The sequence below is a fragment of the Haloarcula sediminis genome, assembly GCF_035656455.1.
Lineage (GTDB): Archaea > Halobacteriota > Halobacteria > Halobacteriales > Haloarculaceae > Haloarcula > Haloarcula sediminis.
In genome coordinates this window covers 220302-330139 of record NZ_JAYMGA010000005.1, presented here as the reverse complement: position 1 = coordinate 330139, position 109838 = coordinate 220302, and the positions used below count along the sequence as shown (strand labels likewise).

At 66.9% G+C, this 109838-nt stretch carries 120 protein-coding genes, 1 tRNA gene and 3 pseudogenes (2 of these 124 cut by a window edge); 63 read left to right on the top strand and 61 right to left on the bottom strand.

The genetic code is table 11. The features are described 5' to 3' along the window. The 5 genes in view from VJ162_RS10805 to VJ162_RS10785 are tightly spaced (at most 32 nt apart) and all read right to left on the bottom strand, a layout consistent with a single transcriptional unit that may run on beyond the window. A protein-coding gene (locus VJ162_RS10805) for a hypothetical protein (protein ID WP_324664198.1) crosses the window boundary here: on the bottom strand, positions 1 to 120 show its start. Its footprint begins 372 nt before the window's first position; only the first 120 of its 492 coding nucleotides appear in the window; the start codon lies at positions 118 to 120; its stop codon lies beyond the left edge, outside the window. Beyond that, complete coding sequence (locus VJ162_RS10800; protein WP_324664197.1) at positions 113 to 586, bottom strand: single stranded DNA-binding domain-containing protein; 474 nt, start codon at positions 584 to 586, stop codon at positions 113 to 115. The genes VJ162_RS10805 and VJ162_RS10800 overlap by 8 nt, the downstream gene beginning before the upstream one ends. Positions 587 to 618: 32 nt before the next feature. Next, on the bottom strand, positions 619 to 1587 hold the full coding sequence (locus VJ162_RS10795; protein ID WP_324664195.1) for an NAD-dependent epimerase/dehydratase family protein: 969 nt from the start codon (positions 1585 to 1587) through the stop codon (positions 619 to 621). After that, a complete protein-coding gene (locus tag VJ162_RS10790) occupies positions 1580 to 2515 on the bottom strand; it encodes an NAD-dependent epimerase/dehydratase family protein (RefSeq protein ID WP_324664193.1) in 936 nt (311 codons plus the stop codon). The genes VJ162_RS10795 and VJ162_RS10790 overlap by 8 nt, the downstream gene beginning before the upstream one ends. Then, the gene (locus VJ162_RS10785; protein ID WP_324664191.1) at positions 2512 to 3684 is read right to left on the bottom strand and encodes an NAD-dependent epimerase/dehydratase family protein; all 1173 of its coding nucleotides are present in this window, start codon (positions 3682 to 3684) and stop codon (positions 2512 to 2514) included. The genes VJ162_RS10790 and VJ162_RS10785 overlap by 4 nt, the downstream gene beginning before the upstream one ends. 232 nt (positions 3685 to 3916) lie before the next feature. Here VJ162_RS10785 and VJ162_RS10780 point away from each other — a divergent pair. The 4 genes from VJ162_RS10780 to VJ162_RS10765 all read left to right on the top strand — a co-directional run bounded on the left by VJ162_RS10780 (position 3917) and on the right by VJ162_RS10765 (position 6300). Then, positions 3917 to 3989 (top strand) — tRNA-Pro (locus tag VJ162_RS10780). 171 nt (positions 3990 to 4160) lie between these two features. Next, positions 4161 to 4397 (top strand): hypothetical protein, encoded by a 237-nt coding sequence (locus VJ162_RS10775; protein WP_324664189.1) that lies wholly within the window; start codon positions 4161 to 4163, stop codon positions 4395 to 4397. Next, entirely contained in the window at positions 4394 to 4537 is a 144-nt protein-coding gene (locus tag VJ162_RS10770) for a hypothetical protein (protein WP_324664187.1), read from the top strand. Before VJ162_RS10775 ends, VJ162_RS10770 begins: the two co-directional genes overlap by 4 nt. A gap of 2 nt (positions 4538 to 4539) precedes the next feature. Continuing rightward, entirely contained in the window at positions 4540 to 6300 is a 1761-nt protein-coding gene (locus tag VJ162_RS10765) for a DUF7845 domain-containing protein (protein ID WP_324664185.1), read from the top strand. A gap of 260 nt (positions 6301 to 6560) precedes the next feature. On the opposite strand, the gene VJ162_RS10760 is transcribed toward VJ162_RS10765, so the two are convergent. The 13 genes from VJ162_RS10760 to VJ162_RS10700 all read right to left on the bottom strand — a co-directional run bounded on the left by VJ162_RS10760 (position 6561) and on the right by VJ162_RS10700 (position 14699). Then, complete coding sequence (locus tag VJ162_RS10760; protein WP_324664183.1) at positions 6561 to 6851, bottom strand: helix-hairpin-helix domain-containing protein; 291 nt, start codon at positions 6849 to 6851, stop codon at positions 6561 to 6563. A gap of 89 nt (positions 6852 to 6940) precedes the next feature. After that, entirely contained in the window at positions 6941 to 7318 is a 378-nt protein-coding gene (locus tag VJ162_RS10755; protein ID WP_324664181.1) for a hypothetical protein, read from the bottom strand. Beyond that, positions 7305 to 7658 (bottom strand): hypothetical protein, encoded by a 354-nt coding sequence (locus tag VJ162_RS10750; protein ID WP_324664179.1) that lies wholly within the window; start codon positions 7656 to 7658, stop codon positions 7305 to 7307. Before VJ162_RS10750 ends, VJ162_RS10755 begins: the two co-directional genes overlap by 14 nt. 154 nt (positions 7659 to 7812) lie before the next feature. Continuing rightward, on the bottom strand, positions 7813 to 8967 hold the full coding sequence (locus tag VJ162_RS10745) for a hypothetical protein (RefSeq protein ID WP_324664177.1): 1155 nt from the start codon (positions 8965 to 8967) through the stop codon (positions 7813 to 7815). Continuing rightward, positions 8964 to 9746, bottom strand: coding sequence for a hypothetical protein (locus VJ162_RS10740; protein WP_324664175.1), 783 nt, complete (start codon positions 9744 to 9746; stop codon positions 8964 to 8966). The genes VJ162_RS10745 and VJ162_RS10740 overlap by 4 nt, the downstream gene beginning before the upstream one ends. Next, on the bottom strand, positions 9743 to 10297 hold the full coding sequence (locus tag VJ162_RS10735) for a hypothetical protein (RefSeq protein WP_324664173.1): 555 nt from the start codon (positions 10295 to 10297) through the stop codon (positions 9743 to 9745). The genes VJ162_RS10740 and VJ162_RS10735 overlap by 4 nt, the downstream gene beginning before the upstream one ends. Before the next feature lie 5 nt (positions 10298 to 10302). Further along, positions 10303 to 11925, bottom strand: a complete 1623-nt coding sequence (locus VJ162_RS10730; protein WP_324664172.1) for a hypothetical protein — start codon at positions 11923 to 11925, stop codon at positions 10303 to 10305. Further along, the gene (locus VJ162_RS10725) at positions 11922 to 12155 is read right to left on the bottom strand and encodes a hypothetical protein (protein WP_324664171.1); all 234 of its coding nucleotides are present in this window, start codon (positions 12153 to 12155) and stop codon (positions 11922 to 11924) included. Before VJ162_RS10725 ends, VJ162_RS10730 begins: the two co-directional genes overlap by 4 nt. Positions 12156 to 12305: 150 nt before the next feature. After that, positions 12306 to 12749, bottom strand: a complete 444-nt coding sequence (locus VJ162_RS10720) for a hypothetical protein (protein WP_324664169.1) — start codon at positions 12747 to 12749, stop codon at positions 12306 to 12308. Positions 12750 to 12813: 64 nt separating this feature from the next. Next, the gene (locus VJ162_RS10715) at positions 12814 to 13068 is read right to left on the bottom strand and encodes a DUF7692 domain-containing protein (RefSeq protein ID WP_324664168.1); all 255 of its coding nucleotides are present in this window, start codon (positions 13066 to 13068) and stop codon (positions 12814 to 12816) included. A 248-nt stretch (positions 13069 to 13316) separates the two neighbouring features. Further along, a complete protein-coding gene (locus VJ162_RS10710; RefSeq protein WP_324664166.1) occupies positions 13317 to 13697 on the bottom strand; it encodes a type IV pilin N-terminal domain-containing protein in 381 nt (126 codons plus the stop codon). 2 nt (positions 13698 to 13699) lie between these two features. Next, positions 13700 to 14152: a type IV pilin N-terminal domain-containing protein gene (locus VJ162_RS10705; RefSeq protein ID WP_324664165.1), complete on the bottom strand. Its 453-nt coding sequence runs from the start codon at positions 14150 to 14152 to the stop codon at positions 13700 to 13702. Between the two features lie 280 nt (positions 14153 to 14432). After that, positions 14433 to 14699: a phage repressor protein gene (locus VJ162_RS10700; RefSeq protein ID WP_324664164.1), complete on the bottom strand. Its 267-nt coding sequence runs from the start codon at positions 14697 to 14699 to the stop codon at positions 14433 to 14435. A gap of 410 nt (positions 14700 to 15109) precedes the next feature. Here VJ162_RS10700 and VJ162_RS10695 point away from each other — a divergent pair, with 410 nt between their 5' ends. From VJ162_RS10695 to VJ162_RS10665, 7 genes are all read left to right on the top strand, one after another. Beyond that, positions 15110 to 15370 carry a hypothetical protein gene (locus VJ162_RS10695; RefSeq protein WP_324664163.1) on the top strand — a complete coding sequence of 87 codons (261 nt, stop codon included), beginning with the start codon at positions 15110 to 15112 and terminating at the stop codon, positions 15368 to 15370. After that, positions 15367 to 16443, top strand: a complete 1077-nt coding sequence (locus VJ162_RS10690; protein WP_324664161.1) for a tyrosine-type recombinase/integrase — start codon at positions 15367 to 15369, stop codon at positions 16441 to 16443. Before VJ162_RS10695 ends, VJ162_RS10690 begins: the two co-directional genes overlap by 4 nt. 306 nt (positions 16444 to 16749) lie before the next feature. Continuing rightward, positions 16750 to 16953, top strand: a complete 204-nt coding sequence (locus VJ162_RS10685; protein WP_324664160.1) for a type II toxin-antitoxin system HicB family antitoxin — start codon at positions 16750 to 16752, stop codon at positions 16951 to 16953. Beyond that, positions 16950 to 17201, top strand: a complete 252-nt coding sequence (locus tag VJ162_RS10680) for a type II toxin-antitoxin system HicA family toxin (protein WP_324664159.1) — start codon at positions 16950 to 16952, stop codon at positions 17199 to 17201. The genes VJ162_RS10685 and VJ162_RS10680 overlap by 4 nt, the downstream gene beginning before the upstream one ends. A gap of 308 nt (positions 17202 to 17509) precedes the next feature. Next, positions 17510 to 19123 carry an ArnT family glycosyltransferase gene (locus VJ162_RS10675; protein ID WP_324664157.1) on the top strand — a complete coding sequence of 538 codons (1614 nt, stop codon included), beginning with the start codon at positions 17510 to 17512 and terminating at the stop codon, positions 19121 to 19123. Positions 19124 to 19229: 106 nt separating this feature from the next. Next, positions 19230 to 19997 (top strand): Nif3-like dinuclear metal center hexameric protein, encoded by a 768-nt coding sequence (locus VJ162_RS10670; RefSeq protein ID WP_324664156.1) that lies wholly within the window; start codon positions 19230 to 19232, stop codon positions 19995 to 19997. After that, positions 19994 to 20557 (top strand): SprT-like domain-containing protein, encoded by a 564-nt coding sequence (locus tag VJ162_RS10665; protein ID WP_324664155.1) that lies wholly within the window; start codon positions 19994 to 19996, stop codon positions 20555 to 20557. Before VJ162_RS10670 ends, VJ162_RS10665 begins: the two co-directional genes overlap by 4 nt. 7 nt (positions 20558 to 20564) lie before the next feature. Here the strand turns inward: VJ162_RS10665 and VJ162_RS10660 are convergent, their stop codons facing one another. Next, on the bottom strand, positions 20565 to 20750 hold the full coding sequence (locus VJ162_RS10660) for a hypothetical protein (protein WP_324664154.1): 186 nt from the start codon (positions 20748 to 20750) through the stop codon (positions 20565 to 20567). Between the two features lie 62 nt (positions 20751 to 20812). Then, positions 20813 to 22006, bottom strand: coding sequence for an MFS transporter (locus tag VJ162_RS10655; RefSeq protein WP_324664153.1), 1194 nt, complete (start codon positions 22004 to 22006; stop codon positions 20813 to 20815). 90 nt (positions 22007 to 22096) lie between these two features. Between VJ162_RS10655 and VJ162_RS10650 the strand changes: the two genes are divergently transcribed. Both VJ162_RS10650 and VJ162_RS10645 read left to right on the top strand, forming a co-directional pair. Continuing rightward, positions 22097 to 23101: a deoxyhypusine synthase gene (locus VJ162_RS10650; protein WP_324664152.1), complete on the top strand. Its 1005-nt coding sequence runs from the start codon at positions 22097 to 22099 to the stop codon at positions 23099 to 23101. Positions 23102 to 23103: 2 nt separating this feature from the next. Beyond that, entirely contained in the window at positions 23104 to 23940 is an 837-nt protein-coding gene (locus VJ162_RS10645; protein WP_324664151.1) for a glycerophosphodiester phosphodiesterase, read from the top strand. A 77-nt stretch (positions 23941 to 24017) separates the two neighbouring features. On the opposite strand, the gene VJ162_RS10640 is transcribed toward VJ162_RS10645, so the two are convergent. Further along, entirely contained in the window at positions 24018 to 24266 is a 249-nt protein-coding gene (locus tag VJ162_RS10640) for a hypothetical protein (RefSeq protein ID WP_324664150.1), read from the bottom strand. Between the two features lie 152 nt (positions 24267 to 24418). Here VJ162_RS10640 and VJ162_RS10635 point away from each other — a divergent pair, with 152 nt between their 5' ends. The 4 genes from VJ162_RS10635 (at position 24419) to VJ162_RS10620 (ending at position 26866) form a co-directional block, all read left to right on the top strand. Beyond that, positions 24419 to 24553: a hypothetical protein gene (locus tag VJ162_RS10635; protein ID WP_324664148.1), complete on the top strand. Its 135-nt coding sequence runs from the start codon at positions 24419 to 24421 to the stop codon at positions 24551 to 24553. A gap of 144 nt (positions 24554 to 24697) precedes the next feature. Then, entirely contained in the window at positions 24698 to 25885 is a 1188-nt protein-coding gene (locus tag VJ162_RS10630; protein WP_324664147.1) for a redox-regulated ATPase YchF, read from the top strand. Between the two features lie 277 nt (positions 25886 to 26162). Continuing rightward, entirely contained in the window at positions 26163 to 26414 is a 252-nt protein-coding gene (locus tag VJ162_RS10625) for a hypothetical protein (RefSeq protein WP_324664145.1), read from the top strand. Then, entirely contained in the window at positions 26411 to 26866 is a 456-nt protein-coding gene (locus VJ162_RS10620; RefSeq protein WP_324664143.1) for a nucleic acid-binding protein, read from the top strand. Before VJ162_RS10625 ends, VJ162_RS10620 begins: the two co-directional genes overlap by 4 nt. A gap of 177 nt (positions 26867 to 27043) precedes the next feature. Here VJ162_RS10620 and VJ162_RS10615 read toward each other — a convergent pair whose 3' ends face one another. Next, positions 27044 to 28909, bottom strand: a complete 1866-nt coding sequence (locus tag VJ162_RS10615; protein WP_324664141.1) for a glycoside hydrolase family 15 protein — start codon at positions 28907 to 28909, stop codon at positions 27044 to 27046. A 41-nt stretch (positions 28910 to 28950) separates the two neighbouring features. Between VJ162_RS10615 and VJ162_RS10610 the strand changes: the two are divergent. From VJ162_RS10610 to VJ162_RS10595, 4 genes and pseudogenes are all read left to right on the top strand, one after another. Beyond that, positions 28951 to 29829, top strand: a pseudogene (locus VJ162_RS10610) (FAD-dependent oxidoreductase); the annotation flags it as partial. A gap of 47 nt (positions 29830 to 29876) precedes the next feature. Next, positions 29877 to 29957: pseudogene (locus tag VJ162_RS10605) on the top strand (hypothetical protein); the annotation flags it as partial. A 36-nt stretch (positions 29958 to 29993) separates the two neighbouring features. After that, on the top strand, positions 29994 to 30434 hold the full coding sequence (locus VJ162_RS10600) for an NAD(P)/FAD-dependent oxidoreductase (RefSeq protein WP_324664140.1): 441 nt from the start codon (positions 29994 to 29996) through the stop codon (positions 30432 to 30434). 72 nt (positions 30435 to 30506) lie between these two features. Next, entirely contained in the window at positions 30507 to 31277 is a 771-nt protein-coding gene (locus VJ162_RS10595; RefSeq protein ID WP_324664139.1) for an NAD-dependent epimerase/dehydratase family protein, read from the top strand. A 21-nt stretch (positions 31278 to 31298) separates the two neighbouring features. Here VJ162_RS10595 and VJ162_RS10590 read toward each other — a convergent pair whose 3' ends face one another. Together VJ162_RS10590 and VJ162_RS10585 are read right to left on the bottom strand one after the other, a co-directional pair. Further along, positions 31299 to 32255 carry a TIGR03557 family F420-dependent LLM class oxidoreductase gene (locus VJ162_RS10590; protein WP_324664138.1) on the bottom strand — a complete coding sequence of 319 codons (957 nt, stop codon included), beginning with the start codon at positions 32253 to 32255 and terminating at the stop codon, positions 31299 to 31301. A gap of 311 nt (positions 32256 to 32566) precedes the next feature. Then, positions 32567 to 33805, bottom strand: coding sequence for a hypothetical protein (locus VJ162_RS10585; protein ID WP_324664136.1), 1239 nt, complete (start codon positions 33803 to 33805; stop codon positions 32567 to 32569). 265 nt (positions 33806 to 34070) lie between these two features. On the opposite strand from VJ162_RS10585, the gene VJ162_RS10580 reads away from it, so the two are divergent. The 3 genes from VJ162_RS10580 (at position 34071) to VJ162_RS10570 (ending at position 35830) form a co-directional block, all read left to right on the top strand. Further along, the gene (locus VJ162_RS10580) at positions 34071 to 34622 is read left to right on the top strand and encodes a hypothetical protein (RefSeq protein ID WP_324664134.1); all 552 of its coding nucleotides are present in this window, start codon (positions 34071 to 34073) and stop codon (positions 34620 to 34622) included. A 147-nt stretch (positions 34623 to 34769) separates the two neighbouring features. Next, a complete protein-coding gene (locus tag VJ162_RS10575; protein ID WP_324664132.1) occupies positions 34770 to 35501 on the top strand; it encodes a 5-formyltetrahydrofolate cyclo-ligase in 732 nt (243 codons plus the stop codon). A gap of 149 nt (positions 35502 to 35650) precedes the next feature. Continuing rightward, entirely contained in the window at positions 35651 to 35830 is a 180-nt protein-coding gene (locus VJ162_RS10570; RefSeq protein WP_324664130.1) for a hypothetical protein, read from the top strand. A 4-nt stretch (positions 35831 to 35834) separates the two neighbouring features. On the opposite strand, the gene VJ162_RS10565 is transcribed toward VJ162_RS10570, so the two are convergent. The 4 genes from VJ162_RS10565 to VJ162_RS10550 form a co-directional block, all read right to left on the bottom strand. Continuing rightward, entirely contained in the window at positions 35835 to 37241 is a 1407-nt protein-coding gene (locus VJ162_RS10565) for a dihydrolipoyl dehydrogenase family protein (RefSeq protein WP_324664128.1), read from the bottom strand. A gap of 276 nt (positions 37242 to 37517) precedes the next feature. Further along, positions 37518 to 39986 carry an efflux RND transporter permease subunit gene (locus VJ162_RS10560; RefSeq protein WP_324664126.1) on the bottom strand — a complete coding sequence of 823 codons (2469 nt, stop codon included), beginning with the start codon at positions 39984 to 39986 and terminating at the stop codon, positions 37518 to 37520. Positions 39987 to 40074: 88 nt separating this feature from the next. Beyond that, positions 40075 to 42552 (bottom strand): efflux RND transporter permease subunit, encoded by a 2478-nt coding sequence (locus VJ162_RS10555; protein ID WP_324664124.1) that lies wholly within the window; start codon positions 42550 to 42552, stop codon positions 40075 to 40077. A gap of 6 nt (positions 42553 to 42558) precedes the next feature. Beyond that, positions 42559 to 44142 carry a COG1361 S-layer family protein gene (locus VJ162_RS10550; protein ID WP_324664123.1) on the bottom strand — a complete coding sequence of 528 codons (1584 nt, stop codon included), beginning with the start codon at positions 44140 to 44142 and terminating at the stop codon, positions 42559 to 42561. 311 nt (positions 44143 to 44453) lie between these two features. Here VJ162_RS10550 and glpK point away from each other — a divergent pair, with 311 nt between their 5' ends. The 4 genes from glpK (at position 44454) to VJ162_RS10530 (ending at position 49256) form a co-directional block, all read left to right on the top strand. Continuing rightward, a complete protein-coding gene (glpK, locus tag VJ162_RS10545; RefSeq protein WP_324664122.1) occupies positions 44454 to 45995 on the top strand; it encodes a glycerol kinase GlpK in 1542 nt (513 codons plus the stop codon). Positions 45996 to 45997: 2 nt separating this feature from the next. Continuing rightward, a complete protein-coding gene (locus VJ162_RS10540) occupies positions 45998 to 47122 on the top strand; it encodes a hypothetical protein (RefSeq protein ID WP_324664120.1) in 1125 nt (374 codons plus the stop codon). A gap of 91 nt (positions 47123 to 47213) precedes the next feature. After that, a complete protein-coding gene (locus tag VJ162_RS10535; RefSeq protein WP_324664118.1) occupies positions 47214 to 48377 on the top strand; it encodes a Cdc6/Cdc18 family protein in 1164 nt (387 codons plus the stop codon). 99 nt (positions 48378 to 48476) lie between these two features. Further along, positions 48477 to 49256, top strand: a complete 780-nt coding sequence (locus VJ162_RS10530; protein WP_324664116.1) for a TetR/AcrR family transcriptional regulator — start codon at positions 48477 to 48479, stop codon at positions 49254 to 49256. 70 nt (positions 49257 to 49326) lie between these two features. On the opposite strand, the gene VJ162_RS10525 is transcribed toward VJ162_RS10530, so the two are convergent. Next, a complete protein-coding gene (locus VJ162_RS10525; protein ID WP_324664114.1) occupies positions 49327 to 49899 on the bottom strand; it encodes a response regulator in 573 nt (190 codons plus the stop codon). Positions 49900 to 50015: 116 nt separating this feature from the next. On the opposite strand from VJ162_RS10525, the gene VJ162_RS10520 reads away from it, so the two are divergent. Then, entirely contained in the window at positions 50016 to 50609 is a 594-nt protein-coding gene (locus tag VJ162_RS10520) for a hypothetical protein (RefSeq protein WP_324664113.1), read from the top strand. On the opposite strand, the gene VJ162_RS10515 is transcribed toward VJ162_RS10520, so the two are convergent. Further along, the gene (locus tag VJ162_RS10515) at positions 50610 to 51185 is read right to left on the bottom strand and encodes a response regulator (protein ID WP_324664112.1); all 576 of its coding nucleotides are present in this window, start codon (positions 51183 to 51185) and stop codon (positions 50610 to 50612) included. A gap of 128 nt (positions 51186 to 51313) precedes the next feature. Between VJ162_RS10515 and VJ162_RS10510 the strand changes: the two genes are divergently transcribed. Next, positions 51314 to 51601 carry a hypothetical protein gene (locus VJ162_RS10510; RefSeq protein WP_324664110.1) on the top strand — a complete coding sequence of 96 codons (288 nt, stop codon included), beginning with the start codon at positions 51314 to 51316 and terminating at the stop codon, positions 51599 to 51601. Here VJ162_RS10510 and VJ162_RS10505 read toward each other — a convergent pair whose 3' ends face one another. Then, on the bottom strand, positions 51602 to 52453 hold the full coding sequence (locus VJ162_RS10505) for an NAD(+)/NADH kinase (protein WP_324664108.1): 852 nt from the start codon (positions 52451 to 52453) through the stop codon (positions 51602 to 51604). It abuts the gene before it with no gap. A gap of 106 nt (positions 52454 to 52559) precedes the next feature. On the opposite strand from VJ162_RS10505, the gene VJ162_RS10500 reads away from it, so the two are divergent. Next, positions 52560 to 53657 (top strand): KaiC domain-containing protein, encoded by a 1098-nt coding sequence (locus VJ162_RS10500; RefSeq protein WP_324664106.1) that lies wholly within the window; start codon positions 52560 to 52562, stop codon positions 53655 to 53657. A gap of 100 nt (positions 53658 to 53757) precedes the next feature. Continuing rightward, complete coding sequence (locus tag VJ162_RS10495) at positions 53758 to 54201, top strand: universal stress protein (RefSeq protein WP_324664104.1); 444 nt, start codon at positions 53758 to 53760, stop codon at positions 54199 to 54201. A 156-nt stretch (positions 54202 to 54357) separates the two neighbouring features. Here VJ162_RS10495 and VJ162_RS10490 read toward each other — a convergent pair whose 3' ends face one another. The 3 genes from VJ162_RS10490 to VJ162_RS10480 form a co-directional block, all read right to left on the bottom strand. Then, the gene (locus VJ162_RS10490; RefSeq protein WP_324664102.1) at positions 54358 to 54789 is read right to left on the bottom strand and encodes a universal stress protein; all 432 of its coding nucleotides are present in this window, start codon (positions 54787 to 54789) and stop codon (positions 54358 to 54360) included. A 298-nt stretch (positions 54790 to 55087) separates the two neighbouring features. Further along, the gene (locus tag VJ162_RS10485) at positions 55088 to 55792 is read right to left on the bottom strand and encodes a Bax inhibitor-1 family protein (protein WP_324664099.1); all 705 of its coding nucleotides are present in this window, start codon (positions 55790 to 55792) and stop codon (positions 55088 to 55090) included. A 200-nt stretch (positions 55793 to 55992) separates the two neighbouring features. Next, positions 55993 to 57804 carry an ATP-binding protein gene (locus VJ162_RS10480; protein WP_324664097.1) on the bottom strand — a complete coding sequence of 604 codons (1812 nt, stop codon included), beginning with the start codon at positions 57802 to 57804 and terminating at the stop codon, positions 55993 to 55995. Between the two features lie 89 nt (positions 57805 to 57893). Here VJ162_RS10480 and VJ162_RS10475 point away from each other — a divergent pair, with 89 nt between their 5' ends. Further along, positions 57894 to 58685 carry an endonuclease/exonuclease/phosphatase family protein gene (locus VJ162_RS10475; protein WP_324664095.1) on the top strand — a complete coding sequence of 264 codons (792 nt, stop codon included), beginning with the start codon at positions 57894 to 57896 and terminating at the stop codon, positions 58683 to 58685. A gap of 58 nt (positions 58686 to 58743) precedes the next feature. Next, positions 58744 to 59079 carry a DUF7113 family protein gene (locus VJ162_RS10470; RefSeq protein ID WP_324664093.1) on the top strand — a complete coding sequence of 112 codons (336 nt, stop codon included), beginning with the start codon at positions 58744 to 58746 and terminating at the stop codon, positions 59077 to 59079. Here the strand turns inward: VJ162_RS10470 and VJ162_RS10465 are convergent. Continuing rightward, entirely contained in the window at positions 59076 to 60323 is a 1248-nt protein-coding gene (locus tag VJ162_RS10465) for a DNA double-strand break repair nuclease NurA (protein WP_324664090.1), read from the bottom strand. The genes VJ162_RS10470 and VJ162_RS10465 overlap by 4 nt on opposite strands. Positions 60324 to 60447: 124 nt before the next feature. On the opposite strand from VJ162_RS10465, the gene VJ162_RS10460 reads away from it, so the two are divergent. Next, positions 60448 to 61362: a sodium:calcium antiporter gene (locus tag VJ162_RS10460; protein ID WP_324664089.1), complete on the top strand. Its 915-nt coding sequence runs from the start codon at positions 60448 to 60450 to the stop codon at positions 61360 to 61362. On the opposite strand, the gene VJ162_RS10455 is transcribed toward VJ162_RS10460, so the two are convergent. Next, a complete protein-coding gene (locus VJ162_RS10455; protein ID WP_324664087.1) occupies positions 61363 to 61752 on the bottom strand; it encodes a DUF7522 family protein in 390 nt (129 codons plus the stop codon). It abuts the gene before it with no gap. 110 nt (positions 61753 to 61862) lie between these two features. On the opposite strand from VJ162_RS10455, the gene gpmI reads away from it, so the two are divergent. After that, complete coding sequence (gene gpmI / locus VJ162_RS10450) at positions 61863 to 63422, top strand: 2,3-bisphosphoglycerate-independent phosphoglycerate mutase (protein ID WP_324664085.1); 1560 nt, start codon at positions 61863 to 61865, stop codon at positions 63420 to 63422. On the opposite strand, the gene VJ162_RS10445 is transcribed toward gpmI, so the two are convergent. From VJ162_RS10445 to nadA, 4 genes are read right to left on the bottom strand one after another with little or no spacing between them, the layout of a single operon-like run. Then, complete coding sequence (locus tag VJ162_RS10445; protein ID WP_324664082.1) at positions 63423 to 64076, bottom strand: RNA 2'-phosphotransferase; 654 nt, start codon at positions 64074 to 64076, stop codon at positions 63423 to 63425. A gap of 49 nt (positions 64077 to 64125) precedes the next feature. Then, positions 64126 to 64965, bottom strand: a complete 840-nt coding sequence (nadC, locus tag VJ162_RS10440; RefSeq protein ID WP_324664079.1) for a carboxylating nicotinate-nucleotide diphosphorylase — start codon at positions 64963 to 64965, stop codon at positions 64126 to 64128. Next, positions 64965 to 66563 (bottom strand): L-aspartate oxidase, encoded by a 1599-nt coding sequence (locus VJ162_RS10435; protein ID WP_324664077.1) that lies wholly within the window; start codon positions 66561 to 66563, stop codon positions 64965 to 64967. The genes nadC and VJ162_RS10435 overlap by 1 nt, the downstream gene beginning before the upstream one ends. A gap of 2 nt (positions 66564 to 66565) precedes the next feature. Beyond that, a complete protein-coding gene (gene nadA / locus VJ162_RS10430; RefSeq protein WP_324664076.1) occupies positions 66566 to 67687 on the bottom strand; it encodes a quinolinate synthase NadA in 1122 nt (373 codons plus the stop codon). A gap of 225 nt (positions 67688 to 67912) precedes the next feature. Between nadA and hmgA the strand changes: the two genes are divergently transcribed. The 8 genes from hmgA (at position 67913) to VJ162_RS10390 (ending at position 75988) form a co-directional block, all read left to right on the top strand. Beyond that, positions 67913 to 69130: a hydroxymethylglutaryl-CoA reductase (NADPH) gene (gene hmgA, locus VJ162_RS10425; RefSeq protein ID WP_324664075.1), complete on the top strand. Its 1218-nt coding sequence runs from the start codon at positions 67913 to 67915 to the stop codon at positions 69128 to 69130. A 64-nt stretch (positions 69131 to 69194) separates the two neighbouring features. After that, complete coding sequence (locus VJ162_RS10420) at positions 69195 to 69683, top strand: Lrp/AsnC family transcriptional regulator (RefSeq protein ID WP_324664074.1); 489 nt, start codon at positions 69195 to 69197, stop codon at positions 69681 to 69683. A gap of 153 nt (positions 69684 to 69836) precedes the next feature. Continuing rightward, on the top strand, positions 69837 to 70304 hold the full coding sequence (locus tag VJ162_RS10415; RefSeq protein ID WP_324664072.1) for an NAD-binding protein: 468 nt from the start codon (positions 69837 to 69839) through the stop codon (positions 70302 to 70304). Continuing rightward, positions 70301 to 72475 (top strand): universal stress protein, encoded by a 2175-nt coding sequence (locus VJ162_RS10410; RefSeq protein WP_324664070.1) that lies wholly within the window; start codon positions 70301 to 70303, stop codon positions 72473 to 72475. Before VJ162_RS10415 ends, VJ162_RS10410 begins: the two co-directional genes overlap by 4 nt. A gap of 41 nt (positions 72476 to 72516) precedes the next feature. Then, positions 72517 to 73029, top strand: a complete 513-nt coding sequence (locus VJ162_RS10405) for a gamma carbonic anhydrase family protein (protein ID WP_324664068.1) — start codon at positions 72517 to 72519, stop codon at positions 73027 to 73029. 154 nt (positions 73030 to 73183) lie between these two features. After that, positions 73184 to 73411: a DUF7557 family protein gene (locus tag VJ162_RS10400; RefSeq protein ID WP_324664066.1), complete on the top strand. Its 228-nt coding sequence runs from the start codon at positions 73184 to 73186 to the stop codon at positions 73409 to 73411. After that, positions 73408 to 73815: a type II toxin-antitoxin system VapC family toxin gene (locus tag VJ162_RS10395; protein ID WP_324664064.1), complete on the top strand. Its 408-nt coding sequence runs from the start codon at positions 73408 to 73410 to the stop codon at positions 73813 to 73815. The genes VJ162_RS10400 and VJ162_RS10395 overlap by 4 nt, the downstream gene beginning before the upstream one ends. Before the next feature lie 256 nt (positions 73816 to 74071). After that, the gene (locus tag VJ162_RS10390) at positions 74072 to 75988 is read left to right on the top strand and encodes an ICP22 family protein (protein ID WP_324664062.1); all 1917 of its coding nucleotides are present in this window, start codon (positions 74072 to 74074) and stop codon (positions 75986 to 75988) included. Here the strand turns inward: VJ162_RS10390 and VJ162_RS10385 are convergent, their stop codons facing one another. Beyond that, positions 75989 to 76780, bottom strand: coding sequence for a hypothetical protein (locus tag VJ162_RS10385; protein ID WP_324664060.1), 792 nt, complete (start codon positions 76778 to 76780; stop codon positions 75989 to 75991). Positions 76781 to 76810: 30 nt separating this feature from the next. On the opposite strand from VJ162_RS10385, the gene VJ162_RS10380 reads away from it, so the two are divergent. Further along, entirely contained in the window at positions 76811 to 77284 is a 474-nt protein-coding gene (locus VJ162_RS10380; protein WP_324664058.1) for a redoxin domain-containing protein, read from the top strand. Positions 77285 to 77312: 28 nt separating this feature from the next. On the opposite strand, the gene VJ162_RS10375 is transcribed toward VJ162_RS10380, so the two are convergent. From VJ162_RS10375 to VJ162_RS10350, 6 genes are all read right to left on the bottom strand, one after another. Continuing rightward, positions 77313 to 77963: a DUF7504 family protein gene (locus VJ162_RS10375; RefSeq protein WP_324664057.1), complete on the bottom strand. Its 651-nt coding sequence runs from the start codon at positions 77961 to 77963 to the stop codon at positions 77313 to 77315. Next, the gene (locus tag VJ162_RS10370) at positions 77960 to 78886 is read right to left on the bottom strand and encodes a GAF domain-containing protein (protein WP_324664055.1); all 927 of its coding nucleotides are present in this window, start codon (positions 78884 to 78886) and stop codon (positions 77960 to 77962) included. Before VJ162_RS10370 ends, VJ162_RS10375 begins: the two co-directional genes overlap by 4 nt. Positions 78887 to 79031: 145 nt before the next feature. After that, positions 79032 to 80060 carry a dipeptide epimerase gene (locus VJ162_RS10365; protein ID WP_324664053.1) on the bottom strand — a complete coding sequence of 343 codons (1029 nt, stop codon included), beginning with the start codon at positions 80058 to 80060 and terminating at the stop codon, positions 79032 to 79034. Next, the gene (locus VJ162_RS10360; RefSeq protein ID WP_324664052.1) at positions 80057 to 81067 is read right to left on the bottom strand and encodes a DUF1611 domain-containing protein; all 1011 of its coding nucleotides are present in this window, start codon (positions 81065 to 81067) and stop codon (positions 80057 to 80059) included. Before VJ162_RS10360 ends, VJ162_RS10365 begins: the two co-directional genes overlap by 4 nt. A gap of 43 nt (positions 81068 to 81110) precedes the next feature. After that, positions 81111 to 82004 (bottom strand): Vms1/Ankzf1 family peptidyl-tRNA hydrolase, encoded by an 894-nt coding sequence (locus tag VJ162_RS10355; RefSeq protein WP_324664051.1) that lies wholly within the window; start codon positions 82002 to 82004, stop codon positions 81111 to 81113. Between the two features lie 50 nt (positions 82005 to 82054). Next, the gene (locus VJ162_RS10350) at positions 82055 to 82414 is read right to left on the bottom strand and encodes a DUF5802 family protein (RefSeq protein ID WP_324664049.1); all 360 of its coding nucleotides are present in this window, start codon (positions 82412 to 82414) and stop codon (positions 82055 to 82057) included. A 272-nt stretch (positions 82415 to 82686) separates the two neighbouring features. Between VJ162_RS10350 and VJ162_RS10345 the strand changes: the two genes are divergently transcribed. From VJ162_RS10345 to VJ162_RS10330, 4 genes are all read left to right on the top strand, one after another. Further along, positions 82687 to 82857 (top strand): hypothetical protein, encoded by a 171-nt coding sequence (locus tag VJ162_RS10345; protein ID WP_324664047.1) that lies wholly within the window; start codon positions 82687 to 82689, stop codon positions 82855 to 82857. A gap of 122 nt (positions 82858 to 82979) precedes the next feature. Further along, entirely contained in the window at positions 82980 to 83615 is a 636-nt protein-coding gene (locus VJ162_RS10340; protein ID WP_324664045.1) for a DUF1405 domain-containing protein, read from the top strand. 991 nt (positions 83616 to 84606) lie between these two features. After that, positions 84607 to 85164, top strand: coding sequence for a hypothetical protein (locus tag VJ162_RS10335; RefSeq protein WP_324664044.1), 558 nt, complete (start codon positions 84607 to 84609; stop codon positions 85162 to 85164). A 43-nt stretch (positions 85165 to 85207) separates the two neighbouring features. Continuing rightward, positions 85208 to 85855 (top strand): ArsR/SmtB family transcription factor, encoded by a 648-nt coding sequence (locus VJ162_RS10330; protein WP_324664043.1) that lies wholly within the window; start codon positions 85208 to 85210, stop codon positions 85853 to 85855. On the opposite strand, the gene VJ162_RS10325 is transcribed toward VJ162_RS10330, so the two are convergent. After that, on the bottom strand, positions 85852 to 86310 hold the full coding sequence (locus tag VJ162_RS10325) for a hypothetical protein (protein ID WP_324664042.1): 459 nt from the start codon (positions 86308 to 86310) through the stop codon (positions 85852 to 85854). The genes VJ162_RS10330 and VJ162_RS10325 overlap by 4 nt on opposite strands. 134 nt (positions 86311 to 86444) lie before the next feature. Here VJ162_RS10325 and gatD point away from each other — a divergent pair, with 134 nt between their 5' ends. Both gatD and VJ162_RS10315 read left to right on the top strand, forming a co-directional pair. Further along, positions 86445 to 87692: a Glu-tRNA(Gln) amidotransferase subunit GatD gene (gene gatD / locus VJ162_RS10320; protein ID WP_324664041.1), complete on the top strand. Its 1248-nt coding sequence runs from the start codon at positions 86445 to 86447 to the stop codon at positions 87690 to 87692. A 125-nt stretch (positions 87693 to 87817) separates the two neighbouring features. Then, a complete protein-coding gene (locus VJ162_RS10315; protein ID WP_324664040.1) occupies positions 87818 to 89509 on the top strand; it encodes a sensor histidine kinase in 1692 nt (563 codons plus the stop codon). Here VJ162_RS10315 and VJ162_RS10310 read toward each other — a convergent pair. From VJ162_RS10310 to icd, 4 genes and pseudogenes are all read right to left on the bottom strand, one after another. Then, the gene (locus VJ162_RS10310) at positions 89496 to 89771 is read right to left on the bottom strand and encodes a ubiquitin-like small modifier protein 1 (protein WP_324664039.1); all 276 of its coding nucleotides are present in this window, start codon (positions 89769 to 89771) and stop codon (positions 89496 to 89498) included. The genes VJ162_RS10315 and VJ162_RS10310 overlap by 14 nt on opposite strands. A gap of 61 nt (positions 89772 to 89832) precedes the next feature. Further along, a pseudogene (locus VJ162_RS10305) lies at positions 89833 to 91149 on the bottom strand (TrkA C-terminal domain-containing protein); the annotation flags it as partial. After that, on the bottom strand, positions 91146 to 92378 hold the full coding sequence (locus VJ162_RS10300; RefSeq protein WP_324664037.1) for a potassium channel family protein: 1233 nt from the start codon (positions 92376 to 92378) through the stop codon (positions 91146 to 91148). The pseudogene VJ162_RS10305 and the gene VJ162_RS10300, both read right to left, overlap by 4 nt. A 241-nt stretch (positions 92379 to 92619) precedes the next feature. Beyond that, entirely contained in the window at positions 92620 to 93882 is a 1263-nt protein-coding gene (gene icd / locus VJ162_RS10295; protein ID WP_324664036.1) for an isocitrate dehydrogenase (NADP(+)), read from the bottom strand. Between the two features lie 173 nt (positions 93883 to 94055). Between icd and VJ162_RS10290 the strand changes: the two genes are divergently transcribed. Continuing rightward, positions 94056 to 94907 carry an isoaspartyl peptidase/L-asparaginase gene (locus VJ162_RS10290; protein ID WP_324664034.1) on the top strand — a complete coding sequence of 284 codons (852 nt, stop codon included), beginning with the start codon at positions 94056 to 94058 and terminating at the stop codon, positions 94905 to 94907. Between the two features lie 75 nt (positions 94908 to 94982). Then, positions 94983 to 95879 (top strand): type II methionyl aminopeptidase, encoded by an 897-nt coding sequence (map, locus tag VJ162_RS10285; RefSeq protein ID WP_324664032.1) that lies wholly within the window; start codon positions 94983 to 94985, stop codon positions 95877 to 95879. Positions 95880 to 96051: 172 nt separating this feature from the next. On the opposite strand, the gene VJ162_RS10280 is transcribed toward map, so the two are convergent. Continuing rightward, the gene (locus tag VJ162_RS10280; protein WP_324664031.1) at positions 96052 to 96249 is read right to left on the bottom strand and encodes a DUF7835 family putative zinc beta-ribbon protein; all 198 of its coding nucleotides are present in this window, start codon (positions 96247 to 96249) and stop codon (positions 96052 to 96054) included. A 237-nt stretch (positions 96250 to 96486) separates the two neighbouring features. Between VJ162_RS10280 and VJ162_RS10275 the strand changes: the two genes are divergently transcribed. From VJ162_RS10275 to VJ162_RS10260, 4 genes are read left to right on the top strand one after another with little or no spacing between them, the layout of a single operon-like run. Then, the gene (locus VJ162_RS10275; protein ID WP_324664029.1) at positions 96487 to 97044 is read left to right on the top strand and encodes an HIT family protein; all 558 of its coding nucleotides are present in this window, start codon (positions 96487 to 96489) and stop codon (positions 97042 to 97044) included. 24 nt (positions 97045 to 97068) lie between these two features. Continuing rightward, on the top strand, positions 97069 to 97983 hold the full coding sequence (locus VJ162_RS10270; protein WP_324664027.1) for a cation diffusion facilitator family transporter: 915 nt from the start codon (positions 97069 to 97071) through the stop codon (positions 97981 to 97983). Positions 97984 to 98034: 51 nt separating this feature from the next. After that, complete coding sequence (locus VJ162_RS10265; protein WP_324664026.1) at positions 98035 to 98196, top strand: hypothetical protein; 162 nt, start codon at positions 98035 to 98037, stop codon at positions 98194 to 98196. 48 nt (positions 98197 to 98244) lie between these two features. Beyond that, on the top strand, positions 98245 to 98634 hold the full coding sequence (locus VJ162_RS10260) for a DoxX family protein (protein ID WP_324664025.1): 390 nt from the start codon (positions 98245 to 98247) through the stop codon (positions 98632 to 98634). A 10-nt stretch (positions 98635 to 98644) separates the two neighbouring features. Here the strand turns inward: VJ162_RS10260 and VJ162_RS10255 are convergent, their stop codons facing one another. The 3 genes from VJ162_RS10255 to deoC all read right to left on the bottom strand — a co-directional run bounded on the left by VJ162_RS10255 (position 98645) and on the right by deoC (position 100909). Next, positions 98645 to 99928, bottom strand: a complete 1284-nt coding sequence (locus VJ162_RS10255) for a tRNA (N(6)-L-threonylcarbamoyladenosine(37)-C(2))-methylthiotransferase (RefSeq protein WP_324664023.1) — start codon at positions 99926 to 99928, stop codon at positions 98645 to 98647. A 115-nt stretch (positions 99929 to 100043) separates the two neighbouring features. Further along, positions 100044 to 100271, bottom strand: a complete 228-nt coding sequence (locus VJ162_RS10250) for a hypothetical protein (RefSeq protein WP_324664022.1) — start codon at positions 100269 to 100271, stop codon at positions 100044 to 100046. After that, on the bottom strand, positions 100268 to 100909 hold the full coding sequence (gene deoC / locus VJ162_RS10245) for a deoxyribose-phosphate aldolase (protein ID WP_324664020.1): 642 nt from the start codon (positions 100907 to 100909) through the stop codon (positions 100268 to 100270). Before deoC ends, VJ162_RS10250 begins: the two co-directional genes overlap by 4 nt. Positions 100910 to 100992: 83 nt before the next feature. Here deoC and VJ162_RS10240 point away from each other — a divergent pair, with 83 nt between their 5' ends. Further along, positions 100993 to 101826 carry a DUF63 family protein gene (locus tag VJ162_RS10240; RefSeq protein WP_324664019.1) on the top strand — a complete coding sequence of 278 codons (834 nt, stop codon included), beginning with the start codon at positions 100993 to 100995 and terminating at the stop codon, positions 101824 to 101826. 6 nt (positions 101827 to 101832) lie between these two features. Here the strand turns inward: VJ162_RS10240 and VJ162_RS10235 are convergent, their stop codons facing one another. Then, complete coding sequence (locus VJ162_RS10235; RefSeq protein ID WP_324664018.1) at positions 101833 to 102057, bottom strand: hypothetical protein; 225 nt, start codon at positions 102055 to 102057, stop codon at positions 101833 to 101835. An 80-nt stretch (positions 102058 to 102137) separates the two neighbouring features. Here VJ162_RS10235 and VJ162_RS10230 point away from each other — a divergent pair, with 80 nt between their 5' ends. Together VJ162_RS10230 and VJ162_RS10225 are read left to right on the top strand one after the other, a co-directional pair. Then, positions 102138 to 102863 carry a nucleoside phosphorylase gene (locus VJ162_RS10230; RefSeq protein ID WP_324664016.1) on the top strand — a complete coding sequence of 242 codons (726 nt, stop codon included), beginning with the start codon at positions 102138 to 102140 and terminating at the stop codon, positions 102861 to 102863. 60 nt (positions 102864 to 102923) lie between these two features. Next, a complete protein-coding gene (locus VJ162_RS10225; RefSeq protein WP_324664015.1) occupies positions 102924 to 104372 on the top strand; it encodes an HPP family protein in 1449 nt (482 codons plus the stop codon). A gap of 83 nt (positions 104373 to 104455) precedes the next feature. Here the strand turns inward: VJ162_RS10225 and VJ162_RS10220 are convergent, their stop codons facing one another. Further along, positions 104456 to 105625: an NAD-binding protein gene (locus VJ162_RS10220; RefSeq protein ID WP_324664013.1), complete on the bottom strand. Its 1170-nt coding sequence runs from the start codon at positions 105623 to 105625 to the stop codon at positions 104456 to 104458. 105 nt (positions 105626 to 105730) lie between these two features. On the opposite strand from VJ162_RS10220, the gene VJ162_RS10215 reads away from it, so the two are divergent. Then, positions 105731 to 106255 carry a DUF5817 domain-containing protein gene (locus VJ162_RS10215; RefSeq protein ID WP_324664011.1) on the top strand — a complete coding sequence of 175 codons (525 nt, stop codon included), beginning with the start codon at positions 105731 to 105733 and terminating at the stop codon, positions 106253 to 106255. Then, complete coding sequence (locus tag VJ162_RS10210; protein ID WP_324664010.1) at positions 106252 to 106596, top strand: hypothetical protein; 345 nt, start codon at positions 106252 to 106254, stop codon at positions 106594 to 106596. Before VJ162_RS10215 ends, VJ162_RS10210 begins: the two co-directional genes overlap by 4 nt. Positions 106597 to 106690: 94 nt before the next feature. Here the strand turns inward: VJ162_RS10210 and VJ162_RS10205 are convergent, their stop codons facing one another. The 3 genes from VJ162_RS10205 to VJ162_RS10195 form a co-directional block, all read right to left on the bottom strand. Beyond that, on the bottom strand, positions 106691 to 107248 hold the full coding sequence (locus tag VJ162_RS10205; RefSeq protein WP_324664009.1) for a DUF7504 family protein: 558 nt from the start codon (positions 107246 to 107248) through the stop codon (positions 106691 to 106693). Continuing rightward, positions 107248 to 108774, bottom strand: a complete 1527-nt coding sequence (locus VJ162_RS10200) for an ATPase domain-containing protein (RefSeq protein ID WP_324664007.1) — start codon at positions 108772 to 108774, stop codon at positions 107248 to 107250. Before VJ162_RS10200 ends, VJ162_RS10205 begins: the two co-directional genes overlap by 1 nt. A gap of 72 nt (positions 108775 to 108846) precedes the next feature. Next, entirely contained in the window at positions 108847 to 109278 is a 432-nt protein-coding gene (locus VJ162_RS10195) for a universal stress protein (RefSeq protein ID WP_324664005.1), read from the bottom strand. 151 nt (positions 109279 to 109429) lie between these two features. Here VJ162_RS10195 and VJ162_RS10190 point away from each other — a divergent pair, with 151 nt between their 5' ends. Further along, a protein-coding gene (locus tag VJ162_RS10190) for an HTH domain-containing protein (protein ID WP_324664003.1) crosses the window boundary here: on the top strand, positions 109430 to 109838 show its 5' portion. It continues 173 nt past the right edge of the window; 409 of the gene's 582 nt are visible here — the first part of the coding sequence; its start codon is at positions 109430 to 109432; the stop codon falls past the right edge of the window.

Below are 109838 nucleotides of genomic sequence, written 5' to 3'. Positions count from 1 at the left end.
GGGAATCGCTGCGCCACCAGTTCCGACGACGACCCAGCGACGGTCTAGCCACTTGACCCGCCACGACGCGACGGTAAAGAGCGAAAACGCCACCAGGAGGTGGGAGAGCAGATCAGCCATTCCGGGCCTCCAGCGTCCACGTCTCGCGGTCGAGTCGCCACTGTTGCAGGAAGGCGACGAGGAACCCGAGGGCACCGACGACCGACACGCCGTACTTGTACCATTCCGCCCCGCCGCTGTCGTTGACGACGACGAGTTTCTGGGCCACGATCTCCTGTTCGGGCCGGAGTTCGCCGTACACCTGCACGAGGCCGCCCGGTTCCACGGCGGCCGACACGCCGGTGACACGGAGGTCGATATTGACACCCTCCGATTCGGACTCGATGCTGATGGCGTTCCCGTCGACGCCGGTCACCCTCCCGAACACCACCACCGTCTCGCCGACATAGCCGTCGTAGTCGGCCGCCAGTTCGTGGGGTTCCGGGTACGGCGTCCGCGCCCCGCTCGTCGCGTCCTCGTGGACGAACAGCACGCCAAGCGCTGACAACAACAGCGCCGCGACGAGGAGCCGCTTCCACGTGTCCATCGCTATACGGCCACCTGTATCGTCCTGCGTAATCAGTTGTCCGCCTCGAAGCTCTCGCGGACGACCGATTCCACGTCGTATCTGGTCTCCCAGCCCAGCCGCTCTCGCGCGGCGGTCGTGTCGACCGGGAACTCCGAGACGAGCGTCTCCTCGCCGGCACGCGGGTTCTCGACGAGTTCGACGTCGACCTCGCGGCCGTGTTCGGCCGCGACGGACTGGACGAGCTCGGCGACGGTCTCGACGCCGGGGTCCTCGTCGCTGGCGATTTCGTACTTCTCGACGCCGGTCTCGCCCGCCTCGAGCTGTTCGACCAGCCGCTCGGCGCTGCGGAGGTAGGCCCGGGCCACGTCCTTGACGTGGACGAAGTTCCGACACTGGGTACCCGGTTCGTACACCGTCAGCGTCTCGCCCGCGTTCGCCCGCGAGAGGAAGAAGTTGATGACGGTCCCCTTGGATATCTCCCGGCCGCCGATCTCGTGGCCGCCGTAGAGGTTGGAGATCATGAACTGGTGAGCCGGGAAGGCGCCGTCGGCAAAGTCCTCGATGGCCCGCTCGCTGAGGAGCTTCGTGCGGCCGTACCAGTTCATCGGGTCGCGGGGATGGTCGACCGTGATGGGGAACTCCGTCGGGTCCCCGAGTACGGCCATCGAGAAAGGGAAGATCATCGCGGCGCCGGTCTTGCGGCAGAACCACGCGACGTTTTCGGTCCCCTGGACGTTACACTCGTAGGCGAGGTCCTGCTTTGCTTCGCAGTCGTCGACGCCCGAGATGGCCGCCAGATGCATGACGACGTCGGCGCCCGCCAGCGTCTCTTCGAGGCGGTCGCGGTTCCGGATGTCGATGTGTTCGACCTCGACGTCGCCCACCGAGCGGACGTCGCCGAGATAGAAGTTGTCGAGCGCCGTTATCTCCCAGTCGGGGTGCTGTTCCTGTAGTTCGACGAGAACGCGGCTGCCGATGTAGCCGGCCGCGCCCGTGAGAGCGATGTGTGTCTCAGCCATTGGTGAATCGGTCTGCGATGTCACGGACCCCCTCGCGGAGGGTGGTCTGTGGTTCAAAGCCTGTGCCCGCCAGTCGGTCGAAGTTGACGTGATACGAGGGGCCGGGGTGTTCGTCCTCCAGATAGGTGATATCGACCGCGCCGACCTCGTCGTCGACGATGTCGGCGATCTCCGATATCTGGTAGTTGGCGTCGTTGCTCCCGACGTTGTAGACGCGCCGGTCCCAGGCGTCGGGCTCCAGGGCGGCGTGCTTGTACGCTCGCGCGGCGTCGCTGACGTGGATGAACGGCCGCCAGTTCGAGCCGTCGCCGTACACCGTCAGCGTGCGCCCGGTCAGCGCCCGGAAGACAAAGTAGTTCACGACGAGGTTGAACCGGACCCCCGGCGAGTAGCCGAAGTTCGTCGCCATCCGCAGGGCGGTGCCGTCCATCCCGAACTCCTCGCAAGCTTCCCGGAGGAGCGTCTCCGAATCGAGCTTCGTCTCCGCATAGGGGTTGATCGGGTCGGGGTCGACGGTCTCGTCGATATCGGTGCTGGTCGCGCGGCCGTAGACGTTACACGAGGAGGCGAAGACGACGTTCTCGACGCCGAGCTTGCCGGCGGCGGTGAGGACGTTCTCGGTGCCGTCGTAGTTGACCGCGACGGTCTCCTCGCGGCGGTCGTGGGTGCTGGCCGCGCCGGTGATGGCCGCCAGATGGACGACGGTGTCGACGCCCCGCATCGCGCTCTCGACGTCGCCGTACTCCCGGACGTCGCCCCGGCGAAACTGTAGTTTGCCGTTGACCGCGCCCATCAGCGCCCGTGGCGAGCCGGATTCGAGGCTGTCCAGGACGACCACGTCGCCGACCCGGTCGTCGTCGGCCAGCCGCGGGATCAGGTCGCTCCCGATGTAGCCACAGCCGCCCGTGACCAGCACGTCGGTCGTCATTCGTCGACGAGCACGCCCGGCAGGAAGCGGTCCTCGTGGGACTCGATGGTACCGGCGTGGCTGGTCAGCGTCTCGAAGATGTCCGCGACGCCGTCCTCGAAGGTCTGGTCTTGCTCGCCGATGAGGTCCATATACTGGTCCTTCTCTATCTCCATCTTGTGGGTCTCGTCCTCGTCACGGGGGTTCTCGAAGTGTTCGACGGCCACGTCGAGGTCGAACTGCTCGCCCACGTCGGCGATGGTCTCGGCGATCTCGACGATGCTGATGGCGCGGGTGACCTGGTTGTACACCGTGAGCCCGTCCGGCCGGTCGCCGGCGTCGCCCAGCGCCAGCTGGGCCAGCCCTTCGACGGCGTCCTCAAGCGAGACAAAGGGTTTGCGCTGCTCGCCCTTGCCGTAGACGGTCACCGGGTAGCCCGCGACGGCCTGCGCACAGAAGCGGTGGGTGACCGTCCCGAAGTAGTAGTCGAAGTCAAAGCGGGTCTTGAGCCGGTCGTCCTCGCGCGTCTCTTCGGTCTCGGTCCCGTAGGTGATGGCCGTGCGCACGTCCGAGACGGGGATGTCGAACTGCTTGTGCGCCAGGCGCATGTTCGCCGCGTCGTGGGACTTCGTGAGGTGGTACCAGCTCCCGGCCATCGCCGGGAACGGCACATCGTCGGCCTCGCCCTGGTTCTCCATCGTCGCGCCGCCCTCGGGGATGGGGAACTCCGGCGCGCCATAGACGCCCGTCGTCGTCGTCTCGATGAAGTGGGTGTCCGTGAGGTCGTGCTCTTCGAGCCCCCACAGGAGGTTTCGGGTGGACTGGAGGTTGTTGTGCTGGGTGTAGTTGGCCCGCTCGCCGTTTATCTGGGAGTACGGCGCCGAGGGCTGGGCGGCCGCGTGGACGACGGTGTCGGGCTCGTGGACCTGGAGCAGCTCGTCGACGAAGTCCTTCTCGACGAGGTCGCCCTCGACGAAGGACATGTTGGTGATGCCAAGCGTCTCTTCGGCGGCGTCGAGACGCTCGTCGATAGAGGCGACCGGCACCGCGCTGGTCGAACCGATCTCCTCGACCCACTCCCGTCGGCCGAAGTTGTCGACCAGCAGAACGCGGTCGTCCGTTCGCGACGCGATGCGCAGCGCTGTGGGCCAGCCGATGTAACCGTCTGCCCCGGTGACGAGTATCGTCATTAGTTACTCGGCTCGTGAGTAACTCGCGAGCGATATATATTTTCTGTACTTCGGCCAGCGGGAATGGAGACTGCTTGAATCGTCACCGCGCTGTTGGCGACTGAAAGGCGCTGGGCGCCCGGGGAGTTCTGGCTGTCGTAATGCCAGTCCCTCTCCATGTCCCTTGTTTCTCCAACGGTCGCTTCCGGAAAGGTTAAAAATCGCCCTCACCATTTTCCTCTTGCTATCGCACGGGCCGGTGGGGTAGCCTGGTATCCTTCGGCCTTCGGGTGGCCGTAACCGCGATTCGAATTCGCGCCGGCCCATAGCGTATAAACCCCTTTTCCCGGGTTTCCTAACCATTAGCGGCCGGTTTAGGGAGTGGTCGCTGTGAGCCGTGCACAGGCCGACCGCCGGCTCATCTGCGATTACTGCGGCGAGTGGATAACTGAGCCCGACCAGCGGTGCCCCGCGCTTGACGAGGGGGTCTGCCGCCCATGAGTCGGACCGCCGCGACGGGTCAGGAGCCCGACACCGATACCGGCGTTCGGAACCGCTCACAGTACGCCGACACGCTCCACCGTCTCGACCCCAACGCCGACGAGCCCCGGCCCGCCTGTCCCGAGGCCGACTATCGGCCTGACACCGAGTTCACCGACGTTCCCCTGGCTGCCTATCGGCCGCACTACAAGCTCTGTGGGAATCCGGAGTGTTTCGGAGGTGACTGGCGGTGACTGAGTTCGTCCGGGCGACGCGTCTCTACGACGTGGAGGCCGGCGAGCCCGTCGCCTTCGACTGGGCGAAACTCCAGCCCATCGCCGAGAGCCAGGCCGAAATCGAGCGTGCAGTAGCCGCCATCGAGGACCGGAGATAGGGATGTCTCGGCAGCTCAAGTGCGCCCCTCATGAGGGCGACGTGCGCTTTACGATTGGGGTCCACCCCGACCCTGGAGTCCCTGACTACGGCCTGAAGCCCTACTACGCGATGGACTCGCTCATCAAGGAGTGGGGCGACCGCTGGGAAACCGACGGGAAGCCGACCGAAGACATCGAGTTCGCTGGCGAGACATGGGCCACCTGTTTCGACTACTCCAAGAGCGGCTTTGACCCCTGGGACAACCCCGAGTTCCAGATTCAGCAGGTGCGTGAGTTCCAGTTCTATTTCGTCTCGAAGGATTCGCCTGAGTACCGCGGCGAGCGTGCTGACCAGGACCCGCGCGTCAAAGGTGGGACGATTACCGTCCGCCCACGTTGGCCGAATATCACGTCGGACGGTGAGCCGGTGTCGGTTCCACAGTACGGCGCGCCGTACATCGACGTGCAGGTGCAGGCTTCGAATCTCCCCCACGAGAGATACCTGTCGCTCGTGAAGCGCGTGATGGACGCCTACGGCATCGCTGCGCGATACTTCGACCAGCCACACCCAGATAGTCACATCAACGACCTCGCGTACTACGTGCGCCTGTACCGGGGCGACAGTGGCCCACTGCACGCTGCTGACGGACCGATAGCCCGCGCACATACGCTCATCCAGGGTGACCGGACTGGCTACCGGAAGCACGAGGAGGACAACACCAAGATACCGGGCTACTTGGTGAAGTCTGTCGTCGAGGACGAGAAGGCGGGGGAACTCATCCGTGGACACCGGCTGGGGAAAGAGTTGAAACACTACTACCCCCGCGACCCTGAGAGTCACGAGCCTGACGAGGCTCCGTATCATCCGAAGTTCGAAGTGTCGTACCAGACTTCCCGGACCGACGAGACCGTCCGGTGGGACGACCTCGACGACGTGCGCCGGGAGCTGGAGGAGACGATACTGAACTGTCTCGACTGGTGTGGGCTGGCAACCAGCGCCGAGAGTAGCGTGTTTGTCGACTTTGATTCGTACTGGGACGTACGGAACACCACAGAGGCTCGAAAGCTCGTCCCCTGCCCACTGCCGGAGATTGAAGACGAGCAGGAACACCGAGTGATGCAACTGTGGGGCGATATGACCGACGCTGACCGGGACGTGACGGAGTTGCTACTGACCGACGGCGGGAAGGTCTCGCCCCAGGAGGCCGCGGAGAAGACCGGCTACACGTACCGAACCGTTCGGACCGTTGTTGACCGGTTGGAGGGCCTGATTCGACATACCTACGGTGAGTTAGAACTGGAGTCGAAGAAGGTTCAGCAGGAACTTCTGAAGCGGGTTCGGGCTGCCGGTGACCGATTCCAGCAGGAGATTGGGAGTGCGACGATGGAACTGGCCGACGCCGCCGAGGAGCGGGTCCGGTCACGATGGGCTCGCGTTCGCCGGGAGTACGCGGTCTCGGAGGTAGAGACTGACGACTGCCGGAAACTGCTGAAGGTGGGCTACACGGCGGAGGACTTCACCGAGGCGAAGGCCATCGTCCGCGAGCTTCGGACGGCGTATGCTGAGTGCGTGGAGGCGAACACCTTCGGCGTTCACGTCGTCGTAGAGACGGCCGAGACGGGGCGTGAGCGATTCCGGGACCTCCGCAACGTGTTCCAGAAGGGCTACCGCCGGGACGACTACACGAGCCGCGAGGAGCAGGAACGGCGAAACGCGGGCTTCGACTTCGAGGCCTGGAAAGAGGCCGGATACCCGCTCGCTGACGAGTGGGACGGCGGGTAGCGCCGGCCCCTGAGTAGAGGCATCACTGTCAAACACACCGATTTAGCGGCAATTCTGTATTCTTTCTCCGGAAATTCGCGCGTCGCGCGGCTGGGTTCGCTCCCGTCGGTCACGTCACCCAGCCGCGCGACCAGGGGGAACCCGGAAAGCGAGTTTCCGGGTTCCCCTTAGTCGTGTGGCTAAGGCCACATCACCAAAATACACCGCACAGCGTTGCTGTAGCGGTCGCGAAACAGCCCCGCAGGGGCTAGCGAAAATTTTCAGAAGCGGTCCGCTATCTCGGCCGCTCGCTCGGGACCGACGTTCGGGACAGATTGCAGCTCGTCGACGCCGGCGCGGCGGAGGTCGTCGACGCTCTCGAACGACAGCGCCACCTCCCGCGCGGTGACCGGGCCGACGCCGGCGACCTGTTCGACGTGCTCGCGTATCTGGTCGGCGCGCGGGTCCATCTCCAGCGACAGCCGGCGCTCTAACTCCTGCTCGTCTATCTCGTCGCTCTTGTATAGCTCGTGCAGCCGCTCCACCGGGTCCGGCGCTCTCCACTCCCTCACACGCTCTCTGAGCCGGCTGCTGCCGGCCCATAGCCCATAGCCCACAGCTAAAACCAGCAGTACCCTCGGGTCGCTCTCTCCCCCGTACATCAGAATATCTCGTCTATCCCGATTTTGGCCTGCTGCGCGTCCCGGTGCGACCCGCCACCGTGCCACTCCAGGCGGGGGAGTCGGGACGAGTGACGCATCTCCCACTTGAGGACCTGAACCCCGCGACCGCGCACTCGGTAGGCTCCGAACACGTAGTACCCGCCGGCGTCCCGGAGTTCGTCGTGATACTGGTCGTATACCTTGAAGTTGCCCGGCTGGCCGTCGGCGTGCTGAATCATCGCGCTCTTGATTTCGACGGGCGTCCCGTCGTCCCTCCTGGCGTCGTGCCAGCTGGCGCGCTCCAGGTCGAAGCCGTAGCGGTCGGCGGCCTGCCGCTCGACCAGCGTCCCGTAGTGGTTTGCTCTATGGCTCGGCATCTTTCTCGCCTCCGTCGGCTGCGACCGGCTGCGTCTCGTGTACTTCTGTACTGAGGTAGTGGTCTATATCTTCGACTACCTCGCTCGCGGTCGCACCGGTCAACCGCCACCATTGCTGAATCCAGACGACGGCGATGACGTACCACACCCAGAGAGGTAGTCTGAGTGCCGGGGTCCACGACAGCGGCACGGCGAACAGGTTCAGTTTGATAGCGAGGACGATACGGGCGAGAGTGACCGCATCGACGCCCGGCCCGACAGACAGCAGTGCCAGGAGGTACGCGACGACTATCTCGGTGACCGTCGTGGAGACGTGAGAGATGAGTCGATTCAGGTTCATCGCGCACCTCGCGCGTTTTTATATATACACTCCTCTCGTCGCTCAGACTGCGCGCCCATCGGTTCCCTCTCGGTCACTACGTGACGAGAGGGAGGCTGTGGGCCAGTAGTAAAGGGGGGACGATGGACGTGGACAGCCGGACAGTGCCGCGCCGTCATGCGGTTACACTCCGGACTCTGTCCATGGCTCTATCGTGGTCTCCGTCCTGTATCTCGGGCCACCGCTTCCCGACCCAGGACTTCCCGAACGGGACGTATTTCGCCGTCTGTCGGTGCGTTAGGCCGTCTTCCTTGCATCTTCGAACGGTCCACAGCGCCACGTCATAGGCTACTTCGTCCGGGTCGGGTTCCTCGCCTTCCTCGCCGTCTGTCCACGACCACGTACTCGCTTCTTTGTCGTGGTAGCGCCAGTCTGTCGGCGGAATTCCTTCAATCTCCATGAAGGTGTCTTTCAGCTGGCCGTTCTTGATTCGGTCAGCGACGACGGCCTCCTTCTGCGAGGTCTTCTTGATGATGACGCCCAGCCGCCAGAGCAGCGGATGAATGCTGCTCTCGTCGTGAGCGATGTAGATGAGCAGGCCGTTGTACTTCCGAATCTTGTAGACGAGAGGCCCCATTTTCTGCCGGGTCAGGTGGCCCATCTTCCCGGTGCCGCCGGCCTTGCTGCTAAACTCGTCTCCGATGAACAGCTTCGCCTGCTGCGGGTGGTCCAGGGGGTCGCCGTCCTGCTCGACCCACTGCTCTAGCGTGTGGTGGTTCGGGACGTAGCCGTTCCGAACCTCTCCTTCGCTATCGACCCACTCAGTCGTTTCACTGAGTGACTTGATGTTGCTGGCGACCTGCTCGACGCCCAGCAGGTGCTTGGCCCGCTGGCCGATGAGGCCGGCCATGTTCGTCTTGCCGGCCCCCATCTCACCGAGTAGCACAATCACCGGCGCGGGCGATTCGATAATCTGGTCTATCTTGCTGATAGCCTTCATACCGGAAATATCGGCCCGCTGGTCCTGCTGTCCGGTGAGGTGCTTCAGGCTGGTCATGTCGCCGTTCTCCAGGGCCTCGCGGGCTGTCTCGGTGGCCGCTATCCCGCGCATCTGCTGGACTTCGGTGAGGTTCCTGGCCTGTCCCGGCATCCGGCCGGGCGCGTCGGCCTCGTCGGGGTCGTAGTGCTGTTCTTGGACGGCGAGATACCGAGAGACGAGCGGGTCCCGAACTATCCCTGCGTGGGGGGCCGCATCCGGGTCCCTCTCCTGATAGCCGTCCTGATGCTCTCGAAATCCGGCGACTGTATAGACGTCATTGTCGTCGCTCATGGCTGGCTCCCGTTCGTCTGCGGACCGGTTGACTGCTGCCCATGCCCATCGCCCATATGCTGGCGTTCATCTTCCGCTAGATCACGCTCGCTCGCTTCGAGAATCTCGTCGCGCTCTTCCTCGATGTTCCCGCGCATCTCCTGCCAGGTGTCAGAGGCCGCGGTGTCGTCCAACATGAGGCCGCGCTCGCGGGCCTCCGCGCCGGTGTTGATGAGCTTCTCCTGTAGCGTCACCGCGTTGTCGGACCACTCGCCGCGCAGCTGGGCGAGCTTCGCGGCCTTGTCGAGTAGCGAGTCGTGAACCCGCTCCATGTGCGCTTTCGCGGTGATGAGTTCGGAGTCCTTCGCCGCGCCCATCCAGGTGCCAGTGACTTCCAGGGCTTCAACATCTTCGAGCCATTCCATCTCGCGCACCTCGTAGGCGTCGCCGTCGTTGACGAGATTCGGCGCGGCGTCGACGTTCTCCCGGTCCTTCCACGTCTCCGGCGGGACCTTGTACTTCTCCCGCTCGCCGGTGACCGAGTTGATGTGAAAGACCGTCTCCCAATTCCGATAGTGCAGCCAGCGGGCGATTTTGAGGCCCACAAGGTAGCACGGCATCCCGAGCAGCATCCAGCCGGCCAGGACCGCGGGTATCCAGTTCGGCAGGTCCGGGGCCTGGGGCTGGTAGTAGACGATGAGCGCGATACCACCGAGTAGCAGCCCCATCACGAGCAGTTTGTATTCGGCCAGCAGGTACGTCACGCGGTCCTGCCACGAGGCAAAGGTCGGGTGGCTCACGTCGCCACCTCCGGGGCGTTCCCGTAGCGACGCATCACCGTGTAGCCGGCGAGCCCCATCCAGGTGAACGCGACGAACGCGCCAGCGAACCACGCTTGCACCGAGGTGAGCGCGCCGAGTACGTCGAGGCCGCCAGACTCCTGACTGGGGCGCTGTAGTACCTCCGCGTAGAGGTCGGTGTTCTCTGTCGAGATACCGACCGCGACGTACCCGTTCGCTCGGGTCACGGGCATCTCGACAGTCGTAGTCTCACCGCGTCCAAGGTTCACACTGCGGGTCGGCACGTCACCGCCTTTGAGGAACCGGCCACTGTCGCTCAGAGTGGCGGTCTGGACCGCGGTCGAGCGGAGGGTGATGACGGCGGTCGTGCTGTTGTTGTCTGTCCGCACGTTCGAGGAGACGATGACGGTCTGATTGTCGATGCGCTCGGGTCCGGTTTGCGCCGTGGGTTGTGGGCTGGGAGTCTGGGTAGCGGACTGTGCGGCGGCCGGAGTGCTGCCGACGAGCGCAAGGCTCACGACGAGCAGCACGGCGAAAGATGCGTGTCTCATGGGTGTTACGGTCGGCTCTTGCTAAGAACGTTCAGCAGGACGATGGCGATTAGAACGGTGGCGACGACGAAGGTGGGCACCTGTTGACCGTCCAGCGACCAGGGGATACCGCCGCCACCGATGCTGGCGTTTACCGGCTCAACAGGTGTGGGCGGCCGATAGTTCTCACTCACGTTCCGTCGATACTGGAGCAAGTCCCGCACTTCTTCAGCGGTGAAAGTGGCATTCGCGGTTCTGACTGAGTGGTCTCGGGTTGTCGTTGACTCGACTTCTTCGCCCGTGTCAGGATTTGTTAGAGAGATTATCTTAATCTCTCCATCAAGTGCTACCAGTTGTGAGCCACCGGATGCATTCACTACCTCGGTATTATTGCTGGTCTGTGCTACATACAAGACCTGACTGTCCGCATTAGCAGTATCGTAGGTAGCACCGCTTTCCCATGACCCGTTTGTGGAGGCCGGTTTCCAGTTAGTCATCAGGCCACCCTCTAGGAGAGTAGTATTGCTGCTATCAAGTGAGCCATTCACTCGCGGGGTATATGCAATGCTGAAACTGGTGTTAGCGTTGCTGTCAAAGCCTAACAATCCAATTCCAGCCCTCAGTTCTGCATAGCTGCCGGTGGTAGTCGTGTCGGTGGAAAATTGAGCGAGCGAACAGGCGGATGATAGTTCTTTTCGCTCCTCGATTGTGAGTCCGGTATCCCCGTCATCACCATACTGAGCGTACATCTCTTTCGTCCATTGGGTCGTTTGACCCTGCATACTGTCCCGAGTCTCGATTAGCTCACGGTAATTGTGTTCGATTCTGGTACTGTTGTAAACAGTTCTCCACTGTCCATTTGCGGGGTTTTTCACCCCTATCCGTCCGTGGCTATCGTAATCTTTCGGCCACTCTGCCGAGTACCGATAGCCTCCCCAAAACGGCTCAGTCGTTCCGTAGCTGCTCGAACCTTCGAGGTAGACATCCCCCTGATATGGAGTACCATTCACGTACCTGTTCCCGTTTATCTCGGTCGGGAGACTGACGTTCCCTCCCCAGTTGCTCCGGGTCTCGATAGTCGATAGCGGGTTGCGTCGAGTGCTGTAATCTTCGACAGCGCTAGCGGTCCCGACCGATTCCATGCCAGTTACGTGGATTCCCTGGTCGCGTGCTGATTTGCTGACATAGTGGATTTGTAACAGGGCTGATTTGACAGTGTTAACATAATTATACTGGTGTCCGGCAAACGCTTTGTCGACAGTCCGGTTTTTTTCCTCAAGGGCAGTCTGGAGAGATTCGCCGTTTTGGAGGCTCTCAGTCGTGTTTGCCCGCGCCCTGCACCATGTGAGCGAGCGAGTTGCCTCCATTTGATTCTCTGTCGATGCTGCCAAATAATCGGTTTGGTATCCGACACTTCTGGCATTTGCATACAGGTCAGCACGACTTGCATTATTCACTTCTTGCGGGGTAGCACATTGTTCGATATAGGCGTTCGGCGCGAGGTCAGCGACAGCCCGGAGAGTACACTCAGCCCCCTGAGCAGCGTCGTCAACTGTCCCCGCTGCTGCCGCCTGTCCGGTCGCACCTATCAAGAATGCCGACACCACCAGCAGCGCGAGGGCGACGCGCCTAGCTGCGCGCCGGGTCATCGGCTCCCCTCCCGCCCATGCCCATCGGGGTACACGTCGGTCAGTCCGTCGCGGTCGTCGTCGAGGCCGTCGTCGCGCTCGTTGGTGACGACGTGGTGCAGCGCCACCAGGACGGCCGCGCCGACGGCGGGGATGACGACGGGCACCGGGTCACCGGCGACAGCCGCGGCGACGGTCGTCCCACTCAGTCCGACGACTAGCAGCGTCGCGTACGCAAAAAAACGGTCCATCGCTCAGAAGCCTCCGACGTAGGCGAGCGCCGTCGCGGTCGCGCCGACCGTGCCGGCCGCGGCACCGACGGCGAACATCACGAGCGAGCGCGGGTCAGTCAAGCGTGGGCTGGCGCGGGCCGGCATGGTGGGATAGTTGTGCCGCATCGGTCACCCCATCCACGAGAAGACGTAGTAGCCGCCCATCTGCGTCCCGGTGACGATGTAGCCGTAGACCCAGTGTGAGTTGACGAACCCGTTGAAACCGAGGACGTTGAAGCCTGAGAGTATCACGAGCGCCAGAGTGGCACCGGCGATATACGTCTCGTAGGAGGCCGCGCCCTTGACGATATCACCGATGTCGGTGTTGACGCTCATGTCCGGCCCCTTCTTGCCGTCGTCAAGGCGGTTGGTCCCGTAGGCGACCGCGATGGTCGTAATCGAGAACACGAATGCGAGCGTGATAGCCGTCCCGCCCGCCGTGTAAATCGGGTCCCCGAGTGCGAAGTTCCCCGGCTGAAGCCGGGCACCGGCGTAGATACCGGTCTGTGATGCTGAGGCGAGCGTGAAAAGCGCGCCCATCAATGCGTCCACGAAGTCGATTTTTCCGAGCATAGTTGCACTGGCCGCGCGTGCGGCCATGCCGGCGGTCTCGGGTGGTTCGCCATAAGACAGGTCGTCACTTCTCGACGATGACGCTCTCTTCGACCTCGATTTCATAGGTTCCGGGCACCCGGAGCGTCTCGGCAATCTCCCGTTTCTGCCGAGCGGTGAGGTCCTCGCGAGCAAGCACGTCCCGGATTCGTTCGTCGATTCGCCAGGAGAATTCAGCCGAGCGCATGAGCGCCTTCGTCTTGTTGCAGTTCCAGAACTCGGCGGCCTGCTCGATGGTGTCGGTTCGGTGGGCGTGTTTCCCGTCTTCGCGGATTCGCATACCGCCCGCTCGTGAACACGAGGGTAAAATACTGGTCTGCTGGACGAACTGGAACGTGGATTACTTTTCAATTCCCCCGCGGCCCACAGCTCACCGCACTCGAAACCGGGTATGGAGCCCTCCCCGGGCACCGAATATGCACACGGTCAGATTCCGCTTGTGTGCATATCGCGTCGAAGCCAATTATAGAGCTGTGACCCCGTGGTGTAAGCTTGGATAAGAAGGTCGAAAAGTAAGATATTAACGCGTTAGCACTCGGCGACGATATTTGAGCCGCTGCCGTCTGGATTATCCCAGCGGAGTTGTTCGTCGCCATCGATATCTGCGCTACTGTTCAGTAGGTTCTGTCCCGCGGAGATTGTCTGTGGTGATTTTACACCGCCTGCGGCTGCATTCAGCAACGTTAGTTGCCCAGTATCCACATCATCTCCACCTTCATGAATCATCTCATTAGCATCAACATTGCAACTGACACTGAACTGCGGGGCAGCGTCCCCGGCAGAATCGCCCAAACCGAGCACGAAGCTCGCGATGACGGCCGCGAGTATGACCGTGATTGCGACCATCAGGATAACACCGATGACAGGCGAAACTGCACTGTCGTCGTTGAAGAGGTTCTTAATATTCATTCTTAGCTCACTTCATAAGTACTGAGGACTGACGAGGAGTCGCTTTCCGGACTGTACCAGACAAGGCGTACCTCGCCGGTACTATCCACGCCAATATCTGCACTGTCGCCTGCTGAAATCGGGTCAGAAAACGCGTCTGACCCTTGTACCGTATTAGTCCCATCCGTGATATTGATATTTGCAGGGTCGATATCGTCCCCACCATCATGGGACAGCGTGACGTTCCCCTCTCCCGTTCCGCCAAGTTGCAGGTCACTGTTGGTGGGTGAGGCCGCATCGGGATTGTGTGACCAGCTCCAGCTTGCTTGGGGAGTCTGCTGTCCGGTCTGGTCACCCAGCCCGAGTACGAACGATGCGATTACTGCTGCGAGTATGACCGTGATTGCGACCATGAGGATGACGCCGATGACCGGTGAGACAGCATCGTCATCATGGAGGAGTTTCTTGAGGTCCATCCAATAACTCGATGGATAGTATATGACATAAACCCGTCTTACCTTTTGAGCCAGCCGAACCAAATCAAGGCCGTGCTGAGACTTTCAACACGGCCTTGAACGGTGTGTTGGCGCTTGAGGCGGCCTTGTTGAAGCCCGCGGAACTACCCGCGTATTCACCCCAAGTAGGGCCTTTTGGCCCCATCTAAGGAATCTCACGTCTGAGAATAAGTTTTACGCATCAGTTGAATAGCAGTCTCAGCCGTGTCATCGAAGAGTGAATATTTTAACCAAATTGAAACTACTCGTTGTCGGGCTGGAGGTCGTCGGCGTCAAGCTCGCCCGCGAGGTAGTCGCGCCCCATCTCAGTCACCCGATAAGCAGCAGTCTCCTCATGCCTCTCTAAGAGCCCATTTTGTGAGAGGACTTTGCATCGACGGGCAATGTGCTCTCTCGTATATGGGATGTTGAGACAGAGGGTAGCTGGCTTCATCCAACCACCGTAATCTTCAATCTCAGAGATTATTGTCCAATCTGACGGTTTCAGCCAGTCTACCCGGCTGTGCATTTCGTTTTCGCTATCGCGAGACCTTGTCATAGTTAGTCCGGTCGGATATTTTTGAACGTGTTCTATGCATCATTGATTACGATATCACGGTTAGACTTAAGTCAGGTTGTTACAATGTACGTACCAAGAGCGATGGACCGGCCTGTGTGGGAAGCAGGAAGGGATGAGAAGGTGTTGGGAGCCGACGACGAACCGCCGGCCGGGGTGTCGCTCTGCCTAACGACATCATGAACACCGCTGCACGCCGCCATAAGCCAGGTGGCACGACTGACCGGCTGCGCCCCGGTTTCACTTTCACCGGCCGAGTCGCCCGATTCGGCGGGACGGGGCGGCAAACCGACTACTTTCACTTTCACTCCCCGCGTGTGGGTTTCCCCCTTTATACCCCATGCCGTCAGTCCCGACTGGCTATGTCGGATGAGAAGGAGACTGTCGAGATAGAGAACCGGACGGACCGGTGGCGGTTCGTCTGCCCACGGGGCCACCGGTCGTGGGAGCCCACGAACCACCATTTCTGGTGTGCGAAGTGTGCCCGGCGCGACGACGTGGACGGTGTGTTCCACAGGCTGCGCGACCGCCGCGACGGTGGGCTGCTTGAGCGTGACCAGGTGCGACTGCTGACGCCCGTGGGTCCGTACGACCGCGACCTCGACCGGAGGGAATCGGCGTGACCGGCCGCCGCCGCCGTAGACCCGACCCCGAAGATTTGTCGCCGAGCGAGGCCGTCGAGCGGTATCTCCGGCGGCGTCGCTCAGATGCGACGAAAGAGAGTATCGAGGGGTGGAGCTACCGACTGAAGCTATTCGTCGAGTGGTGTGAGTCGGTCGGCATCGAGACCGTCGGCCAGCTGCGCCGCTACGACATCGATGAGTTCTACGAGTACCGGAGTGCCGATGTCAAGGCGGTCACGCTGGAGGGGGAGATGTGGACCCTCCGCGTGTTCGCGGAGTTCCTCGAAGACATCGGTGCCGTCGACGATGGGCTCGCCGAGTCGGTCCGCATCCCTGATATCGACCCGGCCGACCGCTCCAGTGATACGAAGCTGTCAGCCGACGCTGCGCGGTCGCTGCTGTCTTACTATCGGCAGTCAGACAGCGACTACGGTACTCGCCAGCACGCGCTGCTGGAGTTGCTGTGGTTCACTGGAGCCCGCCAGGGGAGTATTCGCGGGCTCGACGTTCGGGACGCCCATCTCGACGGGTCGCCTTACGTGATGTTCCGGCACCGGCCGGATACGGGCACGCCGCTCAAGAACAAGCTCGAAGGCGAGCGGCCGGTGGCGCTGCCCGAGCCGGCCGGCGACGTACTCCGGACCTATATCGCGGAGTATCGCTACGACACGCGGGACGACCACGGCCGCCAGCCACTCATCGCGAGTACCCAGGGCCGACCGACGAGTGACACGGTTCGGGTCTGGTGCTATCTGGCGACGCTGCCGTGTACCCACAACTACTGTCCCCACGAGAAGGATATCGCGGCCTGCCAGTGGACGGAGCGGAACCACGCCAGTAAGTGCCCCTCATCGCGGGCGCCTCACCATATCCGCACTGGAACGATTACCTGGCTGTTGAACATCGGCTGGCCGCCCCAGGACGTTGCCGAGCGGGTCAACGCGACGCGGAAGACAATTGAACAGCACTACGACAAAGCGAGTCCCGAGCAGCGACGCGAACGCCTCCGTGAGCGCATGGAGGACCGCCGCCGCTCGCTCGTCGACAACCTCGATTTCGATACCGATGATTAACACGAATCAGAAACCGACCGGAGAGCGTACTGAGACGCCTACGAGACCGATTAAATCTGAATCGCGCCGGCCCATACCATACAACCCTTTTTGTGGCGTTCTATAACACTTAGCGGCCGGTATAGGCTCCAGTCGTTGCGAGCGGTAAACCCCCAGTGATTGCGTCAACCGTGCGAGCTTTTCGAACATAGTTGCCCAGGCCGTTCGTAGGGCCATACCCGCCGGTCCCGGGTGGTCCGGTAACAGATCGGTCTCATCCGGGTACTCTCCCGAACTCTTATGCTGTAGATTCACCTACTAAATAGTATGAGTACAGGACGGGAGATTCGTCTTATTGAGGAAGACGACGGCGGTTGGTCGGCAGTCGACGAGGAGACGGGCGTAGCTAGCCAAGGCGAGACGCGCCGAGAAGCGCTGTCGAATCTCGATGAAGCTGTCGAACTCACCAAAGAGGCCCGTGCTGACGAGTCGGACGCACCGACGCCGGATGCGCCTTGGTTTGACTCGTGACGGGGCCGCCACGGGACTTCTCGGGTGAGGAAATCGTCTCCGTTCTGACGAGCTTCGGCTATGCTCGGGACCGCCAGCGCGGCAGTCATGCAGTACTCAAGTATCGTAATCCCGACACTGGCGAGGGACGGACGGTGACCGTTCCGATGCACGACCGGATCAGAATAGGGACGCTCCAGTCTATCGCCGAACAGTGTGGGGCCGAGGATTTCGGCGAGTGGTGTTACTGGATAGACGAACATCGCTGACTCCGACCCGTGGGGTCACAGCTCTAAGATCGTCCTCGACGAGCTGGACGACGCCCGCTGGTTAGCGACCTAGGGCGGCGTTGCCGTCCAAGGCCACAGCGAGAGCGGCGGAAGCGGCCACCGAGTACTGCCGGACGATTTCGACGACGGGCGATGAACGGGGGTATCACGACCTCGGTGTGTGATTCGCGCCGGCCCACTTCTCCACGACGCTGTAACCACGAGCGACAGGGCCGATTACGGTGCTATTCGGACCGATCTGATTCGGATCAACAATATTATGCGTATCCTTACACTGCCGGAAGTATATGCGACTGACTCGGTACTGGAAGCTCTTGCTGGTGGCTCTCTGTGCCTCTGTGGCCGTTCAGGTCGCGTACCTCCACAGCCACGAGTTCCCGGCACTTCTGGGTGGGCTCTTTCTGCAGATGGCGTCGGCCGTCGCCGAATCCGGCACGTTGCCGGTGACGATTCAGGGATTCACGACCGAGGGTATCCCCTTCGCCTACCCACCGCTGGGATTTTACATCATGGCCGTCTTCCTGCGGCTGGGCGTCGACGGCGCGGCGCTACTCCGGTTTGGGTCGCCGGTCGTTCTCCTGGGCATCGTCGCGCTGCTGTATCACCTCACGGTGGTGCTCACCGACAGCCCCGAGACGGGGTGTCTCGCCGGCGTCATCGCCGGCACGCACGTCACGCTGAACGTGTTCCTCGTCGGGGCCAGCGGCTTCGTCCGGGGGCTGGGATTCCTGTTCATGCTGGTCGCACTGCTGGGGGCCTACCAGCACTTCGCGAACGGCGGCGGTCGGCGGGCGCTGGCGACCGCGACCGTCGGCTGGGGACTGGTCGTCCTGACCCATCCCGTCCACGCCGCGGCGGCGGGGGCGGGCGTCGCCGCCGCGTGGCTCGTCTGGGACCGGTCGCCGCGGGGGCTCGCGGCCGGTGTGGCTGTCGCCGTCGGTGGGCTGGTCATCGCCAGCCCGTGGTGGCTCACCGTCGCCACGACCCACGGCCCGGGGATCTTCTTCAACGGCGCGGGCTCACATGGCTCGGTGAATCACAGTCTCTCCGACCTGGGCGCGCTAGCGAATTGGTTTCTGGACGGCGGCTACGTCCTGAACTGGCCCGCCGTCTTCGCGGTATTTGGCACCGTTGTGGCGGTCGCTCGGGGGAACTGGCAACTGCCCGCCTGGCTGGCCGCCCCCGTCGTCCTCCTGGTGCCGCCCCACGGCCGCCTCGGGCTCGTCTTTATCGCGCCGCTCGGCGCGATGGGGCTTGCGGTCACCTACTCCCTGCTCGCGGGGCTTGACCTCGACCGGCTGGACCTGCCCGACTGGGGCGACGCTGTCCCGGACCGCGTGACCCAGCGGTTCGACCCGCCTGACCTGTCCGCCCAGCAGGTGGTCGCCATCGCGTTCGTCGTCGTCCTCGTCGGGCCGTTCGTGGCCCAGAACATGGTCGCGGCGTCGGGTACGAGCCCGAACAGCCCGCTGCCGGTGTACGCCGACTCGGACGACCGGACGGCGATGGAGTGGATAGAAAACGAGACCGCCACGGACGCCCGGGTCGCCGTCATCGGCGGGTCGAGCGAGTGGTTCCCGTATCTGGCGAACCGCACGTCGGTCATCGTGAAGTACGGGACCGAGTGGTCGGGCGGGGGGACGTTCGACAGACACGAGTCGGCCCAGAACCGGCTCACGGACTGCTGGAACGCCTTGTGTGTGGCCGGGACGCTTACCGAGTACGAGTTCGCCTCGGAGGTCGATTACGTCTACGTCCCCCGGGGCTGGTTCGTCTCCGGCCGGGGCGGGGCGACGATTTCGCCGGCGCTCCACGAGTCCATGCGTGCCAGCGACCGGTTCACCCCGGTGTACCACAACAGCGGTGTCGGCGTCTACGAGTACAACCGAACCCAGCGGTGAGCGTGTTGCGAGCGGCTACGGGGTGAGCATCGGGCAGTCGGAACGTGTGGCATCTCCCCGCGCTCCGAGCCGAAAACCTACCATCCCCGACCCCGAAGGGCCGCCAATGCACGCAGGGGACATCGCCAGCCGACTTGACGAGGAACTCGACACAGAGGCGTACGCCGACATCGACGCCAGCCCGAACGGGCTCCAGGTCGGACCCGCCGACAGGGAGGTCGAGACTGTCGCGGTCGCGGTCGACGCCGCGGTCGAGACCATCGAGCGGGCGAGCGAGGCCGGCGCGGACCTGCTCGTGACCCACCACGGCATCGTCTGGGGCTCTATCGAGCGTGTCACCGACTCGAACTACCGACGTATCGCGCCGCTTATCGAGAGCGACCTCGCGCTGTACGTCGCCCACCTCCCCCTTGATGGCCACCAGCGGCTTGGCAACGCCGCCGGGCTGGCGGACCTGCTGGACCTGGGGAACCGGGCGCCGTTCGGCCGGATGGGCGGGGAATACATCGGCCAGCGGGGCCGCCTGGCCGAGGCGACGGCACTCTCGGAGCTGGCGGCCGACCTGGAGGCCGGCCTCGCCACCGGCGGCCAGTCGGTCCAGACGCTCGATTTCGGCCCTGAGACCGTCGAAGACGTCGCCATCGTCACCGGCAGCGGCGTCGACTGGCTCGGTGAGGCCGCCGACGCCGGCGCGGACGTGTTAATTACCGGCGAGGGGAAACAGCAGGCCTACCACGAGGCCCGGGAAGCCGGCATCAACGTCGTCCTCGCGGGCCACTACGCCACCGAGACGTTCGGCGTCGAGGCGCTTGCGTCACTGCTCGAAGCGTGGGGCCCGGAGACGACCTACATCGACTGTCCGACCGGGCTGTGACGGACAACGTGGCGTACGCGGCCGTCGAGACGGACGCGGAGGTCGTCGCCTGGTCGCGGCGCTACTGCCGCGAGGTCCGCCGCGAGCGCGGCGTCGACGTGCGCTTTGACCTCGTCGAGTGGGACGTTTCCCACCGGGCCAAGCGCCGTGCCGCGGCGGTCAAGCGGCCGAAACTCCCCGACGCCGCCGTTGGAGAGCCCTACGACTGGGACGCTGTCGACGGGGCCGACGGCCGTCCCCTCCCGTGTACGCTTTCGCTCACCCGAGAGGCGTTCGATACGTTCGACCGGGCCGAGTGGGCGGCGACGCTGCGTCACGAACTCATCCACGTCGAGCAGTACCAGCGCGACGGGACGACCGACCACGGCGCGGCTTTCCGCGAGCGCGCGGCCGAACTGGACACCGACGTTCACTGTCCGGCCTTCGCGGACGCAAAATACGTGCTCACCTGCGAAGCGTGTGGCGGGCTGGTCGCCCGGCGCTACCGGGACTGCAAGCTGGTCCGCGAGCGCGACCGTTACCGTTCGGACTGCTGTGGGGCGCCCCTGGCGCTTGCCTAGTGTGCCCTCACCGCTTGCGGATGGCATAGCCGGTCACGCCCAGCCCGAGACTGGAGACGCCGGCGACCGACGCAAACACCGGGGCCCACGTTGCCGGCAGCAGGACGAACCCGGCGATACCCGTGAGGAGGGCCAGGGAAAACACCACGAGCATCGTGAGAAGTGCGGTCTCCACGCCGTAGATAACTGGCATTCGGATGAAAAGGATTCTGGCCGTTGTTGGGGTGTGGCCGATGTGGCTGGACGCGACGCCGACTACCGCCGGAGCGAGGCCGCCCCGAGCCCGAGGGCGGCGAGTCCGGCGGTCACACCGGCGACGGCGAACACGCCGCGGACGCCGACGACGGGGACCAGCGGGCCGAACATGAGCGGCGAGAGGAACTGCCCGGTGTAGCCAAAGGAGGCGACGTAGGCGCTGAACTGCCCCTGTCGGTCCGGCGGGGCGAACTGCTCGACCCAGGCGAACGTCGAGGGAAAGACCAGTCCGATACCGAGACCGAGGAGGACGACCGGAACCACCGCGGCCGCCGCCGTCCGGACCACTGTCGCCGCCCCGAAGCTCACAAGCCAGAGCAGGAAGGCGACGCCGACGAGCGTGGTCCGCCCGGCGCGGTCTATGAGCCGGTCGTACACCGCCGCCGAGACGCCGCCGGCGACGCCGTTGGCGGCCAGATAGAGGCTGATGGCGAACGAGGAGCTGACGCCTATCGACGGCAGGAACTGCGGGTAGAACACCACGACGGCATAGAGGAGCGCGTTCGCGCCGAAGTAGAGCAGATAGACCAGCAGGAGCGGCGGTTGCCGGCGGAAGACCGCAAGCGTCGCTCGGAGCCGGTCGCTGAGGGCGGAGTCCGAGTCGTCGCCGTTGGCTTCCGTCTCGGCCGCGCTATCGCGCGTCTCCGGAATCGTCAGGACCGCGACCAGCCCGAGCGGGACAGCGATGAGATAGACGCCGAAGGGGAGGTTCCAGGCCACTGCGCCGGCCGCGCCGCCGACGAGGGGCCACACCGCGGCCCCGGCGCTGTTGGCGCCGCTGCGGTAGCCCAGCGCCCGCTCCATCGACTGGCCCTCGTACAGTTCGTAGATGAGCACCGTAATCGCGGTGTACACCGCCGCCGTCCCGACGCCGAGGACGACCCGCGAGAGCAGGAGCGGGACGAAGCTGTCGATGACCAGTCCCGCGCCCCCGCCGACGCCGTAGACGAAGAGGCCGCCGACGAAGGGGCGGCGCGGCCCGACCCGGTCGACGAGCGACCCCATCAGCGGGCTCGCGAGGACGATGACCCCGCCGTGGGTCGTGATGATGAGCCCGGCGGCCGTCCCCGAGACGCCGAGTTCGGCCTGTATCCGGGGGACGACCGGTCCGAGTACCGCCCCGGCCATCACCGTCAGCGTCGCCGCCGCGACGATGACCCAGAGGGACCGCCGTCGGCTTGTCGATGCGGACACACTGGTGGCCTTGCGGGCCAGGGTGTCGACGGTTACGGTTCCGGTCCGAAACCACGCCGTTGAAGCCCGCCGCCCCACCACACAGTGCCAATGAGCGACCACGAGGACCGAGAGACGTTCTGTCACGACCCCATCGGCCACGCCGAGGCGCGCGCCGGGATGACCGTCGGCGAACTGGCCGACAGCTACGGCCAGGCGGGTATCGGCGCCGCTGACCTCCACGAGGCCGTCGACATCTACGCCGAGATGCTCGACGACGACGTGACGACCTTCGTCGGGCTGGCCGGCGCGATGGTCCCCACGGGGATGCGCGCTGTCGTCTCCGAACTCATCCGGGACGGCCACGTCGACGTGCTCGTCACGACCGGGGCCAACTGCACCCACGACACCATCGAGGCCATCGGCGGCAAACACCACCACGGCGAGGTCACCGCCGAGGGTCACACCGAGCGCGAACACGACGAGACGCTGCGCGACGAGGGCGTCGACCGCATCTACAACGTCTACCTCCCACAGGAGCACTTCGCGCTGTTCGAGAACCACCTCCGCGAGGAGGTCTTTACCGTCCTCGAAGACGAGGGCGCGGTCTCCATCCAGCGCATGACCGAGGAACTGGGCCGGGCAAACGCCGAGGTCAACGAGGCAGAGGGAATCGCCGAGGACGCCGGGGTGCTGGCCGCCGCCTACGAGAACGACGTGCCGGTGTACTGTCCCGCCTTCCAGGACTCCGTCCTGGGGCTGCAGGCCTGGATGTACTCCCAGACGAGCGACTTTACCGTCGACGCGCTCGCGGACATGACCGATATCACCGATATCGCCTACGAGGCCGACAGCGCCGGTGCGCTCGTAGTGGGCGGGGGCGTCCCGAAGAACTACGTCCTCCAGACGATGCTGGTCTCGCCCGACGCCTACGACTACGCCGTCCAGCTGACGATGGACCCGGCAAACACCGGCGGGCTCTCGGGCGCGACGCTGGACGAGGCCCGGTCGTGGGGGAAGTTAGAGAAAGACGCCCGGAACGTCTCCGTCTACGCCGACGCGACCATCACGCTGCCGCTGGTGGTCGCTGCGGCCCGCGAGCGGGTCGGGGAGTGAGGATGACGTCGGCCAGCCGGGACGTGACCGTCATCGCCCACCGCGGGTTCGCCGGTCGGTACCCCGAGAACACCGTGGCAGCCGTCGAGGCGGCCGCAAACGGCGGGCCGGACGCAGGCCACGCTCCCGCCGATATGGTCGAGATAGACGTGGTTCCGACGGCGGACGGTACCCCGGTCGTCTTCCACGACGACACTCTCGGTGGACGCGCCGACGGCGGGCTGACGGACCGCTCGGGCACCGTCTGGGAGACCGACACCGAGACCGTGACCGGTGCGAGGGTGCTGGGAACCGGGCAGACGGTCCCGACGCTCACCGAGGTGCTGGACGCGATTCCGGCGAGCGTGGGGGTCAACGTCGAGTTCAAGAACCCGGGCAGCGACGACCTGGCGTTCGAGACGGTCCTCTCGGGCGAGGCCCTGGCGGTCCAGGCGGACATCTGGCGGCCCTTCACCGAGCGCGTCCTTGACATCGTCTTCGAGTACGACAACGACGTTCTGGTCTCCTCGTTCTACGAGGCCGCGCTCTCGACCGTCCACGAGCAAGACAGGTCGGTTCCGCTCGCCGTCCTCGTCGCCTCGGACGCCCGGGCCGGGCTGGACATCGCCCGCCGGTACGACTGTGATGCGATACACGTCGCGCTCGATACGGTGCCGGGGACGCCCTTTTTCGACGACGCGTCCCACGCGGTCGATGATCTCGTTGCGGTCGCTCACGACGAGAGCCGGGAGCTGAACGCATACACTGTCCGGACCTGGTACCAGGCCCGGCGACTTGTTGGGGCGGGTGTCGACGGTCTCATCGCCGACTATCCGGGACTGCTGGGGTCCGAGGCCTGATTTGCCGCTGTCGTGGCCGGCGGGTACGCCCGGCTCGATGGCGCACGAGGGATTGGCGGCTGCGGGCCGCCGGCCCCCTACTCCTGGTGCCAGATGAGCTGGTCGTCGTCGACCAGCCGTTCGAAGCGGCCCTGCTGGAGATAGCCGCCGAAGACGAGGACGACGACGCCGATAGCGCCGAGCAGCGTCGCGAACGCCGCGCTCGCGCCGCTGACGACGACCGAGGTCGCCGCCGCGAAACACAGCGCTCCGGTCGCGACGGTAATCGCGAACAGGACGCTCCGGCGGGTACCCGTCTCCGAGCTGTCGAAGAGCTGTCGATCCATCTGTGTTCGACAGGACGATTCGAGCGGAACGCCTTATGTATAATGGCCATCCGCCGGTTCCGAACACGCCCGCCCGACCGCTTGTTTGCGACTCTCACACGCTCTCGTCACGTTTGCCAACGCTTTAGCCGCTCTCTGTACTCCTTCCCGCAATGAGCTACAAGATCGGACTCGTCGGCAAGCCACCGTCGGACCGCCGGTCCGACGAGGATCGCGAACCTACGGTTCGCTCACCCTCTGTCGGCAAGTCCACCTTCTTCAACGCTGCCGTCAGAGCAAAGCTCTGACGAGCCGCAAAATCGCAGCGCGATTTTGCGACGGCGACGATGAACGACGTACTCTCTGCCCCTTTCTGCCCGCTTGTTTGCGACTCTCACACGCTCTCGGTCCGTTTGACAACGCTTTAGCCGCTCTCTGTACTCCTTCCCGCAATGAGCTACAAGATCGGACTCGTCGGCAAGCCCTCTGTCGGCAAGTCCACCTTCTTCAACGCGGCGACGATGAACGACGTGCCCGAGGGCGCGTACCCGTTTACCACCATTGACCCCTCGATGGGCGAGGCCTACGTCCGCGTCGACTGTGCGGCCCCGGAGTTCGAACACTCCTGTACGCCAAACCACGGCTACTGTGACGACGGCGTTCGGTTCGTGCCGACGAAACTCGTCGACGTGGCCGGGCTGGTCCCGGGCGCCCACGAGGGCAAGGGCCTGGGCAACCAGTTCCTCTCGGACCTCAACGAGGCCGACGTGCTCATCCACGTCGTCGACTTCACGGGGGAGACGGACCTCGAAGGCGAACCCACGGAGGACCACGACCCCCGCGAGGACATCGACTTCCTTGAGAACGAACTGGACATGTGGTATCTCGACGTGCTGGAGAAAGGCATCGAGCGCTACCGTTCGGGCTACCACGGCGAGGAGAAAGACGTCGAGGACGACCTCGCCGAACAGATGTCCGCCTTCGGCATCAACGCCGACGAAATCAAGCAGGTCGTCCTCTCGCTCGACCTGGAACTGGACCCCGACGCGTGGGACGACGACGACCGCGAAGCCCTCGCTCGGGAGATACGCATCCGGACGAAGCCGATGGTCATCGCGGCCAACAAGATGGACACCGAGGCCGCACAGGACAACTGGGAGCCGATTACGACCGACCCCGACTACGAGCACCTCACGTTCGTTCCCGTCTCGGCTCACGCCGAGAAGGCGCTCAAGAACGGCGCCGAACAGGACGTTCTCGACTACCGGCCGGGCGACACCGACTTCGAGATTCTGGCGGACCTGCCCGAGGAGAAAGCCGCCGGCCTCGAACAGATACGCGAGTTCGTCGATGCCTTCGACGGCACCGGCGTCCAGCGGGCCCTGGAGACTGCGCTGTTCGAGGAACTCGAAGCCATCGCGGTGTTCCCCGGCGCGCGGAAACCACAGGACGACGGCACCTTCCTGCAGGACTGTTTCGTCCTCCCCGACGGCTCGACCGCCGAGGACTTCGCCTACTTCCTGCACACCGACATCGGCGAGGGGTTCCTCCACGCCCACGACGTGCGCTCCCAGCGCCAGATCGGCGCCGACACGGAACTGGACCACCGCGACGTGGTCGAGATCACGACGACGAACTAGAAGCGACGACACCGACGCCGCCTGTCGTCGGGTTCGACCATCCGAAAGGACCAACGGGCAGCCGCGGGTACACTGAGCCGGCCGATGACGAGCCGGTGTTCCGAGCCGGGGTGACTCCCCGGCGGTGACGAACCCTATGAGTGCCGAGGCCGCTATTTTTCGGGGCAGAAGACGTCTCTAAAGGTGTCTGGCCGTAGCCACAGTAGACATAGGCCCCGGTCAGCTCATCGTCAGGGGCAGACACGGATTTAAGAACGTTGCCGAACAATCACCCAGTATGGCCGCCGAAATTTCCGACCGAGTTCAAGAAATCGCGAAGGCGCGTGGCCTTCCCGAGTCTGAGGTTTTCGAGCGGGCACTTGAACGTGGTCTTGAAGACCTCTGGGAGGACCTCGTGCTCGCACAGTACCTCGACGGAGAACTCGAGAGAGATGAAGCCATCGAGCGCGTCGGTCGGACGAAAGTCGAACGAGCGGAGCGGGAGCGCGAGGTCGTCGAGGAGGACATCGGTTGGGGCGTGAACGCGTGACGCTTGGGGCCGTTTCGGATGCGGGACCGCTGATTCACCTCGCCGAAATCGATTCACTTGAACTACTGTCAGCGTTCGATACGCTCCTGATTCCGGAGGCAGTCTACGATGAAATCCAGAGGGGTGGCGTTCCGGATGAGATCTCTGACATCTCATACGAACTCGTTGAGGCGGACGAAGATAGAATTGAGTCCGGAGAACGCGCCGCGATTGCGGTTGCGAAAGAGTCGGGAACCGTTCTCTTGACTGACGACCTCGCCGCCCGAGAGGCGGCATCCGAGGGGGATATCGACGTGCACGGTTCTATCGGCGTCATCGCGCTCGGGCACGGCCGCGGATTGCTCGACAAAGATGAAGCGGCGTCGCGTATGCAGGCACTTCAGCGTGAAACTAGTCTCTTCGTGACCGAAGCAGTCGTGGAGCGTGGCATCCGGATGCTGGATGAAAAGTAACAGAACGAGCGGGCTCTATAGACACGCTAAGCATACCCACTATGGATCGATTGTGAGTGTGAGTGCCGAGGCTAGCTTTCTACGGCTAGAGCGCGCTCTGAGAGCTCACATAGGCCCTGCATACGACGCCGCTCGCAGTCGTCCGCGACTGTCGGTACGAACGTACAGCCGGCAGTATCAGCCGCCGTCGATACCGACTGGCTCCCCGAGACGGATGCCCATCGGCGGCGGGCCGGGGAGGGGGTCGCCCCGTGCCGCGCCGACGTAGAGCGCGCTGTTGACGAGGCCGATGTGGCTGAAGGCCTGCGGGTAGTTCCCGAGGTAGGTCCCGTCGGCGGGGTCGAGTTCCTCGGCGACGAGTCCGAGCGAGTTGACGTACTCGACCAGCGTCGCCAGCCGGTTGGCGGCTTCCCCGGCGCGGCCCGACAGGGCCAGCGCGTCGACGAGCCAGCACGCACAGAGGACGAACGCGCCCTCGTCGCCGGGGAGCCCGTCGTCGCCGTCGTAGCGCCTGACCAGCGCTTCGCCTTCCAGGAGCCGGGCCTCGACGGCGTCGATGGTCCCCCGGACGCGCTCGTCGTCGAAGGGGAGGAAACCGACCACGGGGATGAGCAGTCCGGTCGCGTCCAGCGTTTGCCCGTCGCCGTAGGTCTGGACGAAGGCGCCGAGGTCGTCGTCGTACCCCTCCGTCAGGACGGACTCGCGAATCACCGCCTGTGTCTCCCGCCACGTCTCGACTGGGGCGTCGTAACCGTGGGCGTTCGCGAGGGCGATACCGCGGTCGAGCGCGGTCCAGCAGAGCACCTTCGAGTAGACGAACTGTTTCGGGCCGTCCCGGACCTCCCAGATGCCGGCGTCGGGCTCGTCCCAGACCTCGGTGACGTAGTTGACGATGTTCCGGACGACGGTCCACGTCTCGTCCGAGAGACCGCGGTCGTGGCTGTGGAGCTCGTCCACCGCAAGCAGGAGCTCGCCGTAGATATCGAGCTGGCGCTGGTCGGCGGCGCCGTTCCCGACCCGGACCGGCCGCGAATCGCGGTAGCCCGAGAGGTGGTCGAGTTCGCGTTCGGGCAGTTCGGTCTCGCCGTGGAGGCCGTACAGCGGCTGGATCGACCCCGGGTCCGAAGCCGAGCAGAGGTCGACGAACCACGAGACGTAGTCCACTGCGGCCCCGACGTGGCCGAGGTTCGACAGCGCCTGGACGGTGAAGCCGGCGTCACGCAGCCAGTTGTACCGGTAGTCCCAGTTCCGAACGCCGCCGATGTCCTCGGGGAGGGAGGTCGTCGGCGCGGCGGCGATAGCCCCCGACTCGGCGTGTGTGAGCAGCTTCAACGTCAGCCCGGAGCGGACGACGTGGTCGTGCCAGGGGCCGCCGAAGACACACCCCTCCGAGGGGCAGTCGTGACACCAGTCGCGCCAGTAGTCGACCGTGTCCGAGAGCGCCGCTGCGGGATCGCCGGCAGCGTCCTCGGCGCCGGTACAGCGCAACAGCACCCACTCGGTCGTTCCCGGGTCGAGGGTCGCCGTTCCCGTGGCCAGGCCCGCGTCGCGGTCGAGTTCCAGGTCGAACGCCGATTCGAGCGTCATCCGCTCCGCCGGACCGGACGCGCGGAGTCCGCCCCCGGTCCGTTCGAAGGTCGCCTCGGCCCGGCCGTAGTCGAAGGCGGGGTCGAACACGAGTTCGACCTGGACCGGGTCCCCCTCGCAGTCGAGCCGTCGGTAGAGCACCCGACTCGGGTGGTCGACGGCGTCGGCCGGCGGCATGAAATCGGTCACGGTCAGGGTGCCGCCGCCGGTCTCGAACCGCGTTTCGAGGACGTTCGTCCCGTCACGGTAGCGCTGTGTACCCGTCCGCTCGTCGGTCGGACCGACGCGGAACCGCCCGCCCCGCTCGGCGTCGAGAATCGCGGCGAAGAGGCTCGGCGACTCGACGTGGGGAAACGGGAACCAGTCGACCGAGCCGTCGGTGCCGACGAGTGCGGCGGTCTCTACGTTCCCGACGAGCCCGTACGCCGATATCGGCTTGTAGTCGCCGTCACTCATCGGCCCGCCTCCCGCTGGGGCCACCGCAGTCGAAACATTGCATGATTGATGGGTCCTGCACGTGGCTACGTCCGGCAGCCGGAAAAGCGACCGCCGGCACAAGAGTCACCCCGCAGAAGGTACAACTAATTGATACGATGCCAGATTACGACATCACCGTGCTCGGCGGCGGGACCGGCAACCTGGTCGCCGCCGCGGCGGCCGACGCGGGGCTGGAGACGGCCCTCGTCGAGCGCGGGCGGCTGGGCGGCACCTGTCTGAACCGCGGCTGTAACCCCTCGAAGAAGCTCATCCGTCGTGCGGACATCGTCGAGGCGGTCCGCCACGCCGCCGAGCTCGGTATCGACGCCTCTGTCGACGGCGTCGCGTTCGCGGACATCGTGGACGACGTGACCGCGACCGTCACCGAGGAGGCCGAAGCGAAGGCCCGTCGGGCACGCGAGCGCGACGGGCCCACCGTATACCGGGCCGAGGGCCGCTTCGTCGGCCCCCGGACGGTGGCGGTCGACACTGAGGGTTCCGACGGCGACCGGTTCACGGCCGACCGAATCGTCCTCGCCGGCGGCTCCCGGCCGGTGGTTCCCGAGTCGATAGCGGGGACCGACGAGACGCCCTTTCTCACGAGCGACGAGGCGCTCCGTCTCGACAGCGTCCCCGACCGGCTGGTGGTGGTCGGCGGGGGCTACATCGCCGTCGAGTTGAGCCACTTCTTCGGCCAGATGGGGAGCGACGTGACTATCGTCGGCCACGGCGACGTGCTCCTCGACCGGGAGGACTCGGACATCGCTGAGCGCCTCACCGAGGCCTACCGTGAGAAACACGACCTGCAGCTGGGCTTCTCGGTGACGGCCATCGCGGACGACGGCGGCGAGCGCGTGGTCACGGCCGAGTCCGAGAGCGGGGAGCAAATCGAGCGCCGCGGCGACCGGCTCCTCGTGGCGACCGGACGCCAACCTAACAGCGACCTCTGGAACGTCTCGGCGGCCGGCACGAGACCGACGACAGGGGGTTCGTCGAGACCGACGACCGCCTCCGCACGTCGGTCGACGGCGTCTACGCCATCGGCGACATCGCGGGCAACTACATGTTCAAACATTCCGGCGACAAGGAGGCCGAGTACGCCGTCGAGAACGCCGTCCGCGGGAACGAGCGGCCCGTCGAATACCCGGGGATGGCCCACGCCGTCTTCGGGTCGCCACACGTCGCCGGTCTCGGCCAGACGGAGGGCGACGTGGACGGCGAGTACGCGGTCGGGACCTGCGCCTACGATGACACGGCCCTCGGGGCGGCCCTGCGCGACGAGGGCGGCTTCGCGAAGGCTATCGTCGGCACGGACGGCGAGGTACTTGGCTGTCACGTCGTCGGTCCGGATGCCGCGACGCTGATTCACGAGGTGAGCACGGCCGTCGCGGCCGGGGCCGACGCTCGGGGGATTGCGGAGACGATACACGTCCACCCCGCGCTCTCGGAGGTCGTTCAGGGCGCGTTCCGCGCCGCCGTCGACTACGGGCTCCCCGGTCTCTGAACGATGTTCGCCCGGGAATCCGACCGCACAGTCAGGCCGTGGGCCTACAAGTATAGATTATCTAACACTCTCATGGTCCGAATCGCACTCACCGGGGCGGCGGGCAACGTCGGCCGCGAGCTCGTCAACGCCTTCGGCGACGCCGACGTGACGCCGTTCACCCACTCCGAGACCGACGACATCGACGGCGAGTTGCTCGATGTGACCGATGCAGACGGCGTACTTACCAAACTCGACGGCTACGACGCCGTCGTCCACCTCGCGGGGGCGTCCTCGCCCGAGGCCGAGTGGGAGACGGTCTCGGAGACGAACGTCCAGGGGACGAAACACGTCCTCGACGCCGCCGTCGAGAACGGTATCGACCGCGTCGTCTTCGCCTCCTCGAACCACGCCGTCGGCGCCTACAACTCGACCGACCGCGACCCGGAGACGGCGACACTCGCCGACGCCCGCCCCGTCCGGGGCGACGCGCCCGCCGCGCCCGACTCCGTCTACGGCGTGAGCAAGGCCGCCTGCGAGGCCCTGACGAAGTACTACGCCGAGCGACACGGTCTCGAAGTCGTCAACCTCCGAATCGGCTGGTACATGAGCGAGGCTGACCTCCGTGAGGCGACCGGCGACGGCGTCGAGCCGGGCCGGGACCGCTTTGCGCGAGCGACGTGGCTGAGCCCGCGGGACTGTCGGGCCGTCCACCGGCGGGCGGTGACGGCCGACCTCCCCGAGACCCCCGTCACCGTCAACGCTGTCTCGCGCAACGACCGGCGGTACTTCACGCTCACTGAGACGATGCAGACGCTCGGCTACCAGCCCCGGGACAACGCCGAGGAAGTGCTCGACCGGTGACGCCGATGAGACGACAGCCGCTCACGAGAACGACGGCAGCACTTCCGCTTCGTACATCTCCGTCAGCGCCGCTTGGTCGTCCCCGATCTGCATGGCATAGACGTGGTCGTAGCCGGCGTCGACGGCCGTTTCGATGGCGTCGATGTGGGCCTGCGGGTCGGGGTTGGTGATGACGCTCCCCTCGGCGATGTCCTCCTTCGAGACCATCTCGGTCGCCTGCTCGAACAGCGCCGGCGTCGCCAGCTCGGCGCTCAGCTCGCCCGGTAGGGCGGAGTTGGGCCACTTCTCGTAGGCGGTCTCGACCGCTTCGTCCTCGGTCGCCGCCACACACGCCTGCAGCTGACAGAATCGGGGCCCCTCGCCGCCGTGGTCTTCCCAGACCCCGACGGCCTCCTGCGGGCCGACCGACCAGAACCCGTCGCCGATGTCGGCCGCCGTGCGGGCGGCCCGCTCGCCGTACGCGGAGACACAGATCGGCGGCGTCTCCTCGGGCAGCGTGTACAGCCGCGCGTTCTCGACGGTGTAGTGGTCCCCGTAGTGGCTGACCTCCTCGCCGCTCCAGAGCCTTCGTATCACGTCGACGGCCTCTTCGAGCATCTCCAGGCGGACGGCGTGTGCGGGCCAGCGGTCGCCCAGCACGTGTTCGTTCAGGTTCTCGCCGGTGCCGACGCCGGCGTAGAACTCGCGGTCGTCGAACATCGCGGCGGCGGTGGCGGCGGCCTGCGCGTAGATGGCCGGGTGAACGCGCTGTATCGGCGCTGAGACGCCGACGCCGACGTCGATGTCCTCGGTCGCGGTGGCGACTCCGCCCAGCGTCGACCAGACGAAGGGCGCGTGGCCCTGCTCGCGGACCCACGGGTGGTAGTGGTCAGAGATGGAGAGGAAGTCGAAGCCGGCCGACTCCCCTCGCCGGGCGTACTCGATCAGGTCGGCGGGGCTGTGCTCCTCGCTCGAAAGCGTGTATCCGATTGCTGTCATCGTCGGGGCGGTAGGCGGGATATAGCTCGTCGGCCGGCCGGCCACTGGTACCACTGCCGGCAGGTGAAAGGGCGCTTTGTGGCCGCAGCCGCTCCCTGGCTGCCCGTGACGGCGCCGACGTGTACGGTCCCGTGGACGACTGTCTCCCGGCGTTCGCCGAAGGGGTCAGCTGTCGCCCAGCGCTACACGGCGGTAACAGGTGTAGAACCGACGTAGCGGCATATCTGCGACCGGCCTGCAGATACAGCCCGACGGTCCATTGACTCGATGGTCGACCGGCGCGTGACCGCGAGCGAACGAGCCCGCGCCCGTCAGGGTCGGTCGAGGAACAGCGTCAGGTGGCTGACGATGGTCCGGCTCTCCAGGCCGCCCGCGAGCGCCCCCGACAGCACGCCGATGGTGCTGATGAACGCGCCGGTCCGGACGAGGTCGAGCAAGCCGACGCTTGGCTCTTCTAGGCTCGGCCAGTTCGACATCAGGTTGGGCGGGAAGACAACCAGCTCGATGACGAGCATCACGCCCCAGACGAGGACGAACAGCCCGGTCATCGCCAGCACGAGCACGAGGAAGACGGTGACGTTGACAAGCGCCGTGTGCTCGGTGACGACCCGGTGGCGCTTGCGGGGAAAGGAGAGGTTCTGGGCGAAAAAGACATACATGGCGGCGACGAGGACGCTGGCGGCCGCGAACAGCGCCGCGGTGAGGTTCCCCATGTGAAAGCCCACGTCCCAGGACTCGGCGCTGAAGACGATGACCAGCGTCGGCGCCACCGCCGCGGTCGACAGCTTCGGCAGCGACAGCGGGAGCAGCGGGGCGCGGCTGTTGGCCAGCGCCCGCAGGACCCGCCCGGGGTTCCGGACGGCGCTGGCCGCGTGGAAGGCGAGACGCGATACCGCGCCCCGGGGCCGGCTCTCGTCGGCAGGTATCTCGCCCGCGACCCGGCGGAGCGACGCCGCTACGTCGGCGTCCATCGGCGGGACCGTCCGCCTGTCGGGCCGGAACTCGAAGGCCGACATGACGCCGCCGTCAGCGTCGCCGTGGCGAGCGCTCAGGACGTGCCCGAGGAGATGGACCAGCAGCGTCGCCCCGTTCCAGCGGACGGCGGCGTCGTCGAGCGGGCGCGTCGGCTGGCCCCGTGGCGCCCGGCGGAGGTTCCGCGTCGAAAGCACCGTCACGCGGGCAAGCGGCGAGGCCAGCCCGGGGACGAACCGCTCGCGTCGGGAGACGAGCGGGGCGTCGGTTACCACCAGGACCATATCGTAGGGCCCCTCGGCCATCTCGTGGGTGGCCCGGTCGAGAAACTCCGAGGGACGGCGCCGGTCGGCGTCGGCCAGTCGCTGTGACGGTTCGAGGAAAAACCGCCAGGAGACGGCCGTCGCCGCGGCGAACCCCTCGACGGCGTCCGCGACGGCCTGTGAAGCGAACGACTCCAGGCGGTCCGGGTCGGCCCCCGGCCCGTGAGCGACGAACACGCCCACGTCGACTCGCAGATCCGTCGTCCCCTCACACTTGGCGGCCACCAGCGCGGGCTCCGCTTGGGACTCACTCATCACGAAAAAGTTAAACTCCACGACACTTCTGCGTTTGCCCCGCTGCCGGCCGCGAGAGGCGTGAGTCTGGTCGCCAAAGCCCCGGTGTAGGGACACAGGCGGTTCGCGTGTGAGTCGGGGTGGGTTGGGGTTGCCGGGACGGCCTTTGGGTCACGCGGCTGCAGATTAAATATTCCCCCTCCCACCGAAAGTATAATATTTTGACAATTGGTATATAGTACCAATGGCCAACTGGATTTACGCTGGGATTGGGGGAGTTTCCGCAGTGGCCGGCCTGTTCTTCCTGCTGAGCGGTGTCGGCCGGTTGCGCGCGTGGAAAACGCTTCGTGACACCTCGGCAGGCGCGGTGACGGGACCCGGCGCCGTCGAGGTCGAGGGCGTCGCAAAACCGCACCGGGAGACCATCGACCCGCCACGCGAGACGGCCGACTCGCTGGCCTACAGGTACGAAGTCGAGGAGCGCAGGAACCAGGACGACGACCAAATAGGGAACAAATGGAAGACCGTCGACGACGGCCGTGACTCGGTCCCGTTCGTGGCCGAAGACGGGGGCGACGAACTGCTCGTCGACTCCGAGGGCGCCGACTTTCTCTTCGGGGAGGACATCCACGCGCAACCTGATCGAGAACGGCGCTACAAGGTCGGCCGAGTCGACGTCGGCGAACAGGTGTACGTTGCCGGGGAAGCGGTCCCGGCGGCCGAGGCCGACGTGACCCCGGACGGCCAGCGGTACGTCGTCACGGACACCCGGTCGCCGCTGGCGAAAAAGCTCGGCGGGCTCACCGGTACGCCGTTCGTCATCTCCGATAGTGGCTAGGAGAGGGCCGAGGCCCGACTGATACGACGTGCGCTCCTGTATCTCATCGTCGGGGTGGGCCTGCTCGGTATGCTCGGAGTGGCATTGTTCGTAATCGGCTGAGACGGATTGGCCAACCAGTATGTAACCTCGACTCCACCACTCCTTATGGACAAGCAGGCGATTCGCGAGCGGGTGTGGGACCGGCTGGAAGCGGACGGCATCGCCCGGTTCCCCTTCCCGCCCCACGACCGAATCCCGAACTACAAGGGCGCCGCCGACGCCGCCCGGCGGGTGACCGAAACCGATGTCTGGGCGCGGGCCGAGACGGTCAAGGCCAATCCCGACTCGCCACAGCTCCCGCTGCGCCGGGCGGCGCTCCGGGCGGGCAAGACGGTGTACATGGCGGTCCCGCGGCTGCGTGACCGGCGCTGTTTCTACGAGCTGGACCCGGCCGAACTCGACGACATCGAGGCCGCGCCGGCCGTCTCGAACGTCGCCGACCATGCCAGACAGGTCGGGCCCGAGGCCGTCCCGGGTATCGACCTCGTCGTCTCGGGGTCGGTAGCGGTCACCGAAGACGGGGCCCGCATCGGTAAGGGCGAGGGGTACAGCGACCTGGAGTACGCCGTCCTGTGTGAGCTGGGGCTGGTTGAGGAGGCGACGCCGGTCCTGACGACGGTCCACGAACTGCAGGTAATCGATGGCCCCGAAAGCGCTGTCCCGGGCGCGAGCGTCCCAGTCGACGCCCACGACGTGCCGATGGACTACGTCGTGACGCCCGAGCGGACCGTCGAGACGGGGACCCCGTATCCGCGCCCCGGCGGTGTCGACTGGGCGGCGCTGGGCGACGACCGTCTGACTGCGATACCGGTACTGGCCGAGCGCGCCCCGGAGTGAGCGCGAGCCACTGACAGCGGCCGGCGTCCCCGCCGCTCCCGCGGTCACGTTCCGCCGTACTCGGCACCTGCGGCCGGTCCCGGCCACCGGGGGCGACGGGCGGCACGCGCTTCGGGATACTTATAGAAGTGTAGAATTTACAATATTATATGGCACACACGCCAGAGCGACCCAAGGAGTTCGTCTGTGAGAACTGCAACAACATCGTCGCGGGCGTCGTCGACGGCGAGCCGCCGGACCACACCTACCAACCGCCGCGGGACTGTCGGGCCTGTGGGAACTCCGAGTTCGTCGAGCTGGACCGCTACCCCTCGACGCCACAGCAGTAGCGGCTCACTCCGCCAGTTGCGTGACGCAGTCCTGCACCAGGCCGTCGAGGTTCTCCGGCAGCGTCGGGTGGTAGGCGCGGTCGGGGATCTCACGCACGTCGAGTCCCAGTTCGACGACGACCTGGAGCGTCTTCGCGAATGTATCGGCGTGGTAGTGGAGTCCCTGCCATCCCAGCACCGTGCCGTCGCCGGCGTCGACCACGAGCTTCGCGAGCCCCTCGGGGACGTCCTTGGACTTGAACACGCCGTCGTCGCCGGCCTGTCGCGTCGCCGTGACCACCTCCAGCCCGGCCGCCCGCGCGCTCGCCTCGCTGTGGCCGACGCGGGCGAAGGGGTAGACGCCCAGCCCCGAGAAGATGACGTGATGGTGGACGTTCTCGTAGGGCTGTGTCTCGGCGCCCGCTTCCTGGCGTCGGATGTTCTCGGCGGCGGTGACCCCTTGCTCCTTGGCGACGTGGAGGATGGGCTCTTTGCCGTTGACGTCGCCGACGGCGTAGACGTGGTCGGCGTCGACGGTCTGCATCGTCTCACGGACCCACTCGCCCTCTGTCGATATCCCGGTCCGCTCTAGCCCCAGTCCGTCGAGCGTTGGTCGCCGGCCGGTGAAACAGAACAGCTGGTCGGCCTCGTAGGAGGCCTCGCGCCCGTCGTCAAACTCCACGTACAGCCGAACGCCGCCATCGTCGGTCGGTTCCAGGCGTTGCTCGTGGCAGTTCGTCGGGATCTCGATGTCCCAGTTTTCCTCGTATATCTCGCGGGCGGCGTCCCCAAACTCCGGGTCGGCCTCGTCGATGGGTCGGGCGTCGTGTTCGACGACGGTGAGGTCCATCCCCCCGGCCTCCGCGAGATAGGGCACGAGTTCCATCCCGATGTAGCCAAACCCCAGCACGAGACCCGAGTCGGGCAGTTCCGTCGCGTCGAGCACGTCGGCGCTGGTCATGTAGTCGATGTCTTCGATACCGGGCGTGTCGGGGACGTTCACCGTCGAGCCGGTGGCGACGACGATGTAGTCCGCGTCGAAGGTCCGCCCGCCCGCGCGGACGGTGTGGTCGTCGACGAACTCGGCGGTCGCGTGGACGAACTCGACGCCCTCCCGGTCGGCCAGGTCGTGGATTCCCTCGCGGCGGTGTTTGGCCCACCCCAGCACGTTGTCGTCCTTTCGCTCGACCGTCGCTTCGAGGTCGACCGCCGGCGGGTCACCGACGAGGCGCTCGTCGTGGCGCGCCTGGAACCGGTGGGCGCCGGCCGACAGCACCTCTTTGGAGGGCATACACCCCTTGAGGATGCAGAGTCCGCCGCCGGGCTCCCCGTCGTCGATGAGCGTGAGGTCGATTCCGTCTAGGGGGGCGAGTTCGCCAGCGACGGCCGCGCCGGCGCTGCCGTAGGCGCCGATGATGACGACGTGGGTCATAGCTGGTCACTAGCCACCCGGTCTGATAAAGGCATCCGCGCCGTGTTCGTCCCGAACACGACCGCTCTCGTTGTACCCGGCGTGCAGTACACACCGACAGCACCGCTTTCGGACAGCCCGGCGCTCCGCGGTCGGCCCGAAGCCGCGTTCGCTCGGCCGAACAGCTATAGTAGCCATTGAAAATCAATGCACACCCGACCGCACGACAGCAGTGCGGTCGGTGTGTAAATCGTTTCAATTGTTACTATAGTCGTCGCCCGGAGATGGGTTCCGGCGTCACCTGAGGCTCCCGAAGCCGGGCCAGACGTTGGTCGCGCGGTGCCAGACCACCAGCGTCGACGGGAGGACCAGCAGGGAGGTAAAGAAGGCGTAGACGATAGACAGCGCCGTCAGGATGCCGAACTGGCCGATGGCGGGGAAGACGGCGAGCGCGAGGACGCCGATGCCAAAGACAGTGGTGAGCATACTGCCAAAGAGCGCGCCGCCGGTGCCCCGAACCGTGCGGTCCAGCGCGGTCACGAGGTCGTACTCGTGGTACTCGTCGGCAAAGCGGTGGACGACGTGGACGGAGTAGTCAACCCCCAGCCCGATAGTCAGGGCCAGCATCGTCCCCGTGATGGCGTTGAGCGGGATGCCCAGATACCGCATCGTCCCGGCGAGCAGGGCGACGGTGACGACGACGGGGACGATGTTCACGATGCCGAGCGAGGCCCGCCCCTCGATGACCCAGTAGATGAAAAGCAGGAAGACGGCGGTACCCGAGAGCGCGATGGTCAGCGAGACGATGGCCGACTCGAAGATGACGTCCGAGACAGCCTGGAAGACGACGGTACTGCCCGTCGCCGTCGCCTCGAAGCGGAACCGGTCGGCGACGTCCTGCGCGTCGCTGGTCACCTCGCCGTCGCTTGCGTCGGCCTCGACCTCGTAGGTGATGCGGGCACTCCGGTAGTCCTCGGTGATGTAGTTGAGCGCGGCGTCGCGCGAGGACGACGACAGCAGGTAGTCGTATATCTCTTCGAGGTTGTCGTCGGGGACGCCGTTGTCGTTCCGGTCGTTGCGGGAAACGAGTGCCCGGAACTGCGGGTCCTGCTCGGTGCGGTCCTGGATGACGGTGACGATCGAACTCGACTCGGCCCGGCTGTCCTCGCGGACGAACGACTCCGGGGGGTCATCGCCGGCCCGATATATCTGTTCCAAGGCGTCGTCCTGTCGCATCGGCCCCTCGACGTACACCGTTACCCCGCCGCCCTGTGTCGTGGTGAACCGCTCGTCTAAGAAGTTCGTCGTCTCGGTGACGGTGTACTCGCTGGGGGCGAAGGGCTCGGGCAGCGACTCGATCCAGTCGGGGTTGTCCTCGGGCGGGAGGAAGTCGTCCTGGGAGAACGACGTCGAGATGCCGGTCGCGTACACCCCGGCCCCGGCCGTCACGACGAGTATCACCAGCAGGAAGGCGACGGGGGTGCGCTCGGCGATGGCGACGCCGCCCCGCAACACGTCGCCGAGCCGGGACCCCTCCGAGCCGAGCGGGCGCTGGCTGAACGTGGGGATCGGGTACGCCTCGCGCAGTCGGTCGAGTTCCACTTTCGCGGCGGGGAGAAAGACCCCGAAGATGAGGAACGTGAAGACGATGCCGACGGCGGCGACGTAGCCGAAGTCGCGGATGGGCGGGAGATCACTGGAGAGGTTCGCGAGGAAGCCGATGACTGTCGTCCCGGTGACGATACCGAAGGCCACCAGCAGCTGGTCGGTCGTGATGCGCATCGACTGCTCGATGCCGGTCCCGCCCTCCCGCTCCTCGCGGTAGCGGTTGACCGCGTGGATGCCGAAGTCGATGCCGACCGCAAGCAGGAGCGGTGGCACCGCGATGAGCATCTGTGAGAACGGGATGCCGGCAAGGCCCATGAAGCCGAAGGTCCAGACGATGGCCATGAACAGGGCGCCAAGTCCCAGCGCCATGTCGGCCAGGTCGCGGTAGGCGATAGCGAGGAAAAAGAGGATAAACAGTATCGCGGCGGGGACCGTCAGAATCAGCGAGTCGGCGACGACGTTGGAGAACTCGTCCGCGAGGATGCCCGACCCGAACACCGTTATCGACCCGCCGCCCGCCGCCTCGACGGTGAACTGTGACTGGCGCTGGATGTCGGTCAGGGGGCTGGTCCCGCCCTGGCCCGACCCCGAGGAGAGCCCGGCCGGCAGCTCGTGAGTGACGACGCCGATGGTGGCCGACGCCGACGCCGACTCCCGGTTGAAGTCGTTGCTGAGCAGCGACGTGAACCGCGGGTTGTCGGCGGCCCGCCCAACGGCGGCGTCTATCTCGCTGTCAGTGGCCCGTTCGATGGTCCGAATCTGTGCCTCCGTGGTCGTCGCCGACGGGTCCAGCTGGCGGGCGACGATAGCGGCCGCGCTCGATGTCGAGGTCACCCTGAGGTCCTCGTGTTTCTCCAGGGACTCCTGTGCCCGGAGCATCCGCAACATCGCGGGCTTGCCCAGCACGTTCGACTCCTCCTGTATCAGCTGGGTGCGCCCGGTATCCGCCGAGAAGGCGGGCGAGAACTCGGTGTTGACCTGTTCGAAGGCCTCCTCGGCCGGCAGCCCGGTCGTGAACTGCTGGGTCCCGGCGTTCGTCGAGATGTTGCCGAGCCCGGCGCTAAAGACGAGTGTCACGACCAGAAAAGTCAGGACTACCTTGCGGGAGTCCTCGACGATGCGGTCGTCGGCCCAGTCGATGTATCGTTGGTAGTTCATATCGTTGGTTCCGTTCCGGCTGTGTCGTCGGGTCGTTCGTTACGTCTCGGGTAGGGGGCGGACGTGGATAAACGCCGTCTCCCGCCCCTCATTTCTCACCGCCCGACGCCGCTTTCGGAGGGCGCTGGTCCGTGGTCACGCCGGGCTCGTCGGTCCACGGGAAGACGGTGTCGGCGACGGTCCCGCTGGCGCCGTCGTAGCGCCGGAGCCGGTCCCACAGGACAAGCACCGACGGGAGGATGAACATCGATGCCAGGTAGGCGTAGACGACCGACAGCGCCGTCAGGAGCCCGAAGTTCCCGATGACGGGGTTTAACGCGAGTACGAGGACGCCGATACCGCCGACAGTCGTGAGCATGCTGCCGGTCAGCGCACCGCCGGTGCCGACGACGGTCCGGCGCAGCGCGGGCTCCAGTGCCCGCTGCTCGCGCTCGTCGGCAAAGCGGTGGACGACGTGGACGGCGTAGTCGGTCCCCAGCCCGACGGTGATGGCGAGGATGCCCCCGTTGATGGCGTTGAAGTCGATACCGAGATAGCGCATCGTCGCGACGAGGCCGATGATGGCCACCACGATGGGGATGACGTTCACCACGCCAAGGCTCGGTTTCCCTTCGAGCACCCAGTAGATGCCGACCAGGAACAGCGACGAGCCCACGAGCGTTATCAGCAGGCTCTGGAGGACCGTATCGAGGATGAGCGCCCCCGCGTCGTTGAACACGATGGCGATACCGGTCGGCGAGGCGTCGGCCCGGTACCCGTCGGCGACTGTGTCACCGGCCGCCGCTATCTCGCCGTTCGTCGCGGTCCCATCGGCCGTGTAGATGACCTGCGTGCTCCGGCGGTCCTCGCTGAGATACCCCTCCAGCTGGCCGCTCTCCGCGAGCGCGTCGTAGATGACCGGGAGGTTGTCGTCGGGGATGCCGTTGTCGTTCCGGTCGTTGCGGGAGACGAGTGCCCGGAACTGCGGGTCCCGCTCGGCGCGGTCCCGGATGAGCGTCACGAGGCTCGTGACCTCCGCCTCCCGCCCCTCGGCGTCGATCGTCTCTGGGGGGTCCTGGCTGGCCCGGTGGAGCGATTCGAGGGCGTCGTCCCGGCGCATGTTCCCCTCGACGTAGAGTATCACCTGTTCCTCCTGGTCGAAGTGACGGTCACGGAGGTTGCGGTTCTCGATGGACTGGAACGTCTCGGGCGGCGCGAGCGGCCCCAGATACTGCAGGAAGTCCGGGGTCTCCTCCTCGGGGAGGAAGTCGTCGCTGTCAAATTCGGTGCTGACGCCGGTGGCGTAGCCGCCGGCGGCGGCCGTGGCCACCAGCACGACGAGCAGGAAGATGACGGGCGTGCGCTGGGCGACGGTGACGCCCCCGGAGAGCAGCCGGCCGAAGGCCGACTCCTCGGAGCTAAACGGAGCCTGGCTGAAGACAGGGATGGGATAGCGTTCGCTCAGCCGGTCGACGTACACCTTCGCGGCCGGCAGGAACACCCCGAAGATGAGGAAGGTAAAGACGATACCGATGGCGGCGACGATACCGAAGTCGCGGTTGGGCGGAAACGCGCTGACGAGGTTCGAGAGGAAGCCGATGACGGTCGTCCCGGTGACGATGCCAAAGGCGACCAGCACCTGGCTGTTGGTCACGTCCATCGCGGGGACGATGTCCCGGCCTTCGGCACGGGCCTCGCGGTAGCGGTTGACGACGTGGATACCGAAGTCGATACCCACGGCTATCAGCAGCGGCGGCACCGACACCAGCAGCGGGTTGAAGGGGATGTCGGCGAACCCGATAAAGCCGAAAGTCCAGATGAGCGCCATCACGATTGCGACGACACCCAGCGCGAGGTCGACGAGGTCACGGTAGGCGACGAGCAGGAACACGACGATGAGGACAAACGCCGCCGGCAACACGATTCCCAGCGACGTGGTGATGGTGTCCGGGGTGCTCCCGAGTACGCGGATATCACCGCCGACGGTGTCGACGATGTCCCTGACCCGCTCCTCGCGGTTGTCTATCTCCGCGGCGTCGTGGGTCACAGTCGACTCGGTCACCGTGGCCGACGCCGCCTGCCGGTTGAAGTCCTCGCCCACCGACGAGGTAAACGCCGGGTTCTCGTCGGCGGTCGTCCGTATGGCCCGGTCTATCTCGCGCTCGGTCGCGCCTTCGAGGACCGTTATCTGCGCGCCAAGCGTCGTTGCGTCGGGGTCGAGCGTTCGAGCTACCTGTCGTGCGGGCGAACTCGTGTCCGAGACGCGCATCCCGTCGGCGTCGGCGATCCGCTCCTGTGCCCGCAGCGACCGCACCAGCGACTGTTTCGACAGCGCGTTACTCTCCTTCTGGAGCAGCGTCGTCGTGGTCGTCGACTCGCTGAAGGAGGCGCCAAAGTCCCGCTGGATGTCCTCGAACGTCTGGTAGGAGTCTAAGTCCTCGATGAACTGCTCCTGTCCCGTCTCGGTTTCTATCGCGCCCAGCCCGCCGGTAAAGGCGACTGTGACGACCAGAAACAGGAGGACGATCCGACCGGGGTGGGTGGCGACCTGCTCGTTTACCCAGTCGATGTAACGCTGGTGGCCCATCCGTGGCTACCGGAACCGTATGTACCCACCCACGGCCAGCACCAGGACGAGCACGACGCCGCCGATGGCCGCAAGCGGCAGGCCGCCGCCGTTGCTCTCGTCAGTGACCTCGATGGGGACCCGGTAGGTGTCGGAGATGGCCGAGTCGCCGTCGGGTTCCTCGTACCGGAAGTCGAGCGAGATGGGGTAGGCCTTCTGGAGGGCGCTGCCGCCGGCGCTGACGCTGAACGTTATCGTCTCGGACTCGCCGGGTTCGAGCGCGTCGATGTAGGACTCGTCGTCGTCGGCGCTGATGGGCGAGGAGGTAAACACCTTCGCCGTGATGTCAGAGAGGGTCTGGTTCCGGGTGTTCGTCACCGTAATCTCGATGTTGCCCGACTGGCCGACGCCGATCGAGGTGTTGGCCGAGTCGACGTTGAACTCGTCCTGGTCGGGCCTGAGCTGGGCCTGTGCTTCCAGGGTGTCGCTCTCCTCGCGGTCACCGTCGGTGGTCCGGTAGCTCGCGGTGAAGTCGAACTGTTTCGTGCCCGCCTGGGCGCTGTCGGTGGCGTCGACGGTGAAGGTCACCGCCGTCGAGTCACCGGCGGCGAGGTTCCCGACCGCGACCTGGGTCTCCTGTGGCGAGAGGTCGCTCTTGTCGCTGGCCCAGTTGACGACGACGTTGTCGACTGCTCGCGGGCCGTCGTTGGTCACGGTCGCGGTGATGGTCCCCTCGTCGCCGGCCCGGAGCGAACTCTCGACCTCGGAGAGGGAGAAGGTCTGCTCGGGGTCGGGCGTGATGCTCACCGAGGTGCCGGTGGACTCCTTGCGGACCCCGTCGGGGTTGTCGAAGGCGACGTTGAGCTGGAACGGATAGGACTCGACCTGGGCGTCCTCGGTCGCGGAGATGTCGTACCTGAACGTCCGGCTCTCGTCCGGGGCCCACGACTCGACCGAGCGGGTGCTCTCGGTTCGCTCGCCGAAGGTCAGCTCCCCGTTCTGGCTCGCCAGCGTGACGTCGCTGTTGTTTGCGGCCGTCTGTCCGGTGTTCTCGACGGTGACGGCGACGGTCCCGCTGGAGCCGACCTGGGCGTTCGAGTCGACGTTCGTCACGTCGAAGGTGGCGTCGTCGCTGACGGTGACGGTCACCGTTCGGGTCCGCGTGACGCTGCTTTCCTGTCGCACACCGCCGGATATCTGGCTGTAGTGGTCGTAGCTCACTTCCACCGGCACGTCGTAGGTGCCGGGCTCGGCGTTCTCGTCGACGCTGATGTCGAAACTCGCCGTGGTCGGAGCGCCGGTCGGGAGGCTCCCGAGCGACCGCGTGCCGGTCGTGACCGATATCGGGGCTCCGCCGTCCCTGACGTCGACGGTCAGCCCGCGTGCGGTCGTCACCTCGCTGTTCAGGGACGGGTTCTGCTGGTCACCCAGGTCCAGGTCGCCGCTGTTGACGAGCACCACGTCGAGCGTGGTCTCATCGCCTGCGGCGACGGTGTCGTCTTGGAGTGTGGCGGTGATGTCCGGACTCCCCCGTGCGACGGCGGTGGCGGTTCCGGCAGCGAGCACGAGCGCGGCAACGACCAGTAACAGCGCGAGTGAGCGTTTGTTCATTGGATAGCGGGTAGGGCAGTCTTGGGGGTCGTTCTACGGCGACCGACGCGCACCCCCGCGGTTCGTCGGTCCGGATTTGAGCGGCTACTCAGTCAGCTACAACTGAGGCGCAGTCCATTAATTAGCCTTGTGATTTCCCCGTCCACGAGTGGCCTCTCGGGGTCCCTCCCGACGACTTACTCGGATTTCTGCGCGCGGCCGCCGGGGGCAGTAGTGTCCCCGTAGTCCTACCCTAACTTTAATGTACTAAACGAACGTTCGTTCGACTACGCGGCCGAACGTACGTTCGGTTGCGCGGAGTCGAAGACACAATGACAGCAGACACATACGTCGGTGCGATCGATCAGGGGACGACCGGAACCCGCTTTATGGTATTCGACCACAGCGGGCAGGCCGTCGCCAACGCCTACGAGAAACACGAACAGATCTACCCGGAGCCCGGCTGGGTCGAGCACGACCCGATGGAGATATGGGAAAACACCAAAGACGTCGTGACGACGGGTCTCGACGAGGCCGACCTCGACCCCGAGCAACTCGAGGCCATCGGGATCACGAACCAGCGCGAGACCACAATCGTGTGGGACGCTGAGACGGGAAAACCCGTTCACAACGCGCTGGTCTGGCAGGACCGCCGGACGACCGACCGCGTCGAGGAGATTCAGGAAGAGGGCAAAGTCGAGTGGATCCGCGAGAAGACGGGTCTGGAATGTGACGCGTACTTCTCGGCGACCAAGACCGAGTGGATCCTCGACAACGCCGAACCGCTGAAGATGGAAGCCTCTCGGGGCGAAGCTCTCCGAGACCGTGCCGAGCAGGGGGAACTCCGCATGGGGACCATCGACAGCTGGCTCATTTACAACCTCACCGGCAACCACATCACGGACGTCTCGAACGCCTCCCGGACGATGCTGTACAACATCCGGGACCTCGAGTGGGACGACGAACTCCTCGATGAGTTCAACGTGCCCGAGGCGATGGTCCCGGAGGTACGGCCGTCCTCCGACGAGAACCTGTACGGCCACACCGACGCCGACGGGTTCCTTGGCGCGGAAGTGCCGGTCGCGGGCGCGCTGGGTGACCAGCAGGCCGCGCTGTTCGGCCAGACCTGTTTCGACGCGGGCGACGCGAAGAACACCTACGGGACCGGTTCGTTCTACCTGATGAACACCGGCAACGAGGCCGTCGAATCAGACCATGGTCTGTTGACGACCATCGGGTTCCAGATGTCGGGCGAGCCGGTCCAGTACGCGCTGGAGGGCTCGATTTTCATCACCGGTGCGGCGATCGAGTGGCTCGAAGACGTGGACCTCATCAACAACGCCGCCCAGACGGCGGAACTGGCCCGCTCCGTGGACTCCACGGACGGCGTCTACATGGTGCCGGCCTTCACCGGCCTGGGCGCCCCCCACTGGGACGGCCGCGCCCGCGGGACCATCGTCGGCATGACTCGTGGCACCCGCAAAGAGCACATCGTCCGTGCGACGCTGGAATCTATCGCCTACCAGACCCGCGATGTCGCGGAAGCGATGGAAGCGGATTCGGGCGTCGAGACGACGACGCTCCGGGTCGACGGCGGTGCAGTCAAGAACAACTTCCTCTGTCAGCTCCAGTCCGACATCATCCAGACGGACATCGCGCGACCGGAAGTCGACGAAACCACCGCCCTGGGCTCGGCATATGCCGCCGGCCTGGCCGTGGGCTACTGGGACACCGTCGACGAACTCCGTGACAACTGGCAGATCGACCGCGAGTTCAGCCCCGAGATGGACAGTTCCAAGGCGGACAAGCTCTACAGCCGCTGGGACGACGCCGTCGAGAAGGCCCGCGACTGGGCCAAGGAGGGAGGTGACTGACGATGGCGCTCATCTGGGGGTTCGAGGCCGCCCAGCTCGCCGCCTTGCTCATCTGCGGGTTCGCCGGCGGCGCGTTCGGAGCGGCCATCGGCGCGCTCCCGGCGTTCTGTTTCACCGGCTTCATGGTGCTCGTCGGCGAGGCCGGGAACGTCCTCGGCATCACCGCGGCCGACGGCGCCGCGGCTGACGCCGCCGGCCTCGCTATCTCCGGCGGCGGTATCACGGGCAGTCTCGCGTTCGGCCCCGTCTTCGGGCCCCACGTCGGATTCGCGGGCGGCGTCGCAGCGGCCGCCTACGCCGCGAAACACGACGGGATGCCCGTGCCCGACGAGGGCGAATACCACCCCGCGAAAGACATCGCTTACGCGCTGGGGACCCGTCCGGACATCCTCGCCGTCGGCGGCGTCTTCGGTATCCTCGGTGTCGCCTTCCGCTGGACCTCCCAGGCGACGCTGGTCCTGCCGGTCGACCCGCCCGCGGTCGGCGTCATCGGCACCGCCGTCGTCGCGCGCCTCGTCTTTGGCTACCCCCTCGTCGGGTCGGCCCGCGGTAGCGGCCTGCTGGACATGTCGCCGTTCGAGAACGGGACGATGCGGACCTCCACCGACGGCGGCGAGGTCCAGACCGACGGCGGCACGGCGGAGTCCTACCGCCTGGCCGTCGAGCCGTGGCTCCCCCACCAGTACAAGTGGTCCGGCGTCGCGATGATCGGTCTCGTCGCCGGCATCCTCGGGGGCTACATCGCCATCGTCACCGGCAGCCCCGTGCTGGCTTTCGGTGTCTCCGCGGCGAGCCTTACCTTCCTCAACCTCGGCGTGGCGAAGTTCCCGGTGACCCACCACATGACCCTGCCCGGGAGCTTCCTCGCGATAATGCTCACCACCCCAGCCAGCGAGACTTCCGCCTCGCTTGCCGGCTTCTCCGACCCGGCCGCCCTCATCGCCGCGGGCGCTATCGGCGCCCTGGGGGCGCTCGTCGGCGAGGTCGTCCAGCGCGTCTTCTACGCGCACTCTGACACCCACTTCGACCCGCCCGCGGCCGCCATCATCGTGACGACACTGCTGCTTGGGCTACTGTCGTATGCCGGTATCCTGGCCGGCATCGGGAACATCCCCGGCACGGTCTGAGCGGTCCCGTGACGCACAGCTAGCCGACCACCCTTTCCGTACACACAATGGAACCCGACCGCCACACCGCCCGCACGTGCCCATGACGGCGATGGACCTCCGGACGCGGATGGAGCGCCGACGGCGGGACACCGACGGACTCGTCGTCGACTACGAGGCGATCAGTCCGGCCGCACACGTCGCAGAGCCCGTCGGCCGCGGCCCCGTGTTCGAGACGCTGCTGGACCACCTCGACCCGGTGCTCGACGGCGACCTGCCGCCCGACGCCTACGTCTGGGGTCCGCCCGGTGCCGGCAAGTCCGCCGTCATCACCGCCCTCTTCGCGCACCTTCCCCCCCGACGCTCCCGAGTCGGCGCAATCGTCCACACGGCGACCCGTCCGCGTCCAGACCGGGAATCTCCGGTGTCGTTCGTCTACGTCGACGGCCGGACCGCGACTACCGACTTCGGCCTCTATCACGCCGTCCTCGATGGCCTCGTCGACGAGTCGGTCCCGACCCAGGGGGTCCCCACGGAGGCGCTGGTCGAGCGGCTCCGGGACACGCTCGCGCCGCCGTCCCGCCGGGCCGTCGTCGCTGTCGACCACGTCGGGGAGCCCGAGACCTACTCGCTGTCGGCGCTCGCTGACAGGCTCGACGGCCTGTCCGACTCGCTCGCGTGGCTGGCCGTCGGCCGTACCCACCCGACCGACCTCGACACTCCGGCGAAACCCGTGGAGCTACCGGTCTACGACCTCGGGACCCTCGCCGATATCGTCACCAGCCGGGCGATGTCAGGACTCGACGCCCCCGTGCTCACCCACCAGCAATGTCGCGACATCGCCGCGTGGGCCGACGGAAACGCCCACGACGCGCTGGCCGCGCTGTTTGCCGCCGCCGACCGAGCGACCGACTGCGGGCAGTCGACCGTCACCGACGCGACGCTCGGCCGCGCCCTCGATGAGGTTCCCCGCGGCGCCGTGCCGCTGGCACAGGTGCTCACGCTCCCGCCCAACCGCCAGCGGGTCCTGCGGGCGCTCCTCGAGGTCGACTCGGACGACCGCGCATCGGTCGACAGCACGGCCGACGCTATCGCTGCCGACGTCGACCTCTCGGCGGGGACGGTCAGGCGCTATCTGTACGAACTCGCAGACGACGGCGTCGTCGAGCGGGTCCGGGCGGACGGGCCGACGAGCGGCCGGCCGCCGAGTCGCGTCGAACCGCGGTTCCCGACGCGGGTGTTCCGACGGCTCCACGGGCGGGGCGCTCCCGCGTGACCCGTCACTGCCGACCGTCGACGTGTCCGGCCGTTCACCGCTGCCGGACCGTTCATCCATCACGAAAGTATTTCACCGTCAGTGGAATAAGAGACACGTATGGCCGGTGACGTTGCGTTCGGGGGCGAGGCCGCCGATACGCGCGAGAAGATAATGCACGCCACCTACGCCGCCCTGAAAAAACACGGCTACGCGGGCATCTCCATCTCCAGGCTCGCCGAGGAGGCCGACCTCTCGAAGTCCTCGTTTTACCACCACTTCGACGGGAAAGACGACATCCTGCTGTCCTTTGCGGAGTACACCATCGAGGAGTTCAACCGCGGGTTCGACGTCGAGTCCACCGGGGACCCGGTCGAGGACCTCTATGCGTTTCTCAACATCCTGGTCGCCGTCCACCCGACCGAACGCGACTCGCGCGACTCCGTCGAGCGGATGGGTATCTGGATGGAGCTCCGTTCCCAGGGCATCCACGACTCGGCCTACAGAGAGCAGTTCACCGAGACCACCGACCGGTACATCGACCAGCTCACCGGGATAATCGAGGCCGGTATCGAACAGGGGGCCTTCCGGCCGGTTGACGCGGAGCAGACCGCGATATTTCTGCTGACGATCGTCGAGGGCGTGTTCGTGACGGCGACCACGCGGACCGACGACCTCCGGCCCGTCATCTGGGAGGCGATGGAAGCGTACATCGACGACCACCTCATCAGCGACGCCGTCCGACCCGTCGAGGGGTACCAGTTCGGCGACACCGCAAGCTCGCGGGACAGCCGCCCGAGCCGCTGGACCTCCCTTCGACCGACTGACGACCCGTATGTCCCCCCGGACGCACTGGAGAAGAACCTGCGCGAGCACGACGCCGGCGACGGCACGGAGTAGCCGGTCGCGCTGTTACCGCCGCCCACCCGACTCCGTCGGTTCGCCGACCGGTCGACTATCGCTTGGACCCCTACTCGCCGCTGCGCTCGATGGACCGGTACGTCTCGACGATGGTGTCGAACTCGTCCATCTCGTCACGGAGTGTCGCTTCGAGTTCCTCGGCCCGCGCTTTCAGGGCCGCGTACTCGCTGCTGTCCGCGAGTCCTTCCGTGGACCGCTGTGCTTCCAGCACCTGTAACTTCGACGTTACACGGAGGAACTCGTTCAGGCGGTCGTCTCCCCCGTCCAGGTGCTGTTCCAGCGTCGAGAGCAGTAGCTCCCCGTCGACGGGTTTCTGGAGGTAGTCGTCGAAGTCCATCTCGATGATGTTGAGGTCCGGGTCGACGGCGGTCAGCATGATGACGACGCCCTCGTAGCCGCGGTCCCGGAGCCTGGCCAGTACCTCGTCGCCGTGACAGTCCGGCATCCGGCGGTCGAGCAGTATCGCGTCGACCCCCGGACCGGCCTGTTCGAGTGCCGCCTCGCCGCTGTAGGCGACGCTGGTCTCGTAGGTCGTGCCGATTCTGAGCGCCTGTGTCTCGGCCACGTCGCGCTCGTCGTCGACCACGAGGACGTGCGCCCGCCGGTCCGTATCGTGTGGCACCGGTCGTAGTTGCGCCCGGAGGAAGTTACCTCTTTGCGAGGAACGCGACGAACGCCGACGGCCTCGCTGCCCTGTCCCGAAAGAAGTTAACAGATGGACCGAACACTCCCACTCGAATGAGCGAGCAGTCAAACGGGGAGGCGGGTGAGAGCCCACAGCTCGGCGGCCTCCTGACTGTCGTCGGGTGGATCGCGGTCGGCGCGGTGTCGCTCGCCACCGCGCTGGCCGTGCTCGATACCGTCGTGGTGCTTCCGTTTTCGCGGGAAGTGGCAGTCGGCCTCGGCCTCGCGTTGGGCGGCGGTACCGGCGGCGTTGCCCGCCTCTTCCGGCCCGACACCCGCACCGAATCACCCGACCAGACGATAACGGTCGACGCCCCGGAGACGCCGTCGCCGGAGCCGGCGGACCTCTTCGATGGCCACCCGGACCCAGTGCTGTACTACGTCGCCGAGGGTCACGGGCCCGTCGTCCGGGCGGTCAACGGGGCATTCGGCGAGACGTTCGACGTTCCGACGGACCGAATCGAGGGAACTCCACTCTCTGAGGCTCTCTTAGTCAGCGGCGAGGAAACAGTCGACGCTGAGGCGGTCACGGCCGGCGGACTCGACCGCGTCGTCGACTGCGAGACGACGGCCGGGACCGAGCGGTTCCGGCTCAGAACTGTCGAAAGCGGCGAGACCGGCTACCTGCTGTACACGCCCCAGCAATAGTCAGCTCGGTCGGCGCGTGATATCCCGGAACGCGGTGTCGATGTCCTCGAACTCCGAGAGCGCCTCGTCCATCTCCGCCTGCAGCGTCTCGGCCCGGCGTTCGAGCGACTCGACGCCCTCGTTTCCGTCGAGCGTCTGGGCCGTCTTCTCCCCCTTCAGCAGGGCGAGTTTCGACGTGACCTCCAGATACTCCGCGAGCCGGTCGTCGTACCGCCGGGCGGTCAGCTGCTGGTCGATGGCCGCCACCAGATCCGACTTCTCGACGGGCTTGCAGAGGTAGTCGTCGAAGGGCATATCGATGATGTCGAAGTCGGGGTCCACTGCCGTTATCATGATAACCCGCGTCGAGATACCCCGCTCCCGTATCTCTTCCAGTACCTCGTCGCCGCCGATGTCGGGCATCCGCCGGTCGAGCAACACCACGTCGATATCGTCGTCCAGCTTGTCGAGTGCGGCCCCACCGCCGTAGGCCGTCTCCGTCTCGTACCGGTCGCGGAGACGCAACGCGTAGACGTCAGCTACTTCCGCCTCGTCGTCCACGACGAGGACAGTTGCGTCCGCAGTAGACTCTGACACAGTAGGCTATACTGGCGGGAGCGTGCATATAATTATTGCGTGGGGCGCGATTTCGGCCCGTCTGCCTGTCCTGACGAGGCACGTAACGGAACTTTAAAGATTGCGTCACGGCCAGATTCATTATAGGAATGCTCGCGCCACCGCTGCAAGTCATCGACGGCTTTCTGCTGAACTACACCATCGGTGATGTCCTGTTGCTCGGGTTCGTCCTCGGTGCCGTCGGCATCCTGCCGACGCGCTCGCTGAAAATGCTGGGGGTACACACCGTCTCAATCGGCGTGTTGTTGCTGTTGCTGCCCGCGTCGATGCTGGCCCCGAACGCCGGCAGTCTGCTCGGGTCCTCCTTCGCGTACAAACTGGTCGGCCTCGTCCTGCTCGCGCTCGCGCCGATCCTGTACTCGGTCGGCCGGAAGTAACTACCCCAGTTTCTCCAGGGCGGTAAAGAAATCGAGCGGTGGGCCGGCCAGCCGGATCGGTTCGTTCGCCCGCGTCACCGTCACCCGTTCGGGCGGCGATAGCTCGGCTCTGATACGGCCGTCGCTGACGACGACGCCCTCGTCGGCGGCCGAGACCGACACCGTCACGTCGCTGTCGACGTCGGCGACGAGCGGCGGCATCCCGTCGGTCTGTGCCATCCCGGTGATGACGATCCCCCCGACCGCGGGGTGGACGAGCGGCCCGCCCTCGCTCAGATTGTAGGCCGTCGACCCGGTCGGCGTGGCGACGAGCACGCCGTCGGCGTGGCCGCTGGTGTACAGCGAGCCGTCGACGCGGACCTCGAACTCGGCGCCGCCACCGCTCCCGCGATGGGTGCCCTGGACGACGACCTCGTTGAGCGCGGGCGAGAGTCCCCACCCGTCGCCGGTCGCCCGAAGCCGCGGCAGGGCCCTTGTCCGTGCGCTGCCGGTCCGCTGGATGTGTTCGACCTCGGCGACGACCGTCTCGACGGCCTCCTCGGGCGCCAGCGCGTTCAGAAAGCCGACCTCGCCCAGATTGACGCCCATGATGGGGGTCGAGCCGGCGCCGCGGGCCGCATAGAGGAACGTCCCGTCGCCGCCGATGCTGACAACCAGTTCACACGCTCCCATCTCGTCGACCGGGCGCGTCAGCGGCGTGGGGGCGTCCCACGCCTCGTGGTCCGAAAGCGCCCCGCCGGTGGTCTCGTCGACGGCGACCGTCGCCGAGACCGCGCTGAGCCGCTCGGTCAACGTGCTCGCGAGCGCCATCGCCCGGTCGTTGTCCCGCTGTACGACGATCCCGACAGTCATTGGAGGCGCTTCCCGCCCGGCGACCATAAACCCTCCACGACGGCAAGCTTATATCCGTCCCCAAGAGTTTGCAAGCCATGGCTGTCTGTGGCCGGTGGTCGCGCGAATGAGCGACGGCGAGGACGACCGTGACGACGACTGGTTCGAGAGTGCGTTCGAAGACGGGGTCGACGATGAGACCGACGACCGCGAGCCGCCGTCCGACGACGCGGGGGATGGTTCACCGTTCGCGGACGCGGCCGACACTGCTGACGACGGCGGGAGTCCGTTCGACGATGACGATGGAAGTCCGTTTGACGACGATGGTGACGGGAGTCCGTTCGACGACGACGATGGAAGTCCGTTTGACGACGACGGCGGCGGGAGTCCCTTTGACGACGGTGAGTCGGATGCCGACGACGACGGGAGCCTCTTTGGCGACGACTTCGCGACGGCGTTCGAGTCCGCCGGCAGTCCCGGCGACGGTGGCGGTTCCGGCACCGAGTTCGAGGACGAGGACTTCGACTCCGACATCCCCCGCATCGACGTGGGGATCGAGGGGTTAGACCGGATGATACAGGGCGGCATTCCGCGTCGCCACCTCATCGTCGCCATCGGCTCAGCGGGGACCGGGAAGACCACCTTCGGGCTGCAGTTTCTCCACCACGGGCTGGAGACAGGCGAGAACTGCGTCTTCATCACGCTCGAACAGTCCCACGCGGCGATCATGGACACCGCCAACGACCGCGACTGGGAGTTCGACAAGTACGAGGACAACGACCAGCTTGCCGTCGTCGACCTGGACCCGGTCGAGATGGCAAACAGCCTCGACAACATCCGCGGCGAGCTCCCCGGCCTCATCGAGGACTTCGACGCCGACCGCCTCGTCCTCGACTCCGTCTCCCTGCTGGAGATGATGTACGACAACCCCGCCAACCGCCGCACCGAGGTGTTCGACTTCACCCGGTCGCTGAAGGCCGCCGGCGTCACGACGATGCTTACCTCCGAGGCCAGCGAGGACAACCCCTACGCCTCCCGCCACGGCATCATCGAGTACCTGACCGACGCGGTCTTTGTCCTCCAGTATGTCCGCTCTGAGACCCGGGAGACCCGACTCGCCGTCGAGATACAGAAGATACGCAACGCCAACCACTCCCGCGAGACCAAACCCTACGAGATAACGATGGACGGCATCAGCGTCTACCAGCAGGCCAACATCTTCTGACGGTCACCGGGTGAGTGGTCCCCGGGGAGTTGACAACACCCGCCTATCGAGATGTGCGGCGAAACAATCATTTATCCGGCCGACCGGCGAACGCTCTGACATGACATTGCTCGTCCCATTCGACGGTTCGGAGCTCTCGGAAGCCGCCCTCGAACGCGCCACGGACTTTTCGGAGTTCACCGGCGAGGACGTGCTCGCGCTGACAGTCGTGCCCGACCAGCCGGAGTACGCGCTCTCGCGGAACTGGGTCGACGCCGAGGAGCCGTTCGACCCCGACGCCGTCGCCGAGCGGTTCCGCGAGCGCGTCGCCGACATCGCCCCCGAAGCCAAGTTCCGCTACGAAGTCCCCGAGGACGTGAGTTCGATGGCCTCTATCACGACCGACGTGACTCGGACCATCCGCGCGATCGCCCACGAGGTCGACGCCTCCGTCGTCTTCATCGGCAGCGAGAACGCCGGCCGCGTCTCCTCGCCGGTGTCGAGCGTTGGCGCCCCGGTCTCCGAGGACCCGGGGTACGACGTTTACATCATCAGGCACGCCTGAGGCCGGCAATTCGGCCGGCCGCGGCACGTGTGAGCGCGGCAGTTCAGCCGCGCTCTCCCACGCCGACGCGGCAATCCAGCCGGTTTTAGCACGCCGACGTGGCAGTCCAGCCGCATACGGGGACTCGATAGCATGGCCGCCCGGACGCCCGCTGTCTCACCGCACGACGGTCACCGGAACAGTCGCCCGCCGGACGACGGTTTCGGCGACGCTGCCCAGCAGGATGCGGGACATGCCCGAGCGGCCGTGACTCCCCATCACGATCTGGCTGATGTCGTTGTCGTCGGCGTAGTCGACGATGGTCTTGGTCGGCCGGCCGACCTCGATGACCGTCTCGACGGTCCCGACGCCGGCCCTGCGGACGACGCTTTCGAGTTCGTCGAACCGATCCTCGGCCTCGGTCTGTCGCTGTTTGTACCACTCCTCCGAGAAGGAGGGGACCGACGCCTGCGCGCTGTAGCCGGCCTCGGCGGGGTTGATGACGTGCAGGAGCACCAGCGCGTCGTCGGTGAAGGTCTCGGCCGCGAACTTGGCGGCCGCTCTGGCCTGTTCGGAACCGTCGACCGGGACGAGAATCCGGTTTGGCATACGTATTATGGCAGCGGCTGCGGGCTTGAATCTTCGGCCCGCTGTACCGGCCGTGTTTACTTAGCGAATTGGACCGCGAACAGCCAGAAAGCCCCGGCCAGCTACACTCGGGGGACTCGCTGCGCCCTTCCTTCGCTACGCTCAGTCCAGTGCTTACGTCGCCCGCCTTGGTGTAGCAAGCGAGGTCGGCATAGCCGACCTCGGAAAACGTGGCGGCTTCGCCGTCACGCGGCCGCCCCTTTCTGGCTGTTGGAACACTAATGCTCCTAACTAAACACCATCGCTGCAACCATTTCGGTCAGGCGTCGAGCAGTTCGAGGATGCGAAGCACCCAGATGAGGACGTTGACGAACACGCCCATGACGGCGGCGTAGATGCCGATAGCGTTGCGGAGGTCGCTCGCGTAGCGGTTCTCCTTGACCGCCCATATCTCGTAGGCCAGGCTCACGACGAAGGCGGCAAAGAAGACGAGACTGGCAAGCAGGATGAGCGGCTGGAAGATGAAGAAGCCGACGGCGCCGAGGGCGAAGCCGCCGATAAACAGGTAAAAGGAGTAGTTCTGCCAGCTGGAGAAGTCCCTGCCCGTCGTGAACACGATGTACGCTACCGCGGCGGTAATGGCGCCGGTGACGACAACGGAGATGCCGATGGCGAGGAGGCGAAGGGCAGCGGCCGCGAGGCCGAGCGCCGTCGCGCCGAAGAGGGCGTAGCCGAGCTGTGTCAGCGTGACGCCGACCCCCGCCAGCGGGAGACTCCCGCGCTGGGTCCCCTTGCTCGCGACCCACGAACCGCCACCGACGGTGACCGCGAAGACGGCGATGCCGATGAAGAAGTTCCCGAACAGGACCGAACCCAGACCGACGACTGACGGGACGAACGACAGCGCCAGCATCGCCAGGATGTTGACCGCGATGAGCCCCGTCGAGATGCCGATTATCTTCGTGAGGTTCCGGTCGACGGCCCCCGTCGCTGTGCGCTTGACCCGACCGAATGACCCGCTCATGTCAGGATGAGAGACGACTACGACGGATGATTCTTTCCATCGTCGCTGTCGCGGGAGAACCGAGCCCGCCTCGCTGCTGCTCCGTGGCTCCCGATGGTCGCCGCTCCGTCGAGGGATCTCCCTGCGGTCGATTCCTCACTACTCCGTCGCGGGTCGCTATTCTCCTCCGGTACGCGGTGCTTCGCTGCGTCAGCGCCGCGCTACTCCCGGCCGTGCCGGGTCACACACGTCGAGAGCCCGATGAGCTCGACGGGTTCGGAGTTGTCCGGCGAGTACACCACCCGTTGACCCTTCTCCATGTAGGGGACCTTCGACTCCAGGTTGTTCGGGATGTTGACGGCCTTGATCGCGTCCTCGTCGCCCAGGTTCAGCACCATCGTGGTGTTGATCTGCTTGAACACGGGGTCGGCGATGTCCTGTGGGTCCTGCGTGATGAGATAGAGCCCGAGCCGCTCCTTGCGGCCCTGCTTTGCGGCCTCCGTGAACTTCCCGATGACCTTCCGGCCCTGGACGCTGTCGGCGTCGGTGAGGAAGTTGTGGGCCTCGTCCATCCCCAAAACGAGGGGCGTCTCCTTGATGCGGTCGTAGGCGGGGTCGTTCGACAGTTTCTGGTCGATGAGCAGGCTCGACACGGCGAGGACGATGGTCGAGGCCGTTCGGGAGTCCGTGATGTGGTAGGTGGGAATCACGGTCAGCCCGCCGGCCCGCACGAGCTGGGATATCTGGTCGGTGATGGGGCGGGCGTCCTGGTCGAAGACGCCGCCGAAGCCCCGGACCCGCCGTTTCACGGCGTCGAAGGTGGCCTCGTGGATGTCGCCGGTCTCGTCGAGTTCCTCCTTGAGCGCGGGGTCTGACAGGAAGGTCGTGAACTGGTCGTAGGTGCCGCCCCGGCCGAACTCCCGCTTGAACCGCGGGAGCAGGGTGTTGACGAGGGCGCCGTACTGGTTGTCGTTGAGGCTGGAGCCGGCGATGAGCCACGGGTTCGAGTGGACAAGCGAGAAGGGGATGGTGAACTCGACCTGCTCGGCGCGGTGGTGGCTGGCGCTGTACTCGGCGCCCGCGACCTTCGGCACGAACGCGATGGTGTCGTCGTGACCGCCGGTCTTGACCCCCTCGCGCTCGCAGCGACGGGCGAACTCGTCGGTCATCTTCGGGTTGTCGTCGTGCATCTGGGCGTACTCGTCCTGGGGGTCGAACTGGACGACGGCGAGTTCGGGCGTGCGCCCGTCGCCCATCTCGTAGGTCCGCCCGAGATACTGCCGGAGGACGTTCTTCGAGCTGTGGGTCTTCCCGGAGCCGGTGCCGCCGGCCACCAGCGTGTGCCGGAAGACGAGCGGGTCGCCCGACTCGTAGTCGTCTTTCAGCCGGTAGTCGATGGTGGGGGGCTGGGCGCCGGTCCTGACCTTCTCGCCGCCGACGGAGAGGTGGCCCAGAAAGACGCCGTCCTCGGGAATCTTCAGCCCGGTCTTGATTTCGGATTTGTCCGTCGCCTCGCGGACGACGGTCTCGGGCTTGGGGACGCGGTCGGTCATCCGCCGTTTGAGATCGCCGTCGTCTGAATAGAGGACCGCGATGGGGTCCAGCGACGCCATGAACTTGAAGTCCTGCTCGTCGATGCTCGACTCCCGCATCGCGCGGCGGGCGTGGATTTCGGTGGCGTCGTCGGCGCGGAACTCCTGGGCGTACTCCAGGGCCGAGATGCGACAGAAGAGCCGCTCACCGTCGGGATACGGAACCAGGAGGTACTTCCCCAGACGGACCCGCGAGCGGTTCTGGACGGTGACGTAGGCCCGGAGATTGCACTCGTCGTCGTCCTCGCTGATCCGGAGCCCGTCGGCCGCCGAGAGGACCCCCAGCCCGCTGTCGGTCCCGGCCGGCGCCACGTCCACGCTCTGGAAGTCGTCGTCGGTGGCGGGCTGAGCGTCCCCGCTGGCGCCGTCGTCGCTCGCGACGGACTCGTCGCTCTCGTCGCCCCCGCCGTCGAAGTCAGTGAAATCCCCGAGGTCGGACATACAGCCACCCACGGTAGCCGGGGATTAACACCTTTCCCCGGCACGGCGGAAGTGGAACGCTTACCCTTCTGGCCCACAGAGCGACCCACATGAACCCGGTGCGGCTGATGTCGTTCAACGTCCGCTACGACACCGCGGCGGACGGCGTCCACAACTGGGCCCACCGCCGGCGGCTGGTGGCCGACACCATCCGGTACCACGACCCGGACGTGGTGGGCGTTCAGGAAGCGATGACCCACCAGCTCCGCGAGCTAGAGACCATGCTCCCGGGCTACGAGTGGGTCGGCGACGCCCGCGATACGGCCGCACCGAGCGGGGAACACACCGCCGTCGGCTACCGGCGGCGCCGCTTTACCGTCGAGGGGACCGACACGTTCTGGCTCTCGGAGACGCCGGAGACGGCGGGGTCCGTCGGCTGGGACGCCCGCCACCCGCGGGTCGCGACCTGGGTCCGCCTGCGCGAGCCCGAGGCCGACCGCGACCTGGTCGTGCTGAACACCCATCTGGACCACCACGGCGAGCGCGCCCGGCGGGAGGGCATCGCGCTGGCCCTTTCGCGGCTGGCTGCTCTCGTCGACGACGAGGCGGTCGTCGTCTGCGGGGACTTCAACTGCGTCGTCGGCGGGCCGGCCCACGCCGCCGCCAGCGGCTACGACCTGGGTGGCGGGCGCCGGCTCCGCGACAGCCGCGAGCTGGTGTCGAGCCGTCACGGCCCGACGACGACCCGGACCGACTTCGAGGACCTGCTGCCGGGGATGGGTATCGACCACGTCTTCCTCAGCGACGACGCCGCTGTCACCGGCTGGTCGTCCGTCACCGACCGCGACGACGACCACTACGCGTCGGACCACCTGCCGGTCGTCGTCGACTGTGAGTTCTGACACTGCGTGCTGTCTAGGGGCAGTGACGCTTTTGCCGGTCGGCAACCTACGTCCAGTTATGTTACTCGTTTCCGGCACTGCGGGCGAGGCCGGGCTGACCGGGACGCTGTACGAACCCGGCGAAGCGCCGCCGTCGTACCGCGGAGCGCCCGAGGAGGGGTCCCCCTACGTCTGGGTGTGTGACGCCTTCTACGAGGTCGAGAGCGGGGGGAAACCACAGACCATCGGCGACCGCGACCTCCGGGTCGCCTTCGAGTCACCGGCGCCCCGTGGGTTCCCGGACCAGACGGCGGCGCTGTCGGCCGCGAAAGACCACATCCGCACCCAGTTCGCCCGGCTGGGCGTCCCCGAACGCGAGGTCGACATTACGGTCGAACAGCCCGCCGACGCCTAGAACTTCTCCTCGATGGCGCCCCAGCGGAGGTCGTTGTAGGAGGCGTCGCGGTCCATCCCGAACTCCCGCTCGATGCGGCGGGTGAGCTCCTCGCTGCCCTGGCGGTCGATGCTGGCGAGTTCGTCGGCCTTCGCGACCGCCAGGGGCGGTCCCTGTTCGGCGGCCACGTCGTGTAACAGCTGGCGCGTGAGCCGGTCCCGGCACTCGGGGTCTTTCGTGAACGCGTAGGGCGCTTCCACCCGGAAGACGAGGTCGGTTCGGGGGTCGTAGACGACGAAGAAGGTCACTTCGTAGGCCTCGGGGTCGAGCTCGCGGTCGATGCCCAGCGCGTCGCCGTCGGCGGCCAGCATGCCGTCGGTGCCCGCCCGCGAGCGGAACCAGTTGGTACAGGTCAGCGCGTCCGTCAGTCGCTCGCCGTCCCGGCGTTCGAGTATGTGACGGAAGAAGGCGCTGTCGCTGTTCCAGGGCGCCGCCGTCTTCCTGCGGACGACGCGGGTCAGAGGTTTGCGCGAGGAGCTCTTTACGAACCCGACCATGGGGATGTCCCGTTCGACGAACCGCTCGACGAGTTCGACGTAGTTGCCCACGACGGACTTGGGCCGGTCGTCCTCGGCCAGCAGGTCGGCGAGTTCGCTGTCCCGGTCGGCCCACCGGAGCAGGCCGGTGGGGTAGATGGGGCCATCGAGCACGAACAGGTCCTCGACGGCGTCGGCGTTCAGAAGGGCGTGTTCGCTCTCGGTCAGATACAGTGCCAGCGCGTGGACGACCCGTTGCTCGAAGCGGTCGACCTGGGGGGCGTCGAGCACTCTGCGACGGGCGTAGCCGCGGTCGTCGGCCCGCCACTCGTCGTCGAAGGTAAGCGTCGCGTCGTTCGAGTGGACCGCCATGATGATGGTCCGGCCGCGGTGGAGGTCAACGTCCGAGGGCGTCGCGCTCATCGCGGCCTGGGCCACGTCCAGTACTAGCCCGTTCTTGAACGTCGTCGGGTTGATGGTGCCCGAGTCCAGGCCGTGCTGGGTCGGGAACGGCGGGTCCTCAAGGGCGATGTCCTCGATGGGGACTTTCCGGCGGCGTTGCTCGCCCAGCGGGACGAGTATCTCGCGGCCGTCGGTGTCGTACAGCGGGTCGAGAAACGACGCCCACACGTCCTCGGCGGCGGCGCCCTGGTCGCTCGTCTCGACGGTCGCCCCTACCTGACCGGCCAGCTGGGCGATTCCGTCGACGTGCACCGGGTCCAGCGTCATGTGCGTGGGTTCGCCGGTGTCGGTATAACTCTGGTGGGCTGGGGGAACAGTTAGGGGCGTCCTGTCGCTATGCTACAGCAGTGCCACCGCAACTGCGTCCACGCCGTCCCGTCGGGGGCGACTGATGGTCCTCTTTGACGTGCTCTACGTCGGCGTCGCCGTCGTCGCGCTGTGGTTCGGCGCCGACCAGTTCGTCACCGGGGCCTCGCGGGTCGCCCGTCGGCTCGGCGTCCCGGGGCTCGTCGTCGGGCTCACCGTCGTCGCCTTCGGCACCTCGGCCCCGGAGTTCGCGGTGACGATAGACGCCGCCTTGGCCGGCCAGTCGGACATCTCCGTGGCCAACGTCGTCGGCTCCAACATCCTGAACCTGGGCTTTATCCTCGGCGGCGTCGCGCTGGTCCGGGCCATGGCGACGACCCGGACGCTCGTCCGACGGGACGGCCTCCTGCTTGTCGCTTCGACCGCGCTCTTGCTCGTCGTCGCCGTTGACGGTCGCCTCTCCGCGGCCGAGGGCGCGCTGCTGTTCGGGACGCTGCTTGTGTATCTGGTCGTGCTCGCCCGCGCCGGCTCGGAGGGTGCGACGACAGCGGCCGACCCGTTCCACCCGCCCGACGCCCTCCGATTGCTCGTCGGCCTCGCGCTGGTCGTCGGCGGCGGGCACCTGCTTGTCGGTTCCGCCGCCGACATCGCGCGGGCCGCCGGCATCTCCGAGTGGGTCATCGGGCTCACAATCGTCGCCGCGGGCACCTCGCTGCCGGAGTTTGCCACCTCGCTGGCCGCCGCCAGGGCCGGACGGACGGGTATCTCGGCGGGGAATCTGGTCGGTAGCTGCATCTTCAACGCGCTCGGCGTGCTCGGGCTGGCCGCCGTTGTTCAGCCGCTGTCCGTCTCCCCCGCCGGCGTCGAGGGGGCGGCGTGGCTGCTGGGTACTACCGTGCTCGTTCTGGTACTGTTCTACACCGAAGAAACGCTCGGCCGGCTGGAAGGTGCCCTGCTGGTCGCGCTCAACGCCGCGAACTGGCTCCTGAATCTGCTGTGACTACTCCTTGCCCGACTCCTGCAGGAGCCGCTCGATGGCCTCGGCGATCTCCTCGTAGGAGCTCATCGAGAGGCCGTCGGTGGTGATGAGCACGCCCTGGCGGTCCGTGGTCGCCCGGAGCAGGTAGCCGTTCTCGAAGGCCCGGACGGTGAACCGGTAGTCGCCGAGTTCGGACTCCTGGTAGGCGTTCTTGGTCTGTTTGTACCCCTGCCACTCGTGACCGACGAAGTCGTTGAGGTCCGCGTCCCGCTGTAAGTCCTCCCGGAGATAGAGCTGCTCGAAGTTCGCCCGCGTGAAGTAGGTCACCGACCGCAGCGAGTCGCCCGTCGCCGTCCGCGCTGTCGTGACGATGCTGTCGGCCAGATCGTCCGAGAGGATGTTTCGCGTCATGCCAGTAGGGTGACGGGCCACCCTCTTAACCTCCGGGTTCCCGGTATCGAAGGTGAGAGCGAGCCCTCCGGACCGAAGGGCTATTACCCCGTTCGTGTGACCGTTCGGATATGCAAGTCGGGCTCGTAATCCTCGACGGCTGGGGGCTGAATCCGGACGAGAACGCGCGGGACGCCGTGGCCGCGGCCGAGACACCGAGCTTCGACCGGTACCGCGAGGCCGGCGCGGACTCGACGCTTTCGACACACGGCCGCCGGGTCGGGTTGCCCGAAGGCCAGATGGGCAACAGCGAGGTCGGCCACCTCAACATCGGCGCCGGCCGCGTCGTCAAGCAGGACTCGGCCCGGGTCTCGGACGCCGTCGCCCGCTCGCGCGGCAATAGCCCGCCGGACGGCGACGATCAGGACCCGCCCTTCTTCGAGAACGACGAGCTTCTCTCCGCCTTCGACTACGCCGAGACCAACGACGGCAAGGTCCACTTCATGGGCCTCGTGTCGGACGGCGGCGTCCACTCGTATCAGGACCACCTCCACGCGCTCATCGAACTCGCCGACGAGCGTGGGACCGACGCCGTGACCCACGCTTTCACCGACGGCCGCGACACCTCGCCCAGGGGCGGCGAGGGGTATCTCTCCGAGCTGGCCGCTCACGCCGAGACACACGGCACCGGCCATGTCGCGACGGTGACGGGCCGGTACTACGCGATGGACCGCGACCAGAACTGGGAGCGGACCCGCCGGGCCTACGACGCCGTCGTCGACGCCGAGGGGGACCACGAGGTCGAAACGGCCGTCACTGCCGCCACCGAATCGTACGCCCGCGACACCACCGACGAGTTCATCGAGCCGACCGTCGTCGGCGACTACGGGGGGATGGACGACGGCGACGCCGCTATCTTCTTCAACTTCCGGTCGGACCGCGCTCGCCAGCTCACCCGGATGCTCGCGAACATCCGGCCCGACGCCTGGGGCGCCGACACCGAGCCCCCGACCATCCGCATGGTCACGATGACCCAGTACGACAGTACCTTCGACCTCCCGGTCGCCTTCCCACCGAACCAGCCCGCCGACACCTACGGCGAGGTCCTCTCCGAGGCCGGGCTGACGCAACTGCGGCTGGCCGAATCGGAGAAGTACCCCCACGTCACCTACTTCCTCAACGGCGGGCGCGAGGTGGAGTTCGAGGGCGAACGCCGGGAAATCGTCCAGAGTCCGGACGTGCCTACCTACGACCGCCAACCCGAGATGAGCGCGGCCGGAGTGACCGACACCGCCGTTTCGGTTATCGAATCCGACGACCCGGACGCCCTCGTCCTGAACTACGCCAACCCCGACATGGTGGGCCATACCGGCGACTTCGACGCCGCCGTCGCGGCCGTCGAGGCCGTCGACGAGCAGCTGGGCCGACTGGTCGAGGCCATCCACGACGCCGGCGGCCACGTGCTCGTCTGTGCCGACCACGGCAACGCCGACGACATGGGGACCGAGGACGACCCCCACACCGCCCACACGACGAACCCGGTGCCGTTCATCTACGTCTCGCCGGACGGGACCGCGGCCGGGCTGGAGGCCCGCGACGGCGGCACGCTGGCCGACCTCGCGCCCACGATGCTTGACCTCATCGACGTCGACCGGCCCGACGCGATGACGGGCGAGCCGCTGGTCGAGTAACTACTTCTCCAGTCGGCCGAGATACGCCGGCGGGACGCGCTCGGTCGTGTAGGTCGCCTCGCCACGCTTTGCGATGTCGTGGCCGTCCCGCTCCATTCCCGCCGCGTCGACTTCGAGGACGACGGGCTCGCTGGCGTGGCGACTGCCCACCTCCCGCGCCGTCTCGACGGTCTCCGAGAGGTGGACCTGCTGGCGGGTCATCGGTCGCAGCCCCTCTTCGCTGATAGCGTCGACGTTCCGCGGCGCGGTGCCGTGATAGAGCGTGTCCGGTATCGGCCCGTCGCCGCCGTCGAGGGTCACCTCGACCGAGTGGCCGTAGGCCGCCCGGACGCGGTCTGGCTCGCCGCCGGTCCCCGGGGTGCGTTCGAACCGGCCCTTCGGGTCCGTCGCCAGGACCCCCTCGACTATCTCCCGGTCGGCCCAGTCGTACTTCGACTCGACGGCGTCGACGAGGACCGGCAGCGGCGTCCAGCCCGCCCCGTCGAGAGCCAGCCCGGCGTCGTTCGGGAAGTGCCGCAGGGCGCCCGACATGAACTTCGAGAGCTGTCGGCGGCGGCCGCCGTCGGCGATTTGCTCGGCGGCGTCGCCACAGCGCGGACACGCCGCGCCCTCGAAGAAGCCGTGGTCGTCACAGTGGCGAACGTCCTCGGGCATGGTGTCCCGTCGGCGGTCCCGGCTGAAAAGGCTTCCCGGCGTCCGGTGGCTACCCGGTCCGAAAGGACAGATCGAGCGTCGGCGCTGAGTGGGTTAGCGACCCCATCGAGACGATGTCGACGCCGGTCGCGGCGTAGTCCCGCACCGAGTCGACCGTGATACCGCCGCTGGCCTCGGTGAGCGTCTCGCCGCCGGCCCCGGTCACGAGTTCGACTGCCCGCCCGGTCTCGGCGGGGGTCATGTTGTCGAGCAGGACGATGTCCGCGCCCAGTTCGGCGGCTCTGGGGGCGTCCTCGACGGACTCGACCTCCACGTCGAGTTTCGTGGCGAAGGAGGTCCGCTCGCGGAAGTGGTCGATAGCGCCCGCCAGCCCCATCTCCGCGACGTGGTTGTCCTTGACCATCACCATATGCGAGAGGTCGAGCCGGTGGGTGTCCCCGCCGCCGGCCGCGACGGCGCGCTTCTCGACGCCCCGGAGCCCGGGGGTCGTCTTGCGGGTGCCGGCGACAGCGGTGTCATGGTCGCCGACGGCCTCGACGGCCGCCGCCGTCTCCGTGGCGATACCCGAGGCGTGGCCGACGACGTTGACGGCGACGCGCTCGCCACGCAGCACGTCGCGAGCGGGCCCCGCGACTTCGAGGACAGCGTCACCGGGTTCGATTCGGTCGCCATCGGCGAACTGCTCGGCGGTTCCACCGCCTCGCTTCGGGGTGCGCCGCACCTCACAGCCCAGATAGTCAAACACCGCTCGCGCGGCGTCCAGCCCGGCTATCGTCCCGGCCTCCTTGGCCACCAGCCGGCCCTCGGTGTCGCCGGGCACGTCGTTGGTCACGTCGTGGTGGCCCACGTCCTCCCGCAGCCACCGCTCGACATCGGCGTCGGTAATCATCAGTCCGCGGTGGGCTCCGGGGGGCTCCCGACGAGGTTGTGGGTCCCCACGGACTCGTCGTTCTCGCTGGCGTGTCGGGCCACGAGCAGCGCCGTCACGCTGGCGTTGCGGAGCTCGTACAGCGCCCGACTCGTGCGCGTACGAACGTATGCGTCAACCTCGCCTTTCAGCCGGCGCAGCGACGCCATCGCCCGGCCGAGCTCGTCGGGGTCCCGTTCCACGCCGAGCTGTTCGTCCATCACGCGGCGCAGCCGGTGCATCTTGTCGGCCGCGAACCGGTCGGGGAGGTCGGGGTCCCGTTCCAGCAGGTCCGGGGCCTCGATGGGTTGGACGGACTTGCCGGCAGCGTCCTCGCCGGCCCGGAGCCCCCAGACCAGCCCTTCCAGCAGGGAGGTCGAGGCCAGGCGGTTGGCGCCGTGGACGCCGGTCCGGGAACACTCCCCGACGGCGTAGAGCCTGTCGAGCGTGGTCCGGCCGCGGTCGTCGACCGCGACCCCGCCACAGAGGAAGTGTTCGGCCGGTGCGACCGGGATACCTCGCTCGTAGTCGATGCCGTGGTCCTCACACCGCTGTGCGAGTCCGGGGAACTCCCCGGCGAAATCGAGCGGCGAGACATCGAGTCGGACCTCTCCCGTCGCTTCGCGTTCGGCAGCCACCGCGCGGGCGACCACGTCCCGGGGCGCGAGCTCGGCGTCGTCGTGGTACGCCGGCATGAACCGCTCGCCACCGGGAGACTCCGTCTCCCGAGCCTCCGAGTCTCCCGACTTGGAGACGTCGCCGTTTCTGAGCAGGGCGCCCTCGCCGCGGACGGCCTCGCTGACGAGGAAGACACCGTCGTCCCCGGCTCCGTCGTGCGCTGTGGTTTCACCGCTTCGCTTCGAGGCCTGTCCGGCCTCGCCGGGAACTGCGACTGTCGGGTGGAACTGGACGTACTCCATGTCTTCCACGTCCGCGCCCGCCAGCGCGGCCATGGCGATACCGTCGCCGGTGGCCATGTCGGGGTTCGTCGTCCGCGGGTAGAGCTCGCCGATGCCGCCGGTGGCGAGGACGACGCTCCCGGCGTAGTGGGGCCGGACCTCGCCGTCGGATTCGAGCATCGCGCCGTGAACGCGGCCCTCGTGGCGAATCAGTTCCAGCGCGGCGGTGTCGTCCAGTATCTCGACGTCGCCGTGGTCGCCCAGATAGTTCAGGAACGGGACGTGGATGTGCCTGCCAGTCGCGGCGTCGACGTGGAGGATGCGGTCTTCAGTGTGAGCGGCCTCGCGGGCGAAGTCGAGGTCGGCGCCGTTCTGGTCAAATTCGACTTCTAAGGTATCCAGCAATACGTCCTCGACGGCGTCGTTGGCGTTCTCGACGAGCACGTCGACGGCCTCGGGGTCGGCGGTGCCGTCGCTCGCGGTCAGGATGTCCTGTTTGAACTGCTCGGGGTGGTCCCGGGAGACGGCGATGCCCCCCTGGGCCCACCAGGAGGAGGCACCCTCCGGGCGCGTCGCCTTGGTCGCGACGGTCACGTCACAGCCCTGACGAACTGCGCCCAGTGCGGCCGCCAGCCCGGCGATGCCGGAGCCGACGACGAGCACGTCGGACGTTTCACTCATGGTTATATCTCCAGCATGCGGTCGAGGGCGACCTGGGCCAGTTCCTTCTCCTCGGGGGCCACTTCGATGACGTTGCGCTCCCGTCCCTCGACGAGTTCCTCCAGCACCCACGCGAGGTAGTTCGGGTCGATCTGTCGCATCGCGTTGCAGTCCATGCAGGCGTCGCCACAGAGCGGGACGACGTTCACCTCGGGATGCCACCGCTGGAGGTGGTGGGTCAGATGTATCTCGGTGCCGATAGCCCACGTGTCGCCGGGGTCGGCCTCGGCGACCTTCTCACAGATGGTCGCCGTCGACCCGCTCACGTCGGCCGCCTCGACGACCTCGCGGCGGCACTCGGGGTGGACGATGACGTTGGCGTCGGGGTGCTCTTTTCGCACCTGGTCGATGTGGGCCTCGCGGAACCGCTCGTGGACCTGGCAGTAGCCCTCCCAGAGGATGACGTCGTTGTCGACGGCCTCGGCCGCGGTCGTCCCGTCGGGGTCCCACGGGTCCCAGTCGACGATTTCGTCTTCCAGCCCCAGGCGGTGGGCGGTGTTTTCACCCAGGTGCTTGTCCGGGAGAAAGAGGACCTTATCGCCCCGCTCGAAGGCGTACTCGAAGGCCTCGTGGGCGTTCGAGGACGTACAGACCAGCCCGCCCTGCTGGGCGCAGAAGGCCTTCAGGTCGGCGTAGCTGTTCATGTACGTGATGGGAACGATCTCCTCGTCGGTCGCCGCGGTGAGTTCGGCCCACGCGGTGTCGACCTGGAGTGCCTCGGCCATCCCGGCCATCGGGCAGGACGCCTCCATCGAGGGGAGGATGACACTTTGCGAGTCGTCCGTGATGATGTCGGCGGACTCGGCCATGAACGTCACCCCGCCGAAGATGACGTAGTCGGCGTCGGCGGCGGCGGCCTCCTTCGACAGCTGGTAGGAGTCCCCGATGAAGTCCGCGTGTTCGACGATCTCGCGGCGCTGGTAGTTGTGGCCCAGAACGACCACGTCGTCGCCCAGTTCTTCGAGCGCCGCTTCGATGCGCTCGGTCCGTTCGTCCGCCCCCAGCTCCCGGTAGGCCGGTGGGAGCTGTTCGAGGTTGTCGTATTTGAAGAGACTGAGGTCGGTTTCGAACCCAGCCGTTTCCATTTCGGGCAATTGTGTCCCTCCTATGGGTAACTATTCGTTCAGTTCTCGCTATTGAAAAAATTTTGCCTTCAATATGCGACGATGGGGAGATTCGTGGGTCAGTGATGGGTTTTGTTAAGATATGGTGTGTGTTGCCGTGGGACATGGGCTCCGGCGACGGGACACACAGCCGCCCGCCTGAGCGCCAAGAGCAACTGTTAGGGGGCCGGCCCGCAACCGACCTGTATGACCGACACCGACGCCGCGACCCTCGCCGAGCGGGTCCGCGAGGGGGAACTGCGCCTCTATGAACTCGAAGACCACGCCGACGCGGAGACGGCCGCCGCCGCCCGTCGTCACCTCCTGCGGGAAGAAGTTGGTGCCGACCTCGACACGGTCGGCGACTACGCCTTCGACGCGGCCGACGCCGAGCCCAACATCGAGAACATGGTCGGCGCCGCCCAGATTCCGATGGGCGTCGTCGGGCCCCTCCCCGTCGACGGCGGCGCGGCCGAGGGCGACCACTACCTCCCGCTGGCGACGACGGAGGGCGCCCTGCTCGCCTCCGTCAACCGCGGGGTCTCGACGATTCGCCACGCCGGCGGGGCGACCGCACGGGTGCTCAAAAACGGAATGACGCGCGCGCCGGTCTTCCGGGTCGAGGACGTGGCCGAGGCCGGCGAGGTGTCCGCGTGGGTCCGCGAACACGTCGACGAGCTGGCCGAGGCCGCCGAGTCGACGACGAGCCACGGCGAACTGCAGGACGTGACACCCTACGTCGTCGGCGACAGCGTCTTCCTGCGATTCGCCTACGACACCAAGGACGCGATGGGGATGAACATGGCCACCATCGCCACCGAGGCGGCCTGCGAAGTCGTCGAGGCCGAGACGCCGGCGGATCTGGTCGCCCTCTCCGGGAATCTCTGTTCCGATAAGAAGCCCGCGGCCATCAACGCCGTCGAGGGCCGCGGCCGCACGGTCTCGGCGGACGTGTTGATTCCCCACGAGCAGGTCGAGGAGCGCCTGGACACGACGACGGCGGCCATCGCGGAGGCAAACACCCGGAAGAACCTGGTCGGCTCGGCGAAGGCGGGCGCGCTGGGCTTTAACGCCCACGCGGCCAACGTCGTCGCCGCCGCCTTCCTCGCGCTGGGCCAGGACGCAGCCCAGGTCGTCGAGGGCTCGAACACCATCACGACCGTCGACGCCCGGGAAGAGGGGCTCTACGCCTCTGTCACGCTGGCGTCGCTGGAAGTTGGGACCGTCGGCGGCGGCACCTCGCTGCCGACCCAGTCCGAAGCCCTGGACGTGCTGGGGTATGCCGGCGGGGGCGACCCGGCCGGGAGCAACGCCGACGCGCTCGCGGAGGTCATCGCCGCCGGCGTCCTCGCGGGGGAGCTCTCCTTGCTGGCGGCGCTGTCCTCGCGGCATCTCTCCTCGGCACACGCCGAACTCGGGCGGTAAGCCGCCGGGAGCGAGTCCCGCTCGAATCACGAACTTTTGTGTCAACGCCCCGTAAACGGAGGGCATGGCCGATTCGGAGTACCCGATAGACGATCTCGACCGACAGATTATCCACGCGCTCCAGGGTGACGCCCGCCACACGTCAGCCAGCGAAATCGCCGAGTCCCTGGATGTCTCGGCCCGCACTGTTCGCAACCGAATCAGCAAGCTGGAGGAGGCCGATGTCATCCGTGGGTACGACGTGGACGTGGACTACGAGGCCGCGGGGTACCAGCTCCACACGCTCATCGTCTGTACGGCGCCGATTCACGAGCGCGAGGAGATAGCCAAGCGGGCGCTCGACGTGGACGGCGTCGTCGCCATTCAGGAAGTGATGACCGGCGCCGACAACGTCCACGTCGAGGTCGTCGGCGTCGACGGCAACGACCTCAGCCGTATCGGTCGCGACCTGAACGACATCGGACTCGAAGTCGTCGACGAGGACCTCATCCGCAACGAGTACACGCGCCCGTTCTCCCAGTTCAGTCCGGAAACCGTTAGCGATGATAAATGAGGATATAGTTCCGACAGTTGTATATATAGTTCCTTAATTTCCGAATCAGGATTCAAAACCAACTCCTTATCAGATTCCGGAATATATTGGCGGGTAGTACCCGGGCGGTACGACGGCGTCCAGCCGTCCCGCGACCGCCGGCGATCACAGCACATGACGCTCCGAACCCGTCTGGAAGACACGCTCGACCGCTCCCCGGCAGCGCCGTCGTTGCTCGTCGTCAGCGATAGCCACGTCGGCTCCACGCTCGCGACCGAGTTCGCCGCCACGGCCGACACCAGTCTCGTCGCCGACAGCGAACGCGTCGCGGCACGGACGCCCGACAGCGTCCGGACGATAGCCGGCGACGTGACGGACCGCGACACGCTCGCGGCCGCCGCCGTCGACGGGGCTGTCGCGGTGGTCGCCCTGCGACGTGACCGGCGAGCGCTGCTGGTGGCGCAGCTACTGTGGACACACGCCGACATCCGTGACTGTATCCTGTTGCTCAACGACCCCCAGCGCCACGACGCGGTCGCGGATGTCTCGACCGCCGTCGTCTGCGGGTCGAGCTGTCTCTCCTCGGCGCTCGGTGACGCGGTCGAACAGACGCTTTCGGAACACACCGAACCCCATTCATGACGAAAGACCTCGAACGAGACCTCGGCCTCCCCTCCGTCCTGGCTATCAGTATCGGCGCGATGATCGGCAGCGGCATCTTCATCCTCCCGGCGCTGGCGCTGGAGATCGCCGGGCCGGCGGTCATTGTGGCCTACGCGCTTGCCGGCTTGCTCGTGGTGCCCGCCGCCCTCTCGAAATCGGAGATGGCGACCGCGATGCCCGAAGCCGGCGGGACCTACATCTACATCGAACGCGGAATGGGACCGCTGCTTGGCACCATCGCCGGCGTCGGGACGTGGTTTTCGCTGTCGTTCAAGGGCGCGCTCGCCCTGGTCGGCGGCGTCCCCTACCTCCTCTTGCTCTTTGACCTCCCGCTGAAACCGGTCGCGCTGGCGCTTGCCGGAGTGCTCATCCTCATCAACATCGTCGGGGCCAAACAGACGGGCCGGCTTCAGGTGGGCATCGTCGTCGTGATGCTCGCGGCGCTTGGCTGGTTCGCCGCCGGCAGCGCCCCGAGCGTGCAGTCGGCCAACTACGCGAACTTCTTCGCCGACGGCATCGGCGGCCTGCTGGCGGCCACCGGGCTCGTGTTCGTCTCGTATGCCGGCGTCACCAAAGTCGCAAGCGTCGCCGAGGAGGTCGAAGACCCGGGCAAGAACATCCCGCTCGGAATCCTGGGGTCGCTCGTGTTCACGACGCTGCTGTACGTCGGTATCGTGGCCGTACTCGTCGGCGTGACCGACGCCGGTACCGTCGCGGGTTCGCTGACACCCGTCGCCGACGCCGCCGAGGTGACGATGGGTCAGGCCGGCGTCATCGCCGTCATCCTCGCGGCCATTCTCGCCCTGATATCGACGGCCAACGCGGGCATCCTCTCGTCGTCGCGCTACCCCTTCGCGATGAGCCGCGACCAGCTCGCGCCGCCGTCGCTGTCGGAAGTCAGCGAGCGGTTCGGCACGCCGCTGAACTCCATCACGCTGACCGGCGCGGTGTTGCTGGTGCTTATCGCCTTCGTCCCGATACTGGATATCGCGAAACTCGCCAGCGCGTTCCAGATTATCGTGTTCGCGCTCATCAACGTCGCCGTCGTCGCCTTCCGCGAGGGGTCGGCGGAGTACGAGCCGGAGTTCACCTCGCCGCTGTACCCGTGGATGCAGATATTCGGGGCGATAACCGGGTTCCTGTTGCTGACCCAGATGGGGACCGTCGCGCTGCAGGGGGCGGTCGTCATCACCGTCGGCAGCGTCGTCTGGTACTTCGCTTACGTCCGAAAGCGGGTCAACCGGGAGGGCGCGGCGACCGACGCCATCCGCCGGCAGGTCGGCCGCGAGGCGCTCACCGACGTCGAGTCCGAGATAGCACGGGACGCAAACGAGGTCCTCGTCGCCCTGACGAAAAGCGACGGGAGCGCGCGCGAACGGGCCCTTATCGCCCTCGCGGCGGACCTGGTCCGGTCCGACGACGGTCGCGTCGTCGCCGTCCGGTTCGAGGAGGTCCCCGACCAGGTGCCACTGACCGACGACATGACGACCCAGTCGGAGGCCGACCTCTCCTTCGAGACGCGGACCGAGGCGCTGTCCGACGAGCTCGGCGTCGACGTGGAGGCCGACGAGATCGTCAGCCACGACACCAAACACGCCATCGTCAACTTCGCCGAGGCCCGGGGCGTCGACACCATCGTGGCCGAACACGAACCGCTCCGGCTCCGCTCGCGGCTGGGCGGCGACCCCATCGACTGGGTTGTCAGACACGCCACCTGTGACGTGTTGCTCGTGGACAACCTCGGCTACGACGAACCGGAACACATCGCGCTTTCGGGCGATGGCGGCCCGTATCCGCCGCTGGCCGTGAAAGTCGCCGGCGCCATCGCCGAGGCCAACGACGGCAACATCTCGATGTGGCATCCCGGAAACGGCTCCGACGAGCAACAGCAAACTATCGACGACTATCAGGCCGAACTGTCGTCGATGCTTTCGGTCCCGGTGCAGTCGACGGCGTTCCGGACCGACGGCGGGGCTCCGCCCCGACCGGACCTGCTGGTGCGCCGCGGGGCCGACGACCGCGTCCGCAACGCGGTGCTGGACGACGGCCCGACCGTCCCGAACCCCGGCTGTACGACTATCACAGTCTACCCCCACGAGTCGCGCCGCCCGCCGCTCGCCCGGCGGCTGCTCGAACGTGTCACGTTCTAGACGACCGGTATCTTTTCGGGTGCGCCACTCCCGATAGACGTATGGACAGCCGCGAGTACGAATTCGAGGGAGCCACGCCCGACATCCACGGATACGCACACGTCAGCCGGGAGGCGACTGTCGTCGGCGACGTGCACATCGGCCCGAACGCCAACGTCTGGCCGGGGGCGGTGCTCCGGGGTGATGTCGGCGCTGTCGAGGTCGGCCGCGAGTCGGCTATCGGCGACGGCGCCGTCCTCCACGTCTCGACCGTCGGTGAGAAGGTGATGGTCGGCCACGGCGCCGTGTTGAACGACGCCGAGGTGCGAGACGGCGCCCTGGTGGGGTTCAACTCCACTGTCAGTGACGCCGTCATCGGCCAGGGCTCCATCGTCGCCATGGGTACCGTCGTCCCGCCGGGCTACGAGGTCCCAGCCGAGTCGTTCGTCCGGGGCAGCCCGGCACAGGTTACACCGCTCTCGGAGACGACTATCGACCCCGACGAGGTGTTCGAGGCCTTCTCGTCGGGCGACTACGCGAATCTGGCGGCGCGACACGAGGACCTGTTTGAATAGACACACCGGGCACGCGTGCCTAGCGATTCAAAAATGGCACTGCCAGCTTAGTCAATAGGGGCGATATACCGGCCGAATCAAGGTTTGGGGACAGGTCGTCACTGCGTATTCTGGCGGCGAAATCACTAACCTACTCGAATACGTTGTATTCGACATGAGCTCGTCAATCCGAATTTCGGATGAAACGAAAGCGAAGCTAGAAGCGGTGAAGCGTGAAGACGAAACGTTCGACGAGTTACTGGACCGGCTCGCAATCACTCGGACCGAGGAAGACGTCCGTGACATGGCTGGATTCGCTGAGGAGGGACTCGAGGAACACATGGAACAGAAACGTGAGGACCTCAACGACTCGTTTGAGGCCCGGACAACGGGCGCGGAATGATCCTCCTCGACAACAACATCATCCGAAAGTACGCCCGCCCGGACCCGGATGAAGCTGTTCTCAACTATCTGTCCGACCATCGAACTGAACCGTGGGGTATCTCAGCAATCGTCCTCTTCGAGTTTCTGTCCTACTACGACACGGAGTCAAAACAGCGCACGCGGCGAAGCCAGCTGACACAGGCTGTCGACGACGTGATCAGCTTCGACGGTGATACTGCTGCTGAGGCGGCCAGCATGGAGACCTCGCTCGAAGCTGCCGGTGTCTCGCTCGACGGTGTCGATTTGCTCATAGCCGCGACAGCGCGCCAACACCAAGCGACGCTCGTGACTGCCGATAAGAACGATTTCGACAAGACGCCGTTACACGAACTCATGGATGTTGACATCGTCAATACTTCCTAACGCTACTGTTTCGCACCAAAGCTTTCGAGCCATCCGCTCACTACGAGGACAGACCGAGCGGTTGATTCAGCCAGCAATACCCAAACGAAACAACGTGCAGTACTGACTATATTTAGCACGACCGGGAAACATGTTCGAGGGTCCCGGCGGAGTCACCAGCCAGACAGTCCCTCTCTGCTCCCGACTCTCGTACCGTGCCCCGAAAACCCGTCACTGGACGGGGCACTTATAATGCAAGAGCCGCCACAGTTGCTCCATGGACGATATCGTCGACCTGGTGCGCCGTTCGCTGGCCGACGCGACCTACGGGGAGTTCACCGACCGGGTCGACGCGCAGGCCGAGGAGCTTCGCCGGGCCATCGCCGCCGGCGAGTTCGACAACGAGGCCTTCTCGGTCGGCCTGGAGGTCGAGTTGTACGCGATAAACAGCGTGCCGGAGCCGCCTGAGCCCGGCGAGGAAGACGACGCCGAGGACGCCACCGAACAGGACGAGAGCGCCCTTGACGACGACCTCTCGGGCGGTGGCGGCGGGTCGTCGTGGGACGGCTCGCTGGAGCCACAGTCGGCGTCCGGTGGGAGCGGCGCCTCCCTGGAGCCGGACAACGAGACGCCGCCGCCCGACAAACTCGACGGCGCCGAGACTGCGGGTGAAACGGGCGACGGCGACGACTTCGGTCCCGGCGAGGGGCCCTCGCTGGACGTCGACCCGGACAGCCCGCTCGCGCCCGACGACCCCGAGGACGCCGAACCCGACGAACCCGAGCCCGCCGTCGAGGCCGAAGCCGAGAGCGAGGGCGAGCCCTACATGGACCCGGAGGAGTGGGAGGGACGGCTCACCCGGCTCCCGGACGTGGTGTTCGAGGGCGAGGCCAACAAGGAACTGGGGCTGCACAATGCCGAGATAAACACGGCGCCAAACACCTTCGACGGCGCGGGAATGGAAGTCCAGACCACGGCCGTCGAGATGCACACCAAGCAGGCCCGCCAGCAGGCCGCGAAACACAACTGCGAGCTGGTGCTGGACGCGATGTGGACCATTCCGCCCGAGGAGGGCGGCGAGTCGTACCTCTCGGCCCACGAGGCCCGCGACGGCGTCGTCCTGGCCGACAACATGCGCCAGGCGCCCCGCTACGTCGCGCTGGACAACGAGGCGCTCCAGCACGCCGGTGGCTCCATCGACTTCTCGGTGCCCGGCTACGAGGGGTCCTTTCCCACCATCCTGTTTGAGTCCCTGGCCACGTCGATTCAGCCCCATCTCCAGATTCCCGACAGCGACGCGTTCCCGTCGTACTACAACGCCGCCATCCGCACCCTCGGCCCGCTGCTTGCGCTGTCGGTGAACTCGCCGTTCCTGCCCGCCGACTTCTACCCCGAGGACACCGACGGCGAGTGGCTCTGTGCCAACACCGACCACGAGCTGCGCATCGCGGCGTTCGAGCAGTCGGTCAACACGAGCGAGAACCCGAAGGTACGGGTCCCTCGCGATATCGACACCGTGGAAGACGTCGTCGACCGCGTCGTCGCCGACGACTGCTTCGGTCCGTTCCTCCGGGAGTGGCTCGACGACAGCGAGCGGGGGAGTCTCGAAGACCGCATCTGGGAGTTCGACCACAAGCGGGGCACCTACTGGCGGTGGCTCCGCTGTGTCATCGGCGGCACGCCGGTCGAGGGCGCCAGCGACGACCGCTCCCTGCGAATCGAGTACCGCCCGCTGCCGACCCAGCCCCACGTCAAGGACATGATCGGCCTGCAGGCGCTGACCGTCGGGCTCATCCGCGGGCTCGTCGTCGCCGACCACCCCGTGACGGAACTGCCGTGGCAGGAGGCCGAGCGGAGCTTCTATGCCGCCGCCGCCGACGGGCTGGACGCCGACCTCTCGTGGGTGACCGTCCACGGCGAGCGAACCGCCGACCACGGGGTCATCTTCGACGAGGTATTCCGATTCGCCCGCCTCGGGCTGGAGGAACAGGAGCTCCCCGATGCCCGCATCGACGAGTATCTCGACCCCATCGAGGACCGCTACGCCGCCGGGGAGACGCCGAGTTCCTGGAAGATAGACCGCGTGCGTGCGGGTCTCGACGACGGGCTCGAACTCGACGCGGCTATCGCCGAGATGCAACGGGCGTACTTCGAGCGGTCCCGAGAGCACCACGCCTTCGCGGAGTGGCTGTGACTACGTCGCCCGCTCGGTGAACCACTCCGGCATCGCCACGGTCCCCTCGCCGGTCCAGACCCGGAAGCGCAGCGTCCGGACGGTGCCGCCGGCGTAGCGCTCCCGGTGGTCCATCGCGCGGACGATACCGTTCCCGTCGACGTACAGCGTCGAGTCGGCCGCGACCACCGTCCGGGACCCGGGCCGCGAGATAGTCGAGTCGGTCGTGTTCGCCCGCAACACCGCCACTCTGGTCCCGTTGCGGGTGACCGTGTCCGTCCGGTTGTAGACGAGCCCGGCGACGTGGCGCTGGAGGACGAACCGGCCGGAGGCGCTGTCGACGTACGGGAGCTCCCAGCCCCCGGAGGTGACCCGGACAGTCCCGTTCGCGCGGCGCTCGTAGCGGCGGCCGTCGGCCACCACCGCCTCGTCGGTCGTGCCGGTCACACACCGGACGCGGGTCCGCCTTGCGTCGCGGTCGACCCACACGTCGGTCGTCGAGCGGTTCCCGTCGACCACCACGCGTCGGTGGAAGTCCCGGGTCGACAGCGCCGCCCGGTGGTCCGCGATAATGCGGCCCACTGCGGGCGTCCCGTCGGCGGTCTGTGGGAGCGAAAGCTCCGCGGCCGACGCCGTCGGGACGGGCGCCGGCGTGACCGCCGGGGTGTCGGACGGGGCGTCGCCGCCGAAGACGCCGCTACAGCCGGCCAGGACGACGACGGCGAGGACGACCGCTCGGCGCACGTCCGTGTTCTGGGCCCGCGAGACGAAGTAGCCCGCGGAAGCGGGCAGTTCGCGCCGACGGACGACCATTTATCCGGGACCCGTACTTACGAGAACTCGATGGTATCCACAGGCGATTCCGCACCCGATATCTCCGCGACGATTGCGAACGGAGAGGTAGAGGCGTTCGAACTGTCCGACCACCTGGGCGATGGCCCGGTCGTGCTCGCGTTCTTCCCCGGCGCGTTCACGCCGCCGTGTTCCAACGAGATGGTGGCGCTGCAGGAACACCTCGACGACTTCGAGGCCGCCGGCGCGACGATTCTGGGGGTCAGCGCCGACTCGGCGTTCTCGCAGAACGCCTTCCGCGAGGAACACGGGCTGGACTTTTCGCTGGTCAGTGACATGGGTCGCGACGCCATCGACGACTACGGCGTCCGGATCGATATCGAGGACCTCGGACTGCTCGGGGTCGCCAACCGATCGGTGTTCGTCCTCGACGACGACGGCGAGGTCACCTACAGCTGGGTCGCCGACGACCCGACCAACGAGCCGGACTACGAGGAGCTGCTCGAAGCCGCCGAGAGCGCCTGAAAAGCTCGCGCCACTTTTTTATGGGTCGCTAGAGGTCGATGTCGACCGCCTCTTGGCCGTCGAGCCCGTCGACGGTGAGCGTCGCCTGTCCGGGGCCGGTCTTTTCGACCTCGATGTGGGCCGCGAAGGATGTCTGGAGGCCGCTGACGGTGCTCGACATGTCGGCGCCGATGTCGGCGCTGGTGTCCAGCGCACAGACGCCGATACCGTCGCCCCGCCGGAGTTCGGTCAGGAAGTTCGAGTTGAGAAAGCGGTACAGCGACCGGGTGTCGTCGACCTCGCCCGCGATAGTCGAACAGAGCATGATACCCGAGCGGAACCGGTCCGAGTGTTGCTGGGCCGACGCGACGAGCGTCGAGAAGTCCATCCCCAGTCGGGTGAGGTCGCTGATGTCCTCGACGGACTGGATGTCGTCGCCGGCCGCAGGCCCCTCGCAGGTCAGCACCGAGGCCCGGTTGCCGGCCCCCGTCCGGGCGCTGTTCAGGTCCCGCTGGACGGCCCGGCCGCCGCTGCCCGTCGAGAGGACGATGGAGCGCTCGTCGTCGTCGGCCGCCACGAGCCGTGAGAAGACGGACTGCAGGGCGTCTGCGTCTTCGCCGGTCAGGAGCACACTGGTCCCGCTTTCGATGGGGTCGAGCGAGAGCGAATCGACGGCGAACCCGCCGGTCGCGAGGCTCATCGGCCCGCCTCCTCACCGCGGGCGTCGCGAAGCGACTTCCGCAGGTCCAGAATCTCCATGGCCGTCTCGGCGAAATCCTGCAGTTCGGCGCGCTCCTCGGCGTCGTAGTGTCGTTCCTCGAAGTCGATGGCACACACCTGACCGATGACCTGGCCGTCGGGGGCAGTCATGTTCGCCCCGGCATAGGAGACGATGCCGAGGTTCTCGAGCTGTTCGTTCTTGTTGAACCGGTTGTCGTCGGCGATATCCTCGATGACCATGACGTCTTCCTGGAGCATGCTGTGGGTACAGATCGTCTCCTCGCGGGTCATCGAACCGAAGTCACCGCCGTGACAGGCTAGGAAGCTCTCTTCGTCCTCCTCGATGAGCCCGATAAACGCGACACCGACGTCGAAGTGGCTCGCGATGAGGTCGGTGAGCCTCTCGAAGCTCTCCTTGATGGGCAACTCGTCGATGTCGTAGCCGGCGAGCGTGTCCAGGCGCTCCGCCTCGTCGTCGGGCCGGAGGAAGCCGACCTGTGCGCTGTGTTCGATGACGTCGGTCGTGACGAAGCCGAGTCGGTCGTGAGCGTCCGGGAGGTCCCGATTGAGGTACTCGACGATGGTCTCCTCGAAGGAGGCCGTATCGATGTCCTGTGGCGGTCGGGCCGTAAAGAGGACACTCGGCACTTGTGGGGCGTGTTCGCGTACAGCGCGGATGACGTCCATCCCGGTTCCGTCGGACAGCTCGTAGCTCGTGACCACACAGACGACCGATTCCTCCCGGAGCAGTTCGGTCGCGCCTTCGACGGTGGTCGCCTCGACGGCGCCGAGCGTGCCCTCGGCGTCGATGGCCGCGGTCACATCGTCGATTCGCTGTTCGTCGTCCACGCACAGCACCGTTCGTGAGAGGTCGCTCGCTTGCTCTGTTGTCGCTTTGGACATACGCTGCTCTTCGGAAACCGACGTATAGCTCTAGGCGACCGGTTATCAGACATGATTTGCCAAGCGTTCATATAAATAAGGTAGGTGCCAACGACGCACCCTTCAAGTGACAGTATCGGTCGGCGTTAGCCCCGTTTTACCCCCTTTAACGCCGGCGCGCACCTGTTCCCGCCGACACCCGTTGGAGGTCGAACCGGTCGCCGTCGATGGGCACCCCCTCGAAGGGGTCCGCCCCGAGCAAGAGCGCCCCGTCGAGGTCGGCGTAATCGACGAGCGGCGCGAGGTGGACGGCGGCGGCGAGCGAGGCGCTGGACTCGACCATACAGCCAAGCATCGTCGCGAGCCCGTGGGCGTCGGCCGCGTAGACGAGCCGTCGGGCCGCCCGCGGCCCGCCGCATTTCGTGAGTTTGGCGTTGACGACGTCACAGGCGTCCGCGAGGCGGGCCACGTCCGCCGCCGTCCGGCAGGCCTCGTCGGCACACACAGCCATCGTCGTCGCGTCGGTGACCCGTGCGAGCCCGTCTATCTCGTCGGCGGTGACGGGCTGTTCGAGCAACGTCCCGCCGCCGGCCTCCAGCCAGCCGGCCTTCTCTAGGGCCTCGTCGACGCTCCAGGCCGCGTTGGCGTCGATCCGCAACTCCGCGTCGGGGGCGGCCTCACGGACGGCTTCGAAGCGACCCCGGTCGTCGCCGCTGCCGAGTTTCACCTTCAGTATCGAGAAACCGGCTTCGACGGCCGCCCGCGCCTTCTCGGCCATCCGCTCGGGCGGGTCCAGACCGATCGTGTAGGTCGTCGGTGGCACCCCGTCGGGGTCCAGTCCCCACTGGCGGTACAGCGGGACGCCCAGCTTGCGGGCGGCGAGGTCGGCGACCGCGGTGCCGACGGCGCTGCGGGCCGCCGGCTGGTCGGGTGCCGCCTCGCGGAGCCGTCGCTCGATGCGCTGGCCGGCGTGGGGGCTCCCGACCTCTCCGACGGTATCGAGCAGGTCCGGGAGCGTCGCCGCGACCGTTTCCGCCGTCTCGCCGAAGTACGCCGACGGGGTGGCCGCGCCGTAGCCCGTGACTCCGTCGTGGGTAATCTCGACGACGACTGTCTCGCAGACCTCGCTGGTCCCGCGAGCGATACCGAAAGGCGTCGACAGCGGCAGGTCGTGGTGCTCGACGCGCCAGTTCATAGTATCGCGTCCAACACGTCGTCGGGAATCCCGTCCCGGACCGGGTCGGTCGCCGGCGCGCCGATAGCGTCGCCGTAGGCCGCCACGGCGTCGGCGGCCGCGTCGTCGTCCAGGGCCCGCGTGTTCAGCGCGCCGGCGGCGACGGAGGCGCCGGAAACCGGCGCGGCGACCCGCTCGTAGAGGTCGGCGTAGTCGGCGAGTGGCGGCAGTTCGAACGACTCGTAGCCGTGGACGACCTCGCGGCCGGCCTCGTGACACATGACCAGCGCGTCGGGCGCCGAGCCGTGGAGGATGCTCGTCGTCACGCCCGAGTACGCCGGATGGGCCAGCGCCCCCTGTCCCTCGACCACGACGAGGTCCATCCCGACTGGGGTCTCGACAAGCCGCTCGACCGCGCCGGCGGCGTAGTCCGAGATGACGCGGTCGACAACGATTCCCCATCCCTCGATGGCGACGCCGGTCTGGCCCGTCGGCACGACGGCGGCGTCGAGCCCCCGCTCGCGGGCGGCGTCGCGAAGTTCGTAGGCCGTTGTCATTTTCCCCGTCGAGCAGTCGGTGCCGACGGTGGTGACGACGGTCGCGTCGACCCCGCCGGCGGTCCCCTCGGCCACGGCGAGGTCCGCGGGCGGTTTTCGCAGGTCGACGAGTTCCCCGCCGTGGGCCTCGGCCAGCGCGGCGAACTCCTCGTCGTCGGCGAGGTAGTAGTGCAGACCCGAGAGAATGTCCGACCCCCGCTCCAGTGCCGCCCGGACGTCGGGCCGCCAGGACTCGTCGAACTCGCCGCCGATCGGCGCGATACCGATGACGAGGGCGTCGACGTCGGGGACAGCCTCCATCGAGGCGACGATAGGGGCGTCCTGTCCGTCCGGGATGTGGTCGGTGACCCGCGTGCCCGCGCTGGTCCGGTCCAGTACCGCCCGGACCTCGTGGTCGCCGTAGCGCAACAGCCCGACCGCCGTCTTGGCGCGGTCGGGGAACGACTCGTGGGCGAGGACGGCGACCTGCATACCGGACCGGTCGCGTGGCGAGCGCCTAAAGCTAGGGTCTCGCTCACGGCGCGACCAGCCGCACGGTCCACAGCGACCGCACGGCGTCGGCAAGCGCCGCTTCCGGGTCGCCAGTGGCGTCGACTGCCTTCGTCACCGTCGCCCGGTCGTCGAACCGATGGATGACCGACCCCTCCCCGACGACGTACAGCCGCTCGGGGTCGACCTCGTCGATGGCGGCCCGGCAGCGCTCGACGTGGGTCGCTATCTGCTGGTCGCGCAGGCGCTCGAACCGCGACTGGGAGAAGCCGCCCTTCGAGTGTTGGCTCTTGAGCTCGGAGTCAAAGCCGTGAAACGCCGTCCGCTCGCGGCCGTCGTACTCACCGAGCGCGAACAGGTCCGAGCGGACGAGTGCGACCGTATGGGTCCCGACGGGCTCGAACCACGACCGCTCGAACTGGACGCGCTCGTCCCAGCCGGCGAACGGTTCGGGCGCAACGGGCACCGAGAGACAGACCGACAGCAGCCCCGCGTCGTCGGTGACCGCCAGACACGGGGCGGCCCCGCTCACGGCCTCGGCGCGGTCGCCGAAGGCCTCGCGGACCGCGTCGGGCACGTCGTGCTCGTCGGCCACGTAGGCGGTGAACACGCCCTCCCGCTCGGTCTCGAACGACGCCAGCCGGTCGAGGACCTCGGCGACGCGCGCTCCGTGGAGGCGTTCGGCCTCGCGGTCCCCGGCGCCGCCGTCAGCCGACTGCAGCCGCTCGACGCGGTCTTCGAGCTCGGTGACGCGGTCCTCCAGCCGGTTGGCCCGCTCCTCGGCCCGCTGGCGGTCGGTGGCCGCGTCGGCGCGGCGCTCCTCCTCCGCTTCGAGCTGGCGTTCGAGGTGGCGGTTTGCCTCTTCGAGCTCGGCGACGCGCTCTTTCAGGGACGCCCGCCCCAGCAGCCGGTCAAGCATGGGTGCTACTGGCTCCGTCGACCGGCTTAAAAGTGGCTGCCGGCGTCGGGCTACACCGCGCTGTCCGGCACGGCGTCGCCCGTGTCCGCGACCGACAGCAACCGGGCCGCGTGGTCGGCCTTCGCGAGGAACACCTCGCACAGACTCGGTGGGTTCCGGACGTCGGCGGACTCCAGGACCGTCTCGGGAACAGCGAGGGTGTCGGCCGGCACCTCCTCGTCGCCTCGGACGGGGAAGTGGCGCCGACCCAGCTTCATCACAAGCGGCAGGTCTGTCCGTGTTACCCCTTCGTCGCCGTACAGCTGTTGATTCACTCGCTCGTGCTGGTCCCGACACATCGCGGCCCCGCCCTCGCGTGGCTCGACGTAGAGACGGCCGAGGTAGTAGCCGCGTGAGAACTGTTCGAACATCGGTACGCGTGAACGATGCGCATGCATATATAAAAGCCTTCGGCGAAATCCTCTTGTCGGCGGGCTATTCCAGCGATATCAGATCGACTGAAGTCGCTCCGGTTCCCGGCCGCAGGGCCCGGACTCTCGCGGTGATGCGGGCCGGCCGGACGCAAGCGAGCGGGCAGTTCGGCGTGCCTGGTTAAACGCCGGCCCGCCTTTTTATATTGGTATCATGAATGGTAATGGACGATACCGGAACATTTGAGTGAAAAAACGCCGCGATGGGGACCATGGAGAGTACCGAGCCCAGATATTCGGTCCCCGAGTCAGTCCTCGAACACTTGTGGGCCGCCCACGATACCGCAGGTGACGACGGCGCGCTGTATCACCTCCGCGAAGCGATACAGATAGCCGAGAGCGAGGTCGAGGCCGTCACCGAAATTGAGGAAGTCGTCGAGTAGCCTCGGCCGCGGTCGGACGCCTGTTCCGGCCGGGAACACGCGTCAGTTGGCGGCCGACGCGGCTGTCACGCTCACAACGAGCGGACCGACAGTGTTTCCGACCGTCGTATCGCAGTGGGTGTATGGACAAGCGGGGACCGCTCCCACGGACGTACGCGCGGTACTATCTGGAGAACGCGCCGAGCCTGGTGTGGCTGGTCGTCGCCAACGCCGTGGCCGTCCTCGTGGGGGTCCGCTACTACGTCGAGACCATGCCTGGCGTCTCGACGTTCCTCTGGCCGCTGTATGCCGACTCGCCGACCGCGCTCGCCCTGATGACGCTGTCGCTGGTGACGCTGTGGCCGTTCCTCGGTGACTCGCTGGACGACGTGCCGATGAACCGCCCCCTGGCCTATCTACACACCATCGCTCTGGTGTGGCTGGTGAAGATGGGCGTCTGGACGGTCGTCGCACTGAACCTCGGGTTCGACGTGTACTTCCCCGCGCTGTGGGCCTACTTCGGCATCATCGTCACGCACGTCGGGTTCGTCGCCGAGGGGGCGCTGGTCCCACACTACGCCCGGACGACTCGCGGGGCGCTGGCGACGGCGCTGGTTCTGGCGCTTGGCAACGACCTGTTGGACTACGGCTTTGGGTACTATCCGCCGCTGCGCTACGACCCCGGCCCCGCGCTTGTCGTCGCTACTGTGGCGCTGTCGGTCTGTTCGGTGGCGCTGGCGTCCCGCTGGTTACCCCGACTCGATGAGAACAGCGTATAAACGCTTTTGGACCAGCTTGGACGGTTTCACGGTCGAGTGAACGGCGCGAACGAACGACCCGCTTTTTATTTCGGGGCGGCCATATACCGGTAGATGACTCACCGGCACACGCTGTTTGTCGTGTTGGTCGCCCTCGCGCTCCTCGTCTCACCCACTATCTTGGCTCAGGAGACCGCGACGGCGACCCGGAACACGACCAACGAGAGCGGGGAGACCGCTGGCATGGGGGCGCAGGTGACAGCGTTCACCCAGTCGACGTCCACCGCGGTGAACGAATCCGTCGAGAACGGGATGTGGAAGGCGGGATTCAACCAGTCCAACGCCAGCGACAGGGCACGGCTCGTGCGGGACCGGACCGGGACGCTCGAACAGCGACTGGAGCGGCTCCGGCGCCAGAACGAGAGTCTGACAGAGCGATACGAGAACGGGCCGATTCGGGAGCCGGCCTACATCGCGCGACAGAGCAGCCTCAGCGCCCGTATCGACGCGTTGCGGACGGCGGTAAACGACACCGATGCGGCCGCGACCCGGGCCGGCGTGAACGATAGCCGGCTGGACCGGCTCCGGCAGAACGCGTCCAACCTGACGGGCCCGGAGGTTGCGGCCATCGCTCGCGGACTGGGCGGCGGGCCGCCCGACGCCCGGGGCCCTCCTGCGGACCGAGGCCCACCTGCGGACCGGGGCGAGCGCGGGCCGCCAGCGAACCGGACGGGAGATGACCAAGCCGGCGAGCGCGGGCCGCCAGCGAACCGGACTGGGGGTGACCAAGCCGGCGAGCGCGGGCCCCCAGCGAATCGGACTGGGGGTGACCAAGCCGGCGAGCGCGGGCCCCCAGCGAATCGGACTGGTGGCGGCGACCCACCGGGTGCGGACAATGCTCCGGACGGCAGACAATCGGGACCCTCGAACCCAGGTAACGGCAGTGATTCGGCGCGGGGCGGGAACGGCGGCGGGTCGAACGCTGGAAACGGTGGTTCGGGGACTGGGAACGGTGGCGACGGTTCTGATGCTGGGAACGGTGGCGGCGGTTCTGATACTGGGAACGGTGGTTCTGATACTGGGAACAGTGGCGGCGGTTCTGATGCTGGGAACGGTGGTTCTGATACTGGGAACAGTGGCGGCGGTTCGGATGCGGGAAACAGTGGCAGCGGTTCTGATGCCGGGAACGGTGGCAGCGGTTCTGATGCCGGGAACGGTGGCGGCGGTTCGGACGCTGGGAACAGTGGAAACGGTTCTGATGCTGGGAACGATGGCGGTTCGGATGCTGAAAACGGTGGTTCGGACGCTGGGAACAGTGGAAACGGTTCTGATGCTGGGAACGATGGCGGTTCGGATGCTGAAAACGGTGGTTCTGATGCCGGGAACAGTGGAAACGGTTCTGATGCTGGGAACGATGGCGGTTCGGATGCTGAAAACGGTGGTTCTGATGCCGGGAACAGTGGAAGCGGTTCTGATGCCGGGAACGGCGGTTCGGACGCCGGGAACGGTGGTTCGAACGCTGGAAACGGCAGCGGCGACGCGCCCGGTCGGTCCGGAAACTGACGAGTAGTTGAGGGTCAGCCTTTTTAACTACGACCCATTACGTCAGGTGAATGGACTCCGCCGAGTTGCTAGACCTGCTTGGAAACGCCAACCGACGGCGGATTCTGCGCCTGCTCGCACACAAGCCCTGTTACGTCACCGAGATAAGCGAGTACCTCGGTGTCAGCCCGAAAGCCGTCATCGACCACCTCAAAAAGCTAGAGGAGGCGGGGCTGGTAGACTCGCGTACCGACGACCAGCGGCGGAAGTACTTTTCCATCTCACGGAACCTCCGGCTTGAGGTTCGCGTCTCGCCCTACGAGTTCGGGACCAAGAGTGCGTATCCGGCCAGCAAGGGGATGGACATCTCCACGTGTCGGCACCTCTCCATCGAGGTCGAGGACCAGGACGGTGGCGACCTCCGGGACATGGCCCGACAGCTCGCCCGGCTCGAACAGCTGGAAAACGAGCTATCGCTGGCCCAGCGGTGGGTTCAGGGCCGAGTGACCGACGTCCGGGACCGGTTCGACGACGCCGTCGAGGACGGCGAGGGGCGGCTGTACGCGGAACTTGTGAGCGCGCTCACTCCCGGCCCGATGTCCGTCCAGTCGCTGGCCCGCGAGGTCGAGGCCCCGCCGGAACTCGTCGAGAAGGCACTCGGCCAGCTCGCCGAGGAGGATGTCGTCGAGCGGACCGACGACGGCTGGCAGCTGCGCTAGAGCTCGCGGGTCAGCCCGGCACGGAGGTCACGGCCGAAGTAGTGACCGACTAGGGACAGTACCAGCCCGACAGCAGCGGCAATGGCGAACAGCCGCGTCCCGTCCAGGCCGGCAAGCAGCTGCGGGAGCAACGAGGTGACGACCGACAGGCCGGCCAGCAGTCCGCCGGCGACGGCCGTCTCGACGTAGCGGCGCTCGCGGTCCAACAGCCCGTGGAGAAACGACCCGACCGGGATGCCCGCGAACGCGGTAAACGGAACCATCGGGATGAGGCTGCCAAGCGTCATCCCGCCGCCGATGGCGACAAAGGCCACCACCAGCGCCCGGACCGAGACGTAACTGCCGCCGGATTCCTCGGCCTCGTCGGTCAGCGAGCCGGTGTCGGTGACCGTCGACGCCGCCGAGTCGGCGTCCGCGTCCGAGTCGCGGGTGCGCTCCGCCGTTCGTTCGGCCATACGTCGTCCTCTGGGCGCTGGACGTATGTCAGTTATGGGCACGTCTGACGCGTGTCTGTCGCGAGGGGACGCCGGCAGCGGTCCGGCCGGGCCGAACGAGTGGGTTCAAGTCACGCCGGCCAGAACTGGCGGGCATGAACGCAGGCGACCGGGTCCGCGTCGACCGCGCGGACCAGCGCTACGAGGGCGTCTTGCTCCCCTCCAGTACGGACGACCACCTTGTGGTCAAGCTCGACGGGGGGTACAACGTGGGTATCGACCGCGACGCCGCGAGCGTCGACGTGCTCGAATCGGACGTTTACGACGTCGAGAGCGCCCAAGACGAGTCGGACAGCTCCGAGATCGAGTTCGACGACGACCTCCCGACGGTGTCGCTCATCTCGACCGGCGGGACCATCGCCTCGACCGTCGACTACCGCACCGGCGCGGTGACGGCGCAGTTCGACGCCGAGGACGTGCTCCGGGCGGTGCCGGACCTGGCGGGAATGGCAAACTACCGGGGACGGGTCGTCGCCAACATTCTCTCGGAGAACATGACGCCCGACGTGTGGCAGGAACTCGCACGCGCCGTTCGCGACGAGATCGAGGCCGGCGCGGACGGCGTCGTCGTCATGCACGGCACCGACACGATGCAGTTTTCGGCCTCGGCGATGGCCTTCATGCTCGATACGCCTGTCCCGATCGTCTTCACCGGCAGCCAGCGGTCGGCCGACCGCCCCTCCTCGGACAACGTCATGAACGCCGTCTCCGCGGTCGAGGCGGCCAAAAGCGACTGCGCGGAGGTGCTGGTCTGCATGCACGCCGAGGAGTCCGACGACCGCTGTGCACTCCACCGGGGCACCCGCGTCCGGAAGAACCACACCTCCCGCCGGGACGCCTTCGAGACGGTGGGCGCACAGCCGTTGGGAACCGTCGACTACGACACCGACGGCGAGAGTGCGGTGTCGTTCCGGCGGGAGTACGAGTCCCGCGGCAAGACGGAGCTGGCGCTGCAGGACGACCTCGCGACCGACGTCGAACTCATCAAGTTCACGCCGGGGATGGACACCGGACTGCTCGAAGCCGCGGCCGAGGGCAGCGACGGCCTCGTCATCGAAGGGACGGGGCTGGGCCACGTCAACACCGACTGGATATCGGTCATCGAGGACCTCGATATCCCGGTCGTGATGACTAGCCAGTGTCTCGAAGGCCGGGTGTGTGACCGGGTCTACGACACGGGCCGTGACCTGCTCGACGCGGGCGTCATCGAGGGCGAGGACATGCTGCCCGGCACCGCGAAGGTAAAGCTGATGTGGGCGCTCGCAAACAGCGAGGACGCCGCCGACACGATGGCCACGCCGCTGGCCGGCGAGATATCCCAGCGGTCGACGCCGTGGCTGTGAGGGCGCCGTAGCTCTCGCCGGGTCGACCGTGCGACATGGCGTCGCCAGTCAGCCGCCGCAGTCGTTATCAGTGCTTGTAATCCCCCCACAGTACTCAAATGTTTGAGCGACTAGTTACGGCATAGATGGCCCTGTTTGGCGTTTCGTCTGCGTTCCTCGCATACACGTTCACCTACGCGTTCGCCACGCTTGGCTGTGGCGTCGCCCTGGTTCGCGCTCGGCGGGTCACCGACCCGGACACCCGACGGGGACTGGTTGGGCTCCTGGCCGCCAGCGGCGGGTGGGCCGCCCTGGAACTGGCCTTTCTGGTCGCGCCGACGCCCGCGACGGCGTACGCGGCGTACACGCTCAGTCTCATCGTCGGGCTGACGACCGTCGGCGCCTGGCTCTACTTCTGTTCGGCCTACACCGGCCGCTCGTTTCATCGCGACCGGCTCTACCGGCGCCTCTCGGTCGCCGTCTATCTCGCCATCGTCGCGGTGAAACTGACGAACCCGATCCACGGGCTGTATTTCGACACCGCTTTCGTCACGACGCCGTTCCCGCATCTGACGATTGCCCACGACCTGTTCCACTGGCTCGTCTCCGGGCTCTCGTATGCGCTCGTTGCGGTCGGTTTCTTCATGCTGTACGAGATGTTCCTCGACGCGGACTTCGATACGAGACCGCTAGCAGCCCTCGTCGGCGTCACGGGGCTCCCGGTCGCGCTCGATGTCGTCGGCTTCGCCAGCGACTACCTCATCGACATCAACTACGAACCCATCGGGGTCGCCGTGTTCGCGGTCGGGACTCTCTATGTGTTCCAGTCGGAGTTTCTGGCCGTCCAACTCACCGACGGCGTCGACGACCCCGTTATCTACCTGGACGGTGACGTGATACGCCAGTACAACGGCATGGCCGAACGGCTCTTCCCGGCCCTGTCTGGCTCAGTCGGCGAGTCGTTCGCGTCGGTCGCCCCCGACGCCGCCGCAGCGCTCGATACCGACACGCAGATACTCGAACGGTCCCGGGACGGGGCGCCGGCGTACTATCTCGTTAGCGACACCACGTTCGCGCTCGGCCAGGCCGACATCGGTCGACTCGTCGTCTTCACCGAGGTGACCGAGACCGAGACCCAGCGCCGGGAGCTACGGCGACAGAACGAGCAACTCGAAGGGTTCGCCGCCGCCGTCAGACACGAGTTGCTCAACACGCTGCAGGTCCTCGGAGCGAGGGTCGATATCGCCGGCGAGGCGCTTGACGACGGCGACCTGACCGCGGCCAGGGACTCGCTGCAAACCGCCTCGTCGACGACGGACCGAATGGCGTCGGTCGTCGACGACCTCGCGACCCTCGCGAGACACGGCCAGACAGTCGAGTCGGCGGAGACGGAGCGGGTACCCCTCGCCGATATCGCCGGCGAGGCGTGGGAGCGAGCCGACTCCGGCGCGATGACACTCGCTGTCGACGGCGCCGCCACCCTCGTCGCCGACCCGGAGCGACTTCGGTCGCTGTTCGTCGACGCGTTCGATTTCGCGGCACACAACGGTGCCACGACGGTGACCGTCCGACCGGCCGACGACGGGTTCACTGTCACCGACGACGGGGCCCCGGTCGGCGACACCGATCCGGACGAATTCTTCGAGTACGGCAGTGCCATCCCCGACGCCGAGGCCGGACTGGACCTGCCGAACGTCCGGATGCTCGCCGAGACTCACGGCTGGGACGTGACACTCGATACGGCGTACCGAGACGGTATCAGAATCGTCGTCGGCGCGGTTGCGACGCTACAGACTGCTGACGACGCTGCTGCCGAATCGGCTGTCAGCCGCCGCTGACTGGCGGGAAGAGCGCGAGTTCTGTGTCGGCCGCCACCTCAGTTGCGAGCCCCTCCCGCTCGGTGAAGGCGTCCTCGCCGTCGACCAGCAGGTGGATGTGGTCGGCTAGGTCGCCGTCCTCGAACAGCTCCGCGCGCAGCGCCGGCTCGGCTTCGACCAGCGCGGCGAGGGCTGCCTCGACGGTCCCGGGGGTCTCGACATCGACGCTGACCGTCTCGGCGCCGGCCGCGTCGCGGAGGTGTGCAAACAGCTTCCACTCCATACGGGACCCCGGAGAGCGCTCGACTTGAGCGTTGTGCCACCGCGGCCGGTCAGTTCCGCGCGTCCCCGTCTGTCGGTCCGGTGTCCTCGTCCGCCGGTTCCGCGACGCTGTCGTCGGACGCATCGACACTGTCGCCGTCCCCGATGAGGTCGCCGTCGGTCGTGTCCTCGTCGGTCGCCGGCTCCTCGGGTGGCCGAACCCGGCCCGCAGCCGTCTCGACCCGTCTGAGCGCCTCCGGTGTGGCGATGGCGTAGATGACGTCACCGCCGTCGAGCACCCTGTCCCGCGAGGGAATCGGCTCCGGCGGGCTGTCGGGCCGCGTGATGGCCGCGACCGTGACCCCGAGCTCGCCGATGGGCGTGCCGGCGAGTTCGCTGCCCGCGGGGACGGTGATAGTCCCCATCGTCTCGTCGGCGGCCCGGAGCAGCGAGGCGAACTCCCGGTCGGGCCGGTCCTGGACGGGGAGCGTGACCAGCTTGTACTGCTTGTTCGGGTCGAGCTTGGGCGTGTCGGCCGCGTCGATGGCGACGGTGACCACGTCACCCGCGACACCGCGCAGTTCGCCGGTCACCACCCGCTCGGCGGGGTCGGTGTCCCACACCTGCACGAGGTCGCCCGAGCTGGCGGCGTGAGCCGGGTCGGCCCGCACCGCGACGGCGTTGGTCGCCGGCGGGAGCGTGGGGCCGATACCGGCCGCCCGCGAACCGACGGCGATGTACTCGACGGTGCCGTCGTCCTGGAGTTCGAGGTCGACGTGCCCGACGCCGTAGTCGGTCTTGAGCCGGCTGACGAGCCGCTCCCGGAGCTCGGTCTTCGTCAGCCGGCGGGGGAACAGAAACCGCTTGCCGGCGAGCGTCTGTTTCGTCTCCTCGGGCATCGGGTCGTAGCCGACGATATCGTCGACGTCCTCGGGCAGTTTCACCGAGGTGACCCGGCCCACTGTCTGGACGATTTCGCTCACGTCCGCGTCGACGGTCCGGCCGCCGGTCGCGGCAAAGAGGTCCGTCCCGACGGCGTCACCGACCCGGATGCCGACCGAGGAGCCGGCGGCCCCGAGCGCGAAGGCGCCGAGGTTCGGGAGCACATCGCCCGCCTGGAGGATAGCCTCCTCGGCCTGTGGGTCCGAGATGACGGCGCCCAGCGCCCCGGTCGCCCCGACGTACACCGAGACGACGGTCAGCCCGAAGAGGACGCCCAGGCCGGTCGGGACCTGCTCGCGGACGTACCAGCGGTAGACGAGTGCAACGAGGCCGGCCGCGATCGCGGCGGCGAGGCCAACGCCCACGAGCCACGCCGCAAGCAGTATCGGGTCCTCTATGGTCGGGTTGCGCTGGAACTGTCCCAGCTGCAACGGCCCGACCGCCGCGCCGACGCTCATGCGACCACCGCCTCGAAGCTGTCAAGCGCGTCCCTGGTCCCGACGACGTACAGCTCCTCGCCGGCGACGAGTTCGGTGTCGCCCCGGGGCGCGAGCCGCCAGCCGCCAGGTTTCCGGACGGCCAGTACCGCGATGCCGTGGGTCTCGCGGACGCGCGCCGCACGGAGCGTGCTGCCGGCGAGTTCGCTCTCGGCGTCGAGGGTCAGCCGTCGGAAGCGGTTGCCGGCGCGGCGCAGCAGGGAGATGAGCTCGTACTCGCGGCGGGTCCCCCGAGGTTCGACGACCACCTTCGCGCTGTCGGCCTGCAGGAGCGGTCCCGCGTCGGTCCGGTTCACCGCGACGGTCAGCCGGCCCTCGCCGCCCGATGTCGTCGGTGCCCGCACGGCCGGCGGCGGGCTCTCGGTGTCGGCCGGGTCCGGTGTCGCCGGCGTCTCGACGGCCTTCTCGGTGTCTTTCTCAGCGTTTTTCGTCCGTCCGCTGACGACGGTCCCCCGGACTTCGGCGTCGGGGGTCAGCACTGTCACCTCGTCGTTGCGCGCGAGCCCGGTCGGGAGCAGGGCGTCGACGGACACCGCGTGGCGTCCGTCGCTGATTCGCTTCGAGAGCCCCGAGAACGGCGGCGCGGCGGTGATGGCCGCCCGCCCCTTCTCGTCGATGCTGACGGCCACGTCGCCGAGGTCGAACTCCGTCTTCAGTCGCTCTTCCAGCCGCGCTTCGAGTTCGCCGATGCGGAGGTCGACGGGGAAGGTCCACTCCCCGTCCCGTATCTCGGCCCGCAGCGGCTCGGGCAGGGGCGGATACCCCTCCATGTCGGCCACGTCGCCGGCCGCGCGGATGCGGACCTCGTCGCGCCCGCCGACCAGCTCCACGACGTCAGCCGAGAGGCGCTTGTCCCGTAGTCCCCGAAGCGAGAGCCGCCGCGGGAACTCCGCACCCATCTTGTCGCCCTTGCTGTGGGCATACAGCGACACCATCCCGACCAGGAGGATAGCGGTGACGACGCGCTCGGCGTTGGGGGCCGACGTGATGGACTTGTCGGCAAGCGCCAGCAGGCCGCCGCTGACGCCGGCCAGCGCGATAGCCAGCACGACGACACCTAACCCGGGGATGGACACCCCGGTGAAGTACTTGAACGCAAAGCCAAGCGCCCAGGAGACAAGCGCCGGGATGACGCCCACGAGCAGCCCCAGATAGATACCGAGCAGGATCTCGACCGGGAGGGAAGCCATGTGCCCACGGAACCGTCCGGACAGTAAAGTGTTTGCGACGCGGCCTGTGGTGGCAAAGCCCCCGTGTGGCCCTCAGCGGCCTGTCTCACCGTGTGTCCTCGCCAGGCGGCTGGGCCAGCGTCGGGCGCGGCGGCCGGGCTATGGGGCGTGACAGCGAAAAAACGGGTGTCGGGAGATCGCGGCCGCGAAGGCCTGCTCGATTACGCGAACGCCTCGTCCCGTCGGCGTCGGGAAACTGTCCTCAGGACAGCTTCTCGATGTTCTCGACCACGGCGTCGGCGTACTCGGAGGTCGAGAGCTTCTCGCCGCCCTCGATCTGCCGTTCGAGGTCGTAGGTGACCTTGCCGCTGGAGATGGTCTCCTCGACGGCGTCGCGCACGAGCTGGCCGGCGTCCTTCCAGCCCATGTACTCGAGCATCAGGCGACCCGACAGAATCATCGCGGTCGGGTTGACCTTGTTCTCGCCGGCGTACTTGGGGGCCGAGCCGTGGACGGGTTCGGCCAGACAGCGGGCCTCGCCGAAGTTCGCGCCGGGGGCGATGCCCAGGCCGCCGATCTGTGCGCCGGCGGCGTCGGACATGTAGTCCCCGTTGAGGTTCATCGTCGCGATGACGTCGTACTCGTCGGTGCGGGTCAGGAGCTGCTGGAGCATGTTGTCGGCGATGCGGTCGTTGACGACCAGCGTGCCCTCGGGGGCCTCGCCGTCGTACTCCTCCCAGAGCTCGTCCTCGGTGATGACTGAGTCGTCGTACTCCTCTTCGGCGACCTCGTAGCCCCAGTCGCGGAAGGCGCCCTCGGTGAACTTCATGATGTTGCCCTTGTGGACCAGGGTGACCGAGTCGCGGTCCTCCTCGATGGCGTAGTCGATGGCCTCACGGACCAGCCGCTTGGTCCCGAACTCGGTGATCGGCTTGATGCCGATGCCGACCGGGCCGTCGTGGATGGTCGAGTCGTAGCCCATGTCCTCCTCGACGAACTCCTTGACCTCCTGGACCTCGTCGGTGCCGGCCTCCCACTCGATGCCGGCGTAGACGTCCTCGGTGTTCTCCCGGAAGGTGACCATGTCCATCTCGCCGGGGTTCTTCACGGGGGAGGGGACGCCGTCGAGGTGGTAGGTCGGTCGGACGTTCGCATAGAGGTCAAGCGTCTTCCGGAGCGCGACGTTCAGCGAGCGGAAGCCGGCGCCGACGGGGGTCGTCAGCGGCCCCTTGATGGCGACGTTGAACTCCTTGATGGCCTCGACGGTGTCGTCGGGGAGGTTCTCGTCGTACATCTCGCGGGCGCTGGAGCCGGCGTAGACGCGCATCCAGGAGATGTCGCGGCCGGTGGCCTCGGCGGCCGCTTCGAGGACCTTCTGGGCGGCCGGACCCACGTCCGTCCCGATACCGTCCCCGTGGATGATGGGGATAATCGGGTTCTCGGGAACGTCGAGTTCGTCGTCGTCTGTCACTTCGATCTGCTGTCCCTCGTCCGGGACATCCACCTTGTCGTAGTCGTAGCCCATATCGCGCCTGATGATAGTTGTCCCTAAATGATTGCCGTTTTTCTATAAACTTGGTAACGTACACCACCCGAGGCGAGGCGGTATTATCCGGCGGCGTCGACTATCGCTTTCGGTTCTCTCGGGGGGACTGAGACGGGGAATATGTTTTCCGTCCGACAGTCGAACCGGACAGTATGCACGTGGCAGTCCACGGTGGCGCCGGGAGCACGTCCGAGGCACCGGCCGACCGACAGCGGACACTCGCCGACGCGGCCACGGCCGCAAGCGGCGCCGACGCGCCCCTCGACGCCGTCCGCGAGGCCGTCCGCCCGCTGGAGCGCGACCCCGCGTTCAACGCCGGCATCGGCGGTGCGGTCCAGAGCGACGGCGTCGTCCGCACCGAGGCCGGCGTGATGACCGACGACGGGGTCACTGGGGCCGCGGCGGGGCTGACGGGCGTGGCCCGCGCCGCCGACGTGGCCGCTGTCGTCGCCCGCGAGACACCCCACCTGCTGGTGGCCGGCGACCCGGCGGTCGAACTGGCCGCCGCGAGCGGCATCGAGACGGGCGCGGAGCTGCTGACCGACGGGACGCGACGGCGCTACGCGGAGGCCGACCCGCCCGACCGTGGGACCGACGCCCACCTCGACTGGGTCCGGGCGCACTTCGGCGGCACCGACACCGTCGGCGCGGTGGCGACCGACGGCGAGCAGATGGCGGCGGCGACCTCGACTGCCGGTCGCTGGTTCGCGCTGGCGGGCCGCGTCGGCGACGTGCCACAGCGGGGGGCCGGCTTCTTCGCCGACGGCCGCGGCGGTGCCAGCGCCACCGGCGAGGGCGAGGCCATCGCCCGGTTCGGGCTGGCCCGGCGAGCGGTCGAACTGCTCGACACCTTCGGTCCCCGGGAGGCGGCCGACACGGCTATCGCCGAGTTCGAGGCCGAAACCGGCGGGCGGGCCGGCGTGCTCGTGTTGGACCACGCGGGCCGGGTCGGCAGCGAACGCAACACCGCCGTGATGCAGACGGCCCGCGAGTCGGGCGACTGACACGCCGTCCGAAACGTCGGGCTCGCGCCGGCCCGATGGAAATTCATTTGCCGGCCACACCCGAACCAGTCGGATATGAGTGATGTGGACTTCGAGGCCGAGCAGTACGAGAAGTGTCGCGAGGCCGGCGAGATACTCGCGCAGGTGCGCGACGAGGCGGCCGAACGCGTCGAGGTGGGCGTCTCCCACCTCGAAGTCGCCGAGTGGGCGGAGAACAAAATCCGGGAGCTGGGCGGCGAGCCCGCCTTCCCGGTCAACATCTCCATCGACGAGGAGGCCGCCCACGCCACGCCCGAGCGTGACGACGACAGCACGTTCGGCGAGGAGATGGTCAACCTGGACATCGGCGTCCACGTCGACGGCTGGCTGGCCGACACCGCGGTGACGGTCGACCTCTCGGGCCGGGACGAACTGGCCGACGCCTCCGCGGAGGCGCTGGACGCGGCCCTCGACGTCGCTGGCCCGGGCGTCGACGTGGGCGAGATCGGTGCTGCGGTCGAGGACGTCATCGAGGGGTATGGCTTCAACCCCGTCGTCAACCTCACCGGCCACGGGCTCGGTCACTGGGAGCAACACACCGCGCCGAACATCCCGAACCGCGAGGTGGCCCAGGGGGCGACACTGTCGCCGGGCGACGTGGTCGCCATCGAACCGTTCGCGACGGACGGCCGCGGCAAGGTCAAGGAGGGGGCCAGCGAGGAGATATTCGCCTTGGAACGGGAGGGGTCGGTGCGGGACCGCAACGCCCGCCAGGTGCTGGACCAGATCACCGAGGAGTTCAAGACCCTGCCCTTCGCCGCCCGCTGGCTCGACTCCCCGCGGGCGAAAATGGCGCTGCGACGGCTCACCCAGCAGGACATCGTCCACGGCTACCCCGTCCTGAAGGAGGAAGACGGGAAATTCGTCAGCCAGAAGGAACACACCGTCATCGTGACCGAAGACGGCGTGGAAGTGACGACACGGTCGCGGTAGCGCGGTCAGTTGTCCGGGCGCCGGAGGCGCCCGGTTCGCGGGACCGAACGGAGTGAGGGCCCGGTTTTTCGCCCACGTTTTTCGAGGAGTGGTCCGCGAGCACAGCGAGCGTGGCTCGCGGTCGCGAGACGTATTTACGGTGCGCAAAGTGCACCCGAATCGGAAAACGGTGCTAGGCGTTGTTCATCCGCGTGCTCGTCGTCGCGCCACAGACCTGGCACTCGCTGACCCGGTACGGCTCGCGTGAGAACTCGGCGTTCTCGGATTTCGTGCTCTCGGTCTGTATCTGGACGCTGACCGCGTGGGGCGTATCCCGTCCGCAGTCCGAACACGTCTCCGACATATCGACCCCGTCGTTTGTCGTAGCCATTCTACCTGATACTCCCCGCGATAACTGCATAAAAACCCGATACCGTTCCGGCCGTTCAGACCGTTTATCGCCGGAAAGAAGGCGTCCGTGACGGGCGGCGGTTGCCGCCCTCGACAGCGCGTTTCGGCGCCGTTCTCACCGCGTGATATTCGGTTCAGGAGCGTGAACGGCCGATAGATTTAAATATGAGCTATGCTCGGTCGAAGTCGTTTTGCACCGGGGCCCGGAGCCACGTGTATGGACAGCGTCTTCGCGCCGTGGCGCATCGAGTGGGTCGAACGGGACGAAAAGAACCCCGACGCCGACTGTGTCTTCTGTGCGTTCCGGGACGACGAGGCCGACCGGGAGAACCGTGTCGTCGCCCGCAGCGACCACGCGTTCGTCCTGCTGAACAACTACCCGTACAATCCCGGGCACGTGATGGTCATTCCCCACGCCCACACCGGGGAGTACGGCGCCCTCGACGACGAGACGCTGCTCGACCACGCCCGGCTCAAACAGCGGGCCTTCGACGCGCTGGAGCGGGGGCTGGGGCCCGACGCGTTCAACGCCGGGCTGAACCTGGGCGGGAAGGCGGCCGGCGGCTCCATCGACGACCACCTCCACACCCACGTCGTCCCGCGCTGGGACGGCGACACCAACTTCATGCCCGTGGTCGGGGACACGCAGGTCATCGTCGAGGCCGTCGACGACAGCTACGACCGGATACGCGACGCCTTCGCCGAGCAGGACGGCACCAGCGTCCCCGGGCCCGACGCCGCCGTCCGGGTCGAGGCGCCTCCGAAGGGGCTTTAGTCGCCACCGACAACTCCAGGGTAGATGTCTCGCCGCGGCACACTCCGGCGGGTCGGGCTCCTCGTGCTGGGTGTCAACCTCGCGCTGGTGGCGCTGAAAGGCGCCGTCTGGCTCGCTACTGGGAGCCTGGCCATCCAGAGCGAGGCGGTAAACAGCGCCGCCGACACCGCCTACTCGCTGGTCATCGTCGCGGGGCTCTACCTGACGACCCGCCCGCCCGATTTCGAACACCCACACGGCCACGAGCGCATCGAGCCGTTTGTCTCGCTGTTTGTCGCCGCGGGTATCTTCGCCGCGGGCGGTATCGTGCTCTTTCAGGCCGGCCGGGCGCTGCTCTCGGGCACTGTCGCCGTCACGCAGGGGCCCTACGCCGTCGGCGTGCTCGTGCTCTCGGCGGTCGCGAAGTACGGCCTCTACCGGTACTGTCTCGCGGCCGGCGACGACGCCAACTCGCCGGCGCTGATCGCGACGGCGATGGACAACCGCAACGACATCCTGACCGCCGGCGCGGCGCTGGTCGGTGTCGTCGGCGCGTCGGCCGGCTACCCGCTCGCGGACCCGCTGGCCGCTGTCGTTGTCGCTGCCGGTATCCTCTACACCGGCTACGAGGTCGTCCGGGACAACGTCGCCTACCTCGTGGGCGCCGCGCCGCCCGAGGACCTCCGGCGGGAGATTCTCGAACGCGCCTTGGAGCACCCACAGGTGCGGGGCGCCCACGACGTCATCGCCCACTACGTCGGCCCCGAAATCGACGTGAGCCTCCACATCGAGGTCGAGGGCGAGTTGACGCTGTATGAGGCCCACGACATCGAGACCGAGGTCATCCAGTCGATACAGGCGCTGCCGGAGGTCGACGACGTGTTCGTCCACGTCGACCCGAAGGAGCTGGGCGAGTGGAAAGACGACGACGAGGTCGAACGGCTCGCAGACCTCGAATGACACCCACGGGTGTTTCCCGCTTCGGCCCGTACGTCTGGGAACATGGCACATATGACAGCTGAGCTCGACGACGGAACCGAAATCAAAGGCATCGAAGAGGTCGTCGAAGGGTCACACGGCGTCCATCTGAAAAAGGAGGTCAAGAGCAACAGCGTCGAGCGCATCGCCTACATCCCCTACCCGAACCTGGTCTACGTCTATCACGACCAGTAGCGTCGTGGCGAGCCGGATTTTATTACCAGTGCCGCCCTGTGTTGTGACATGACAGACGACACCGGCAGTGACAGCGCGAAATCAAGCGTCGGGCGGCTCCTGTTCGGGCTCGGGCTGGCACTCCAGGCCTCCGAGGACTTCCGGGACATGGACGACACCGTCGAGTACGCCGAGTCGGCGGGGGTCCCGTTCCCGGACCTGCTGGCGCCGATGGCCTCGGGGATGATGCTCGTCGGCGGGCTCGGGGTCGCGTTCTGGCGCCTGCCCCGTGTCGCGACCGGCGCGGTCACCAGCTTTCTGGCAGTGGTGACTCTGACGATGCATGACTTCTGGAACGCCGACCCCGAGGACCGCGACGGCGAGCGGTTGGCCTTCTTTGGCAACCTGGCGATGTTCGGCGCCGCCGTCGCGTTCCTGCGCGAGGCCTGGCGCTCGTAGTCCGCCGGGGTCAGTCCGCCAGCGGCGCTCGCTCGACCGGCTCGCCGAAGGCGTAGACGGTGCTGTGGCTCGTGATCTCCACGTCGACGAAGTCACCGACTTCGAGCCCGCGTTCCTCGGCGTCGACGATGACGACCTGGCGGTAGGCCTCGTCGTAGCCCACCAGCGACTCGTCGGTGCCGTCCTCGACCAGCAACACCGAGGAGGTCCGGCCGACCATCTCCTCGTGGGCCCGACCGACCACGTCCATCTTGAGCTCGGACATGGCCTTCGAGCGGTCCTTTTTCGTCTGGCCGCCCAGCCCCTTCATCTCGGCGGCGTCGGTCCCGGGGCGCTTCGAGAACCGGGTGACGTTGATCTTCTCGGGAGTCGTCGCCCGGAGCAACTCCATCGACTGCTCGTGGTCGGCGGGGTCCTCGGTCGGGAAGCCGACGATGAAGTCCGTCGAGAGCGTCCAGTAGGAAAGCGCGTCGTCGAAGGCATCGACGACTTCGAGATACTCGTCGACGCTGTGCTGGCGGCGCATGTCCGCGAGTACGTCGTCTGAGCCCGACTGGACGGGCGCGTGGATGAAGTTGTACAGCTCGTCGTGCTCGGCGAAGACGGCGGCGAGTTCCTCGCGCACGCCGTGCAGTCCCTTCGGGTTTGCCATCCCGACCCGCACGCGGAACTCCCCGTCGATCTCGGTGCAGATGCGGTCCAGTAGCTCCGGCAGCAGGCTCGTCCCCTGGTTGGTGTCCCAGCCGTAGACGCCGGTGTCCTGGCCCGTGATGCGAATCTCCTTCGCGCCGGCGTGGACCAGCGCGCGGGCCTTCTCGACGTTCTCGGCGACCGACGGCGACTCGATGCGGCCCGTCGCCTGCTTGGTGATGCAGTACGAGCAGTCGGACATACAGCCCCGCGCGATGGGGAGGATACCGACGACGCCGTTGATGACCGTCTCCGTGTCGGGCGTGACCGTCGGACACTCCCCGTTGAGGACGTACTGGGGCACGTCGTCCCAGTGGAGGACCTCGGCGTCGACGTCGGCCTCGCGGAACTGCTCGCCCTGGGCCAGCGCCATACAGCCCGTGACGACCAGGTCGGCCGGGGTCTCGGCGTCCAGCTCTTTGGCCCGACTGAGCATGTTGCGCTCGGTCTTTTCCAGTACCGTGCAGGTGTTGAGGATGGCCACGTCGGCCGACTCGGCGCTGTCGGCCGGGTGGTGGCCCCCCTCGCGGAGCGCCTGCTCTATCTGCTGGGTCTCACCTCTGTTGGAGGTGCACCCGTACGTCTCGATGTGATAGCGGGCCATTCGCTTGGTAGGACTCAGTGGGCTGGGAGCAAAAAGGGCGACGGATTGACCCTCCGTCGGGAGTGGACGTGCGTGGTCGGGGGCGCCGACGACCGCCCCGCTGTTGCACTCTTGCTCACCAGAACGTCAGAAGTTCAAACACCACCCGGAGGAGCGGGAACTGTCGCTCCTCCGTCCGGAATCGCAGACTCAGCATTGTCCCGGCTGCGAGGGTGGCCAGCCCGGCGAGCGGCCCGACCAGCAGGGGCGGCAGCGTCTCGCCGACGGTTGCCGCCCACGTCGCGGCGATGGCCACTATCAGGGCGAGCGGTGTCGCGTCGGCGAGCGCTCGCAAGAAGGTCACTTGTCACCACGCCGCTCGCGCCACTCCTCGACGATGACGTCACCGCTCGATGCACCGATGCGCTCGGCTCCGGCCTCGAACATCGCCTCGGCTTCGGCCCACGAACCGATGCCGCCGCTGGCTTTGACGGGCCGGTACTGGCTCAGGAGCTCGACGTCTTCGACGGTCGCACCGCCCTCGGAAAACCCGGTCGCAGTCTTGAGGTAGGCGGCGCCGGCGTCGGCGACCAGCTCCCCGACGCGGTGGAGCTCCGACTCGGACAGCAGCGGCGCTTCGACGATGACCTTCACCGGAATCGGGACGGCGGCGACGACCTCCGAGAGGTGGTCGCGGACGGCGGCGTCCTCCCCGGCCTTGAGCCGGCCGACGTTACACACCACGTCGAGCTCGTCGGCCCCCTCGTCCCACGCGGTCCGGGCCGCCGAACAGACGGCATCGGTCGCCCCCTGGCCGTGCGGGAAATCTATCACCGCGGTCAGGGGGACGTTCGCGTACTCGGTCGCCAGCCCGAGCGCCCACGGCGGGAGACAGGCCCGCATCCCGTACTGCAGCGCAGCGTCCAGACAGCGACGGACCGCGTCGGGCCCCGTTGTCGGTCCCAGCACCGTGTGCTCGATACGGTCGGGTACGTCGTCCATACCCGGTATGCAGATGGCACGCACCTAAACGTCCCGGCACGGAGGTCGGAAGCTTTTCCTCGCCCGGGGGCGCCGTGAGGGATATGGTACTGCCGTCGGGGTTCGGGTTGCCGCCGCTGCCGTATCTGGTCGTGCTCGTCGGTGGAGCTTTTCTCATCGCCGCGCTGCTGGTCGCGCTTGAGCCACCCGTCGACCAGCGGACCGTCGTCGCCCTGGCGCCATGGATGGCCCTCGGCGGTGCCCTGCACGCGCTCAACCAGCCCCCCATCGAGCTCTACGACGCGGCGCTTGCCCCCCTGTTTGGCACGCCGTCTGTGTATCTCACCACGTTCAACGTCATGGGGGCGGTGTGGCTCCTGCTCTCGTTTTTCGGCGTCCGGACCGGTCACGACGATAACATCCCGCGTAACCTCGGGCTGGTCGGGACGGGCGTCCTGACGGTCATCCTCCTGCTGTCTGCCGTCACCGCCCTCCGCTCGGGCCTCATCGACCCGGTCTGGCCCGCCCTCTCGGTGCTGCTCTCGCTGTTTGTCGCCGCCATCACCGTGCTCGCGGTGGCGCTCTGGCGGACCCCCCTCGTCGTCCGGGCGCGCTATGCCGCGCCGACCGTCGTCTTCGCCCACGCCTTCGACGGCATCTCGACGGCTATCGGCACCGACGTACTCGGCGTCGGCGAGCGTTCCCCCCTCCCGCGAGCCATCATGGACTTTGCCGGTGGACTGCCGACGGCCTCGGCTATCGGGAGCGGGTGGCTGTTCGTCCTCGTGAAGCTGGTCGTCGCGGTCGCCGTCGTCGTCCTCATGGACGACTACCTCAACGACGAGCCCGTCGAGGCGAGTCTCGTCCTCTCGCTGGTGGCCGCCGTCGGGCTCGGGCCGGCGACGAACAACGTCGTCCTGTTTCTCTTTGCCGGGTGATGCGTTTCACTCCTCCTGGGCCAGCCGCTTCGAGAGGTTGCGGTACATGATACCGTAGAGAAACGCCGCCGCCAGCAGCCCGAGCACGACCCCGAGAAGCAGAGACTGGCCCGTCCCGTCCGTGATCCGCTGGGCGCCCACCGCCAGAAAGCCAAGCACCAGACCGAACACCAGCGCGATGAGCCCCGGCTTTCGCATCCGCGGGTGGAACGGGGAGATGTCGTCGCTCATGACTGGGCTGTTGCGACGGACCCACGTCATTGTTCCGGAGAATCCCCGGCGGTTTTACCCCCCGGCATCGAACGGTCGGCATGGCCAAGCAGCCCCACCTGCTGGTAGAACCGGGCGACCTGCACGACGTCGTGTTGCTGCCCGGCGACCCCGGTCGCGTCGACCGCATCGCCGGCCACTGCGAGGACAGCGAGGTCGTCGCACAGAACCGCGAGTACAAGCTCGTAAACGCCACCTACGAGGGCCACGACCTGACTATCTGTTCGACCGGTATCGGCTCGCCTTCGGCCGCCATCGCCGTCGAGGAACTCGCCGCCGTCGGCTGTGAGACGTTCGTCCGCGTCGGCACGACCGGCGCGCTCCAGTCCGACATCGACATCGGCGACATGGTCGTCGCCACCGGCGCGGCCAAGGACGAGGGGACGACCGAACGCTACGAGGACACGGCCGTCCCGGCGGTGCCGTCCTACGACGCGCTGACGGCCCTGGTCGACGCGGCCGAGGCGAACGGCGAAGACGTCCACGTCGGCCCGGTCGCCACGGACGACGCCTTCTACGCGGAGACCGACGAGTACGTCGAGGACTGGGAGGCCGCCGGCCTGCAGTGCGTCGAGATGGAGGCCGCCGCCATCTTCGCGCTGGCCCGCCGGAAGGGGCTGGCTGCGGGGGCAATTTGCACCGTCGACGGCAACCTCATCGAGGGGACCCAGAAGGGCGAGACCGACGACGAGGAACTCCCCGAGAAAGCCAGAAACAACGTCGAGCGAGCCATCGACATCGCCCTGACCGCGGCGACGACGCTCTGAACGCCGCCGCTGTGGCGACGGGCCGGTGTGCTTAGGGAGGGCGGGAACACACGCCTATGTATGTTCGACGAGTTCGCCCGGCGGATTCGGACCCTCCTTCGACGGCTCCGCCGTGCCGAACGGCGGGAGCTACGGGAGTTTCGCCGCTGGGCGGAGACGACTGACCGGCTCGTCCACCTCTCGGTGCTGGTGTTTGTCCCGCTGCTCATCGGGCTGGTGACGCTGCTGTCGAACGCCGTTCCGGCGCTTTCGTTCCTGCTCTTTCCGCCGCTGGCCTCGGGCAGCTACACGCTGTTTGTAGACCCCCGCGGGAAGTACGCCGACCCCGGTCAGTTCGTCGCCGGCCTGACCATCGGCGCCGCCTGTGGTCTGGGGGCGCTGTGGGTGTCAAGCGCGTTTCTCACGGCCCCTGCGGGACAGTTTCGGGTCGCCGCGGGCGCGGCCGTCCTGGCGACTCTCACCACGGGCCTCATCACCTGGCCCTTCGACATCGAGGAGCCGTCGGCGTACTCGACGGCGCTGCTTGCGCTGCTGGTCCAGCCGGCCCAGCGGCTGACGTTCCTGGGCAGTATCTTCCTCGCGAGTTCCCTCGTCGCCGTCGTCTTCGTCGTCTGGCGCAACCGCTTCTATGACCGCCGGGCAACGGTGCTGTACGAGTCGACGACCGGCGACGACCACGTGCTGGTCCCGATGCGGGGCGACCACGCCCACGCGACGGCGATGCTCGCCGCCCGTCTGGCGGCGGCCCACGAAGCCGGCAAGGTCGTCCTGCTCGACATCGTCGCGGACACCGACGCTGCCGAGGCCGAGCGGGCGATGCTGAACGGCGGCGTCGCGGCCACCGATACCGAACCGGACGGCGCCGACCGCGAGGGCAGCGACCCGCACCGCGAACGGGTCGAGCGGCTGGAATCGCGGGCCGCGACCGTCGAGACGCGGGTCGGGGTCCCCTGTCAGGTCGTCGTCGCCGCCGGGGAGGATCCGGCGGTGGCGACGCTCCAGGCCGCCGAGTCGACGAACTGCGACCTCATCGCCGCCCCCTACGAGAGCGAACACGGCGCTCTGACGGCGTATCTCCGCCAGCTGTTCCGCGGGCGGTCGGACGTGCTCGTCCACCGCTCGCGCAACGGCCGCACCCGGTGGCGCCGGGTCCTGGTCCCGGTCAGGCGGGCCAGCGATGTGGCCCACCACATGGTCGATTTCGCCGTGCGGCTCGCCGGCGCCAGCGGCCGTATCGCGGTCGCGACCTGCATCGGCGAGGGCGGTGACAGACGGCGCGCCGAGTCCATGCTGGCCGACCTCGTCGAGCCGTTCGCGGGCGGTATCGAGACCCGTGTCAGCGGCGCCGACATCCACTCGTTTCTTGCCGGCACGGCCGAGGCGTACGACCTCGTCGTCATCGGCGCGAGCCGGGACCGGAGCGCGGCCTCCCGACTCGTCGCGCCGCCGACCTTCGAACGGCTGGACGACATCGAGACGGACGTCGCTATCGTCGACCGGAGCCGCTGACGGGCGCCTGACTGACCTCACGGCTGCTCTCCGGCTCACTCCGTTCGCCGGTTCGCTTTCGAGGGCTCTTCCGGTCGCCCTCGCTACAGGTCCCCGTGGTCCTCGACGTCCAGCAGGTGGTCGGCGACGGACTCCATCCCCTCGCGGCCCAGCGCCGACTGGACGAGCAGGTGGCCGCCGATGACGGCCGGGCTGATGACGGTGTCGGCGCCCGCCCGGCGGAGCTTCTCTACGTTCTCGCGGTCGGTCGCGGCGGCGACGATGTTGAGATCGGGGTTGAGCGCGCGGGCCGTCAGGATGGCGAGTGCATCCTGGGCGTCGTCGTTCGTGGCGGCGACGACTGCCCGCGCGTCGTTGATACCGGCCCGCTCCAGGGGGGCCTCGTCGCTGGGGTCGTCGGTCAGCACGGCGATGTCGCGCTGCTGGAGGCGGGACGCCTTCTCCGGGTCCGGGGTCACGACGACGAAGTCCGTCGCCCCGCCCAGCTCGTCGATTATCGGTTCCGTCAGGTCGCCAAAGCCAAGAACCACCACGTGGTTCTCGAGCAGGTCGAGTTGAGCATCAGTCATGTTACCGAGTGCCTCCGAGAGGCGTTTTTCGATGGCGGGGCCCAGCAGTGTCCCCAGCGCGATGGCGAAACTGGCCGTCCCCAGCAGCACTACCGACATCCCAAACAGCGTCGCCCGCTCGGTCGCCGGCGTCACGTCGCCGTAGCCGACCGTGCTGGCCGTGACGAGCGTGTAATAAAAGGCGTCGGTCAGCGTCGAGACGCCGTTGAACTCCTCGCGCAGCGCCCACGTCCCGACGGTGCCGTACACCTGTGCGCCAAGCAGCGCGGCCCCGGCCGCCAGCTGGGCCGTCGAGAGGTCGAACTCGCGGTCGAAGCGGTGGCGGTTGACCAGCAGCGTCGGGAGCGCCACAAGCGAGAAGATGACAAGCGGCAGGGAGAGCACGGAGAGCCGCGAGGTCTGTGCCACGCCCTGGACCGCCGCCACCGGGAGCAGGGTGACCATCAGGTACCAGGCCGCCCGGAGCCGACGCCGAAGCCCCGTCACGCCGACGAGCAGGGTAAAACCCGTCAGCGCGCCGGTAAACCCCACTGCCAGCTGGAAGCTCTCGGGGATGTACCGAGCGAGGAAGCCGCCCACCGGCGCGGTGATGTTGGCCACACCAGTGGCAAAGGACAGCACCGCTACCGCCGTGGGCAACAGAATCGTCGCCCGGGCGCTGAGCCACTCCCGCGACCAGTTCATACCCCTCTGTCAGTATGGGACGGGGTAAATGTACTGTCCCGTCCTCACCTGTGACAGAGCGTACCAATCCGAACGTTCAACCCCGAACCAGCCCTACCGACGTGCATGTACGCGGTCGTCGGCTGTAGCGAGTGCAGCGCCCTCTGGATCGTCGAGGGGCGGCCGGAGACGAGCCAGTGCCCCCGCTGTGGCGGGCGGCGCCAGTACGCCAAACGCCGGAAGTTCGTCGAGACCGACGACGAGGACCACGCCCGCGAGGTCCGGGCGTCGATGCTCGCCAACCGGCAGGACCACGGGGAGGCCTTCGCCGAACTCGACTCCTTTGCCGAACTGGACCGCCAGGTTGACGACGCGGGCGTCGACGACGAGACCTACCTCGAAGCGTCGGGCGTCGACAGCGACGCCGTCGCCGCGGCCGGTGACCGCGCCGAACAGGGAGCCGGCAGCGGTCGGAGCCGCAAGGAGACCGTTCTGGCGGCCCTGCGGGACCTGGAGGCGCCAACGGAGGCCGACGTGGTCGCCTACGCCGCGGAACGCGACGTGTCGGCCGACTACACGCACAAGACACTGGAGAAGCTCGTCCGGGCCGGCCGGGCCAGCGAGTCCGGCGGGAGCTACCGGCTCCTATGACCGGCCTGGACCTCGAAGCCGGGCCGGTCGCCGTCGGGTCGCTCGTCGGGCTGGCGGGGCTGCTCTTTCTCGCTGCGCCGGTTGTCGCGCCGGTTCCCGTCGGCGGGCTGGCCGTCAGCCCCGTCGCGCTCTCGGCGGTCACGCTCACCGCCGCGTTCGCCCTTGGAACCGTCGTCTTCGCCCTGCGGGGCCGGCGGCTGTTCGCGCTGGCCCACGGTGTCTTCGCCGTCGCGTGGGCGCTGCTCGTGGCCGGGCCGCTGTTCGGGAACGGCGACCTGCTGCTTGCCGGCGTGGTCGTGTTGGTGGCCGGCGTCGGTTTCCTGGCGAGCCAGGCCCGCTGATCGGCTGTCTCCGCGCGAGTCACAACCACGGGCGCGCCCGTCCGGACGGGAGAACAGGACGGGCCGGCCACACAGCGGCGGTACAACCGGTCGGTTACGTCAGGTCGACGGCGTCGTCGAACAGCGGCTTCAGGCGGCTGATGGTCTGTTGGTCGTGGGCGCCCGGGTCCAGGTGGAAGTGGGAGACGGCGTCGGCGTCCCGGAGCTGCCCGGCGAACATGTGGAGGAACTTGAAGACGGGTTTGAGCTCCGCGAACTGCAGCATCTCCGTCATCGAGTCGAAACAGGCGACGAGCTGGCTGCCGTCGTCGCGGTCGTTGAGGTAGTTGTTGAGCCGCATCCCGAGCCCCGTGATGTCGTTCGGGTTCGCCGTCGTGACGAAGACGTTCTCGGGGATTTCGTCGTCGCCCGCGCGCCCGCCGGGCTGGTCGCCGACGACGACGATGCCCATCCGGCCCGGCAGGTCGCCGTGGTGGTCGCGCCACTGGCCGACGAGTTCCGCGGGGGTGCCGGAGTAGGTGACATACAGCACGTCGAGGCGTTCGTCTGGGCCGGCCTCCTGCAGGTCGAGACAGGTCTCTTCTTTCCCGTCGCTGAGCGAGGGGGCCATCACGATGACGTTGGTTCCGGGTGGCGGGATGTCGGTCGCCATCACCGCCCTCCCGTGCCGAGTGTCGATTCGGTGCTGCCCGCGCCCGGTGGTTGCTGGATTCGCATGTATGGTTCTTCTTCGATATACTCGACGAGGCGGGTCGACCCCATAAAGCCACTCGGCGATTTCTGGAGCTCGATGTACTGCAGCCCCTTGTCGGTCACCCACGTTTCGAGGGTCTGCCAGGCGCCGTTCTCGTAGAACGCGGCGAGTCCGTCGTCCAGTGTCGCCGGGTTGAAGATGTACAGCGAGGTGTCGCCGGGCCGATGGAGGTTTTCTTCCTCCCAGAACCGTATCTGGCGGAGCTCGTCGTCGGAGAGGACGGGGAGCTGAGCCTCGACGTTGAGGGCGCTGAACATCGGCCGGTCGCCCCGGCGGTCGTCGATGGTCCGGAAGACTGCGGCGGGGTTGTCGGTGTCGTGCTCCTGGGGTTTGAACACGTTCCGTTTGGTGTTCTCCCAGATGTTGGCGAAGTCGACGAGGAAGAGCTGGTCGCTTGCCAACATCTCCTCCATGTCGCCGATGCGCTCGTCGATGATGGTCCGCAGGCGCTTTGGCGGCAGTTCGACCGGCGGAACGATGGTTATCGGCATCCCGTTCTCGTTGGCCTGGACCATGAGGTTCGTCAGGATAGAGTGTGGACTGGCCTGGCCGTCGTGTTCCAGGAGTAACGTCCCGCCCTTGACGATACCCCCGCCCATGAGGTCGTCAAGGCCGTCGATACCGGTCGACATGTGGTCCGAGGGGACGAACTCCCCGGGATGGGTCCGCAGCCGCGGCGAGATGCGCAGCCCCTCGTGAGTGAAGGTTATCTCGTGGACGCGGGTGTCGTGGTCGACGCCGCGCATCTTCACGACCTCGATGAAGCGGTGGTAGTCGCCGCCGACGTTCTCCCGCCAGAGCCGGAGGACGCCGTGGGTGTTGAACTGGACGGCGTCGCTGGCGGCGACGGTCTTGACGTCGCCGGTGGGGTCGGGCTGGGACTCCTCGGCGGTAAACAGCGCCGTCGCGCCGAACTCGTCGTTGAGCAGGCGGATGAAATCGAGCAGCGTCCGCCGGAACACGTTCTGGTCCTCGCCGATGGCCGACAGGCCAGACACCGAATCGAGGACCACCCGGTCGGCGGGGGCGAACCGTTCGAGGTACTGGGTGATGTACTTTGACTCGAAGGGCGCCGAGTACTCCCCGCCGAGCATCTTCCCGCCCTCCAGTGTCTCCAAGGTGAGCTCGCGCTCGTCGCCGCTATCGACGGTCTGGCCGGGCGTCGCGTGTAGCGACGTGACGGTGAGGTTCTCGTGTTCGAGGTCAAAGGCGAAGTCGGCGAAGGCGTCGGCGAGCTCCTCGAAGGTCTGTTCGGTGCTGATATAGAGGCAGCCCTCGCCGCTTGCCAGTCCCTCTGTGAGGAACTGCATGGCGAGCGTCGATTTCCCCGTGCCCGGACCGCCGGTGACCAGCACCGTCCGGTTCTCGGGGAGTCCGCCGTCGAGGATGCTGTCGAGCGTCTCACTGCCGGTCGAGACGGGCATAGATGTGTCTGCCCGGAGTTTGCGACCTCGGTATAAAGCCGTGATGCCGACAGTATCAGTCCTGAGACTCCACTAGTCGATGTGGACGACGAGGACCGGAACGGGCGAGTTCTCGACGACGCGCTCGGTGACGCTACCCAGGTTGGCCACCCGGTCGCGGCCGGTCCGGCCGTGGGTCCCCATCACCACGAGGTCGATTCCCTGTTCGTCGGCGTAGTCCACGATGAGCTTGTGGGGGATGCCCTCTTCCATCCGCGTCTCGACCGATAGACCGGCCTCCTCCCCGCCGACGGCGATGTCGTCGAGCGCGACCTCGCCCTCTTCCTCTAGGGACTGGCGCACGTCGTCTTGCGTGTCTTTCTCGGCGGCCAGCACCAGCCGCCTGTCGACGACGTAGAGCCCGTGTAACACCGCGTCGTTGTCGCGGGCGATGGAGACGGCGTGGGCCAGCGTCTCCGTCGTCCCGGCGCTTCCGTCGGTCGCGACCAGCACGTTGTCGTACATCCCGTGGAACTGCGTCCCGACGGTACATAGTACTCCCTGTTGGCACGCCACACGCAGCCCACCGCTTCGCTTCGGGACCGCGGCCTTCAGTCGGGGCCTCGCTACTCATGGCACACACTTTTGCTCTCGCCGGTCGTCATTTCTGACTGTCATGAGCGGTGAGCGACAACTGGTGGCCGACCGGGCGGAGCTGTACGTCCGGTCGTTGCTGCCGGAGGGATACAGCAAGCAACAGGGGGCGACACTGGAGACGGTCGGCGATCTCGTCGCGGAGGGGGTCATCGGGGAGCGGCGGGTCCAGCTGTGTGGACACCAGATACCGGTCTCCGTCGACGCGACCCGGACCGCGGTCGGCGAACACCTCGTCACCAGACTGGCCGCCTTTCAGGAGTGGGCACGGCGCAACGACTGCTCGCTTGCGCCCGCGATGGAGATACACAAAGTGGACGGGTCGCTGGCCGACGCCAGTTACCGGGCGCTGCGTCTCCCGTCGGTACTGCTTGCGGAGTACCGCGACGGCGACCTCAGCTGTGTCACGCCCCACCACGACGGCGAGACCG

Coding starts and splice junctions, on each gene's coding strand:
- VJ162_RS10800 (WP_324664197.1), bottom strand. CDS start 586: ATGGACACGTGGAAGCGGCTCCTCGTCGCGGCGCTGTTGTTGTCAGCG.
- VJ162_RS10795 (WP_324664195.1), bottom strand. CDS start 1,587: ATGGCTGAGACACACATCGCTCTCACGGGCGCGGCCGGCTACATCGGC.
- VJ162_RS10790 (WP_324664193.1), bottom strand. CDS start 2,515: ATGACGACCGACGTGCTGGTCACGGGCGGCTGTGGCTACATCGGGAGC.
- VJ162_RS10785 (WP_324664191.1), bottom strand. CDS start 3,684: ATGACGATACTCGTCACCGGGGCAGACGGTTACATCGGCTGGCCCACA.
- VJ162_RS10775 (WP_324664189.1), top strand. CDS start 4,161: ATGAGTCGGACCGCCGCGACGGGTCAGGAGCCCGACACCGATACCGGC.
- VJ162_RS10765 (WP_324664185.1), top strand. CDS start 4,540: ATGTCTCGGCAGCTCAAGTGCGCCCCTCATGAGGGCGACGTGCGCTTT.
- VJ162_RS10755 (WP_324664181.1), bottom strand. CDS start 7,318: ATGCCGAGCCATAGAGCAAACCACTACGGGACGCTGGTCGAGCGGCAG.
- VJ162_RS10750 (WP_324664179.1), bottom strand. CDS start 7,658: ATGAACCTGAATCGACTCATCTCTCACGTCTCCACGACGGTCACCGAG.
- VJ162_RS10745 (WP_324664177.1), bottom strand. CDS start 8,967: ATGAGCGACGACAATGACGTCTATACAGTCGCCGGATTTCGAGAGCAT.
- VJ162_RS10735 (WP_324664173.1), bottom strand. CDS start 10,297: ATGAGACACGCATCTTTCGCCGTGCTGCTCGTCGTGAGCCTTGCGCTC.
- VJ162_RS10730 (WP_324664172.1), bottom strand. CDS start 11,925: ATGACCCGGCGCGCAGCTAGGCGCGTCGCCCTCGCGCTGCTGGTGGTG.
- VJ162_RS10725 (WP_324664171.1), bottom strand. CDS start 12,155: ATGGACCGTTTTTTTGCGTACGCGACGCTGCTAGTCGTCGGACTGAGT.
- VJ162_RS10720 (WP_324664169.1), bottom strand. CDS start 12,749: ATGCTCGGAAAAATCGACTTCGTGGACGCATTGATGGGCGCGCTTTTC.
- VJ162_RS10715 (WP_324664168.1), bottom strand. CDS start 13,068: ATGCGAATCCGCGAAGACGGGAAACACGCCCACCGAACCGACACCATC.
- VJ162_RS10710 (WP_324664166.1), bottom strand. CDS start 13,697: ATGAATATTAAGAACCTCTTCAACGACGACAGTGCAGTTTCGCCTGTC.
- VJ162_RS10705 (WP_324664165.1), bottom strand. CDS start 14,152: ATGGACCTCAAGAAACTCCTCCATGATGACGATGCTGTCTCACCGGTC.
- VJ162_RS10700 (WP_324664164.1), bottom strand. CDS start 14,699: ATGCACAGCCGGGTAGACTGGCTGAAACCGTCAGATTGGACAATAATC.
- VJ162_RS10695 (WP_324664163.1), top strand. CDS start 15,110: ATGTCGGATGAGAAGGAGACTGTCGAGATAGAGAACCGGACGGACCGG.
- VJ162_RS10685 (WP_324664160.1), top strand. CDS start 16,750: ATGAGTACAGGACGGGAGATTCGTCTTATTGAGGAAGACGACGGCGGT.
- VJ162_RS10675 (WP_324664157.1), top strand. CDS start 17,510: ATGCGACTGACTCGGTACTGGAAGCTCTTGCTGGTGGCTCTCTGTGCC.
- VJ162_RS10670 (WP_324664156.1), top strand. CDS start 19,230: ATGCACGCAGGGGACATCGCCAGCCGACTTGACGAGGAACTCGACACA.
- VJ162_RS10660 (WP_324664154.1), bottom strand. CDS start 20,750: ATGCCAGTTATCTACGGCGTGGAGACCGCACTTCTCACGATGCTCGTG.
- VJ162_RS10650 (WP_324664152.1), top strand. CDS start 22,097: ATGAGCGACCACGAGGACCGAGAGACGTTCTGTCACGACCCCATCGGC.
- VJ162_RS10645 (WP_324664151.1), top strand. CDS start 23,104: ATGACGTCGGCCAGCCGGGACGTGACCGTCATCGCCCACCGCGGGTTC.
- VJ162_RS10640 (WP_324664150.1), bottom strand. CDS start 24,266: ATGGATCGACAGCTCTTCGACAGCTCGGAGACGGGTACCCGCCGGAGC.
- VJ162_RS10635 (WP_324664148.1), top strand. CDS start 24,419: ATGAGCTACAAGATCGGACTCGTCGGCAAGCCACCGTCGGACCGCCGG.
- VJ162_RS10630 (WP_324664147.1), top strand. CDS start 24,698: ATGAGCTACAAGATCGGACTCGTCGGCAAGCCCTCTGTCGGCAAGTCC.
- VJ162_RS10625 (WP_324664145.1), top strand. CDS start 26,163: ATGGCCGCCGAAATTTCCGACCGAGTTCAAGAAATCGCGAAGGCGCGT.
- VJ162_RS10615 (WP_324664141.1), bottom strand. CDS start 28,909: ATGAGTGACGGCGACTACAAGCCGATATCGGCGTACGGGCTCGTCGGG.
- VJ162_RS10600 (WP_324664140.1), top strand. CDS start 29,994: ATGTTCAAACATTCCGGCGACAAGGAGGCCGAGTACGCCGTCGAGAAC.
- VJ162_RS10595 (WP_324664139.1), top strand. CDS start 30,507: ATGGTCCGAATCGCACTCACCGGGGCGGCGGGCAACGTCGGCCGCGAG.
- VJ162_RS10590 (WP_324664138.1), bottom strand. CDS start 32,255: ATGACAGCAATCGGATACACGCTTTCGAGCGAGGAGCACAGCCCCGCC.
- VJ162_RS10585 (WP_324664136.1), bottom strand. CDS start 33,805: ATGAGTGAGTCCCAAGCGGAGCCCGCGCTGGTGGCCGCCAAGTGTGAG.
- VJ162_RS10575 (WP_324664132.1), top strand. CDS start 34,770: ATGGACAAGCAGGCGATTCGCGAGCGGGTGTGGGACCGGCTGGAAGCG.
- VJ162_RS10570 (WP_324664130.1), top strand. CDS start 35,651: ATGGCACACACGCCAGAGCGACCCAAGGAGTTCGTCTGTGAGAACTGC.
- VJ162_RS10565 (WP_324664128.1), bottom strand. CDS start 37,241: ATGACCCACGTCGTCATCATCGGCGCCTACGGCAGCGCCGGCGCGGCC.
- VJ162_RS10560 (WP_324664126.1), bottom strand. CDS start 39,986: ATGAACTACCAACGATACATCGACTGGGCCGACGACCGCATCGTCGAG.
- VJ162_RS10555 (WP_324664124.1), bottom strand. CDS start 42,552: ATGGGCCACCAGCGTTACATCGACTGGGTAAACGAGCAGGTCGCCACC.
- VJ162_RS10550 (WP_324664123.1), bottom strand. CDS start 44,142: ATGAACAAACGCTCACTCGCGCTGTTACTGGTCGTTGCCGCGCTCGTG.
- glpK (WP_324664122.1), top strand. CDS start 44,454: ATGACAGCAGACACATACGTCGGTGCGATCGATCAGGGGACGACCGGA.
- VJ162_RS10540 (WP_324664120.1), top strand. CDS start 45,998: ATGGCGCTCATCTGGGGGTTCGAGGCCGCCCAGCTCGCCGCCTTGCTC.
- VJ162_RS10535 (WP_324664118.1), top strand. CDS start 47,214: ATGGACCTCCGGACGCGGATGGAGCGCCGACGGCGGGACACCGACGGA.
- VJ162_RS10530 (WP_324664116.1), top strand. CDS start 48,477: ATGGCCGGTGACGTTGCGTTCGGGGGCGAGGCCGCCGATACGCGCGAG.
- VJ162_RS10520 (WP_324664113.1), top strand. CDS start 50,016: ATGAGCGAGCAGTCAAACGGGGAGGCGGGTGAGAGCCCACAGCTCGGC.
- VJ162_RS10510 (WP_324664110.1), top strand. CDS start 51,314: ATGCTCGCGCCACCGCTGCAAGTCATCGACGGCTTTCTGCTGAACTAC.
- VJ162_RS10505 (WP_324664108.1), bottom strand. CDS start 52,453: ATGACTGTCGGGATCGTCGTACAGCGGGACAACGACCGGGCGATGGCG.
- VJ162_RS10500 (WP_324664106.1), top strand. CDS start 52,560: ATGAGCGACGGCGAGGACGACCGTGACGACGACTGGTTCGAGAGTGCG.
- VJ162_RS10495 (WP_324664104.1), top strand. CDS start 53,758: ATGACATTGCTCGTCCCATTCGACGGTTCGGAGCTCTCGGAAGCCGCC.
- VJ162_RS10490 (WP_324664102.1), bottom strand. CDS start 54,789: ATGCCAAACCGGATTCTCGTCCCGGTCGACGGTTCCGAACAGGCCAGA.
- VJ162_RS10485 (WP_324664099.1), bottom strand. CDS start 55,792: ATGAGCGGGTCATTCGGTCGGGTCAAGCGCACAGCGACGGGGGCCGTC.
- VJ162_RS10480 (WP_324664097.1), bottom strand. CDS start 57,804: ATGTCCGACCTCGGGGATTTCACTGACTTCGACGGCGGGGGCGACGAG.
- VJ162_RS10475 (WP_324664095.1), top strand. CDS start 57,894: ATGAACCCGGTGCGGCTGATGTCGTTCAACGTCCGCTACGACACCGCG.
- VJ162_RS10470 (WP_324664093.1), top strand. CDS start 58,744: ATGTTACTCGTTTCCGGCACTGCGGGCGAGGCCGGGCTGACCGGGACG.
- VJ162_RS10465 (WP_324664090.1), bottom strand. CDS start 60,323: ATGACGCTGGACCCGGTGCACGTCGACGGAATCGCCCAGCTGGCCGGT.
- VJ162_RS10460 (WP_324664089.1), top strand. CDS start 60,448: ATGGTCCTCTTTGACGTGCTCTACGTCGGCGTCGCCGTCGTCGCGCTG.
- VJ162_RS10455 (WP_324664087.1), bottom strand. CDS start 61,752: ATGACGCGAAACATCCTCTCGGACGATCTGGCCGACAGCATCGTCACG.
- gpmI (WP_324664085.1), top strand. CDS start 61,863: ATGCAAGTCGGGCTCGTAATCCTCGACGGCTGGGGGCTGAATCCGGAC.
- VJ162_RS10445 (WP_324664082.1), bottom strand. CDS start 64,076: ATGCCCGAGGACGTTCGCCACTGTGACGACCACGGCTTCTTCGAGGGC.
- nadC (WP_324664079.1), bottom strand. CDS start 64,965: ATGATTACCGACGCCGATGTCGAGCGGTGGCTGCGGGAGGACGTGGGC.
- VJ162_RS10435 (WP_324664077.1), bottom strand. CDS start 66,563: ATGAGTGAAACGTCCGACGTGCTCGTCGTCGGCTCCGGCATCGCCGGG.
- nadA (WP_324664076.1), bottom strand. CDS start 67,687: ATGGAAACGGCTGGGTTCGAAACCGACCTCAGTCTCTTCAAATACGAC.
- hmgA (WP_324664075.1), top strand. CDS start 67,913: ATGACCGACACCGACGCCGCGACCCTCGCCGAGCGGGTCCGCGAGGGG.
- VJ162_RS10420 (WP_324664074.1), top strand. CDS start 69,195: ATGGCCGATTCGGAGTACCCGATAGACGATCTCGACCGACAGATTATC.
- VJ162_RS10415 (WP_324664072.1), top strand. CDS start 69,837: ATGACGCTCCGAACCCGTCTGGAAGACACGCTCGACCGCTCCCCGGCA.
- VJ162_RS10410 (WP_324664070.1), top strand. CDS start 70,301: ATGACGAAAGACCTCGAACGAGACCTCGGCCTCCCCTCCGTCCTGGCT.
- VJ162_RS10405 (WP_324664068.1), top strand. CDS start 72,517: ATGGACAGCCGCGAGTACGAATTCGAGGGAGCCACGCCCGACATCCAC.
- VJ162_RS10400 (WP_324664066.1), top strand. CDS start 73,184: ATGAGCTCGTCAATCCGAATTTCGGATGAAACGAAAGCGAAGCTAGAA.
- VJ162_RS10395 (WP_324664064.1), top strand. CDS start 73,408: ATGATCCTCCTCGACAACAACATCATCCGAAAGTACGCCCGCCCGGAC.
- VJ162_RS10390 (WP_324664062.1), top strand. CDS start 74,072: ATGGACGATATCGTCGACCTGGTGCGCCGTTCGCTGGCCGACGCGACC.
- VJ162_RS10385 (WP_324664060.1), bottom strand. CDS start 76,780: ATGGTCGTCCGTCGGCGCGAACTGCCCGCTTCCGCGGGCTACTTCGTC.
- VJ162_RS10380 (WP_324664058.1), top strand. CDS start 76,811: ATGGTATCCACAGGCGATTCCGCACCCGATATCTCCGCGACGATTGCG.
- VJ162_RS10375 (WP_324664057.1), bottom strand. CDS start 77,963: ATGAGCCTCGCGACCGGCGGGTTCGCCGTCGATTCGCTCTCGCTCGAC.
- VJ162_RS10370 (WP_324664055.1), bottom strand. CDS start 78,886: ATGTCCAAAGCGACAACAGAGCAAGCGAGCGACCTCTCACGAACGGTG.
- VJ162_RS10365 (WP_324664053.1), bottom strand. CDS start 80,060: ATGAACTGGCGCGTCGAGCACCACGACCTGCCGCTGTCGACGCCTTTC.
- VJ162_RS10360 (WP_324664052.1), bottom strand. CDS start 81,067: ATGCAGGTCGCCGTCCTCGCCCACGAGTCGTTCCCCGACCGCGCCAAG.
- VJ162_RS10355 (WP_324664051.1), bottom strand. CDS start 82,004: ATGCTTGACCGGCTGCTGGGGCGGGCGTCCCTGAAAGAGCGCGTCGCC.
- VJ162_RS10350 (WP_324664049.1), bottom strand. CDS start 82,414: ATGTTCGAACAGTTCTCACGCGGCTACTACCTCGGCCGTCTCTACGTC.
- VJ162_RS10345 (WP_324664047.1), top strand. CDS start 82,687: ATGGAGAGTACCGAGCCCAGATATTCGGTCCCCGAGTCAGTCCTCGAA.
- VJ162_RS10340 (WP_324664045.1), top strand. CDS start 82,980: ATGGACAAGCGGGGACCGCTCCCACGGACGTACGCGCGGTACTATCTG.
- VJ162_RS10330 (WP_324664043.1), top strand. CDS start 85,208: ATGGACTCCGCCGAGTTGCTAGACCTGCTTGGAAACGCCAACCGACGG.
- VJ162_RS10325 (WP_324664042.1), bottom strand. CDS start 86,310: ATGGCCGAACGAACGGCGGAGCGCACCCGCGACTCGGACGCGGACGCC.
- gatD (WP_324664041.1), top strand. CDS start 86,445: ATGAACGCAGGCGACCGGGTCCGCGTCGACCGCGCGGACCAGCGCTAC.
- VJ162_RS10315 (WP_324664040.1), top strand. CDS start 87,818: ATGGCCCTGTTTGGCGTTTCGTCTGCGTTCCTCGCATACACGTTCACC.
- VJ162_RS10310 (WP_324664039.1), bottom strand. CDS start 89,771: ATGGAGTGGAAGCTGTTTGCACACCTCCGCGACGCGGCCGGCGCCGAG.
- VJ162_RS10300 (WP_324664037.1), bottom strand. CDS start 92,378: ATGGCTTCCCTCCCGGTCGAGATCCTGCTCGGTATCTATCTGGGGCTG.
- icd (WP_324664036.1), bottom strand. CDS start 93,882: ATGGGCTACGACTACGACAAGGTGGATGTCCCGGACGAGGGACAGCAG.
- VJ162_RS10290 (WP_324664034.1), top strand. CDS start 94,056: ATGCACGTGGCAGTCCACGGTGGCGCCGGGAGCACGTCCGAGGCACCG.
- map (WP_324664032.1), top strand. CDS start 94,983: ATGAGTGATGTGGACTTCGAGGCCGAGCAGTACGAGAAGTGTCGCGAG.
- VJ162_RS10280 (WP_324664031.1), bottom strand. CDS start 96,249: ATGGCTACGACAAACGACGGGGTCGATATGTCGGAGACGTGTTCGGAC.
- VJ162_RS10275 (WP_324664029.1), top strand. CDS start 96,487: ATGGACAGCGTCTTCGCGCCGTGGCGCATCGAGTGGGTCGAACGGGAC.
- VJ162_RS10270 (WP_324664027.1), top strand. CDS start 97,069: ATGTCTCGCCGCGGCACACTCCGGCGGGTCGGGCTCCTCGTGCTGGGT.
- VJ162_RS10265 (WP_324664026.1), top strand. CDS start 98,035: ATGACAGCTGAGCTCGACGACGGAACCGAAATCAAAGGCATCGAAGAG.
- VJ162_RS10260 (WP_324664025.1), top strand. CDS start 98,245: ATGACAGACGACACCGGCAGTGACAGCGCGAAATCAAGCGTCGGGCGG.
- VJ162_RS10255 (WP_324664023.1), bottom strand. CDS start 99,928: ATGGCCCGCTATCACATCGAGACGTACGGGTGCACCTCCAACAGAGGT.
- deoC (WP_324664020.1), bottom strand. CDS start 100,909: ATGGACGACGTACCCGACCGTATCGAGCACACGGTGCTGGGACCGACA.
- VJ162_RS10240 (WP_324664019.1), top strand. CDS start 100,993: ATGGTACTGCCGTCGGGGTTCGGGTTGCCGCCGCTGCCGTATCTGGTC.
- VJ162_RS10235 (WP_324664018.1), bottom strand. CDS start 102,057: ATGAGCGACGACATCTCCCCGTTCCACCCGCGGATGCGAAAGCCGGGG.
- VJ162_RS10230 (WP_324664016.1), top strand. CDS start 102,138: ATGGCCAAGCAGCCCCACCTGCTGGTAGAACCGGGCGACCTGCACGAC.
- VJ162_RS10225 (WP_324664015.1), top strand. CDS start 102,924: ATGTTCGACGAGTTCGCCCGGCGGATTCGGACCCTCCTTCGACGGCTC.
- VJ162_RS10220 (WP_324664013.1), bottom strand. CDS start 105,625: ATGAACTGGTCGCGGGAGTGGCTCAGCGCCCGGGCGACGATTCTGTTG.
- VJ162_RS10215 (WP_324664011.1), top strand. CDS start 105,731: ATGTACGCGGTCGTCGGCTGTAGCGAGTGCAGCGCCCTCTGGATCGTC.
- VJ162_RS10210 (WP_324664010.1), top strand. CDS start 106,252: ATGACCGGCCTGGACCTCGAAGCCGGGCCGGTCGCCGTCGGGTCGCTC.
- VJ162_RS10205 (WP_324664009.1), bottom strand. CDS start 107,248: ATGGCGACCGACATCCCGCCACCCGGAACCAACGTCATCGTGATGGCC.
- VJ162_RS10200 (WP_324664007.1), bottom strand. CDS start 108,774: ATGCCCGTCTCGACCGGCAGTGAGACGCTCGACAGCATCCTCGACGGC.
- VJ162_RS10195 (WP_324664005.1), bottom strand. CDS start 109,278: ATGTACGACAACGTGCTGGTCGCGACCGACGGAAGCGCCGGGACGACG.